Here is a 115343-nt window from a genome sequence, read left to right on the forward strand (position 1 = left end):
ACCCCTGTTGGTGATCCGACAGGGGTTTTTTTTCGTCTTTTTTGCTGAGTTACAGCACGATTTCGCGCTGAACCCGGGCACACCGTGCTGCCGCGGGGTCCCAGGCGGCACAACCAATGGTTTTATACAGCAAGGGGCGTTGGTGTTTGCGGTGGGATGAAGGAGCTAAGGGGCAAACCTTTTATCGGCTACCACAGAAAACGGCGCCGTTTAGGGCGCGGAGGATGTCAATTGGTTGTGGACTTCCAGTCACAGCGTATGACTTCTGAACCGAGATCAGACGCAAATTCGTATAATAAACCAACCTTTTCCTGCACACCGATGGTTTTTCTTTTTGTTTGGCCTAAACAAGGTAAAATAAGGATTAAAGGCGATCTGATTGAATTAGAACTTGGAGGAATACATGTCCCAACCTATGATGCCTGAACCTCAGTCGGGTTTATCACCACGTCAATTAACCCATGTGCTGTACGGACTGTTCGTTCTTGCTTTAATAGCCAGTCCTATCCTTGGGGCAGCTTCGTTTGCTGCCATTGTGGTGGCGTACTACAAGCGCAGTGATGTGGCTGGCACAATTTATGCCAATCATTTTGATTGGATGATTAAAACCTTCTGGTGGGGTGTGCTCTGGGTGGGGCTCAGTGCTTTATTAACCGTCATCTTTATTGGTTGGATTACGGGTATTGCTGCATTTGTATGGTTAATTTATCGTTTTGCTAAAGGTTGGTTAGCGTTGTTTGAAAATCATGCACCTACTTTAGATTAAAAACAGTTATGCATTAAAAAAGGCAGCCTAGGAATGGCTGCCTTTTTTTTGACCTTGGGTTTATTTAAAAACCACAGTGCGTTCGCCATTTAGAAAAATACGGTGTTCTACATGGGCTTTAACGGCGCGAGCTAGCACTAACGATTCCACATCACTACCAACTTGAGTTAATTCATTAGGACTCATGTCATGTGAGACGCGTTCGATGTCCTGCTCGATAATAGGACCTTCATCCAGATCTTCAGTAACATAGTGTGCGGTGGCACCAATAATCTTTACACCACGAGCATGGGCTTGATGATAGGGACGCGCCCCCTTAAAACTAGGTAAAAAGCTGTGATGGATATTAATCGCACGCCCTGAAAGTGCTTTGCACATTTCAGGGGATAAGATTTGCATATAGCGAGCTAATACCACTAGGTCGACTTCAAGCTCGTCTACGAACTGTAAAATTTGTTGTTCTTGTTGGGGTTTGGTGGCTGCTGTAACCGGTAAATGATGAAAAGGGATGTCATAGGTAGCAGCTAGGGCGGCATGGTCAGTATGATTAGACAAGACGCCTACGATCTCAATGGGAAGCTGACCGCTATGAGTGCGGAACAGCAAGTCATTCAAACAATGTCCTTGGCGGCTAACTAAAAGTAATACACGCGCTTTTTCCTTAGTGTCATGGATTTGGGCATCCATTTGGTAGCGGTCTGCAATGTAGCTGAATTCGGCTCGTAATTGCTCTGCACTACTTGGTTTTGGAATGCGGAAATGAATACGCAAGAAAAAACGTTGAGTTTGTTCGTCCCCAAACTGCTCGGCTTCGATAATGTTTCCTTGTTTTTCTAAAAGCCAGCCTGTGACGCTATGTACAATACCTGTGGTATCGGGACAGGAAATAGTTAGAATGTAATCGCTCATTTTGACTCAATACAAAAAGTGCTAAACCTCACAGACTAGGGTGCCGTGAGGTTTAGCCTTTTAAATAAAGTTCAATTTTAGCCTATTGTCAGACAGTGACACCAGCTAAAGCCCCAAATAGCGTAGTAAATGGGTATTCAACCGTAGTTTATGGGGCGAGACGTTGTATTTCCCACTGTCCGTTATGTTGTGTGTAGACAAAGCGATCATGAAGTCGACAGGTGCGACCTTGCCAAAACTCAATTTGAGTTGGCACTAAGTAGTAGCCACCCCAGTTATCAGGGCAGGGGGGATTGTCACCGTACTGCGCGGTCATTTCGTCACGGCGCTGCTCGAGGGCAACACGCGTAATAGGTTGGCTTTGCGGGGAAGCTAAAGCACTAATTTTTGAAGCCAATGGCCGACTTGCAAAATAATCGGCAGAAGCTTGGGCTGAGGCCTTGTGTACTGTGCCTTCTAAGCGGATTTGACGTTGTAAAGTCGGCCAAAAAAACAGTAGGCACGCCTGAGGATTCTGCGCTAAATCGTGGCCTTTTTTTGAGTCGTAATTGGTATAAAACAGTACCCCTTCTGAATCATAACCTTTTAACAACACAATACGTGAACTGGGCTGCCCAGAGGGGGCCACAGTGGACAAGCTCATGGCGGTTGGCTCGGGAGCCTGTAAGCGAATGGCTTCATCAACCCATTGAGTAAATAATGCTTTGGGGTCTGCAGTCAGAAGATGTTCTGGCAGGTCAAATTTATCATATTCGTTGCGGTAGTCAGCAAGGCTCATAACTATAAATACTGTACAAGGTGTTCAAGTTTAGGGTCTGCTATATTTGCCTGTTTTAAAGCCTGAGCAGTTTGTAATACATAATCAATACAGGGCCCGTTTAAGCCGTGGGCACGATGAATGACTTGACGTAATTGCTCTAAAGGCATACTGGGCACATAAGCATCGGTTTGTGGGTTGATAATAAAAGTTAGGGCAGAAACGGTGTGGCCTTCTTCCGTATGGCAATCAACCCATTTGGGATTGTACGCCCCACTGGGCATTTCGCGTTGCCACAATGCCGGGAAAGTAGCTTTTACCTGATCTGCCGCAATCCGATACACAACGCCCTCGCATTCACCACCTTGGTCTAAGGCGAAAACAATACCGGGTATATCGGGCGTACCCCGGTTAATTCTGGACCATAAACATAACGAGCGATGGTAACCTGCTAAACGGGCGGCGCGTTGCTCTATAAAATCAAACTCCGGCCGCCAAATAAGTGAACCATAGGCGAATACCCAGACATCACTATTTTGATCCCAGTGCAACAAACTGGTTTGTAAGGAGTGATGTAGCTCATCAGGAGTCAGTGTGCGGAACAGAGAAGAGATCGGAGCATTAACGTAAGCATTCATGAGCGTTAGGAATTACAAGGTAAAATATAAACATAGCGTATTGCACAGTGATATGAGCTATGTGCTTATTATTCTAAGCAAGAAGCTCAAAGATATCTAATGCAATCGAACTGGATAGGTCGATTTTTAAAAAATATAAGGGTAGGTATGGTGCCACAGCAACTGAATGCAGAACGTCGTTTTGGTGGATTAAACCGATTATACGGAGAAGGCAGTATAGATAGGCTTCAGGCCGCGCACATCATGATCGCTGGCATCGGCGGCGTAGGAAGCTGGTGTGTAGAAGCGTTAGCCCGCAGTGGCGTAGGGCAGTTAACGTTAATTGATTTAGACCACGTCAGTGAGTCCAACATTAATAGGCAATTACCTGCTCTAAGTTCAACGCTGGGCCAAGCAAAAGTGCAAGCCATGCGAACGCGTATTGCTGAGATTAATCCTGACTGTGTTGTCAATGTAGTGGACGACTTTATCGGGCCCGATAATGTCAGTCAACTGCTAGCGGTACGTCCTGATGTGTTGATCGACTGCACGGACCAAGCAGAGGCAAAAATAGCCATGATTCTCGAGGCAAAACGCACAAAAACTAAGGCCTTTATTTGCGGTGCAGCCGGAGGCAAAACGAATGCACTAGCATTAAAACGCGGTGATTTATCACTCAGTACGCACGATGCCTTGCTTGCAAAGATTCGCAATAAACTGCGTAAAGAGTATGGGTTTGCTAAAGTACAACCTAAAAAAAATCAACGCCCCGCACGTACTCCTAAAATGGGAGTCGATGTGTTCTGGGTAGAGCAAAACGCATTATTGCCCAGTGCTTGGCAGGCTGATTCCTTGGCTCAGGCCCCTCAGGGGCTATCTTGTGCTGGGTATGGCTCTATTGTCACTGTGACAGCTCCTATGGGTTTTGCAGCAGCACAGGCGGCATTAGACTATGTGTTAGCTAAACGTTAACGTCCAGCTCATCAATATACGCATCAAGCCAGCCTCGTAATGCGTTTGAAACACGAATACGATCAGCATGAATTAGATCTGTGCGGTACAAGGTCTTTTCTTGAACGAGCCCTTGGGCAACTAACTTGTTACGATACACTCCTGGCAGCAAAGCTTGGGTAAGTGGTGGGGTGAACCACTTGCCTTGTTGAAAAACATAGAGCGTGCTGCGGCCGCCCTCAGTTAGAGCTCCATATTGGTCAGTGTAAATAAGGTCAAAATAAGTGGGGTGCTTTTGTAGCCACTTTTCGCCACTCGCCCATTGGGTGCGAACCGTCGTTTTATGACGCAAATATAAAGGGTCGCAGTGTATAGGTTGAGAAGTTATCGCAATACGTACAGGTTGTGGGGTGGTAGCTAACGCAGAGCATTCCACCGATACCTTACCTGCTTTGCTTATGCTTAGTTTGAGGCGTTGCGGCTGGCTGTAACTTTGATGCAGATAGGGGTTTAAATTGCGCAAAATAGCATCTTGATCAAACACAAACCCCAATTGTTGAGCAGAGCGGGCTAAGCGCTGTAAATGATAAGCTAATAAAAGAACTTGCCCGGCTCGGTCTAAACGCATGGTTTCAAAAAGACCAAGAGGGGCGGAGATGGCAGCATTCAGCATAGAGTTACTCATCGAAACTAATGGGTGTACCTAAGACTCGCGCTTTCCAGAGGCATTCTTGCCATTCTTTTTCAGGGTCTGAGTCGATAACAATAGCACCGCCTACACCAAACTGTGCTGTGTGGTCATCCTGGTATTCAATCGTTCTAATCGCTACATTAAGTTGTAGGTCTCCGTTAGGCGCTAACCAACCTATACTGCCACAGTAAATACCGCGGTCACGTTGTTCTAGCTCGTGGATGCAACGCATGGACGCAATTTTAGGCGTGCCAGTAATTGAGCCGCAGGGAAAGAGCGCCTGTAAAAGTTGCGCTACAGAGTGATTTTCAGTTTGGGCCTGAATGGTTGAGGTCATGGTCCAGACTGAGGGGTAAGCTTCTACGTCTAACAAACGCGTCACTTTTACTGTTCCAGTTTGTGCAATTTTTCCTAGGTCATTGCGCAATAAATCCACAATCATGATGTTTTCTGCAACATCTTTGGCACTGTTGCGTAATTGGTGTGCGGCGTGCTGATCTAACGCAGGATCTACATGACGAGCCATCGTGCCTTTCATGGGCTTAACACGTAAGGTTGAGCCCGTCCTTTCAACAAAGAGCTCAGGCGAAAAAGATAAAATATGGCGTGACTCATCAGCAATATACGCTGCATAAGGAACAGGATGACGAGTAGCTAAGTGTTGATAGAGCGCTAGCGGTGACGCTGTACTTTCAACGGCTAGAGGAAGACTGTAGTTGACTTGATAAAAGTTCCCTTCTTTGATGCCAGCTTGAATCTGATGGAGATGTTCTAGGTAGTCATTTTTACGACCTAACGCATGCGCACGCAGTGCAACGGTCTGTGTGGGCGCTGACCAAGGCTGAGTGGGTGTGGCGCTACTAAATAAATAAATACTTAATAAAGGCTGGCTACTGGGGGCAGCCCAAGGTAAATCCAATATATGCGCGCCTAGCTCATAGTTGGCTACTAGAGCGGCCCACAGACCTTGTTGGTGTGCTTGCTCTAGTTGCTGCCACACCTGAGGCAAGTCAGCAGCGCAATAGGCGTAGAGTTTGTGTACTAGACCGGTCAGTTCTAGTGCATGCTGGGTTAAATGGTTTTCAAAGCGGCAATACATGAATCAAGAGCGAGATAAAAAATCGACTAAGGCTTGGCCTGTATGGGAAGAGGGGGTATTTTGCACTGTATTCACCGTACCCTCAACCACTAGCTGCCCACCATCGATACCACCTTCTGGGCCCATGTCGATGATCCAATCTGCCTCGGCAATTAAATCTAAATTATGTTCAATGACTACAACGCTTTGTTGAGCGTCAGTCAGTCTATGTAAAACACGCAGTAATTTTTCTACATCAGCAATGGCCAGCCCTACAGTAGGTTCATCTAAGACATACAACGTATGGGGCTGCTTATAGGCGCGACCTGTTTTGGTAAGGCCTTCATCAAGCCGAACTTTGCTCAGCTCAGTCACTAATTTAATCCGTTGGGCCTCGCCACCCGAGAGCGTGGGAGAGGGTTGCCCTAGCGTCAGATAGCCTAACCCCACGTCTTGTAAGAGTTGTAGAGGCCGCAAGATGCGTGGGTGTGAGGCAAAATACTCGACTGCCTCATCCACTTCCATACGTAGCACTTCACCGATATTTTTGCCTTGCCATGACACAGATAAGGTGTCGTTATTAAAGCGTAGCCCATGGCAACTTTCACATGGGATTTGAATATCGGGCAAAAAGCTCATTTCAAAAGTGACTAAGCCCTGACCGCCGCACTCAGCACAACGTCCATCTCCGGTATTAAATGAGAAGCGAGTCGGGGTCCAACCGCGCATTTTGGCATCTCGAGTTTGAGCGAAGAGTTTGCGTATGTCATCCCAAAACCCGACATAGGTAGCTGGGCAAGAGCGTGGCGTCTTACCGATAGGGGTTTGGTCAACCTCAAGCACACGATCAACGTGTTCCCAGCCTGTAATGGTTTTGCAGTGCTGCCATACATGGTTGTTGGGGTCAGTTAAATGGTCTTTAAGATTAGCCAGTAAAATATCACGAGCAAGGGTGGATTTTCCTGAGCCTGACACACCCGTCACTGCAGTTAAACGATTTAAAGGTATGCGAGCGCTGACATTTTGTATGTTGTGCAGATGCGCCTGCTCAATGGTCAAAAAGGTCGTATCGGTTTCTATAGGTCTATAGCCCAGCATGGGATGCGCAATAGGCTGACGTAAATAATGCCCTGTTAACGAATTGGGATTGGCCATAATAGCTGCCAGATCGCCTTGAGCAACGACTTCACCACCTCGTATACCGGCACCTGGGCCCATATCAATAATATGTTGTGCTTGACGTATGGTGTCCTCATCGTGCTCCACTACCACTAAGGTATTGCCATTCGCCTCTAGACGCTGTAGCGCCTGTAACAAAATACGGTTGTCACGGGGGTGTAAACCGATAGTGGGTTCGTCAAGAACATAGCAAACCCCTTGTAAATTAGAGCCTAATTGCGCCGCTAGGCGTATACGTTGGGCCTCGCCGCCGGATAAGGTGGGGGCGGCGCGGTCTAAAGCTAAATACCCAAGCCCGACTTCTTCCATAAAACTCAAACGACTTTGAATTTCGCTAAATATGTCACGAGCCACGTGCTGTTCACGTTCAGAAAGGTTGACCTGTGAAAAAAAGTGTTTGGCTTCTAGGATAGGAAGCGCAGAAAGTTGGGCGATGCCTTGGTCTTTCCATCTAAATGCGAGGGCTACTGGATTAAGGCGTTGGCCTGCGCAACTGGGGCAAGTAATGGGTTCTGCTGCGGTGTCGTCGTGATCGTGCAGCCATTTGGATTCCTCACCACTTTGCTCAGCATCAAAATCAGGCACGATTCGACCTGTTCCAAAGCAACTTGGACACCAGCCATGCTTAGAGTTGTAAGAGAATAAGCGCGGATCGGGCTCTGGGTAACTGGTATCGCAGGAGGGGCATGCGCGCAGAGTAGACACCGTTTGGCTATGCATACCAGATACCAGTACCATGCGTTGCTGGCCATGCTCTAGAGCGCTATGGACGGCTTGTCTTAGGTCCTCTTCGGCATTAGCGCTGACAGTGAGTTCTGCAATAGGAAGATCAATCGTATGTTCTTTGTATCGATCTAATCGTGGCCAGTTATCCGTAGCGACGAGCTCCCCATCAACACGTAGATGAGCATAGCCTTTACTGTGGGCCCATTTAGCTAAATCGGTGTAATAGCCTTTACGCGCTACAATTAGTGGGGCATAAAGCGCAATCGTTTGTCCCATATGGTTTCGTAATAGTTGCGCCATAATCTGCTCGGCCGTTTGCGGTTCAACCGGCACATGGCAGCATGGGCACATCTGTGTGCCCAACTTAACATACAGTAGGCGTAAAAAGTGGTGGATTTCCGTCATGGTAGCCACTGTGGATTTGTATCCGCCACGGCTAGTGCGCTGCTCAATGGCTACAGTAGGAGGAATTCCATACACCGCGTCTACATCAGGTTGACCAGCAGGTTGCACAATAGAGCGCGCATAGGCATTCAATGATTCTAAATAACGGCGTTGCCCTTCGTTAAATAAAATATCAAAGGCGAGCGTGGATTTTCCGGATCCTGAAACGCCTGTAATCACAGTGAAGGTGTCGCGTGGAATACTAACTTGGATGTTTTTCAGGTTGTGTTCCCGGGCATTCAGAATGTGAATAGAGGAGTCAATGGGGGCATCAGCCGCATACGAGGCAGAGGCTTCTGCTAAGGCAGGAATTAAATTTTTCCCTATGATTTGCTGCTCGTACTGGATTAAGGCCTGTCCTGTTAATGACTCTGGTGTGGCTTGAATTTGTTGAGGGCTACCGGTCGCAACCAGATGGCCTCCGGCTTCGCCACCTAGCGGGCCTAAGTCGATAATCCAATCTGCAGCGCGGATCACGTCCAGGTTATGCTCAATTACAATTAAAGAGTGTCCCGCTTGCAACAGCTTGCGAAACGCATGCATGAGCTTAGCAATATCATCGAAATGTAAGCCGGTGGTGGGCTCATCAAAAAGGAAAAGCTTGCCCTTTTTTGCTACGCGAGCGCTGGCTAAGCGGCTTTTAGAGGCTTCAGCAAGATAACCCGCTAATTTTAAACGTTGGGCCTCGCCGCCTGACAAGGTGGGCACCGGTTGACCTAGGCTAAGGTAGTCAAGCCCTACGTCAGCAAGTGGTGCCAGAGCCCGTTGCACATCGTTTAAGCCAGTGAAAAAGAGCAACGCTTCGTTAACGGTCATTTCGAGCACTTCATCAATGGAAGCGGTACGGCCTAGGTGTTCGAGACGAACCTCTAAAATCTCGGGACGAAAGCGCTTGCCTTCGCAATCGGGACAACGTAAGTACACATCGGAGAGGAATTGCATTTCAATGTGTTCAAAGCCCGTGCCTCCGCAGGTAGGGCAGCGACCATCCCCACTATTAAAACTAAATGTACCGGGTTTGTAGCCACGCTCTACTGCTAACGGAGCTCGGGCAAAAAGCTTACGAATCGCATCAAAGGCGCCTACATAGCTGGCAGGGTTAGAGCGTGCTGTGCGGCCAATAGGAGACTGATCCACCATGACTACCTCGGCAATGCGCTCAGCGCCTAATAAGGCGTCGAAAGGGCCGGGGGCTTCGGTGGCTTCCCCAAAATGTTTAAGTAAAGCCGGATACAACACGTCTTGAATTAGTGTTGATTTTCCAGAGCCCGAAACCCCGGTGACGCAGACTAAACGCTCTAGAGGAAAGCTGACATCAATGTTTTTTAGATTGTGGGCTTGCACCCCTTGTAGAAGTAAACGCGGTGTATTATCGAGCACAGGTTGAGGGTGGGGCGCTTCGATAGTTTTACGGCTACTGAGGTAGTCTCCTGTTAGTGTTGCGGCTTCTCGAAGTTGACTTGGGGGGCCATCAAACAAAATCGTACCACCACGTTCGCCGGGACCAGGCCCAATATCTAAAATTCGATCTGCTGCAACCATAACTTGTGGATCATGCTCGACCACCACTAATGTATTACCACGATGCCGTAAGCGCTGCATGATGCGCACAATGCGTTGCATATCGTGGGGGTGCAAGCCAATCGACGGTTCATCCAGCACAAAAAGGGTGTTCACCAACGAAGTCCCTAAGGCCGTCGTTAAGTTAATACGTTGTACCTCGCCCCCTGATAAGGTACGGCTCTGGCGATCTAAGGATAAATAACCAAGGCCGACTTCACATAAAAATCGTAAACGCGTTGTAATTTCATCGCGTAAGAGTTGGGTGGCCGCATTCAAATCGCCTTGGAACTGCAACGCCTGAAACCAAGATAACACCGAGCTGATAGGCAGGCGCATCAGGTCATGAATATGAAAGCCGGGTAATGCGTCTAGCTGTGTTGAGCTCCATGCCGTATTGACTGGCATAAAGCGGGTATAGGGGGCGGGGTCTTGAGGCGCTGTTTGCTGACCCAGGCGCCATAATAAAGCATCCGGTTTTAAGCGTGAGCCGGCGCAGCTAGGGCAGGTGTTATAACTGCGGTATTTAGACAGCATAACGCGTACATGCATCTTATAAGCACGGGATTCTTGCCAGTCAAAATAACGCTGTACCCCGTACCATTGCTGTTTCCAAGCCCGTGTGCCGCCTTTAAAGTCCGGCGCACCATAAATCACCCAATCCTTTTCCTCTTGACTAAGTGTGTTCCATGGCGCAGCAAGTCGTATTTGAACTGCTTTTGCATAGCGCTCTAGGTCTTGCTGATGCACTCGGTTGGACTCGGTTTGCCACGGTTTGATGGCGCCCTCTAATAGGCTTTTATTTTCATCAGGAATGACCAAGCCGTAGTCGATGCCCATGACTCGCCCAAAGCCTTTACAGGTCTCGCAGGCACCATAGGGGGAATTAAAAGAAAAGGTACTGGGCTGAGGACTGGCGTAATCTATATCACAATGCGCACAATGCAAGCCTGCACTGAACTCCCATTGTTCTTCCGTGTGATCGGCCCCAATAGCAAACACAGTGAGGTGTCCATTGCCATAATGAAGGGCGGTATCTAAGGCCTCCATAAGTCGCGCAGGCTCAGCACGGCTTAATCTAAACCGGTCTTGAATCACATACAAACGCTGGGTGGCGGCTTTGCCCTTGGTGTGTTGCGGGGGCGTGGGATGGGTGCGCGTATAGCCTTGTTGTTCTAAGAACTGCTGAACTTCTTCGGTAGTAAAGTTAGCGGGCACATCTACCGCAAAACTAATCACTAAACGGGGATCATGGGTGCTACAGCGTTCTGCTAGCAAGGTGGCTATCCGTTGCGCGTCTTCATGATGCACCTCGTGTCCACACTGTCTGCAGTGTAAATGACTTAAACGAGCATAGAGCAATTTGAAATAGTCATTTAGCTCCGTCATGGTGCCCACAGAGCTACGTGAGTTTCGTACTGGATTGACCTGGTCAATAGCAATAGCAGGAAGGATGCCTTCAATTTTATCAACCTGAGGCTTATCCATTCGATCTAAAAACTGACGGGCATAAGGAGAAAAGGTTTCCACATACCGCCGTTGGCCTTCGGCGTACAGCGTATCAAAGGCCAAAGAGGATTTACCTGAGCCAGACACGCCGGTCAAGACCGTAATTTTGCCTGTGTCAAAACTGACATCTAGGTTTTTGAGGTTATGTTGGCGAGCACCAAAGATACGAATTTGAGAAGTCATAGTACGAATCGAAGAAAAACGGGCAAGAAAAGCATTTTCTTTGTATATGAGGGCAGTATGAGCTAAAATCTACTGTATTCACAGCTAAGTCTACTTGTATAATCCTTAGCTTTGTTCATGTACCGGAGATTTTCATGGCTGAAATCAAACGCACACGTCGCAACACGCTAGAGCGTCGTTGCTTGGGTAAAGCATTCAAACGTTTGTATGTTCGCTCCCCAAAAAGCGTTTTCAAAATGCTAGAAAAAGTTAAGCGCGCTTAATTTTCTGTCTGAACATGCCGTAAATACATTAGTTTGTAGTAGATATACTACGTTGATCAAATGTATCTGGGTGTAATTAAGGCAAGAAAAACCACAGATTCCTGATCTGTGGTTTTTTTTCGTCTACTATTTAATTAAGTGCGTGCTTTCACGTTTTACCTATTAAGCATGTTGAGCAAAGGAGATGTGCTGTTATGTCAATACACTCTGTTAGAGGCCAATCTGCTGTCTGGCGGTATCAATTTACCGTCCTCACACCCACCTATAATCGTGCTCATACCTTACATCGTGTGTACGAGTCATTATGCGAGCAAACATATCAAGATTTCGAATGGGTGGTAGTGGATGATGGCTCTACAGATGATACACAAGAGTTAGTCGCAATATGGCAGCAAGAAGCCGTTTTCCCTATTCATTATATTTGGCAAAACAACCAACATAAAAAAGTTGCTTTTAATCGTGGGGTGCAAGCTGCTCAGGGCGAGCTTATTGTGGCGTTAGACAGCGATGATCGCTTGGAATCCAATGCGTTGTATGACATGGCGCGTACTTGGTGTGATATTCCTAAGGCCGAGCGTTCTGATTACGCAGCCGTCATCGGCCTATGTAAAGCACCTAATGGCAGAATTGTGGGCGATATGTTCCCCTACGATCAAATTGATGCTAACCCGCTGGACATGCAGTTTAAGTTTAATATTAAAGGCGAAAAATTTGGATGCCTAAGCACAGAGGTATTGCGCCAGTTTCCTTTCCCTGAAAATATTCCAGGTTTTGTTCCTGAAAGTTTAGTTTGGCGTCGTATTGCGCGTGCGGGTTTCAAAACCCGTTTTGTTAATCAGGTTTATCGTGTGTATTACGATAGTGGCGACTCGTTATCTGTACAAGGTCAAACTAATGCAGGCCATCATGCGTTAGGCTTGTGGTTATTAGCCCATGATACAGTGGTATCCAGTGTGCCTTGGTTTCATTATCGCCCGCGCGAGTTTTTCAAGGCAGCCGCACGTTATACCCGCTTTGGCTTGCATATGCGTAGTCAGGCTATTCACAAGCCACGGGGCTATGACTTAAGGGGGCTGATATCGCGAGTTCTGGTCTATAGCATGTCGCCTGTAGGGGCTTTATTGTACTTAAGAGACCGTTTCAGTTAGTGTCGTTGTTGGGGGGCGGGTTGGATAAAAGCCACGTCTTCTGGTGTGTTTTCATCATCGTCTGCCAATGGGTCGCTAGACAAATCAAAAGGCAAGATTTCTTGAAGCGTTTCGCCCCATGCATTTTCCTCGCCATCGTGATTAATCTTAATGTATTTCACAGGCTCTAAGTCTGTGCGTTGCACGGCCCACATAAAGCGACAGGTGTAAGTTTCATTTTCATTAACATGCACTCCCCCTTGGCTGCCTAAGAGCTGAGCATTGGCGCCACCTATCTGAACCACTGGTATATCGCTATCATCTTCGTTAATATCTAGGGGGATAGCAAAAATAGCCCACTCAAAGCCTGTTTCACTTGCATCAATAAGCTCAACTAAAACCGGTTTACCCAGATACGAGCTTAATGCATCGGCTGTACGAGCTAATAGTTCAATGTCTTCGGTGCTAAATACAAGTGCGGTGGAGTCTGTCATTTGGTTGGCCTATCTGTCTTCAATAATTAAGTCGCTTTTGCGATGCTATGTACTATAGCCTTATTCATCCTACTTAGGTTTCTATGGCCCAATACGTTTACACAATGAATCGGGTTGGCAAAATCGTGCCACCCAAGCGTCAAATTCTACGCGATATTTCTTTATCTTTCTTCCCTGGTGCCAAAATTGGTGTGCTAGGTTTAAACGGCTCAGGTAAGTCAACCTTACTCCGTATTATGGCTGGCGTCGATAAAGAAATTGAAGGTGAAGCCATCCCGATGCCGGGCATTAATATTGGCTATTTGTCTCAAGAACCTGAACTTGATCCGACCCATACGGTGCGTGAAGCCGTAGAGGCAGGGCTAGGGGAAGTCTTTGCTGCGCGTCAGCGTTTGGATGAGGTCTATGCCGAGTACGCTGAACCTGATGCTGATTTTGATGCGCTAGCTGCAGAGCAGGCTGAGCTTGAAGCCATCATCGCCGCCGCCGCGACCAGTGGCAGTGATGACACCAATACACAAATGGAAATTGCAGCGGATGCATTGCGTCTACCGCCATGGGATGCCGTAGTTGGCAACTTATCCGGTGGTGAGAAACGTCGGGTTGCGTTGTGTCAGCTCTTACTTTCTAAGCCAGACATGTTGTTGCTTGATGAGCCAACCAACCACCTGGATGCAGAGAGTGTGCATTGGTTAGAGCAATTTCTTAGCAAGTTTCCCGGTACCGTTGTGGCGGTTACTCACGACCGGTATTTCTTAGATAACGCGGCCGAGTGGATTCTTGAGTTAGACCGTGGCCATGGTATTCCGTGGAAAGGCAATTACAGCTCTTGGTTAGAACAAAAAGAAGGTCGACTCAAACAAGAAGAAGCCAATGAGTCGGCACGTCAACGCACCATTCGTAAAGAGTTAGAGTGGGTGCGTCAGAACCCTAAAGGACGCCAAGCCAAGTCTAAAGCCCGCTTAAATCGCTTTGAGGAGTTAGCTTCGCACGAATACCAACGCCGTAACGAGACTCAAGAAATCTTTATTCCAGTCGCAGAGCGTTTAGGGAACGAAGTGATTGAGTTCAAAAACGTGTCCAAGGGTTATGGTGACCGTTTATTAATAGACGATCTCAGCTTTACTATTCCGCCGGGCGCTATTGTTGGGATTATCGGCCCTAACGGTGCGGGTAAATCCACGCTATTCCGTATGCTAGCGGGCGAAGAACAGCCCGATAGCGGCGAAATTAAATTGGGTCAAACGGTACAGTTAGCGTATGTCGATCAGTCGCGGTCTTCTTTACCCGCCGAAAAAACCGTATTTGAGGCCATCTCAGAAGGAGGTTCCGATATCCTTCAAGTAGGACGTTTTGAGATTCCAGCGCGTGCTTATATTGGGCGCTTTAACTTCCGTGGGGCAGATCAAAACAAACTGGTCGGTAATTTATCGGGTGGTGAGCGCGGACGCTTGCATTTAGCTAAAACCTTAGCTGCCGGGGGCAACGTGTTGCTGCTGGATGAGCCCTCTAATGACTTGGACGTAGAAACACTACGTGCCCTTGAGGACGCTCTCCTTGAGTACGCCGGCTCTGTGCTAGTCATTAGCCATGACCGTTGGTTCTTAGACCGCATTGCTACGCATATCTTAGCTTTTGAAGGTGATTCACACGTAGAGTTCTTTAGCGGTAACTATCAAGAGTACGAGGAAGACAAACGACGCCGTTTAGGTGAAGACGCGTCGCAGCCGAAGCGTATTCGCTATAAAGCACTAAAATAAAATCGTGTGTCATGGTGTCAGCCCTCGTACGAGGGCTGTTACACTTTTTGCGCTTATTCACAGAATAGAGCAGTTTTTGACTTGAGTTTGAGGGGTAGGGGTTTTATTGTAGAGGTAACTAGATTTATTACCCAAGGAGTTAAAAAATGACACGTCAATCCATTATGAAGTTTACTGCCGCTACAGCACTCATTACTTTAATGGCAGGATGTTCGACTTGGGATGGCATGAGCTCACGCCAAAAAGGCGGCGTAGCTGGCGCTGGAGCTGGCGGTGTAGTGGGTGCAGCCGTAACCGGTGGTAGTGTACTTGGCACAGTTGGTGGCGCTGCTATTGGTGGTGTTATCGGCGACCAAGTAGGTAAACGTCGTTAATCCCTTGCCTTGCTTTATAGTATAGCCAGATCAATGTTTGATCTGGCTTTTTTGTTAGTGGTTATGCGCAACCATAAAAGATCGGCTCGTTATTGAGCCGATCTTTTATGGTTTTTCTGCATTGGGCAACTCAATTTTTACCTCTAAGACCTCGAGAGCGTCTTGGCGGTCTACGTTGACTTGAATATCGTTGGGTTGAATTTGCACGTAACGAGAAATGACCTCGATAAGTTCTTTTTGCAAACGAGGTAGATAGTCGGGACTGACGCCGTCTATGCCGCGCTCATTAATTAAAATGAGCTGCAAACGGTCTTTAGCTACACTTGCTGTTTGGTTTTTTTTGTTGCCGAGGAAAAAAGACAGCAAAGACATATTACTTACCCCCGAAGAGGCGCTTTAAAAAGCCTGGTTTTTCGTAATCTACAAAACGTAAGGGGCGTTCCTCGCCTAAATAGCGAGCCACCACGTCTTCGTAGGCTTGTGCTGCAGGGGTGTTGTTGAGATGAATGACGGGTGTGCCTTGGTTTGAGGCGTGTAATACGTCTTCGGACTCGGGGACTACACCGATGAGCTTAATGCGTAGGATGTCTTCGATGTCTTGAAGAGATAGCATCTCGCCATCAGCCACGCGTTTAGCACTATAACGACTAATAAGCAGGTACTCATTAATAGGTGCATCTGCTTTTTCAGCGCGTTGCGACTTAGCAGAAAGAATACCTAGAATGCGATCAGAGTCACGCACAGAGGAGACCTCTGGATTCGTGACAACAATAGCATCGTCTGCAAAATAAGCCGCCATTAAGGCGCCGGTTTCAATGCCTGCTGGAGAGTCGCAAACGATGTATTCAAACTCCATCTCTTTTAAATCGTTTAAGACTTTTTGCACACCTTCTTTGGTGAGCGCATCTTTATCACGCGTTTGCGAGGCAGGCAAAATAAATAAGTTTTCTAATTTTTTGTCACGTATTAAGGCTTGGTTGAGGCTGGCTTCGTCTTGAATAACATTAACAAAGTCGTACACAACGCGGCGCTCGCAGCCCATGATCAAATCAAGATTACGCAGACCTACATCAAAGTCGATGACTACTGTTTTATGGCCGCGTAAGGCTAAGCCAGAAGCAAAACTTGCACTCGTTGTGGTTTTACCCACCCCACCTTTGCCTGAGGTCACCACAATTATTCGAGCCATGATAGTGTAGATCCTGTAGAGTGTAGGGACATGTGCTTATATAGATAAAAAATAAAATAAAGGGCAGAAGAAGAACTTCTACTTTTGATCATTAGGCAATCGTTTATTAGACTCGCACGAAGCGATGTGTGGCGCAAGCAAAATTAACATCTCTTAACCTAATGGCTCAAATCTTAAGGATTCTCCATCTAGTTGTATCATAACGCTTTGTTTGTGGTGTGGGTTAGACTCAGGGTTTTCGATGACACTGTATACCCCTGCAATAGCAATGAGTTCGGGATCGTATTCTGTGGCAGCAATAAAGGCTTCTGTATTGCCCTGAGCGCCTGCAACGGCTTTGCCACGTAAAGGCCCATAGACGTAGACGTTACCCGTGGCTATGACTTCGGCACCTTGACCGACCATGCCAATAACGACCACATCGCCGTCTGGAGCATAAATGCGTTGGCCTGAGCGTAGGGTTTTGCGCAAAATAATGGGGGCCGCAGGCATAGAGACAGGAGGAGTCAGGTCGGCAGTAGGCTCGATAGTTGCACGGGTTGCAGCGAGTTCTACAGCAGCTAAGCCCGCTGAGGCAGCGTCGCGTTCCTGATCAGGGTGTCCACACACGCCGATCGGGTGAAGCTGGTGTTGGCGCAGAGCATGAATTAAGGCAGCCCAATCAATAGGATCAGTAACAGCACTGCAATCAATAACCACAGGCTCATCTTGGAAAAAAGCGCCAGCCTCTTGCATGCGCCAATCTAATGCCTCGAGGAGTTCATGAGTATCTGCACTATGCAGAACGAGACGAACAGTATGTAATGTTGCGCTTTTGATATCTAAAGCCTGTGGGCCTTTACGAGTAGTAGGTGCGTTCACTTAGTAACCGTTTCAAAGAAAGGGGGCAAGGCCCCCTAAGATTGATCATTTAGCTCCAGTTATCTTTTAACGTCGCGGTACGATTTAACACGGGTTTTTCTGGGGTGGAAAGCTCGCGATCTGCTACAAAATAACCGAGGCGTTCGAATTGCCAATGGGCACCTGGGCTGGCGTGTAGACCAGGCTCTAGCCAGGCTTGTACGACTTGCTTAGAGTTAGGGTTGACTAGGGCTAAGAAGTCTTTGTCTCCGACATCTGGGTGGGCATCGGTAAAGAGTCGGTCGTAGAGACGAACTTCGGCTTGGATGCCATGTTTAGCGCTTACCCAAGTGATATTACCACGCACTTTCACTGAGTCTGCGCCTGGAGTGCCGCTTTTTGTGTCGGGCAGATACTCGGCATACACCGTAGTGACTTGACCGTTTTCATCCTTTTCAAAACCCGTGCAAGTTATGATATAGCCATATTTTAAACGCACCGTATTGCCTGGATAGAGACGGAAATAACGCTTTTCTGGTACTTCGCGGAAATCGTCGCGCTCGATCCATAGCTCGCGGCTTAAGTGGAACTGCCGTTGGCCGGCTTCAGGCATATGTGGATGCACCGGGGCATAGCAGAGCTCTTCGTGATCGTCGGGATAGTTGGTGAGGATCAGCTTGATAGGGTCCAGTACTGCCACATGACGTGGTGCTTTGGGGTCTAAATCGTCGCGTAGAGCTTGCTCTAATACGCTGTAATCAATACGCGAGTCGGCCTTGGACACCCCAATACGCTCGCAGAAGAGGCGGATGGCACTAGGCGTATAGCCGCGTCTGCGTAAGCCAACTAAAGTTGGCATGCGGGGGTCGTCCCAGCCTTCTACGTAGTGCCCTTCGACGAGCTGACGCAGTTTACGCTTGCTAGTAACCACATAGCTAAGGTAGAGGCGTGCAAACTCGTATTGATTTGGTAACGGATCTGTAAAAAAGCCTAAATCTCGTAGATGCTCTAGAATCCAGTTGTAAAATGGGCGTTGATCCTCGAACTCGAGCGTACAAATACTATGAGTGATCATCTCCAATGCGTCTTCAACTGGGTGTGCCCAGCTGTACATAGGATAAATGCACCATTGGTTGCCAGTGCGGTGATGTTCTGCATGCCGAATGCGATACATCACTGGGTCTCGCATATTGATGTTTGGCGAACCCATGTCAATTTTTGCGCGCAAGCAAAGACTGCCATCGGGGTGCTTGCCATCACGCATTTCACGCAATAGTGTTAAGGATTCGGCGGCAGGGCGATTGCGCCACGGCGAGTCGTTTCCTTTTTCCGTTAAGGTGCCTCGATTTAGACGAATGTCCTCGGGCGACTGTTCATCCACATAAGCATGCCCTGCTTGGACAAGGGCTTCGGCAAATTCGTACATAAAGCCAAAGTAATCGCTGGCAAAGTACAGGTTTTCCTCTTGGTTGAAGGTCCAGTCGTATCCTAGCCAATGCACCATGTCGATAATGGCATCTACGTACTCTTGTTCTTCTTTTTCGGGGTTCGTATCATCAAAGCGTAGGTGACAGGCACCTTGGTAGTCTTCGGCTAAGCCAAAATTCAAGCAAATGCTTTTGGCATGTCCAATATGTAAATAACCATTCGGCTCGGGGGGAAATCGCGTACGAATACGTGCTGTGTCCACTTGACCGGTGGATTGAATGGCGGCAGGGCCTGGACGACCAGCCCACAAGTTAGACGCATGACGTTGAGTTTTTAAATCTTGGTCAATGATATTTCGTAAGAAATTAGATACTGGAGGGGTGGAAGGTGCAGTACTCATACGCAAAAACAAATAAATAATTGAATAATGGTCTATTTTGCCACGTAATGTGGTTAGACTTGATAGGTATAGCAATAAAAAGAAATTAACTTACTTTACGCACATTATGTCTTACTCCGCACTTTGGTTTTCGCAGCTGCAGTTTTTTGGCAGCGTGAGCTTTATGGCTGTTTGTTTGGCCATGAGCTTGGGCTTGTCGTGGCTGCTGGTTTACATACGAGTTCGAGCACTGGGCGAACAGCATTTGCTGTGGCTTCCTGTATACCGGTTTTGGGTGCGGATCTTTGCGTTGGCTTTCATCTTAAGCTTTGCCTCTAGTATGCCAGTCTTAATTCAACTTGGCAGCTTATGGCCACGCTTATTACCAAAAATACACGCTGTAAGTGGCCCTATTTTAGCAATGACTTTATTTGGTGCGCTGGTTTTTAAAGCCTGTTTTTTGGGCCTAATGCTATATGCTCAGCGTCAATTAAGCGAATGGCTTCATGCTCTGGTGGTGTGTGGGGTGGCGGTAGGCAACACGTTTGTAGCATTGTGCTTGATGGTGTTAGTTTCATGGGTTTATACCCCTGCTGGGGCGCAGTGGATAGACGGAAGCTACCAAGTCCAACATTGGACAGAGGTCATCTTCAACCCAAGCTTTGGGTGGTATAGCGCGCAATTCTTCAGTGCCAGTTTTCTGATGGTGGCAGGGGCAGTCATGGCCATTCTATCTATGCAGTCTTTACGTAGGCCATTAGGCGAAGGCGAGCGTAGGGTATTTAAAATGGCTGTTTTTTTAGGAAGTAGTGCTTGGCTAGTGTTGGCTGGCGTTATTGTGGCAGCAGCGACGGCGCTAGCAGATTTACAACCAATGAAAGCGGCGGCGGCAATGGGGTATTGGGGCGCAGGCTCTGTACCTCGTTGGTTATGGGCAGCGTGGCCTTCGACTATCGACTTAACGAATTACTACGAGCTAGGTTGGAATAGCAATCTGTCATGGTGGTTAGCTCATGATGCAGAAGGGCAGCCTATCGGTTTAGATAAAATGGCAGGCATGACGCCGCCCGTCAGCATTGTCTTTTGGGCTGTACGTTTGGGGTTATTGACGGGTCTTTTAATGTTATTTGTGCTTTTAAAGGCGTGGCGCACTGGTTTAAAGCGTCATTATGACCCAAGTGCTTTAAGTCCTCGAGCACGACATATCTTTGTGATGACCGGTTTTTTAGGGCCTTTGATTTTATTATCAGGTCTGACTTACCATTATTTTGGTGCTTTTCCTTACGTAGTGGGGCAAACCATCACCTTTGCAGAAATTGCTGCCGTTAGGTCACACAATGAAAGTGTAGTGAGCCTAGTGGCTTATGGCGTGGTCCATAGCTTATTAATTATTGGCTTTGTGAGTTTAGTGCGCTATGTAGCGCGGTATGGAGTGATTTCTGTGGCAAGACGTCGGGGGCGAGCATGATTCAGCATTTAGCTACTTCACTTAGCTTGGCTCCCAGCGATCCCGCTTTTTGGTTGCCTCTTGCCTTTTTATCTATCTTATTCGCTACCGTGGTGGCGGGTACGATTTTAGATGGGTTTGATATAGGCGTAGGTTGTTTATCCTTGGTTGCTCCAGCCGCTCTACGACCGCGCATGTTATCGCTACTTAACCCATGGCGCGACGCGAACGAATTCTGGCTCTTTTTGGGGCTAGGGGTATTTGCCCTGGCGTTTCCCTATGCTTGGGCCGAAGTCATGGGGCAATTAAGTTTGCCTTTGTTGCTTTTAGCGCTGGGAACCTTAGCGCGGTCGGTGTGCTTTGAGTTTCGTTTACGTGCTCCTACCGAGCAGCAGGGTTGGTGGCAGCTTGGTTTTGCATTAGGCTCTGTTAGCACCGCCTTTGCTCATGGGGTATTGCTTGCACAGGTCATTATTAATTACGACACCAGTGCAGGGTATGGCTGGTTTTTAGTCTTTATGGGTTTTTGTGCCGTGGCGGCGTATGTGCTGCTTGGTGCCTCTTGGTTACTAATGCGCGAGACGGGCGAGCTACGGTTTAGAGCCGTGGTGTGGGGGCGTCGGGCTGTGCGTTGGTTTGCAGCCGGTGCTGTAGCGGCTTCAGTGGTATTGTCTTTAGCCAACCCTGGGGTTTTGTTAAAATGGAGTGAAGGGGCCCCTCGCAGTGGCGTATTAATTTTATGGTTAGCCATTTTATTGGGCTTTGTCGTGATAGAGATGAATCTCCAGCGTTTACTGAATGTCAGTGCTCGCAGCACCGCCTTGCCGTTTATTATTACCCTTGCCATTTTTATTGCGGTTCTGGTTGGTTTGGGGTTTAGCTTTTTCCCCTTTATCGTCTTGGACCAAATTACCCTTTGGGATGCCGCAGCAGACTTAGGTACTTTGCAAATTATCTGGCTACTTAGTCTTTGTGCTTTGCCCTTTTTAGCGCTGTTCAGTATTTGGGTTTATTGGCGTATTTTTGGTTTGTCTAGACCACCTACTCCTCCTGATTTCAAACAATAATGTATGCCCTATAAAAAATACATACGTTTTACTCGACAACGTATTCGTCACTGGCACTGGTTATCCGATACACCGGCTATGTTGTGTTGGGCGGTTGTGATGGGTGTGTTGGGTGCGTATGCGATTTTGATTTTTTACGAGGGCATCTATTTGGTTCAGCGCCTAGCCACCGGCCACTATGGCAGTATTACCCAGGTTACGCGTTCATTAAGCTGGGAAATGCGGCTTCTTTTTCCTACGTTGGGTGGGCTGTGTGCCGGAGTGTTGTTATGGCTAGCAGGACGCAAAAAAGTGTCCGCTTCAGCCGACTATATGGAAGCCGTTGTCATTGGCGACGGTAGGATGTCAGTGCGCCAAGGCCTATTGCGCATCCTGTCCTCACTCTTTACCGTGGCCTCTGGCGGTGCTATAGGGCGCGAAGGGGCCATGATTCATTTCTCCTCTCTGGCTGCTTCCGTGTTTGGGCGTTTTATTTATGTGCGCCCCGAGCGCTTACGTTTACTTGTCGCTTGTGGTGCTGCTGCAGGGGTGGCTGCTGCATATGGTGCCCCCTTGGCGGGTGCGATCTTTATAGCAGAAATTGTACTGGGCTCCATGAGCATTCAAGTGCTCGGGCCATTGCTGATTGCTTCTGCTACAGCCAATATGACCATGCGTATGGTGGGCCACTACAAAGCGCCCTATGAAATGCTTGATATTGCTGCTGTACAAGGCTGGGAAATTATTAGTTTTGTCATTTTAGGTTTACTAATTGGTCTGGTGGCGCCGGGGTTTTTAAAGCTAATGACTTTTACTAAACAACTATTTGTACGAAGTGGATTGCCTTTAGTGGCACGGTTGACTGTGGGTGGATTCATGTTGGGCCTGCTTCTTATTATGATTCCTGATGTGGCAGGCAACGGGTACAGTGTCGTCAGTTCCTTTTTACATAACTCTTGGACATGGCATGCTATTTTTGCCATCTTGTGCGCCAAAGTGTTAGCTACCACCCTCAGTGTAGGCTCCGGGGCAATAGGTGGGCTATTTACGCCTTCTTTGTTCGTGGGGGCTGCTTTTGGGACTTTATTTGGTATCGCCATTCATGCCGTGTTTCCTAGCCATGCAGTAGCTACCCCTATTTATACGTTAGTAGGGATGGGCGCTTTTCTTGGTGCGGCGACGAGTGCGCCCCTTATGGCTATTGTGATGCTCATCGAGATGACGTTGAGCTATCCGCTGATGGTGCCGTTAATTGTGGCATCTGTGACGGCTTATTTTCTTTCCCGTACTCTTGCAGCGGTCGCCATGTATGACATCACTCTGACACGTGAGCGCGATCAAACGCTGCGTCAAGCGCTACGGACCACTCGTATTAGCGAGCTCGTACGCACCAATGACACAGTATTGAATATGAATGCAACCGTAGGCGATGTACTGCAAATGTTTTTAGACTATCCCGTCCGCTATATTTATGTGGTCGATGATGACAACCAATACTTGGGTGTGATTGCTCAACCTGAGGTATTAAACCTGCTGGTCAATCATAACGATGCGCCAGAGCAGTTAATTGCTGATGTGTTAAAGCTTGATTATATTAAAACATTAACCCCCAATATGAGCCTGGACGAGGCGCAAGAGCACTTTTCTGGTTTTGCCGGAGAACGTTTACCCGTAGTCAGCAGTTTAGAAAATCCGCGCCTACTAGGTGTCGTCTATAAATCAGCATTATTAGAAAAATACTCAGCGCTAAAGCGCTCTTTTGATGCAAGTAGCGAGGTATTAGTCCGGCTTAAATAAAAGGTGGTGTATGCGAGCCGATAACGTGGTTTGGTGGTATTTAGTTTTACTTTTAGTTTGGGTGTCTCCCTTGTCTGCTAGTCAAGACATTGCTATACCCCCCAGTATTTTTAAAAGCGACATGGTACGAGCCATCTCTGCACCAGAGCATTGGTCGCGCCAAGACAGGACATGGCGCTACCAGACCCAAGCTCAAACGCGCTGGTTAGTTGGAAATTCCACTCCTAAACTGTCTTCAGGTATACAGCCTGTCGAGTTAGGGGGCATCGGCTTAACGGATCAATGGCAGCCCGAGCTATTTGGTAATACTTTACAGTGGCGCTATGGGGCAACGGTGGGCTTAGTCGACCACAGTCAAACCCTACACCAGTTTGATTACCGAACTGGCGCGGCCCGAGCGTGGTTTGATGTGACGTTAAGCAATGGGTTTTCTATTGATGGCATTTATCAGCGCGCCCACGATTACGAACAGGTCGGCCTAGGCACACATTATCAATTAGGAAGCTGGGGACAATGGGCGTTAAATATGGCGCATAGTCAGGCTGTCGGCTTACATCGGGGGCAGCGCTATCAAACCTTAATAGAACTGGATCTCTCTGAACAAGCTCAGTTAGCTTTGCGTAGTGAAAAATACATAGGTCAGTTCAGTGCCCTTAACCAGCGGCGCCATCGGCCCACCGCTGCACAACGTAATCATCAAGCCGCCATTCACTGGGATGCAGGCCCATGGGGTACGCTTAAAGCCCATTATGACCACAGCGTGGTTGCAAAAGGCCAACAAAATCATGCGTTCGGTCTAGGGCAGCAGGTTTGGTATAGTCCTAATATGCGTATTGATGTCGATGCCCAGCGCCAAACCCACAGCGGGGACTATAATATGGGTTTGCGCTTTTCTTTCCCCCTTTTTTAATTTATGTCTGATACCGCTTTGCAGGTTCTACAGCAGGTGTTTGGTTACGATGCGTTTCGTGGCGAACAACAAGCCATTATTGATCAAGTCGTAGCGGGTGGCGATGCATTGGTATTGATGCCCACTGGGGGCGGAAAGTCGTTATGCTATCAAATTCCTGCATTAGTTCGAGACGGCACAGGCATTGTGGTGTCGCCTTTAATTGCATTAATGCAAGATCAGGTCGATGCGCTCACAGAACTTGGCGTTAAAGCTGCCTATTTGAACTCTAGCCAAGACTGGCAAGAGGCCCGCGCTGTCGAAAGACGCTTTTTACAAGGCGAATTAGACTTGTTGTATGTGGCGCCCGAGCGTCTTTTAACCGATCGTTGCCTAGATATGCTGGCGCGCGGCAAGCTTGCACTTTTTGCCATTGACGAGGCCCATTGCGTATCCCAGTGGGGCCATGACTTTAGGCCTGAATACTTGGGTTTATCGTTTCTGGCCGAACGGTGGCCTACTGTGCCGCGTTTGGCATTAACGGCCACGGCGACAGCAGAAACCCGCCAAGAAATCGCCCAGCGCCTAAGCCTAACAGAGGCGCCTCATTTTGTGGCCAGTTTTGATCGGCCCAACATCAGTTATTACATCGTTGAAAAAACCGAAGTGCGAAAGCAGTTACTGCATTTCATTCAAAAAAATCATAGCGGCGATTGTGGCATTGTGTATTGCTTATCGCGCAACCGTGTCGAAGAAACCGCTGAGTTTTTGCAAAGCCAAGGCATTCATGCCTTACCGTATCATGCAGGCCTTTCTACTCAGCAACGTGCAGCCAATCAAAATCGTTTTTTGCGCGAAGATGGCGTGGTCATGGTGGCGACCATTGCCTTTGGGATGGGGGTAAATAAGCCAGATGTACGCTTTGTGGCGCATATTGATTTACCCAAGTCCATCGAAGGCTACTACCAAGAAACAGGACGAGCCGGTCGAGATGGCGAGCCAGCTACTGCTTGGCTGGCTTATGGCCTACAAGATGTCGTGCAGTTGCAACGTATGGTGGCTGAGTCGTTAGGCGATGCGACGCATCAACGCAATCAAGCTCGCAAAATTGAAGCCATGTTAGGTTTATGTGAAACGGTTTCATGTAGACGCCAACTTTTGTTGGACTACTTTGGTCAGCAGCTTGAACCCTGTGGTAATTGCGATACCTGCTTAAATCCGCCTGAAACATGGGACGGCACGGTAGTAGCTCAAAAGTTGTTATCGGCTATTTATCGTTTATGGCGCGAGCGAGGCCAAAGCTTTGGGGCTGCTCATGTTATTGATATTTTGCGTGGTAAAGACACAGAGCGAGTTAAGTCCTACGATCACCATAGTCTGTCCGTTTTTGGTATAGGGGCTGATTTAAGCGTCAAAGAATGGCGCAGTATTTTGCGTCAGTTAATTGCGCATAAATTAATTTGGGTGCAACCCGAAAACTTCGGTACTTTAAGCCTAACAGAGCAAAGCCGCGCTGTATTAAAAGGTGAGCAAACCGTCTTATTACGCAAGGCCGAGCCCCAGCAAACGGTTGCATCACAACGCCGCTCTGTAGACGAACAGTTGCCCCCCGAGGCCCAGGCTTGCTTTGAGCGCTTGCGCGAATGGCGTACACAAACCGCTAAACAACATGAAGTGCCACCTTATATTATTTTTAATAATGCGACATTAAAAGAGGTGGCACTGTTAAGGCCTGCCACATTGAATGAGTTGGGCCGTATATCAGGCATCGGGGCACGTAAATTAGAGGCCTATGGCAATGCTTTGTTAGCCTGTTTGGACCAGTACGAACAGGCCTTGGTTTAGTCAAATAAGTCGTGACTTTGTCTTGGGGGTGTTAAGCCCAAATGGCTCCAGGTGGCAGGGGTCGCGACGCGCCCACGAGGGGTGCGATGTAAAAAACCATGCTGAATAAGATAAGGCTCGATGACGTCTTCGATGGTGTCGCGTTCTTCGCTAATGGCGGCAGCCAAGCTATCCACCCCTACGGGGCCGCCGTTAAATTTATGCACAATGGTTTCCAGTAATTTACGGTCCATAAGATCAAGCCCTAATGGGTCGACCTCAAGCATAGAGAGCGCTTGAGCCGCGCACGCTTCGTCAATAAGCCCCCCGTTTTTTACATCAGCATAGTCACGGACGCGACGTAATAGTCGGTTTGCAATGCGTGGCGTGCCACGCGCTCGACGAGCGATTTCTAAGGCCCCTTGCTCGGCGCATTCGACTTTTAATAAGCCAGCACTGCGCTGCACAATGGATTGAAGGTCTGTGATGGTGTAGAACTCGAGTCTGGACACAATACCGAAACGATCACGTAAGGGGTTGCTGAGCATTCCGGCACGTGTGGTGGCACCAACCAGAGTAAAAGGCTGCAAATCAATTTTTACACTGCGTGCTGCAGGCCCCTCGCCAATAAGAATATCAATTTGAAAGTCTTCGAGGGCTGGGTAGAGAATTTCTTCGACAATGGGCGAAAGACGATGGATCTCGTCAATAAACAGAACGTCATTAGGTTCTAGACTGGTCAAAATGGCGGCTAAGTCGCCGGGGCGCTCGAGCACAGGACCAGAGGTTTGACGTAGTTGCACCCCCATTTCTTGTGCCACAATATGGGCGAGCGTGGTTTTGCCCAAGCCAGGGGGGCCGAACAGTAATACATGATCTAATGCCTCGCTGCGGCGCTTGGCGGCCGTGATAAAAATATCAAGCTGCTCGCGCACGCGCTGTTGACCTACATAATCGTGTAGGGCTTTAGGACGTAAGGCACGTTCGATGGATTCTTCGTTGGGTGTTAACGGAGCAGCGGTTACCACTCGTTCGGGCATAGGGGTAGAGCTGAGCGAGTCTGAGTAAATTGCCATAAGTACCTGCTGATTAAATATACAGCCTATATTACACCATCTTAGATGGCTTATTGTAGGGAAAAGGATCTAAAAAATGAAATTACCTAGTTATGATGAGGTCTTGCAAGCGGCCCAACGATTGCGTTTAGTTGCGCATACGACGCCTGTGTTACGTTCCAGTTGGTTAGATCAACAACTGAAGGCGCAGGTGTTTTTTAAATGTGAAAACTTCCAACGAATTGGCGCATTTAAGTTTAGAGGCGGTTATAACGCTTTAGCCGCCCTAACACCAGAGCAGCGGCAACGAGGTGTGGTTGCTTTTTCTTCTGGGAACCATGCTCAAGCCGTGGCTTTGGCTGCGCAGTTGCTAAACGTGCCTGCGGTGATAGTGATGCCAGCTAGTGCGCCCGCAGTAAAAAAAGCCGCGACCTTAGGGTATGGGGCTAAAGTCATCGAATACGATCGCTTAACTGAAGATAGAGAACACATAGCACAGCAATGGGTAGAGCAACACGGCCTGACGCTCATTCCCCCGTTTGCTGATCGAGCCGTTATAGCAGGGCAAGGCACTGCCGCTAAAGAGCTCTTTGATGAGGTTGGTGGTTTGGACGCCCTCTATGTCCCTCTGGGGGGTGGTGGACTGCTTTCAGGTAGCTTATTAAGTGCCCATGCGTTAAGCCCTGACTGCAGGGTATACGGGGTAGAACCTGAACAGGGCAACGATGCACAGCAGTCGCTAGCTCGAGGCGAAATCGTTACGATTACTCCGCCGCAGTCAATTGCGGATGGTGCGTTAACCCAAGCGCTTGCCCCTTTAACCTTCGCCATCCTGCAGCAGTATGCGGCGGGTGTGCTCACGGTGACAGACCCCGAATTAATCCGTATGCTGCGATTTTTTGCTGAGCGCATGAAAATAGTCGTGGAGCCCACAGGATGCCTAGGGGCCGCTGCGATGTGGCAGCAGCGTGCCCAGCTTAAAGGAAAACGGGTAGGGGTGATAATTAGCGGCGGCAACGTCGATGTGACGGACTACGCTCGCTTGTTAACGGCCGGACAAAATTTGCAAAGCTAAGCGAATTCCCTCAGAGACATTCACATCAGAAGGCACTTTTTTAATGGCTTTGTTGGCCTCAGTGTTGTTGTAACCTAAGGCCAGTAACGCATTTAAAATATCGCTACGATCCGTAGTGGGGGCAGTGGTGCTAATGCTTTCGGCATGAAATTTGTCGCGTAACTCTAGAATCATGCGTTCAGCCGTCTTCTTTCCTATACCTGGTGCACGCGTTAACAGGGCAATATCTTGGGATTGAATGGCGGTCGCTAAGTCATCTACCGATAAACCCGACAAAATGCCCAACGCGGTTTTAGGCCCAATCCCACTGACTTTGATAAGGGTTCTAAAAGCACTGCGCTCAGAGGCTTTGCCAAAGCCAAACAACACATGAGCGTCTTCGCGAACACTGAGGTGTGTATGTAAGCTAACCGTAGCGCCTAGCTCGGGTAAATCGTACAAGGTACTCATTGGTACATCGATTTCATACCCAATACCATTGACATCCACGCACAGGGTAGGTGGGTTTTTTTCTATTAAAGTGCCTGTAATGCGACCAATCATAGTTATTTACCTATAAAGCGACCGCTACGAGTACGTAGTTGTGTCGTAGCGAGATTGTTTTGATCTACTAAGCGTTGTTGTAATGGCGCATGATGTGCATGACAAATCGCGCAGGCTAACGCATCTGCCGCATCGGGGGCGGGGGTGCCATTTAAGCGCAGCAGATGTTGCACCATTTGTTGTACTTGTTCTTTTGCCGCATGGCCACGACCCACTACCGTTTTTTTTATCTGTAGCGCTGTGTATTCGTTTACCTCCAGTCCTAAATCGGCTAAAGCGCAGAGCGCAGCACCTCGTGCTTGGCCTAAAAGCAACGTGGAGTGCGGATTGGTATTAACAAAGACTTGCTCTACAGCGCTGTGTGTGGGCTGATGGTGCGTAATAATTTCTCGAAGATGAGTCAAAATGACATGCAAGCGCTGCGCAAGTGATACATCTGTGGGAACCACAATAGTGCCACTTGCCACATAGCTTAGATGCTGCCCCTGGACCTGAATAATGCCAAAGCCTGTTTTACGTAGTCCAGGGTCTACACCTAAAATACGCATCTTAGTGACGGAAGTGACGTGTTCCAGTGAAAACCATCACCACATCACGCTCGTCTGCGGCAGCAATGACTTCGTCGTCGCGAATACTGCCACCTGGTTGAATTACACACGATGCCCCAGCATCGACCACCACATCTAGACCATCACGGAATGGAAAAAATGCATCGGAGGCTACAGCAGAGTTGTGTAAGCTTAAGCCAGCATTGGTCGCTTTGATCGACGCAATACGGGCAGAGTCCACACGACTCATTTGACCTGCACCTACGCCTAAGGTCATGCCACCACCACAGAAGACAATGGCATTGGATTTCACGTATTTAGCCACATTCCAGGCAAACAGGAGATCTTGCATTTGTTGTGCAGTGGGTTGTTTTTTGCTTACTACGGTGAAGCCCTCGATGTGATCTCGGTAGGTATCAGGCGTTTGCACTAATAACCCGCCACCGACACGTTTAATATCAAAGGGGTTATGTGACTCACCGGCTTGGAGTTTAAGCACTCGCACGTTTTTCTTAGCAGCAAACACAGCCAAGGCATCAGCGGTATAGTCGGGAGCTAGCAGCACCTCGACAAACTGCTCGGAAACGGCATGAGCCGTAGCAGCGTCAACGGTTTGGTTAAATGCAATAATGCCACCAAAGGCAGAGGTGGGATCAGTTTTAAACGCATTTTGGTAGGCTTCGGCAGCTGTTGCGCCCAGCGCTACACCACAGGGGTTAGCGTGTTTGACGATCACACAAGCGCCCGTATCAAAACTGCGTACGCATTCCCAGGCGGCGTCCGCATCGGCAATGTTGTTATAAGAGAGCTCTTTGCCTTGGAGCTGTTCGTAGTTAGCCAGTAAGCCTGCACCTACCTGTTGGTCACGGAAAAAAGCCGCACTTTGATGAGGGTTTTCACCGTAACGCATGAGTTGTTGCTGCTGCACTTGTAGTGTTAGCACGCGTGGCCATGGGTTGCGCTCGGGCTGTTGGTCTTGAGCCGGTTCTGCAGCCGTTAAACTGCTGAGGTAAGCAGCAATCGCACCATCATAGGCCGCCGTGTGAGCGTATACCTTAGTAGCTAACTCGAGACGTAAACCGTAAGAAGTATAGCCATTTACATCGATTTCGGTTAATACGCGGTCATAATCGCTTGGGTCAATAATAACTGTGACGCCGCCTGCCGTGGTGCCATGGTTTTTGGCTGCAGCACGCAACATAGCAGGGCCACCAATATCAATATTTTCTACGGCATCGGCAAAGGTGCAGTCAGCCTTAGCAATGGTTTCACGAAATGGGTAAAGATTAACCACGAGCATATCAATACGCTCGATTTGGTGTTGCTCTAGCGTTTCAAGATGCTGAGCATCATCACGACGGGCTAATAAGCCACCGTGAATTTTTGGATGCAGCGTTTTCACACGCCCGTCAAGGATTTCCGGTGAGCCTGTGTGCTCGGCTACCTCGGTGACGACTAAACCTGCAGCCTGTAAGAGTTTGGCTGTGCCACCTGTAGAGAGTAAACGCACGCCGCGTTGAGCCAAAGCCTGTGCAAATTCAACAATTCCTGTTTTATCGGAAACCGATAAGAGGGCGGTTTGGATTTTCATGATAGATGCTTCGTTAGAGAGTTAAGGTTGGATATTATGGGCTTGCAGCTTCTTGCGCAAAGTACTGCGAGTAATACCTAGCATTTCGGCCGCTTTAGATTGGTTGCCATTTGTTTTTTCTAAAGCCATTTGCAAAACAGGACGCTCAACGTAATTAATAACCATCGCGAGCACATCGCGTGGTTGGGAGTCGCCTAGGTCTGCAAAATAGCGTTCTAAGCTGTCGCGTACCGATTGCTCTAAGGGATTGGTGTGGGGCATGTTTTTATTCAATTAAAACGGTCAACGCGAAACGGTGTCAGAATCCATTGAGACAGAGGTTTGCGTAAGGAAATCATGAGGATCGTGCTGATCAAACCAGCGTGCTACGGCATCGAGTTGCTGCTTGGTACATTCAATTTGGTTGATAGTGGCGAGCCACTCGGCGGCATCAGGGGATTCAGATAAGTACCAACCTATATGCTTGCGAGCTGAACGCACACCGATAAACTCACCATAAAAGTCATAGTGGTCTTCGAGATGGTCAAGCAATACCCGTTTCATTTCACCGTAAGTAGGGGGCGCTAATAGTGTGCCATGCTGCAGATAATGATGGATTTCACGGAAAATCCAAGGGCGGCCTTGAGCGGCGCGACCCACCATAATGGCATCGGCTCCAGTATAGTCTAGAACGAACTGGGCTTTCTGTGGTGAATCGATGTCGCCATTAGCAATAACGGGAATAGTGAGTGCCGCTTTGACTTCTCGAATTGTATCGTATTCGGCCTCACCTTGGTAAAAGTCACAACGTGTGCGTCCATGCAAAGTGAAAGCACTAATGCCGATGTCTTCGGCACGTTTTGCTACCCGTACTGCATTTTTAGTGGTGCGATCCCACCCGGTGCGAGTTTTTAAGGTAACAGGAATAGAATGTGGCGCACAGGCCTTGACCACTGCCTCGACGATACGAGCGACTAAGTCTTCGTCTTTGAGTAGTGCAGAGCCGGACAAGACATTGCAAACTTTTTTAACAGGACAGCCCATATTAATATCAATAATATGGGCGCCGCGATCAATATTAAATAAGGCCGCTTCGGCCATCATAGCGGGGTCCGATCCTGTAATCTGAACCGCAATCGGGTCAGGCTCCCCCTTGTGATCTAGACGCCGTGAGGTCTTTACGCTATCCCAAAGTTTAGGGTTACTTGCTGCCATTTCAGTGACTGCATATTCGACACCTAAGGCTTTACACAGCCGCCGATACGGACGATCGGTGACACCCGCCATAGGGGCGACAAAAGCACGGTTGGCAAACTGCCACGAGCCAATTTTCATCATAAAACTAAATGCGTAAACCTTGGAGAAGTTGGCGAGCTAAAGGAAGCCGAGCCCCAGCGATAAGATCCATCGATAATAAACCTAGACCACATGCATGCTGAATGAGCGGATTCGATGTGGCAAAAAGACGGGGTAAGGTATCGGTAATAGATCCGGTCAGCCAGCGGTCGGTCTTCCGTTGTTGGCTGTACTGATGCAGATACGGTTGGATATCGGTGTGGGGCTGAGCCTGCCACGCTTTGAGGCTTAGGGCAAGCTGTCCTACATCGCGTAGACCTAAGTTTAACCCTTGTCCTGCTACCGGGTGTAGGGTTTGTGCTGCGTTGCCAATAGCCACCTGATAAGGCGATGGTAGGCTCGGCCCGGCCGCTAACGTTAATGGAAATGAAAATCGTTCACTGACAAGGTGTAAGCGGCCCAAACGAGCCCCGAATTGGCTTAAGAGCTCGCGCTCAAACTCGGCAGCATCCAGTTCTAAAAGATAATGAGTACGAGCAGGGGAATTACACCAAACTAAAGCATAACAATCGGCTTGATTAGGATGAGGCAATAAAGCTAAGGGGCCATGAGCAGTAAAGCGCTCGTAGGCCCATTCTGACTGGGGGCGTTGGCTTTGAACGGTAGCAAGCAAGGCGTATTGGTTATAGTCACGCTGAATTTGCTGGGGGCGTGCGCCATCAGATTGTATAGCAACACGCGCGGTATAAGAGATAGAGGCATCGGAGACGTGGGCGTGGTGGCCAAGGGACTGCACACTGACGGGATGCTCAACCTCTAGGTAGTGGACAGGGCTGTGTTGTAACTGGCTGCGTAATCTAGACACCAAGTCATCGTAGTTCACGACATGACCTAAGTGTTGCACACCGAGCTCTTCGGGGGTGATAACAGTGCGGCCTAGACGCCCTTTTTGTGATACATGAACGTGACGAATAGCGGCCGCTGGTGCAGGCCACGCCGATAACGGTTCAAGCAACTTTTGACTGCCATGATTTAGCGCCAAAGTACGTGGATCAAGCTTTTGGCCTTGGGCGGGCGCTGCTTGGCCAAATACGGCAATACGGCTAGGGTCGGGGTGCTGGGCTTGCAGCAATAATGCAACAGCACAGCCTACTGGGCCGGCTCCGCAAATTGCTATATCAAAATCAGGGCGAGTCATAACGAGTCAAAGAGCTTAAGGGCACGAGGTGCGTAATGAACGAATACGCCTATTGTAATGGATAGTTGAAAAGCCGCAGGGAAACTTTAGGGCAGATACGAAGCCTAATCGTTATCGCGTAAACTATACTTTCTTTTATTTAGCATGACATACACCCAATGACACTATTGGAATGGCTCACTCCTTGGGAGTTTTCCCCTACGCTACTTGTTCTGTTTATTTTGAGCGGGTTTTTATTTTGGCGCGGTTCGCGCGTTCGTAACGTCCAAGCTAGTCGGCAATGGCTGTTTTGGGTGGGGTGGGTCGCGTTGTACTTAAATCTGCATACGATGGTGGATTATTATTCTGAGCGCATGTTTTTTATTCATCGTATTCAGCACTTATTTTTGCATCATTTACTGCCTTTCATCATTATGCTGTCCTACCCAGGACAGGTCATGCGGGCGGCTTTACCTTTGTCATGGCGCAAACGGGGTCGCGATTTTCTGCAACATCAGGCATGCGGTCAGGCCCTACAGCGGTTTTTTACTCACCCCGTGTTAGTGCCGCTGCTATTTGTGTTTTTTGTGTTGGTTTGGTTATTGCCTACACCTCAGTTTTATTCCATGATTGATTGGCGCTTATATCGGGTCATGAACTGGTCTGTGGTGATTAGTGGTTTTATGTATTGGAATTTAATTCTAGATCGTAGACCGCATCCACCCAGCGCAATGCGACCTTGGGGGCGTGTGGTTTCCCCTTTATTGACTATGGCGCCACAAATTGTTGTGGGTATTTACATCACTTTTTCTACCCAAGACCTGTATCCTATCTTTGATTTGTGTGGGCGCGCGCTGCCAGGGTTTGATGCATTGAAAGATCAGGCTATCGGTGGGTTAATTATGTGGGTAGCAGCAGGCTTAGTCGAGATGTTTGGTTTTGTTTACGCATTAGCTACGGTATTGCGACTTTCCGCTAAGGGACGTTTGCATTCAGAACTGCTCACCCGTTTCCATCTCGCTTCACGCCCCAAGCTCTCTCCATAAAGGAAGCCATAATGAAACAATTGACTCGGGTTGCTCTGGTAATGAGTTTGAGTATTAGTCTTGGCTTGCCGCCAGCATGGTCTCAACCAGCAGGTATTCCTAGCATGGGGTCAGCGTCTGGCGCCGAGTTGTCTCCTAATTTGGAGCGCACTTTAGGTGATGCCATCATGGAGCAAGGGCGGCGAGACCCACACTACGTAGCCGAACCCGTGATCACTCAATACTTAACCCAATTAGGCCAAAAGCTGGCCAAGCATTCCCCCGTGCCACTGCATTATCCTATTCAAGTGTTTGGTATGCGTGACGCAAGTATTAATGCGTTTGCATTGCCAGGTGGCTACGTGGGTATTAATACAGGGCTCATTACAGCGGCAGAGAGTGAGTCCGAGTTGGCTTCGGTGGTGGCTCATGAGATTGCCCACGTCGCCCAACGGCACGTAGCCCGAGGCATGACGCAAAACTCTGGTTCAAATCATTTGGTCTTGGCTTCTTTGGTGGGGGCTTTGCTGGCTGGCTTAGCAGGTAGTGCCGATTTAGCAATGGGGGTAGCAACATTTGGTCAAGCGGCGGCGGTAGATAGGCAACTCGGTTTTTCACGTCAAGCCGAACAAGAAGCGGATCGTGTAGGCTACCAAATGCTTAAAGGCGCTGGATACAACCCCGAGGGCATGGCAGTGATGTTCAAACGGCTCATGCAAAGCGCTCGATTAAATGAATCAGGGCAAAGCTATGCGACCACTCACCCCTTATCAGCACAGCGTTTAGCGGATGTGGAGAATCGGTTGATGTCGTCATCCGCGGCAACGGCTTATTCTGAAAGTGATGATTTTTGGTTTGTACAGGCGGCTGCCTTGGCTCTGCAGGCTACCAGTGGCTCGGCGTTACAAAGCCTACAACAACGTTTTCAGAGCTTAGCAAGCAATCGTTCCGGTGCGGCTCAGGCTGCTGCCCTGTATGGGCTTGCTTATATTGCAAAAAACCGCAAAAACTATACACAAGCTCAGCAATACCTAAACCAAGCGCAACAGCTACATGTAGGATCCCCTTTGTTAGATGTGCTGCAAATAGAGCTGGAAATAGATCAGGCACAGTTTGCTAAAGCGCTTTCCACTGCCCAGTCAGCTTGGCAGCGCTGGCCCCAGAATCAAGCCGTTGCGTTAGGGGTTATCGCTGCCATGCAAAAGCAGGCTCCTGTGAGCACTCAAATTGATTTTTTACAGCAACGTATTCAACAATGGCCAGAGGAAGCGCGGTTTTATCAGCTCTTGGCTCAGGCGCTAGAGAAAAACAATCAACCGATTGCTGCACGCGAGACCATGGCTCAGTACTACGTGTTAGTGGGTGCAGTTTCCAGTGCTGTCAGTCAATTACAACAAGCGCGTACCTTAAGTACCGATTTTTATGAACAATCAACACTAGACACTCGTATACGCGAACTGCGCGAGCAATTAGAGCGAGATCGTTTGCTTTTAGAGCGCTTTAAGGGCTAGGTGCGTGTCTCAAAGAAGCGAGCCAAGCGCAAAGGCAGCCAATGAATATGGCCGGGAAAAGCACCACTGACAAAGCCGACATGGCCACCATTTTGGGGTTGATGCAGTAACACCGCGGCAGAACAATCTTGGGGCTGAGCTAAAGAGCTTTCCGGGATAAACGGGTCGTTTTTAGCGTTTAGCAACAGGGTGGGGGTGCTAATTTGGCTAAGCAATGGTTTGCTTGAGGCTTGGGTCCAGTAGTCCAAAGCATGTTGGTAGCCGTGCATGGGAGCCGTATACACATCATCAAAGTCTCGTAGCGTACGCGCTTGTCCTAGACGCAAGATGTCAATCATGCCAGGAAAGCGTTTGGACTTTTCAAAAATTTTACTGCGCATGGTTTTTAAAAAATGCGGACAGTAGATGCGGCGCCCCGCAAAGCCTTCGGATAAGTGACGCCCACAACTGACTAAGTCAGCGGGGGCGGACACCGCCGCCGCGGCTTCGAGCCAGGCACAAGCGGTGCTTTGTTCACCTAGATATTTTAATAAAGCATTACCGCCAAGTGACACGCCTACCGCATGCCATTGTGCATTGGGTAATTGTTGCCTAACGCTCTCTAAAATAAATTTGACTTCCTCGCTATCGCCCGAATAGTACGAGCGCGCCATGCGATTGGGAAAACCGGAGCACCCTCGGAAATGGGCAACAACGACGACCCAACCCCTGGCTCTAAAGTATTGAGCAATGGCTTGAGCATAATGACTTTTACTGCTGCCCTCGAGCCCATGGAAAATAGTGAGGGCTTGAACTTGGTGGTTTTGTGGTAGTTGAGCCCAGTCCTGGTCTAGCACCCACCGTCTTGCTGCCGTTTGGCTAAGGTGAGAGTCTTTAGGGGCCGTTTTACCATCGGGTAGTCGGTCTGCAAACAAACCGGGGCCTGTCCAGTCGAGATCAAGAAAATCGCCATCGGGAGTATTAATACGTTGCCGTACAAAACTAATACGCTGATGGTGCGCTAAATAGGCGCCATAAATGGTTTGAAGGTGTCCGCCCGGTAGCCAAAAGGGGGAGGGGCAGTCGGAAAGATCGATTTTGGCGGTCACAAGTAGTACAAGCGCAGTAAAGGGTCAGATAGTGAAGTTATTCGGGGTGATTTTCAGGAGCCAGTTGGTAGGTGGCGCTACAATAAGGACAGATAGCACGCCCTTCTTTTTCTATTTCTATATAAACTCGGGGGTGCATATTCCATAAAGGAGCATTGGGTGGGGGGCAATATACCGGTAGGTCTGCTTCGGTCACAAAATGGGTTTCAAACTGTGGTTGAGCATTTGATACTGCACTCATAGTGGCTCCTTTAGGGCAAATAAGCGAATAATGGGTAATTGTAGCAAGCCCAGACAGTCAACGTGCATTTAACACAGGGGATAGAGTGTTTTTATTTAATAAGTTCCGGTCTGGGGCTATATCCGATCGAAAACGCTATTATTTTAGCCTAGGTTTAAAGGATACGGCGGCGCCTTTAATTGCAACAGGCATTTGGGGCTTTGTTACGGGCATTGCCATGATGAAGTCCGCCTTAGGCGAAAGCTTTTCTGCCCTCATGACACTCATGGTGTATGCTGGCTCGGCGCAATTGACTTCCTTGCCTTTAATTAATAGCAACTCGCCAATCTGGTTAATCTTTGTAGCGGGCATGATTGTCAACATACGCTTTATTATCTTTTCTGCGGCTTTACAGCCATTTTTCAGGCATTTGGCTTGGTATAAACGCTTGCTCTTAGGCTATATCACCACTGATATGGGGTTTGTGCTGTTTATGTCACGCTTTGGTCATGACTCAACTCGAGAGCGTATGCGTCATGTGTGGTATTTTTTAGGCCTTGTCATTCCAAATTGGTTAGTGTGGCAAACCACCTCCTTTATGGGCATTTATGCGGGACGTCTGGTGCCTGAGTCATGGGGTATCGAATATGCTGCCGTCTTGGCTTTGTTAGCGGTGGTGGTTCCTCTATTGAAAACACGACCCTTTGTCATGTGCCTAGTGGTTGCAGGCCTAGTGGCCTGGGCGGGGCAGCTGTTACCGTTGCGTATGGGCTTGGGGGCCGCCGTGATTGCTGGTGTGATTGCCGGCGTGGTGACTGAGCAACTGCAAAGCAAAAGAGAGGCCTAAATGGCATTAACACAGTATGATTGGTATATTTTAGGGGTAGTGGGGTGTTTAACTTTAGTTAGTTTTATATCCAGATCTAGCTATTTCCTATTTGGTGACCACCTTCCCCTACCCGAGAGTGTGCGTAGCGCCTTACGTTATGCGCCTGTGGCTGCCTTAACAGCCATTATTGTTCCAGAAATTTTTCCTTGGTCGGCTCACGACGCACCGAGCCTCGATCTCAATAAACTCATTGCTGCTGCAGTGGCTATTTTGGTTTATTTGCGTACGCAAAGCACCGTATTATTAATGATAGCGGGCATCGCCATTTACGCCTTGGGCAAAGTATTTTTCTAAGACCCAGCAGCGCCAGATACATACTAAATGAAAGAAACATCTACAGATTCAGTTACTAGCTTTTCTAGCTTCGGATTACATCCGGATTTATTGTCTTCCATTCTAGCGGCAGGTTATTCCACTCCTACTCCTATTCAGGCTCAAGCATTGCCTGTAGTCATGCAAGGGCGTGATGTAATGGGCGCAGCTCAAACAGGAACAGGAAAAACGGCTGCTTTTTCTTTACCTATTTTGCATCGCTTGATGCCGTTTGCTACCCATAGCGCGTCACCAGCACGTCACCCTGTGCGCGCGTTAATTTTGACACCCACTCGCGAGCTAGCGGATCAGGTCGGGGAAAGTGTCAAGCTGTATTGTAAAAATACACCTTTACGCTCAGCCATCGTGTTTGGTGGGGTAGATATCCACGCCCAGCGCGACGAGTTACGCCGTGGCTGCGAGATTTTAATCGCGACCCCGGGCCGTCTGTTGGATCACATTGAGCAAAAAAACGTCAATTTGTCCCAAGTCGGCATTTTGGTGTTGGATGAAGCCGATCGCATGTTAGATATGGGGTTTTTGCCCGATTTAGATCGAATCGTGCGCCAACTTCCACCTCAGCGCCAAAGCTTATTGTTTTCAGCGACCTTTAGTCCAGAAATTCGCAAGTTAGGCAATAACTTTTTAAATAATCCTGTCAGCATCGAAGTGGCCGCACGCAATGCGACGGCAGATACCGTACAACAAAGTGCGTACAGTGCAGAGGGCGATGAGAAACGCCAAGCCGTGATGCACATTGTGCGCAGCAAGAAACTCAGTCAAGTTATTGTATTTACCAATACAAAAGCAGGGGCAGCGCGGTTGGCGCGCCAGCTTGAGCGCGATGGCATCAAGGCCGAATCCATCCATGGTGATAAAAGTCAACTAGAGCGCATGAAAGTGCTAGAGGCCTTTAAAGCCAATCAAGTCGAAGTGCTAGTCGCTACCGATGTGGCAGCACGTGGTCTAGACGTGGCGGGTGTCCCTTGTGTGATCAACTTTGATTTACCTTTTAGTGCGGAAGACTACGTACACCGAATTGGCCGTACCGGTCGTGCTGGGGCCAAAGGCGAGGCCATCGCGTTAGTTAGCGCAGAAGAAATGCACTTGTGGGCGGACATTCAAAAGTTAACCGGTAAAAAGCTAAGCCTACAGCGGCTTAGTTTGCCAGCTGCACCCGCACGCCAGCGTGAGCCACAGCGACGCTCTTACAAAGCGCAGGATGAGATTTTTTATAAACCGTATCAGCCTGGCACTGACACAGCGCCCCGCACGCAAACGGCGCCGCAACGCTCTAGCGCTGTGGGTGCCAGTCAGGGTAAAAAACGCAGTGTAGGCATTTTACTTGGCGGCGGCTACTACTAAGGCGTTAAAGTCAGCTGCGGTATGCGTAAAAGTAGGCTGCTTACTGATTTGTTGCAGTAAGCGGTCTAGATGTTCAGCAAAAGGCAATAAGGGACCATAAAACAAGGTCCCTTTTTTGTTTTGAATGAGGATAGTTGGGAAATCTTCGATATCCTCATCAATTAAAAGCGTTTCGTGTTCCTCTATGTCTACCCACACAAAAAGATGTTGAGGGTAATTGGCCGCGAGTTGAGCCATTTGGGGCTCAAAACCCGCGCAGGTTTTGCACCATGCCGCGCAATAACAAACGACAACGAATTGGTCTGCTTGCAGCGCCTCTAGACCCTGTAGCAGTTCAGTACGATTTTTTTCTGGATAAAGCACCGTTTCACCTTAAAATCAAAAAGCAGTGTCTTGATTATGCCAAATTAACCTGTTCTTGTATGAATCATTCCGTTATTTCTTCTCCTTTGCCTTCTACTCCTGCGCGCCGTGTGCGGGTTGCTTTTAGCCGAGCCTTAGCGTCGCAGCTGCATCCTAAAATGCTAGCAGCGTTAGTGATGCCCTTTTTAGTGGCGCTATTAGGTGCTGTTTTATTGCTGTGGTTTTTCTGGACGCCACTCAAAGAACAGATTGCGTTGTGGCTGACTCAGTGGGGTGTCTTTACCGAGCAACGTGATCTTTGGTTGGTGGGGGCTGGCTTATTTGCTATCAAGTTTTTTATCGTGCCCTTGTTAACAGCAGGTGCTTTATTGCCTATTGCCGGAATTGCGGGCCTGATTGTGTCCGCCGTATTAGTTATGCCATTGGTGTTAGCTTTTGTACAAAAAAAGCAAGCCGTGCCTGTACACAAGCAAGGGCAGTTTGCTTTTAGCTACAGTGTAGGGAATGCCCTCTGGGTAGGGGCGTTATTTATTGTGGGGTGGTTGCTGACCTTGCCCTTATGGTTAATCGGCCCGTTGGCTTTGATTTTGCCTGTTTTCTGGTGGGCGTTTGCTTTTACGCGTTTATTACGCGTGGATTCTATCGTTGAGCATGCTAGCGCTAAAGAACGTAAAATTCTTTTAGCGCGACACAATAAAGAATATTGGTTTATAGGTATGATGTTGTCATTGTTAAATCTATTGCCACCAGCGTGGTTCGTATTACCCGTTTTCTCTGCTTTGGTGTTTGCACACTTTAACTTGGCTGCCCTGGCCGAGCTGCGTGCCGAGCAACCCCAGTCAACGGATTTAAAGCCCTTATAAGGATGCAGCAATGAGTCAGCCCAACATTCGATTGATTATTATTGGTGATGAAATTCTATCAGGTCGGCGTGAAGACAAACACTTTGCACGACTGGTCGCGCTGCTTAAAGAGCGAGGTCTAGCACTGCACAGCGCCCAAATTATTTCAGACGATCCCGACCACGTAGAAACCGTGCTTAGGCAGAGCTTTGCCACGGATGACATTGTGTTTAGTTGTGGCGGCATCGGTGCGACGCCTGATGATCAAACACGTCAAGCGGCTGCCCGTGCTTTAGGGGTAGAACTACGCTTACACCCCGAGGCGGCCGCTTTAATTGCTGAACGCACTAAAGAACAAGCCGATGCTGGCCAGGGCCAAGCTGACATGACTTTGTCTGAAAACCAGCAGCGTTTACAAATGGGCGTTTTCCCCGTCGGGGCAGACATCGTGCCCAACCCATACAATAAAATACCTGGCTTTTTTATCCATAACCACACCTTTATGCCTGGTTTTCCTGTGATGGCATGGCCCATGATGGAGTGGACCCTTGATAACCGTTATGGGCATTTACATCATTTAACAGTTAAAGCCGAACATTCTTTTTTGGCTTTTGCTTTACCCGAGTCACGGATTACACCTTCCCTACAGCAGCTAGAGCGCCAGTGGCCTGGAGTCAAAGCGTTTAGCTTGCCCAGTGTAGGGGATAATCAGCGTCGACCTCATATTGAACTAGGTGTCAAAGGCGAACCCCAGGCGTGTGCTGAAGCCTTGGCTTTTTTACGTGGTGAAGTACAACGCGTAGGCGGAAAACTCACTGCCATTGACTAAGCGTAGACTTGCCATGTTATGGGAAATTTCATAACATGGAATTGTTGCGATGCGTCAATGTCGCGTGCCTTCTGGCTTTTTTGGTATGAAACAGGTATGTCCACCACAAGTTTTAACTCGGGTTTAATTACTATTCAGGTGTTAGAGCGCGCCATGCTGCTTTTGGACGAGTTGGCGCGTCAATCCGAGCCCATGGCATTAAAAGACTTAGCGAAAGCCACCGGCCTGCATACCTCTACTGCACACCGCATTTTAAATGATTTAGTCGTGGGGCGTTACGTAGAGCGTGTAGATAGCGGCGTATATCGCTTAGGGATGCGGTTGTTAGAGCTAGGCTCTCTAGTGAAAGGGCGTTTAAACGTACGTACTGTGGCCATTGAGGCCATGCGTGAATTACATAAAATCACAGGTCAAACAGTTAACTTGGCTCTGAAACAAGCCGATGAGATTGTGTATGTAGAGCGTGCTTGGAGTGAAACATCCGGCATGCAAGTCGTGCGCGCTATTGGTGGGCATGCCCCATTGCATTTAACGTCAAGTGGCAAATTGTTTTTGTCTGAGCTGGATGCTCGTCAAGTTCGTGCTTATGTGATGCGTACCGGTTTAGCAGGAAACACACGCAACAGCATCACACAAATGGCCGAGTTGGAAAATGAATTAGCCCTCGTACGACGTCATGGCTATGCGCGTGACAACGAAGAGCTTGAGCTAGGGGTGCGCTGCATAGCAGCTGGCATCTACGATGACGCAGGGGCGCTGGTTGCGGGGTTGTCCTTGTCTGCACCAGCAGAGCGTTTACGCGATTCATGGATTCCTACCTTGCAAGACACAGCCCGGGAAATATCTGTGGGTCTAGGTTTTGAACCCTTAATAAAAAATAAAGCGTAATCCGCTAGGCTCTAATATAGATCCAACCTTCTTGCTGTTTTTCAACTAAATACACAATGGCAGCGGGGACCACTTGGTGTGTCCCCGTCTGTTGCTGTGTGTGCTTTAATGTGTTTTCACACACCCGTAACAACGCATCTGTATTGTGCTCCTCAGCTAAAGCGGCAGCTACCGCTCCAGCATTCACAACAATTTCTATTTCTGTCTCGGGCCTACTAAGTAATAAGTTGTAGGCATTGTTGCGTGCACGCTGCAGTGAATTAGCGCATGCAGCATGAATAATGACTCGAGTTGGCATGGTTAGTCCTTTTAAGAGTGAGACAAATTGCGGCTTTAGCACCACGAAAAAATAAGAGTAAAAAGCAGGCGCTTGCTATTCGATTAATACCTAGTACAATGAAATTGTTGCAGTGCAACATGAAGGTATTCCTTAGGATACATGCTGCAAGGATTAAACCTTCATCCCTATTTTCCTTTAACTATCAAAGTACTACGAGGAAGCATCATGAATCCATCTGCACAACAGTTTATCGAATCCCAACAGCGCAACCTAGACAATGCCATTGCTATGCAAAACGCATTTTTTTCAGGTTTTGAAAAGCTTGTTCATTTAAATTTAGGTCTAGTAAAGAGCTCATTAGAGGATCTCTCTGCAAAAACTCAGCAAGTCACTAGCTTACAGGATGTGCAACAAGCTGCTAAGCTAGTAGGTGAGGTTAGCAAGCCATCTACTGAACAAGCCTTGAATTACAGCAAAAATGCCTATAGCATTTTAGCTGAGATGCAAAAACAGATCCTAAGCCTAACAGAAAAGCAAATTGCCTCAAATCAGCAACAAGCCGTAGAGCTAGTCGAGCAATTAGCTAAGAAAGCCCCTACAGGTAGCGAAAGCAGCGTAGCGCTTTTAAAGGCCGGATTGGTTGCAAGCACTAACTTAACTGATACAATTTTAAAAGCAGGCCGTCAGGCAGCCGAATTACACGAGTCGAATATTAATGCCGCCACAGGCGCAGCATTTAAAACGGCAGAGCAGGCCGCCGAAGTCGTGGAAAAGAATTTAGCTCGAGCGCGTAACTAACGAGCTCAGCTCCGAATTACTTTGGTGTACTAGGGGTAGTACCATCAAGGTAATACTTGGCATAAATTTATTTATGTCATTCCTGTGTGGTGTGTTGTTTTTTTATAGCCCTTAGCGTCATGCTAAGGGCTTTTTTGGTTTATCGACCCAAATTACGTAATGCGTCCACGCAATCTCGGATCAATAATGGCCCTTGATAGATGAGTCCTGTGTAAATCTGAACTGCATTGGCCCCAGCTTGAAATTTTTCTACGGCTTGAATTCCTGAGTGAATACCGCCTACACCAATTAATGGATAGTCGGCGCCTAGCTGTGTACGCAAGCGTGCCAATACCTCTAGCGAAAGCGCATGAACGGCCGGCCCAGACAAACCCCCTTGCTCGTTCGCATGAGGCAGCCCTAGCACAGCATCACGCGTTAACGTGGTGTTGGTCGCAATAATACCGTCAATATGTGTTTGTTGAACAGCATGGGCAATGCTATCTACCTGATCGATAGAAAGATCGGGCGCAATTTTAACCACAATAGGCACATGGCGTTGGTATTGCGCTTGAAGTGTTTGCCGACGTGCATTTAACGCACTCAGTAAAGCCACTAGCTCGTTCTCTGCTTGTAAAGCCCGTAAGTTTTGCGTGTTGGGTGACGAAATATTTACCGTCACATAATCCGCATGCGCATACACTCCGTCTAAGCCTTTTAGGTAGTCACTGGTGGCTTCTTCGATAGGTGTGGCAGCATTTTTACCAATATTCAGCCCTAAAATACCACCTTGTCGGTGCCACTGGCTTTGCTTAACGTTTTGAATAAATTGATCAAGGCCGTCGTTATTAAAGCCAAATCGATTAATTAAGCTTTGCTTTGCCGGAATGCGGAACAAACGCGGTTTTGGGTTACCGGCTTGGGCAAGTGGCGTCACCGTGCCTACCTCAACAAAACCAAAGCCCAATGCCCCAAGCGCATCAATATGAGCGCCGTTTTTATCTAGACCTGCTGCTAAACCTACTGGGTTTTTTAGACTTAAGCCCATGAGCTCAGTCGGCAGAGAAAGGTCTTGCTTGAGTAAGTGCCCCGCAAGCTGATGGATTCTATCTAAAGCTTTTAATGTGAATTCATGAGCTTGCTCGGCATCCATTTTAAATAGGAGAGGGCGAACTAAGCCGTAAGTATGAAGAAGTAAGGACATATTAGGGTACCGGCGCGATCCACTGGCCATTGGAAAAAAGTTGATAAGGGGTAAATTGCGTTTTGTAGGCCATTTTACGACTTTGTTCGATCCAGTAGCCTAAATAAAGCCAATCCAGTTGTTTTTGTTGGCAATACTGCGCTTGCCACAGGATGCCATACGTTCCCAAGCCAGAAATAGTAGGGTTAAAAAAGGTATAGACTGCTGACAAACCAGACGGTACCTCGTCCACTAAAGCCACCATGACAAGCTCGGCGTCGTCTTTAAACTCAAGCAAATACGAATTCACATGGCTAGTAAGTAAAAAATCAATGTATTGCGAGCTATCGTCATTATCCATTTCAGAACCGCTATGTCGTGCCGCTTGGTACTGACGATACAGAGCATAATGATCGTCTTGCCAAGCCAAAGCTCTGCGATAAACCTGTAGATGACTAAACCGTTTTAACGTGCGGCGCTGGCTACGACTAGGGCTAAAGCGGCGTGTATCCAAGCGAATTGGCATACAGGCCTGACACTGGTCACATTGTGGCTTGTAAGTGAAGGTTCCACTTCGTCTAAAGCCGTTTTCTAATAGTGCTGGATAGCTTTGACTGGTGACTAAATAAGACGGCGCCGCCACTAAAGAACGCGCGCGCTTTTCAGGCAAGTAACTACAGGCATAGCTGCTAGTTAAATAAAACTGAATGGATTTAGATGATGAATGAATACCCCTCATAGGATTTTCCTTATTGAGCTGGGTAAAGCAGTCCTTGTGCACAAAGCTGGCCTTGCCCCCAGGGCAATGTGTCAGCGCTTGTTAACGTTGCTAGCAATTGACTGAACTCGGTACGAGGTATGGGGGTCGCCCCTAGACTTAGTAAATGGGCAGTTTCTTGTTGGCAATCGATGTATTGGATAGCATGGATGGTAAGCAAATAACGCGTCAAATAATACAAGGCAATTTTACTTGCGTCATTGATTAAGCTAAACATAGACTCACCAAAAAAGAACTGTCCTAATCGTACGCCATACAGGCCTCCTACCAATTCAGCGCCTTGCCAGACTTCAATGCTATGAGCGTGATGAATCAAGTGGAGGTTGTAATACGCATGAATAATGTCAGAAGAGATCCAAGTGCCTTCTTTATGGCGCCGTGTCTGCGCGCACTGCTGGATCACCTGCAAAAACGCCATGTTCGTTGTCACGCGTAATGTAGGGTTAGGGCCCAACTCGTCACGGCCAAGCTGTCTACAACGTTTAGCTAATGACTTGGACAGTTTGAACTGATCACAACGCAATACGGTTCTGGGGTTAGGAGACCACCATAAAATGGGCTCTCCCTCGTTAAACCAAGGGAATAAGCCGTGGCGGTACGCATTTAAAAGGCGCGGTATGGATAAATCGGCGCCTGCTGCGACTAAGCCATTGCTTAAGGCCATTTCCACTGAAGGAAATGGGCTGTGGGCATCAATCCAGGGAATAGAGATCAATGGCATACAAGCAAAGCTAGAGGTTTTCGTTCAAACTATAATAATGAATATCGAATTGGCCGCGTTGGTGATCAGCCAAAAAGTGTTCGATAGTGCTGCTTACGGTTCTAAATGACAGGTTATCCCACGGAATGGCATCAAAATCAAAATAAGCCGCCTCAAGCGACTCTGGCCCGGGGTTTAGGGCAGGATCAGTCACTTTAGCTAAATAATAAATATGCACTTGGCCGGCGTTGGGCACATCAATCAAGGTAAAAAGCTGACCGAGTTCTACCCCCGCAATGCCAGCCTCTTCATCGGCTTCGCGCAAAGCGCCCTCACTGGTGCTTTCTTTGAGTTCCATAAACCCAGCAGGCAAGGTCCAGGTGTTGGCACGCGGTTCAATGGCACGCTTACATAATAGAATTTTATTTTCCCAAATGGGAACAATGCCAACCACATTGCGTGGGTTTTGATAATGAACGGCACCACATTGTAAACATACGTCGCGAACACGATTATCATCAGGAGGGATAATACGCGCCAAGGGGTTAGCGCATTGTGTGCAATAAGTAATGGTGCGAGGACAAGGAAAGTAAAATTCAGATGGCTTAGTCATAAAGTGCGGCTGCTCGTTAAGAAACTCGTTTGATTGTAGATCAGTTATCTATAGATATACAAAGCTTTGTCTAGGGCCACCTTACCTATGCACCGTAAAGTAAATAGGCAATGAAAAAGGCCTACGTATAAATACGTAGGCCTTTAGAATCTTTGGAGGCGCAAACCGGAATCGAACCGATCTACACGGATTTGCAATCCGGTGCATAACCACTCTGCCATTGCGCCGCAAAAAATGATTATATCAATAATAAACGCGTTAAGCAAGAAAAGCCAAAGACTGCTACAGTAACAGATAGATCAAACGTTAGAGGAGGCGGTGTGTCGAAGTTAGAACGAGATTTTTACGCCAACCCAAATTGCGCTGAAGTCGCTCACGGTTTAATCGGAAAAACCTTGGTGGTGCATAAACCAGGGCAGCCTAAGCGAGTGGGTCGTATAGTAGAAACCGAAGCCTACTTAGGCCCCCATGATTTAGCGGCCCATTCGTCTAAAGGTGTTACCGCTCGCACACAGGTGATGTTTGGTGAACCTGGTTACGTGTATGTGTATTTAATTTACGGCATGCACCACTGCATGAATCTAGTCAGTGGGCCAGTAGGCAGTGGGTCTGGGGTATTGCTCCGCGGGTTAGAGCCAATAGAGGGGATTACATTACCTACCAATGGCCCGGGTCGTTTGTGTAAGGCACTGGGTATAACGCGTGCTGACTACGGCACGGATGCATGTGGAAAGCATATTTATGTATTAGATACGCCTCTTGCATCGGGCGAACAGGTTGAAAAAAGCCCACGTATTGGCGTGGACTATGCGGGTGACTGGGCTCATGAGCTCTTACGGTTTTCCATGAAAGACAGCCCATATGTTTCCAAGCCACCAAAATTAAAGCCACCTAAGTAGGTGGCTAACTGTTTAGACGCGTCCGCTAAGCGTATTGCGAATCTTTTTGTCAGTATTGTATTGGCTTAGGGCGTAGGTAGCCCAAATAGCGGCTGGAATCCAACCGATTAACGTGATTTGCAAAATCAAGCACACAATACCGGCAATAGGACGACCAATAGTGAAAAACACCATAAAAGGCAAGAAAATAGCAAGCAGCAAGCGCATGGGTGAATCCTTTGTATCAAGCTAAATAATAGTGTGCATTATAAGAATGATTCTTTGGATCAAATGTAAAAGAATGTGTAGAGCAACGCCGCTAGCAAAAAGGCGTTGCTCTAAGGGGTTAATAACCTAATGTAGACCCGTCTGGATTGCGGGGGTCGGAATACCCCCATAGCTTATCCCCCTCGCGCTGTACGGTTTGAGTGCGCCCCATTGACGCTTTAACACTGACTTTGTGGCCACGCTCTTCGAGTAAACGGGTGGTATCCAGATTTAAACCTTGTTCTACTCGCAGTTCATCGGGCGTCCATTGGTGGTGTACACGCAAAGCAGCGGCCGATTCGGCTGGGTTCATGTCGTAATCCACGAGGTTCATGACGGTTTGTAAAACAGTGGTGATGATGCGGGCGCCGCCTGGACTGCCCGTAACCAACACGGGTTGCCCATCTTTAAGCAGTAGAGTCGGCGTCATGGACGACAGAGGGCGCTTACCAGCAGCCACTGCATTGGCTTCACCACCCACTAAACCGTATGCATTTGCTACGCCCGGCTTAGCAGAAAAGTCATCCATTTCATTATTGAGTAATATACCTGTGCCTGCTGCAACGATGCCAGTACCAAAATTGGTGTTAAGGGTATAGGTAACAGCTACCGCATTGCCTTGCTTGTCCATAATGGAGTAGTGAGTGGTTTGGTCGCTCTCATAAGGGTGCGGTTTGCCCGGTTTAATAGCCTGAGCAGGAGTGGCCGTATGGGTAATGCGCTGAGCTAACTCTTCGGCGTAGCGTTTAGAGACCAGGCCAGCTAAAGGAACCTCGACAAAATCGGGGTCGCCTAGGTATTCAGCACGGTCTGCGTAAGCTAACTTCATGCTTTCGGCCATATGGTGAATGGATTGAGCACTATTGTGACCCCACTCTTTTAAGGGCCAACGCTCGAGTATGTTAAGTATCTGGATCAGGTGTGCGCCACCAGAAGAGGGCGGCGGCATGGTGACAATCTCGTAGCCGCGGTAAGTGCCGCGTACGGGCTGACGCTCTATGGATTGATAACTGGCAAGGTCATTGAGAGTAATCGCCCCAGGGTAAGGCTGCATTTCTTGAGCAATACGTCGCGCGATGTCCCCTTTGTAAAAGGCATAGCTACCTTGTTTGGCTATTTGACGTAGGGATCGGGCTAGGTCTTTTTGAACGAGTGTGTCACCCGCCTTGAGGGGGGCGCCGTTACGCCAAAAAATGGCGGTCGTAGTAGGCCACTGCCCCATATTATCAGCAGAGGCTGCCAGTACCTTGGCTAATGTTTCACTGACAGTAAAACCATTTTCGGCTAACTTAATAGCAGGTTGCATTACGCGATGTAATGGCATTGAGCCCCATTTCTTTAAGGCATGCTCTAAGCCAGAAACTGTACCAGGTACCCCGACGGCATAATGTGTGAATAACGATTTACCATCAATCACGTTGCCCTCAGCGTCTAAGTACAAGTCACGGTGCGCCCCTGCTGGGGCGCTTTCCCTGAAGTCTAGCGCTACACTTTGGCTACTTGCCGCGTCGTGGTACATCATAAAGCCACCACCGCCGATATTACCGGCATTAGGCAGCACGACTGCTAGAGCAAACCCAACAGCTACCGCTGCATCAACCGCATTGCCTCCTTGTTGCAGAATGCTGAGGCCAATTTCGGAAGCAAGGTGATGTTCGGATGATACCATGCCATTTTTGGCCACTACGGGGTGAAACACAGACAAGGTGTGATCGTAGGCGGCCGCCACGGCTTGAGTAGCGGCCGTTTGCGTTGGCAGTTGCGCGGTTGGCTGATGAGCGCAGGCGCCAAGTAAAGCAACAAGCGCTGCCCCTAGGGTCAGGCGTAATGATAGTGAGGAATTTTTATTGGACATTAATTTGTTCTCGCAAAAGGAATTTTTGTACTTTACCGGTAGAAGTGCGGATTAACGGCCCAAAAACATACTTTTTAGGCAATTTATAGCGTGCTAGATGTTGCTCGCAGTGTTGATGGAGCTCGGCCTCGGTAGGAGGGATGATATCCGGTCGGAACTCAACAAATGCAGCAGGGACTTCGCCCCATTTTTCATCTTGCATGGCAATGACTGCCACCGCTGCCACAGCAGGGTGCAATAACAACGCTTCTTCAATTTCTAGCGATGCAATATTTTCTCCTCCTGAAATAATGACGTCTTTAGCGCGATCGCGTATGCGAATATAGCCATCTGGCTCGACGACCGCGAGATCGCCTGTATGGAACCATCCGCCAGCAAAGGCTTCAGCAGTCGCGTGCGGATTTTTTAAATAGCCTTTCATTACTAAATTGCCCCGCACCATGATTTCACCTAGCGTTTTACCATCGTGGGGCACCACGATTAAGGTGTTGGGGTCAAGCACCTGTGCATCCTCTAAGAGTGCATAACGCACTCCTTGACGGCTTTTTTTAGCGACGCGCTCGTCTACAGAGAGGTGTGCCCAATCAGGCTGCGTCACACAACCTAATGAGGGGCCATAGGTTTCTGTTAAGCCGTATACATGGATCACATTAAAGCCTATTTCCTCCATGCGTTTAAAAACCGAAGCCGGCGGCGGAGCCCCAGCAACGAGGCCGTGCACTGTATGTTCGATGCCAGCACGGAGTTCGGGGGGCGCATCGGCGATCATGGCATGCACAATGGGTGCCCCACAAAAGTAGGCGACGTGATGGATGCGAATTTGCTCTAAGATGACCGTTACATCAATACGTCGTAGGCAGACATTTGTGCCCCCCACCAACGCCAGCACCCAAGGAAAGCACCACCCGTTACAGTGAAATAAAGGGAGAGTCCAAAGATACACAGCATTTTGGGGCATTTGTGCGGCCAACACATTGCTGACAGCGGCAAGATAGGCGCCGCGATGATGGGTAACTACACCTTTAGGGTTACCTGTGGTGCCAGAGGTGTACCCTAACGCAATCGCGTCCCATTCGTCTTGGGGCAGTTGCCAGGTAAAGTCTTTGTCGCCTTTTGAAATAAACGCTTCGTATTCATATTTACCAATGCGTCGCGCAGAGCCAAAGTGGATATCATCCACATCAATGATGATAGGCTTCGGTTCGGTCATGAGCAGGAGGGTTTGCTTAATAACTGCCGTGAACTCGGGGTCGACAAACAGCACTTTGCATTGGCAATGGTCAAGCATAAAAGCCAAAACCTCGGCATTTAGACGAATATTAAGTGTATTTAGCACCGCACCGGTCATGGGAACCCCAAAATGCAGCTCATACATAGCCGGTACGTTGGGTAGCATCGCGCTGACAGTGTCGCCGGGTTGGATGCCCAGTGACCGCAGGGCGCTAGCAAGTTGCTTACTACGTTGATACGTCTGAGACCAGGTATAACGCTTTTGCTGGTAGATAACCGAGGTCACGGTAGGAAAAGTATGGGCTGCACGTTCAATAAAACTGAGGGGCGATAAAGGAGTGTAATTGGCCGCATTTTTTTCTAAACCCTCGTCGTATGGATTGGGGCTGTGCATTTACGTCTCCTTGAGGTGAACAGAGCTTTGCCAATGCGCAGGACGCTTTTCAATAAAAGCGCTAAGACCTTCGAGCGCGTCCTCTTCCATCATATTGTGTGCCATTACCTGAACGGCATGGGCATACGCTTGCGCTTGTGGCATCTCAAGCTGTTCGTAAAATAGGCGCTTGCCATAGCGGATAGCAGTGGCGTTTTTGGCTAAAAGTAGATCAACTTTGTCTTGTACTGCTTGGTCCAACTGGTGGGCAGGGACTGCGTGATTGATGAGACCCCATTGTTCTGCGGTCTGGGCATCAATAAAACGCCCCGTTACGAGTAAATCAAAAGCGCGCTTGGGACTGAGGTTGCGCGATAGTGCAACGGCTGGGCTAGAACAAAACAGACCCACATTAATACCAGAGACCGCAAACTGAGCCTGCGTAGAGGCAATGACTAAATCACAGCTAGCTATTAATTGGCAGCCGGCAGCCGTGGCTAAGCCGTGAACTTTTGCAATGACAGGAATAGGTAAGCGTTGCAACCCTTGCATAACCTGTGTGCATTGCGTGAAGAGCTGTTGGTAATACGTGAGACTAGGTTTAGCCCGCATTTGTTTTAAATCGTGGCCAGCACAAAATGCATTGCCTTTGGCCTGAAGAATAACAACACGAGCTTGAGGGTTGCGTTCGATGGCTTCGATATGCTGCGCTAAGGCCTGTAAAAGCTCGTGTGATAGCGCATTGAATTGATGGGGACGATTTAACTCAAGGGTGACGATGCCACTGTGTTCAGTGTGTAAAACTAGGGGCGATTCTTGGTCAAGCATTGTCTACTCCAACCATGAAAGGATTCGTTTTTGTATGAGTACTGTGATAACTTTACACAAAGCCCCCCAAGAGTGCGATACCTCCTAGGGTTAATATCGGTTTGGCAGGTCAACGGAGAAACAGATGTTTAATGCTTTAGTCATAGATAAGAAAAATGATGCACAGCAGGCTCAATTACAAAAACTCGATCTTGATCAGTTACCCCAAGAAGACGTACTGGTGCGAGTCGCTTACAGCACCCTTAATTACAAAGACGCCCTCGCTATTACGGGGGCGTCGCCCATTGCGCGTCAGTTTCCCATGGTTCCTGGTATTGATTTCTCAGGCGTAGTCGAGCGTTCTACTCATCCCGACTACCAAAAAGGCGATCAGGTTCTCGTCAATGGTTGGGGGTTAGGGGAAACCCATTGGGGCGGTTTGGCAGAATACGCGGCGGTACCAGCCAAGTACTTAATTCGTGTTCCTGAACCATTTCAGTTGCGCGATACGATGCTCATAGGCACTGCCGGTTATACGGCCATGTTATGTGTGCTTGCTCTGGAACAACAGGGGATAACACCCGACAAAGGGCCTGTTTTAGTCACAGGGGCAGCGGGCGGGGTAGGGAGTGTGGCCATAGCCGTATTGGCAAAACTAGGCTACGAGGTAGCTGCTCTAACTGGACGTGAACATGAGGCCGATTATTTAAAGCATCTTGGCGCCAAGCACATTTTGCCTCGTAGCGAGTACAGCAAACCGCCTCGTCCCCTAGGCAAAGAGCAGTGGGCTGCCGCCATTGACGTGGCGGGGGGAAATACCTTAGCCAATGTGTGTGCCTCCATGAAATACTACGGGGTAGTTGCGGCATGTGGTTTGGCAGAAAGTATGAGTTTTCCCAGTAGCGTCGCGCCGTTTATTTTGCGCGGTATTAAATTAATTGGGGTAGAAAGTGTCTATGCACCTGTTGAGCTGCGTTTACGCGCTTGGCGGCGTTTAGCCACAGACTTGGATCCTGCCCTATTGGCGACGATGCTAGCTAAAGAAATTCCCTTAGAACAAACTCTAGAAACAGCGCAACAACTTTTAGATGGAAAAATACGTGGCCGTGTGGTGGTAAAACTCAATTAACGATAAAAACCGGAGACAAACATGACACAAGAACAACCTATTACTCGCTTTAGCCTACCCGACTTAAATCAGTTACCTCACGATATTGCAGACCGAATTCAACAGGTGCACGATAAAGCTGGCTTTATTCCCAATGTATTTGTGGTGTTGGCGCGTAGACCTGATGAGTTCAGGGCCTTTTTTGCGTATCATGACGCCTTAATGGAAAAACGGGGTAATTTAACCTTGGCTGAGCGCGAAATGATCGTGGTGGCGACCAGTAATGTTAACCAATGCCATTACTGCGTGATTGCACACGGGGCCATACTCCGGGTCCGTGCTAAAGACCCTTATATTGCGGATCAAGTCGCTATTAATTTTCGTAAAGCCCCTATTTCAGCGCGTCATCAAGCCATGTTGGATTTTGCTGTCAAGGTAACACAAAGCTCATACGCAATTAATGAGAACGATTACGCAACGCTTGCCGAACATGGGTTTGATGAAGAGGACGCATGGGACATTATGGCCATTGCCGCGTTTTTTGGTATGTCGAACCGTTTAGCCAATGCGGCACACATGCAGCCTAATCCTGAATTTTATGCATTAGGTCGTTAGCAGCGTGCCCGAGTACAGGCTGCGCCTAGCACATAGGCAGCCCTATAGGCAGCAGTTCAAATGCCGCAAAGCGCCAAGCATAAAAGGCATAGAGCGTTAGGGCCACTAGGCCAATTCCGACCACAGCTAGACCGATTCTTTTCATCATGAATAGGCTCCTTGGGCACGAGAAATGGCCTGTTCACGAATAGGCCAATTTAATGCGGCAGCAACAAGGCTCAGCACAATAGATAGATACCAGACACTATCATAACTGCCTGTTTTGTCGAACAGATAGCCCCCTAGCCAACCTCCCAAAAATGACCCTATTTGGTGAAAGAGAAACACAATTCCCCCAAGCATCGACAAGTTTCTGACTCCAAAAATAGTAGCAATCGTGCCATTCGTTAAGGGAACTGTCGATAACCACAGCAGGCCCATGCTCATTCCAAATGCATACGCACTCCAGATACTGATGGGGAAGGAAATAAACAGCACAATCACGACTGCGCGTGCTAAATACAAGGCACTAAGTAAACGGGGTTTAGAATACCGTTCGCCTAACCAGCCGCCAATATACGTACCTGCTACATTAAATAACCCGACTAGGGCCAATACCGTAGCCCCCGCCATGACGGGTAGTTGATGATCCACTAAATAGGCAGGAAGGTGCACCCCAATAAAAACCACTTGAAAGCCACACACGAAGAAGCCAAAAGCAAGCAGTCTAAACCCAGAGTGATGCCATGCTTCGTTTAAGGCAGCGCCTAGGCTTTGATTGATTTCGGTTTGAGGGGCTGGGGTGGCGTCTTTAATCATGGTGGCTAAGGGCAAGACCAATGCCGAGATGAGACCCAAGACAATCAGCGCCGCTGACCACCCGAGCCACTCGATCAGGTGGATGGAACCAGGAAGCATAATAAACTGCCCAAAGGAACCAGCAGCGGCAGCAATGCCCATTGCCATGCTACGTTTTTCGGGCGGAGCGGCTCGACCAACCACACCAAGTAAAACCGAAAATGACGTGCCGGATAAACCAATCCCAATAAGAAGCCCCGTGCTAAGCGACAGAGAGAGTGCACTGTGTGCGTAGCCCATCAAAATTAAGCCTGTCGTATAAAATACGCCCCCTAGTGCAATAGTGCGACGTGGACCATAGCGGTCAGCCAGCGCCCCAGCAAAAGGCTGCGCCACGCCCCAGGCTAAGTTTTGCAACGCCATAGCAAAAGCAAAGACTTCGCGGTTCCAGCCAAACTCAGTGCTCATCGGGCTTAAAAATAAGCCAAAACTATGCCGAATTCCTAGTGATAAGAAGAGAATGAGCGAAGCACCCAGCATGAGCCATAAGTTTGTGCGCTGTGTGGCAGCCATGATTTGTCCTTTTGTGTGTCGTTATTATTTGACGATTATGAAGGGTTGGCTTCAAAAAAGACACAATAACCATACAGGCTATGAGCAACTACGGTACTGCGTGCCAAAGCGTTCGGCACGTGCTTGCACTTTGGTAGCCGTTTGCTTAAGCCACGCCTTGCGATCATAGGTGCGATTTCTGTAACCGGTCCAGCCTTCGTGGTAGTTCAAGTAAAGGCCGTAGGCATCCCACTTTGAGGTACCGTTGATTTGTTGAGATTTATGGCTATACCACCCCATAAAATCAATGGCATCGGCAAAGTTATCACGTCGAGCAAGCACACTGCCCGCTTCCCGTTTATAGTCCGCCCACGTTTCGTCTTTGGCTTGGGCGTAGCCATAAGCGCTACTAACCCGACCCCATGGAATAAAGCCAAGCACATAGCGTCGTGGTGGAATGGCGTTGTGCCTAAAGCTGGATTCCTGATACATCATGGCCATCGTAATTTGCGGCGGCACACCCCATTTTTTTTGTGTTTTCTGGGCGGCATGGCGCCAACTGGGTTTTTCTTGAAAAATACCGCATAGGTTTTCAGGTGTAGTTGGCGGTTGGGTAGCGCAGCCAGAAAGAATAAGTAACGCGGCTAGCCCTAAACCTACTCGAGTCCACACAGAAAAATCGGTTCTGTTGCTAATAAAGCGTAAACAAGCAGTCATGATGCAAGCTCAACAGTTAATGAAAATAAAAGAACTTTATGCTTGATGTAGCCAGTTTTGATACGCAGAGCGCGTACGTTCTGAAACCGACGCTAGGGTTTTATCAAAAGTGACTTTATGTTGGAGCTGTAGACGAGCGTTGGCAACATTGCGCGATTTACAAAACCAATGGCAGCTGTTTTGAAATAAATACAATTCGGCCGATAAATGGAAAGCGCGATCTTTGGGGCTCCAGTCCATTTCATTATCAACCACATGCTGAATGCCTGCGGCATGAATACGAAGTAATTCACGAAAGTCCCGCGTTAAGCTAGGAACAATATGTTCTATGTAAGGCAAGCAAAAGGGTAAGACGCCAATTCGTGTTTGCAAAGGGGCTGCCGACTCCATTTTTGTGGCTAAGCTCTGTGTTTGGCTTGCTACCGCCTGTTCAGATGGCGCCAGTGCTTCAAAAATTTGGTGTTGGCGCGATTCTGTTTCTGAACTAATAGCGCGCAAATAGCCTTGTGTTAGCGTCTCAATATGTTTTTCTAATTGAAGTGAGGCTAAGTAATGACTTAATAAATGAATGTGGGCTTTCTGATAGCGTAAGCACAGCACACGCCACACAACAAATAACGTCAGTAGTACAAAGAGTAAATCCATGGGGATGGCTCCATTTACTGGAAATCGGTCACTAGGACAAGGTTAGGCATTGTACCTGTAGCTAGCAGGATTAGGGAGGGGCAGAGGGTTTGCGTAGCAAAGCAATAGACGTAAAAAAGCCCAAACATAGTTTGGGCTTTTTAAGAATTTGGAGCGGGAAACGAGACTCGAACTCGCGACTTCAACCTTGGCAAGGTTGCGCTCTACCAACTGAGCTATTCCCGCGTTGTTATTTTTATTGCTGGGTTTGTTTCCCAGTGTTTGAAATTATAACTTAGTGTTTTTGTTTTTGCAAGTTTTTCTTGCTGCTAAGTTTTTATCAAACTGTGGTTGCTAAAAAGATAACTATACTGCGATTTTATCTTTTTGTCAATAGTTTTGCTGGCACAGGGTTTAGCTTTTAATTAAATGCTGTGTTCTGCAAAAAGATAAATATAGCGTGTTTCTTTCAATGTTGTCAACTTTTTTTGAAAAAAAAGTAAAAATCCTGCATGATGAAGGTTTCTATGACCCTTAAGAGAGCTTCACTGTGCTTGTGCAATCTAATTATCAATTGGATTCAGATAATACCCTTGCTTTAGCATCAACGGCACAATCCCTGGTGTGCATTGATCATATAGATACGATTCCCTCATTACAAAACCTGGTCGCGCAGTTTGAATCGTATCGCGTTTTAGGCGGGGGCAGTAATGTCGTTTTAGCATCCGTATTACCTGGCTTACTGATTAAAATGCAAAATTGTGGCATACGCTTAGTTAGCCAAACTGACACCGACTGTATTATAGAAGCTCAAGCCGGTGAAAATTGGCATGACTTTGTCGAGCATTGTGTACAGAACAACTGGTTGGGGCTAGAAAATCTCGCTTTAATACCCGGCACGGTGGGCGCAGCGCCTGTGCAAAATATTGGTGCCTATGGCGTAGAGCTACAGCAATTTGTGCATCAGGTTCAGGTGTGGGATTTTCACCAAGCCAGTTGGCGTTATTTTAGTGCTCAGCAGTGCGAGTTTGCGTATCGTGACAGTCTATTTAAACGTGCTCCAAGCGGTCGCTATGTAATTGCCGCGGTACAGTTTAAGCTTTGCACGCGCGCGACATGGCAGCCTATCTTACGCTATCCCGATCTCTTCAATCATCCCGGGCTACAAAAAGAAGTCAATGCTCGGGCTATTTTTGATGCCGTTATCGCTGTGCGTCAGCACAAGTTGCCTGATCCACGCCAATTAGCGAATGCCGGCAGTTTTTTTAAAAATCCTGTTGTTTCTAAAGCCGTGTATGAGCAAATTTACGCGCAGTATCCAGCAGTAGTGGCTTACGAGCAGGGCAATCAAATGAAATTAGCCGCAGGGTGGCTGATTGAGCAAGCAGGATGGAAGGGTAAACGTCTTGGGCCAGTAGGTATGCACCGTCGTCAAGCGCTGGTGTTAGTAAATTATGGTGGTGCGAGTGCGACTGATGTGCATGCGCTCGTGCAGCAGGTGCAAGCCGATGTGTATGCCATGTTTGGGGTGCAGTTGGAACAAGAACCCATTGAAATGAGCTAAAAAAAAGCTTGGTGTTGACCAAGCTTTTTTTAGATTAGGCATCTAACACGTCTTGCATTGAATATAAGCCCGTGTCTTTCTGGGCTAAAAAGCGTACAGCTCGTAGACTACCTTGAGCATAGGTGCTGCGATTGCTGGAGCGATGGGTGATTTCAATACGCTCGCCTTCACCGCAGAAAAACACCGTATGGTCACCGATAATATCGCCGCCACGCACCACTGAAAACCCAATTCGCCCGTCTTCGCGTGCCCCGGTTTCGCCGTGACGGGTCCAATCAGCCACCTCGTTAAGCTCGACATCCCATGCTTTAGCGACGGCTTCGCCCATGGCAAGAGCCGTTCCTGAAGGGGCATCGACTTTGTGACGATGGTGAGCCTCGAACACTTCGGCATCAAAACCTTGGTTCATGAGCTTGGCAGCCATTTCAATTAAGCGCAGCGCCACATTAACGCCTACGCTCATATTTGGAGCAAAGACAATGGCTGTCTGTTCTGCTGCTGCAGCAATTTGCTGTTTTTCTGCTTCGCTAAATCCAGTGGTACCAATGACGAGTTTGCATTGATGCGTGATGCAAGCTTGTAAATGGTTTAAGGTGCCAGCTGGACGAGTAAAATCAATTAAACAATCGGCTTGGCGTAGTTGATCAAGGTCATCAGTAATGACAACCCCTGTGGTTTGGCCTAAAAAAGCCCCGGCATCAAGCCCAATGGAATCAGCACCTGTATGATCTAGGGCGACGGCAAGTTGTAAATCTGAGCTTTTGAGCACAGCTTCGATCAACATGCGACCCATACGACCGTTAGCGCCTGCAATAGCGATACGCATAACGTTTCCTTTAAGAAAAATTCAAGAAAAGCGGAGTAAATGGATAGCTAGTTTACCGTAAAGGCTCTTCTTGAATGCCGGCCTCGGCAGGGGGCAATACAGGGTTAGTCACTGGGTTGGCCGAGCTGTCATCGTTAGGGGCAGTCTGAACGGCGTTAGCACCCGAGTCGGCTTGTTCGTATGGCTGACGATTCGGTTGCGGGTCGCCCTCCCAACGCACCAGCTCATCACCCTCAAACCAAACAGTAAAGGTACGTAGTTCAGGATTCCCTGTACCTGGTTTATGATAATAAGGATAGTCCCAGCGATTGCTGTGGAAAATATCTTGCAAAGTAGGGGTGCCTAGCAAAAAGTGCACTTGCTCTCGGCTCATGCCGACAGAAAGACGATTTACCTGAGCCTCTGTAAGCCAGTTGCCTTGTTGTACAGGGGCTTTATAAGGAAACCCCCATTTGGTGCCACTGCATGCACTAAGGGTTAGCGCGGACAGCCCAGCTATTAGGCCTACGCGCAAAAAAGTAGAGTATTTTTTTGCAATCATTGCTTTACCGTGCCCCTGTTAGGATAAAATCGTTATCATATAAGGGTTTATTGAAATGTGCATCGTGCTCATTGTAAATTTCACCTCGAAATCCGGCTGCACTATGCAGTGCGGGCAACGAGCCTTACCCCAATCAGATATATAATCTCGCTTATGAAAGACCAAAATGAACTGAAAAATATGGGGCTTAAGGCGACATTTCCGCGCCTAAAGATTCTAGATGTATTCCGTCGACATGACGGCACCGAAGAGCTGCGTCACCTCAGCGCCGAAGACGTCTACCGCATTTTAATTGCCGAAGATGTCGATATTGGCTTAGCCACAGTGTACCGCGTCCTGACTCAATTTGAGCAGGCGGGTATTTTAATGCGCAGTCAGTTTGACGGTGGCAAAGCGGTATTCGAGCTTAATGACGGCGATCACCACGACCATTTTATCTGCACAAATTGCGCCAAAGTCGTTGAGTTCTCCGATCCTGAAATCGAAAAACGTCAATATGTGATCGCTGATAATCTCGGTTTCGAATTAGAAAGCCATACGCTAGTGTTATATGGCCTTTGCGATGAATGCATCACAACATCTAAAAGTGGACGTGGTAAACGTTAAGTCTTAATCTCAAAAAAAGGGGCGCTATGCCCCTTTTTTGTTTAAGCTTCAATGAGTCAGCCCAAGCATTTCTTTAGCATGTTGACGAGTCGTCGAGGTGATTTCAATTCCTCCTAGCATTCGAGAAATTTCTTCTACGCGCTCAGATTCGTTAAGTTGTTGTATTTTAGAAACGGTAGCGTTGTTTTGCGTTTGCTTGCTGACGAGATAATGCGTGTCACCATACGCTGCAACTTGGGGCAAGTGTGTCACGCACAGCACCTGATGGCGTTGGCCTAGTTCATGCAGTAGACGGCCAACTACCTCGGCGACAGCACCCCCAATACCACTGTCTACCTCGTCGAAAATCAGGGTGGGCACGCGAGCCGCTTGGCTTGCTATCACCGATAAGGCTAATGAAATACGCGATAGTTCGCCCCCCGATGCCACTTTAGTTAAAGGGGCAGGCTTTACGCCCGGATGGCCAGCCACTAAAAACTCGACCTTTTCATTGCCATGGGCGCTAGCATCCGTAGGAGTGAGCTGAACCACAAATTGTCCGCCTAGCATAGAAAGCTGTTGCATGGCGGCACTGACATGATGATTTAAATTTTGGCTGGTGACAGCCCGAGCCTTGCTGAGTTGTTCAGCTAAGTCTGTGTAGTGATTTTGCGCTTTATTGACTTGGGTTTGCAGGCTCTCGATGTCAACGGATTGGTGGAGTTGTTGTTGACGTGTCATCAGCTGCTCGAGCAGGTCAGGCAAAGCCTCTGGTTCGCATTTATGTTTGCGCGCTAATGAAAAAGCGGCAGACATTTGTTGATCAATGTGCTCAAGCCGTTCGGGGTCTAGCTCTACATCGCTAACGTAGCTATTCAGATCGGAAATGGTTTCAGCGCAAGCGATTTGTGCGGACTCAAGGATTTGATAGATGTTTTGTAAGTTAGGGTCGTGGCTAAGGACACTCTGCAACTGATGCAAGGCACTGTTAAGCTGAGGCAGAGCCCCACTGTCGGCTTCGAGCAAATGCAAGGCGTGACCGGCGTTATCTAATAAAGATTGCGCATGAGCCAGACGCTGGTGTTCTTGGCTTAAGCGTTCCCAGTCTCCCTCGCCCAGACCTAGATCCGTCAATTGTTGGATTTGCCATTCTACGAGCTCAAGCTCTTGTTGATGTAACTGGCTGCTTGTGAGGGCATGATTGTATGTGGAAAGCGCTTGTTGCCACTGTTGCCAAGCTTTGGCTACCTGTTGGCTAAGCGCTAGATGTTGACCTTGGGTATCAAGAATGGTGTATTGGCTTTGGGGGTTTAATAAGCTTTGATGTGCGTGTTGCCCATGGATATCAATGAGCTGGGCTCCTAGCTCGCGTAACTGTGCCACCGTACAGGGGGTGCCGTTAATATACGTCCTGCTGCGGCCCTGTTGGTCGATCAGGCGGCGCAGAATGAGCTCGTCATTGTGTTCAAAGTCATTGGTATTAAGCCAAGCCGTTGTGCTGGGTGTGGTCGTGAATGTAGCTATAATTTCAGTGCGCTCGGCACCCGCTCGGATCACGCTGCTATCCCCTCGACCTCCTAGAACCAGAGACAGCGCATCAATTAAAATGGATTTGCCTGCGCCTGTTTCACCAGAAAAGACGGTAAAACCTGCACCAAAATCAATGTGATTTTGATCCACAATTACAAAGTCACGAAGGTGTAGGGAACATAACATAGTCAGTTACTCGTTCTCGTCAGCAGGGAAACGATTCCAGCCTAATTTTTGCCTTAAGGTAGAAAAAAAGCTATAGCCTTCGGGATGGATAAAGCGCACCGTGTTTTGGGCGCGACGAATATCAATTCGGTCACCGGGTTGGCAGTCGGACAAGGTTTGCATATCGAAGTGTACACTGGCCCCTGATTGCACGCGCCCTAGGGTGGTAATAGTAAGACTGAGCGTGCTGGTGCCGGGCACTACTACGGGGCGATTCGACAAGGTTTGTGGGGCCACAGGCACCAAAAGTAACGCATCTAAGGTTGGGTATAAAATAGGGCCATTAGCAGCTAGCGCATATGCAGTCGAACCAGTTGGGGTAGAAATTACCACACCATCGGCTCGTTGACGATGCATAAAACTGCCATCTAGTTCTACACTAAGCTCGATCATGCCGCCGCGTCCAGCACGATTAATAACAATATCGTTGAGTGCTATGCCCGAATAAAGTATTTGATCACCGCGTACAATACGACCTTCAAGTAGGCTACGCTCTTCGAGCGTGTAGTTTCCTTGAATCACGCTTGTCACCGCTTCATGGGCGTTCGTTAAGGGGATATCAGTAATAAAACCCAAACGCCCGTGGTTGATGCCAATTAAAGGCACACGAAAATTAGCCAACTTGCGTGCTGCCCCAATCATTGTGCCGTCGCCGCCCATAATAACGGCTAAATCGGCAGAGGTTCCGATTTCATCGTAACTGCGTGTGGCCATATCGTTAATACCGGCATAGCGCGCGGTATCGGCTTCGATGATGACCTGACAGCCTGCTCGTTGTAAGGTTTGAGCTAAAGCACGCACAGGTGCATCTAAACCACTGTCTTGATAGCGACCAATAATTGCTACCGATTTAAAGTGCATGGGGGGTGACCTTGTGATGTGTTAGATAATAATTAGTTAGAATTATAAAGGCGCAATGGTTTTTTTGTTGCCTTAGAAAGCGTTTCTGAACGCCAACCCTATATATTTAATACTATGGATGATAGAGCGAGTGCATTACTGAACGTCCTGATCGAACGTTATATTGTGGACGGTCAGCCGGTAGGGTCTAAGACTCTATCGCAGGTGGTAGACTTATCGCCGGCCACAATTCGCAATGTAATGGCGGATCTCGAGGACTTGGGCTTAATTCAAAGCCCGCATACTTCGGCAGGGCGAATTCCTACCCCCCAAGGCTATCGTATTTTTGTCGACCAGCTCTTAGCGGTGCCGCGTCATGAGCTTTGCATAGCCACGACGTTAAGTCAGCAGTTGCCTGTGCATGAGCCAGCGAAAGCTGTCAGCTCAGCAGCCGATTTACTGTCTAACCTATCGCAATTTGTTGGTGTGGTATTAGCACCAAAGCGGGCTCAAACGTTTAAGCAAATTGATTTTATTCGTTTATCGAACAAACGCGTTTTGCTTATTATTGTCACACCTAGCGGCGATGTGCAAAATCGAATTTTATTTGTGTCGCGTGACTACAAAGAGCACGAGCTAATCGAGGCCAGTAATTTTTTTAACCAGCATTTTTCGGGTTTATCTTTTGCCCAAGTACGCGAGGCCTTATCCCTAGAGTTGTCCTCATTGCGGCGTGATATCTCTCGACTGATGCAAGCCGCGGTCGAGGCGGGCGAGTCCGAGGAAGACAGTGCCGAAGCCCTTGTGTTGTCAGGTGAAAGCAAATTTCTGAATGTCAGTGAAATGGTAGCCAATATGGACCGTCTACGGCATTTATTCGATTTATTTGAAAAGAAAACCGACTGGTTGCATTTGCTTGATAGTTCGCGCCAAGGGCAAGGGGTCCAAATTTATATTGGTGGTGACTCGCAAATGGTACCCCTTGAGGATGTCTCTGTTGTCACGGCCCCTTATGGCGCAGATGGTCAGGTGCTAGGCACCTTAGGGGTAATTGGGCCATCTCGCATGGCGTACGATAAAGTCATTCCTATTGTCGACATTACGGCGCGAATGCTGTCCAATGCCCTTAGCCATAACCCCTAAAAGTGCAACATGATAAGCGCCGTGGTGCGCGATAGCGTGTTGTGCAGTCCAAGGCAGCTAGACCTACACCCCTCGGTTTAGCCCAATTAACACAGTGTGACCTAGAGTCAATGCAAACGATAAAACGTGTGCTTTAACTCTATCGGCTTTTATTCAGGAAAGACTAATGCTTAGAAAAAACCCTCGGGGTGATTACCCAGTCGTGCATGAAACGGCTTTTGTGGATCCGACTGCCATATTATGTGGTCGGGTAGAGGTAGGTCCTCATGTGTTTATTGGCCCATACGCAGTGATTCGTGCTGATGAAGTCGATGAAAATGGGCATTTAGAACCGATTACGATTGGCGCTAATTCCAATATTCAAGACGGGGTGGTCATCCATTCTAAAGATGGGGCTGCGGTCACTATTGGCGCAAGCAGTTCTATTGCGCATCGATCTATAGTGCACGGTCCGTGTACGGTAGGTAGCCATGTGTTTATTGGCTTTAACTCGGTCTTATTTAACTGTACGGTAGGGGATTCGGCCGTTATTCGCCACAACTGTGTGGTAGATGGGCATGATATTCCTGAACGGTTCTATTTGCCTTCCGCAACGGTTGTAACAGGGGCGACAGACCTAACGGCCTTAGATACGGTGCCGCAGTCAGCCAAAGAGTTTTCAGAGTCGGTCATGCACACCAACGTCACCTTTGCCCAAGCCTACCGCCGTATTCAAAATCAATTTTAATGGGCCGCATGAAAAAGTGGAATTAAACACTTGAAGTGGGGGCGTTGGCCCCCATGTTATTTTTTATTGCAATTCATTTATTTTATCGTGGAGAAAGTTATGTCCGCACCGAAGCAGCCACAGGATCCTACCCAAGACATATCCCCAGAGGCCGAACAGTCCGAAACGCAGAGTCAGGCGGAGGAGTTGTTCACCGATGCTAACGACGAGACCCTCCAGTTTCCCCAAGAAACCAACCTAGAGGCTGAGCTTTCCGAGACTCAGGCCAAAGTGGCTGAGTATTACGATCAATTGCTACGTGCTAAGGCCGAGATGGAAAATATTCGCCGTCGTGCAACCGAAGACGTAGCCAAAGCGCGCAAATTCGCAGTAGAAAGTTTTGCAGAAAGCTTGATCCCCGTACGTGATAGCTTAGAGGCAGCACTAGCCCAAGAGACTCAAACGATTGAGGTGCTATCCGAGGGCGTAGAAACCACATTGCGTCAGTTAAATAGCGCATTTGAACGCCATAAATTGATCGAAATTGCGCCGCAAATTGGCGACAAATTTGATCCTCATACCCATCAGGCTATCTCTGCAATTCCGTCAGAGCACCCCAAAGATACCGTGGCCCAAGTCTTGCAAAAAGGCTATGCCTTATCAGACCGTGTTTTACGTCCCGCTTTGGTTATGGTGTCAGCTGGATAGTTTTTGTTTTTGAAGACTTGAAATAATAAAACCCTACCCCATATAGGTATTAACTAATTAAATTTCTGCGGTTTGCCTTAAACCGCATTCAGGCTAGGAATAAAAAATGAGCAAAATTATTGGTATCGACTTAGGAACCACGAACAGCTGTGTATCTGTTCAAGAAGGTGACCAAATTCGTATTATTGAAAATGCTGAGGGTGGCCGTACTACTCCGTCTATCGTCGCCTATATGGATGATGGCGAGGTATTAGCTGGGGCACCAGCCAAGCGCCAAGCAGTGACTAACCCCACAAATACTATTTTTGCGGTTAAGCGCTTAATTGGTCGTCGCTTTGATGAAAAAGCTGTTCAAGACGACATCAGCAAAATGCCTTACAAAATTATCAAAGCAGACAACGGCGATGCATGGGTAGAAGCCCAAGGTAAAGCCTTAGCTCCCCAACAAGTTTCTGCCGATATTCTTCGTAAGATGAAGAAAACCGCAGAAGATTACCTCGGTGAAGAGGTGACTGAAGCCGTTATTACCGTTCCTGCTTACTTTAACGATAGCCAGCGTCAAGCCACTAAAGATGCCGGTCGTATCGCGGGCCTTGATGTAAAACGCATCATTAACGAGCCGACGGCTGCGGCATTGGCTTTTGGTCTAGATAAAGCCGCCAAGGGCGATAGCAAAATTGCTGTGTATGACTTGGGTGGTGGTACGTTTGACGTGTCCATCATTGAAATCGCTGATATCGATGGTGAAAAGCAGTTCGAAGTGCTTTCTACTAACGGTGACACCTTCTTAGGTGGTGAAGACTTTGACCAGCGCATCATTGATTACATTATTGATGAGTTCAAGAAAGAAAGTGGTGCGGATTTATCCAAAGACGTGTTGGCTTTACAGCGCCTAAAAGAAGCCGCTGAGAAGGCAAAAATTGAACTCTCTTCTACCACACAGACAGAGATCAACTTGCCCTATATTACGGCAGATGCATCAGGTCCTAAGCACCTGAATTTGAAAATCACGCGTGCTAAATTAGAAGCTTTAGTTGATGACCTAATCGAGCGTTCACTTGAGCCTTGCCGTACCGCCATTAAAGATGCCGGTGTAAAAGTCTCAGACATCCACGATGTAATCTTGGTGGGTGGTATGACCCGTATGCCCAAGGTTCAGGAAAAAGTAAAAGAGTTTTTTGGTCGTGAGCCCCGTCGTGATGTGAACCCAGACGAAGCCGTTGCCACAGGCGCTGCAATTCAAGGTTCTGTGTTGTCAGGTGACCGTTCTGACGTCTTACTATTAGACGTAACACCGTTATCTTTGGGTATTGAAACCCTAGGCGGTGTGATGACTAAAATGATTCAGAAAAACACCACTATTCCAACTCGTCACTCACAGGTGTTTTCTACAGCAGATGACAACCAGCCTGCCGTAACCATTAAGGTGTTCCAAGGCGAGCGTGAAATAGCTGCAGGAAACAAAGCGCTTGGCGAGTTCAACCTCGAAGGTATCCCGCCATCACGTCGTGGTGAGCCTCAGATTGAAGTGACGTTTGATATTGATGCAAACGGTATCTTGAATGTATCGGCAAAAGACAAAGGTACAGGTAAAGAAAACAAAATCACGATTAAAGCCAGCTCTGGTTTGTCTGAGGAAGAAGTACAACGCATGGTGGCTGATGCCGAAGCCCACGCTGAAGACGACCGCCGCATTGCCGAGCTAGCAACAGCTCGAAATCAGGCTGAAGCCTTAGTTCACTCAACACGTAAGTCCCTTGAAGAGCATGGCGACAAAGTGGATGCAGAAACCAAAGCAGCCATTGAAGCCGCTGTGACTGAACTGGAAACAGCAAGCAAAGGCGATGATAAAGCCGAGATCGATGCTAAGACCGAAGCATTAGCAACCGCTGCGCAAAAATTAGGCGAGGCTATCTACGCCGACATGCAAGCGCAACAAGGTGGTCAAGCTGAGGCTCAACCTTCTGCAGACGATAATGTGGTTGATGCCGACTTCAAAGAAGTTAAGCGTGACTAATTCGCTGCAGTAGCGATGTGGGATGGGCCCGGTTTCTGATCTTTATCAGAGATCGGGCTATCTTGTTACTGTACTAGTAAATTACGCTGGAAGTCATTATGGCAAAACGCGATTTTTATGAAGTTTTAGGCTTAGCAAAAAATGCCTCCAAAGAGGACATTCGTAAAGCCTATCGCAAATTAGCGATGAAATACCATCCGGATCGTAATCCGGATAGCAAAGAAGCCGAAGATAAGTTTAAAGAAGTCAAAGAGGCCTACGAAATTCTCTACGATGATGAGAAACGTAGCGCCTACGACCGTTTCGGTCATGCCGGCGTGGATCCCAATGGGATGGGCGGTATGGGTGGCATGGGCGGTATGGGTGGCGCTGACTTTGCTGACGCTTTTGGTGATATTTTTGGTGATTTATTTGGTGGGGGCCGTCGCGGTGGTGGCGGTGGTGGTCCACGTGTGCAACGTGGCGCCGATTTACGTTACTCGCTAGAAATCAGTCTCGAGCAGGCTGCGACTGGCTTTGATACCGAAATTCGGGTTCCCAGTTGGGAAAACTGTGATGTGTGTGATGGATCTGGTGCTAAACCGGGCACTTCACCCCGTACCTGTACCACATGTAATGGTGCAGGGGCTGTGCGCATGCAGCAAGGTTTTTTCAGTGTGCAACAGACCTGTCCTACTTGTCATGGTACAGGTCAAGAAATTACCGACCCGTGTAATGCGTGTGACGGCGTAGGTCGAGTGCGCAAGACTAAAACCTTGCAGGTAAATATTCCGGCTGGTATTGATGATGGTATGCGGATTCGTTCAGCGGGTAACGGCGAGCCTGGTGCCAACGGCGGCCCTCCCGGTGACCTCTATGTGGAAATCCATCTTAAAGCGCATGGCATTTTTGAGCGCGAAGGTGACGACCTGCATTGCAGTCTACCGCTTCCTTTCACAACGGCCGCGTTAGGTGGTGAGGTCGAGGTACCGACTCTAACGGGGCGCGGTGCCATTACCATTCCCGAGGGTACTCAAGCGGGTAAGGTATTCCGTTTGCGTGGCAAGGGGATCAAAGGCTTGCGCTCAAGTTACCCTGGCGATTTGTATTGCCATGTTCAGGTAGAAACGCCTGTGCGATTGACTGATGAGCAAAAACAATTACTGCGTCAGTTCGAGGAGTCGTTAACATCAGGGGGGGAAAAGCACTCCCCAAAGACGCAATCCTGGACAGATAAGGTAAAAGGTTTTTTTTCTTAGGCCCTAACAAGCGCCCTCGGTGGCGTGACCCCAAGGACTAAGTCAATGCCTAAAGCCCCCACTCGTTTTTTTACGGGTGGGGGCTTTATACTTAATAAAGATTGGTTCTATATGCTTTCTACCAATCAATATAAAGAACTGTTTCTATATTCTATAAAATGAAGATACAACCAAATCCATATACCGCCACGCTATGTAGCAAAGCAGGTGGCGGTTTTTTATTCGAAGCTCACCTATGTCAATTCAAAAAGCTGGTTTAGAACAATTAGAGGCACGGCTCCAAGAAGACCTCTCTCGCTTGGAGTTACCTGCTAAAACCTGGGTGCATGCCCATACCGTAGATGGCGAAAAAGTCGAAGAGGTCGTGATTATTGGGGGTGGCATGGCGGGCCTAACCGCTGCTGCTGCACTACGCTTTTTGGGTATAGAGCCTTTAGTCTTAGACGCGGCGCCGGTTGGTTACGAAGGGCCATGGGCGACTACAGCCCGTATGGAAACCTTGCGATCCCCAAAACAACTCACAGGGCCAGCCTTAGGCATTCCCTCGTTAACCTTCAGAGCTTGGTACGAAGCCCAGTTTGGGGCGCAGCAATGGGCTGAGCTAGATAAAATCCCGCGTTTGCAGTGGATGGACTATTTGCGTTGGTACAGAGCCGTTTTACAGCTGCCTGTAAAAAATGAGCATAAAGTTACAGCCGTCGAGTTGCACCCAGAGCCCTACATTACGTTGACCGTACAAGCCAAAGGCCAAACTCAACAACTTCTAGCCCGACGTATTATTTTGGCTACAGGGCGCGATGGGCTAGGTGGGCCAACCGTGCCAGCGTTCTTGGATACGATTCCCCGTCAGTTCTGGGCGCATTCGTCAGACCCCTACGATTATGAACAGCTACGAGGAAAAAAAGTGGCGGTAATTGGCGCTGGCGCTTCCGCGATGGATAGTGCTGCCACCGCGTTAGAAAGTGGTGCCGAACGGGTTGATTTGTTAATTCGCCGTGCCACCATTCCTACTGTGAATAAGGGGAAAGGCGCAGGAAACCCCGGTATCGTCAACGGGTTTTATGGTTTGGCGGATGAATGGAAATGGCGTATTCGCCACTATATTAACGTGCAGCAAGTGCCTCCGCCTCGTAATAGCACCCTGCGTGTTTCATCGCATGACAACGCCTACTTTAACGTGGACTGTCAAATAAAGCAGGTTCAGGTGAAAAATCAGCAGCTGCATATTGCTACCACTCAAGGCGAGTTTGTGGTTGATTTTCTCATCGCGGCTACAGGCTTCAAAATCGACTGGCAGTTACGCCCCGAATACGCCAGCTTTGCGCCTTTCGTGCGCACGTGGGCAGATCGCTATACGCCCCCTGCCGGACAGGAAGACGCAGAACTCAGCGCCTGTCCCGATTTAGATGCGCAGTTTGCCTTCCAAGCTAAAGACGGGGTCGATGCCAAAAGCCTTAGCCACATTTATTGCTTTAATTACCCTGCTGTGGCAACGCATGGCACGGTTTCTGGTGATATTCCTGCTATTTCAGATGGCGCTCAAGCCATCGCGCGTAATATCGCAGGCTCGCTGTACCAAGAAGACATCGAACAGTATTACCAACGCTTAGTGGCTTTTTCCGAACCCGAGCTAGAAGGGGACGAATGGCAACCTGCTTCCCCTAACGCAACGGAGTCTGCATGATAGTTTGGGTGTTGAAACGGTTTGCACAAGCCATAGTCGTTATTCTGCTGATGACCTTGATTGTGTTTATTGGGTTGCACTTAATTGGCAACCCGGCAGATATTTTAATTGGCCCCGAAACCGATCAGCGAGATAGGGCCGCTATTATGCAGCAGTTGGGGTTAGATTTACCGCTTTGGCAACAATACGGTCGTTTTCTAATCAGTGCGTTGCAGGGTGACTTAGGCTATAGCTTTATTTATAACCAGCCCGCATTAGAGCTCGTGTTACAGCGCTTGCCTGCGACCATGGAATTGGCTTTTGCTGCGTTAATTATTGCCTTGGTCGTTGGGGTGCCATTAGGGCTTATTTCTGGCTTATATCCTAAAAGCACTTGGTCACATGTGATTATGACTGGCAGTATTCTTGGCTTTTCCTTGCCTACCTTTTGGGTAGGCTTAATGCTGATTATGGCCTTTAGCGTGTCTTTAGGTTGGCTACCTGCTAGTGGTCGCGGCACAACGGTCACCCTTTGGGGTTTGCAATGGTCTTTTCTGACCGCCGATGGCCTCTATCACATGATACTGCCAGCGTTTAATTTGGCGCTTTTCAAGATGTCATTGGTAATACGTTTAACCCATGCTGGGGTGCGCGAGGTTTTACCTTTGGACTACATCAAGTTTGCTAAAGCGAAAGGGCTAGCTCCCAGTCGAATTATTGGCGTGCATGTATTACGCAATTTAATGATTCCACTCGTGACGGTGATCGGGCTTGAGCTGGGCGTAACCATAGCCGGTGCGGTGGTCACAGAAAGTATTTTTTCTTGGCCCGGTGCAGGTAAATTAATCTTAGACAGTATCAACAACTTAGACCGTCCCGTTATTTTGGCCTACCTGATCTTAATCGTCTGTGTGTTTGTGACAATTAACTTTCTGGTAGATGTGGCGTATCGGCTAATTGATCCACGCGTACGCAAGGAGCCAAGCGCATGACTAAGACCGTCTCTACTTCCTCCCATTCCACGCAGCCAGTTCTTAAAAGCTCTTTATTTAAAGAAAACTGGCGTCATTTTTTACAATCAAAGCGTGCCGTATTTGGCTTGGTTTGTGGAACCTTGTTGGTATTTGCTGCGATTTTTGCCCCGTGGATTACCCCACAAAATCCATACGACCTCATGCAGCTCGATATCTTGGACTCACGTTTAGCGCCCGGGTCTGAAAATGGCATGGGCACCTTTACTTATTGGTTAGGCACCGATGGCCAGGGTCGTGACTTGTACTCTGCCATTGTGTATGGGTTGCGGATTAGTTTATTTGTGGGGTTAGGGTCTGCTTTAATTGCTAGCGTACTAGGCACTACCTTGGGCATTGTGTCGGCTTATTTCGGAGGGCGAGTCGATGCGGTATTAATGCGTACCGTAGACCTCATGCTGTCTTTTCCCTCTATCTTAGTGGCCATGATGATTTTGGCGTACCTAGGTAAAGGGGTGGGAAATGTCATTCTGACGCTGGTAATTCTTGAATGGGCCTACTATGCGCGTACGGCACGTGGTCAAGCCTTAGCTGAACGAGAAAAAGAATACGTGGCCGCCGCTCACAATCTTGTGATACCGAAATGGCGCATTATGCTGCGTCACATTTTAGTCAATTGTTTGCCTGCCCTCATCGTGATTGCGGCGTTACAAGTGGCGCGAGCCATTACACTTGAGGCCACCATGAGCTTTTTGGGTCTAGGGGTGCCGGTGACCGAGCCTTCTTTAGGTTTACTTATTTCAAATGGCTACCAATACATGTTGTCTGGCCAGTATTGGATTAGTTTCTTCCCAGGTATTGCTCTACTGCTGACTATTGTTTCGTTAAACCTCATTGCGGATCGCTTGCGTGATATCTATAACCCGAGGGCGCTCTAATGCATACCGATTATTTGCTTGATGTTCACGATTTAAAAACCGCATTCATTACCGACGAAGGCCAGGCTCTGGCCGTAAATGGCGTCAGTTTAAAGGTAAAGCCTGGTGAGATTGTAGGGCTGGTAGGTGAGTCCGGCTCGGGTAAGTCCGTCACGGGTTTTTCCATTATGCGTCTAGTTGATGAGCCCGGCCGTATAGTGGGTGGGCAAATTAACTATAAAGGGCAGAACTTACTCGATTTAACTGAAAAGCAGATGCGTCAATTGCGTGGTAATCGTATTGCCATGATCTTTCAAGATCCCATGATGACCTTGAATCCTGTATTACGCATAGACACGCAAATGATTGAAACGCTGCGCGCCCATGAAAAAATCAGTCGCACCGACGCACGTTTGCGTGCAGCGCAAGCCTTAGCATTAATGGGGGTGCCTAGCCCTGAAGAGCGTTTAACCTCCTATCCTCATCAACTATCGGGGGGGATGAGGCAGCGTGTGGCGATCGCTATTGCTTTGTTGCTGAAACCCGATTTAATTATTGCCGATGAGCCAACCACGGCATTAGATGTCACCATTCAAGCGCAAATTTTGGCGGAAATTCAAAAACTGGCTCAGGATTCAGGAACGGCTTTAATTTGGATTACCCATGATTTGTCTGTAGTCGCTGGCTTAGCCGATCGTTTAGCGGTGATGTACGCGGGCAAAATTGTAGAAACAGGTACGATTGATCAGGTATTAACCCGGCCTCAGCATCCCTATACCGAGGGGTTGATTAACAGTTTGCCTAGCAACAATCCGCGTGGGCAGCGTTTGCGCCAAATTAAAGGTATGACACCTAGCTTACTTGACTTACCTCGCGGTTGCGCCTTTGCCGCTCGCTGTGAGCGCGCTCAACCTAAGTGCGCCCAAACACCAGAGCTAGTCGAGCTAGTGCCCGAGCATGCCGTACGTTGTTTTTTCCCAAGCGCAAGCTTGCAGCCATCGGTGGAGGATGTGTTATGACAGAGCCCGTGGTACGTGTCGAACAGCTCTCAAAACAGTTTGGCTTAAAGAAAAACAGCTGGGCTAGGCAAACCCTACAACAGCTTGGCTTACAGGCCAAGCCCGTAGTGACCTCAGCAGTGAATCACGTGGATTTAGCGATTTGGCCCGGCGAGGTCGTGGGTTTGGTGGGTGAATCAGGCTGTGGAAAATCGACGCTAGGACGAATGGTGGCGGGAATTCTACCACCCACATCGGGCAAGATATGGATAGACGGGGTAGATAATGCACAAATGAGCTCAACTCAATGGCAGCAGAGTCAGTTGCGTATTCAAATGATTTTTCAGGATCCCTACGCAAGCCTAAACCCCCGTTTGCGTATTAGCCAAAGTGTTGGTGAGGCTCCAGTAATTCACGGTCTGACTACCTCTAAACAGGTAGACGAATATGTGAGTGCTCAGTTAGAGCGGGCTGGGTTAAGCGCCGCATTACGTCAGCGATTTCCCCATCAGTTTAGTGGTGGCCAACGCCAACGTATTGGTATAGCACGCGCTTTAGCCGTGCAACCCGAGGTGCTGGTGTGTGACGAGGCGGTAGCAGCGCTAGATGTTTCTATCCAAGCCCAAATTGTTAATCTATTCATGGATTTGCGTGATGAGCTGGGGTTGACCTACTTATTTATCAGTCATGACTTGGGGGTGGTCGAGCACATTTCTGATCGGGTAGCTATTATGTATTTAGGGCGTATTGTGGAAACAGCCCCAACGGCTGACATTTATGCCCGTCCCAATCACCCTTATACCCAAGCCTTGCTTGCTGAGATTCCACGCATTAGTGATAGAAAGAAAAAATTTGTCGCCATTAAAGGGGAAATACCTAGCCCATTAAATCCACCCAGTGGCTGTCATTTTCACCCACGCTGTCCTTATGCGATGCCTCGGTGCCGAGAGCAAGCGCCTGTTTTAAAAGAGGTAAGCCCTCAGCACCTGAGTGCTTGTCATTTAAATGATATGCCAGCCTAGTTTAGGTTTTTGATTGTGTTGTGAATGATCGATTAATTTAAGGGAATCACCATGAAAAAACTGCTTGTTGCCTCGTTAGTGGCAGGTCTGCTTTCCAGTGCAGCCTTTGCTCAAGAAAATAATTTGAAGATTGCTTTTGCAGATAATCTTTCGTCTTTAGATCCTCAGCTTAATAACTATGCGGGCGATCGTTCCGCAGGTTTGTTTTTCTTTGATATGTTGGTGGGCAACTACCACAACCAACTTTTACCTTCATTGGCAACGGAATGGAAAAACATCGACCCCACCACCTGGCAGTTTAGTTTGCGCGAAGGCGTGAAATGGAGCGATGGCGAGCCCTTTGTGGCCGAGGACGTGGTGTATTCCATTGAGCGCATTCGTAACGTACCCGGCTCGGTAGCGCCATTTACTGGCTATGTACGCACTATTGATAGTGTCACCATTCTTGATCCCAATACACTCGAAATCAAAACCAATGTCCCTAACCCTGACTTGCCTTTGAACTTGGCCTCTGTGCCCATTGTAAGCAAGCACGCCACAGAAAACGCCAGCAGCGAGGACTTCAACTCAGGTAAAGCTTTAGTCGGAACCGGGCCGTACACATTGGTCAGTTATACGCCAGGTGAGCGCATTGTGGCGCAGAAAAACCCCAACTATTGGGGCGAAGCACCCATTTGGGATAAAGTCGATTACACCTATACGGCCAATGCCGCCTCACGTACTGCTGCCTTATTAGCAGGCGACGTGGATGTGATTGATAAAGTGTCTGTATCGGATCTACCTAAGCTAGAAAAAGACAGCAAAGTCGATGTGTTTGCGTATAACGGCCTGCGCGTCTTTTTGTTGCAACCTAGTTTTAATCCCAAGTCTAACGATTTCATTAAAGACAACGCGGGCAAGCCGCTAGAGAAAAACCCATTGCTTGATGTGCGTGTGCGCGAGGCGCTGTCTTTGGCTATTAATCGTGACGCCATTGCCGATCGTATTTTGCAAGGTGGGGTAACGGTAGCCAACCAGTGGATGCCAGAGGGCTCTATTGGGTATAACCCGGAAATTCCTGCGATTGATTTTGATCCCGAGCGAGCAAAAGCACTCTTAGCCGAGGCAGGATACCCAGAAGGTTTCCAAATTAGTGTGCATGTGCCTTCGGATCGTTATCCGCTGGCCCCAGAAACGGTTCAAGCCGTCGCCCAGTTTTGGACACGCATTGGCGTAAAAACTAATGTGGAAGTGGTGCCTTGGGCGGTGTATTCTAGCTCGGCTCGCAAAAACGACTACGCCATGTCTGTGATTGCATGGGGCAATGGCACAGGTGAGGCTTCATATGCGATGGTGAACATCTTGGCTACACCCAATGCTGAAGCAGGTCTAGGGGCATCAAACTGGGGTCATTACAGCAGTGAAAAACTGGATGGCAGTCTAAAAGACGTAACAGCCGAGTTTGATCCCGCTAAACGCGAAGCGATTATGCAGCAGGCTGCAAAAACTGTAGCAGAAGAGGTAGGGGTTATTCCTTTATTTCATTACAAAAATATTTGGGCAGCGAAAAAAGGGCTAGTGGTGAAACCATTAAGCTCTGATCGTACGGTACCTGTTATGGTTTCTAAACAGTAAAGGCATCACAATGACTCACCCTCAACTGACGATCGAACCTATTGATGACCTAATTGATGTACCTAGGCAAATACGTGTAAGCGGCTTGGCTTCAGGACAGCAGGTGCAGTTGCGTACCCGCACGTACCGTGGGCAGCAGCAGCTATGGCAAAGTCAGGCGATATTTCAAGCCGATGCTAACGGTACGATCGATTTAAGCACTCAAGCCCCTCTGTCTGGCAGTTACGAGGGCGTAGATCCTATGGGGCTTATTTGGTCACAACGACCCGAGCAAGAGGGTGAGCGTGAGGTTTTTGGGGCTCAGGTCACTGACCCCATCTGCACCGAAGTCGAGGTCGTCGGTGACACCGTGCAGCTAGCTGGACAGTTGGTTCAGCGCCTAGCTGCTCCAGGGGTACAACGCGTAGAAATACGTGAAAACGGCTTAGTAGGTACCGTGTTTATCCCAGCTACAGCTGGGCCGCATCCGGCGGTAATGATACTAAACGGCTCGGGTGGCGGTATCAATGAGCCGCGAGCTGCCTTGTACGCATCGCACGGCTATCTTGCCTTTGCGTTAGCGTATTTTAAAGCGCCTGGTTTGTCTGATTACATTTCTAATACGCCCTTAGAGTATTTCAAAAAGGGCTTAGATTGGTTACGCCAGACCTATGCGCCGTTAAACGATTTTGTGGCGATTAATGGCCAATCTCGAGGCGGCGAATTAGTGCTGCTATTAGCCAGTACTTACCCCAAGGACGTGTCGGCGGTAGTGGCTTACGTACCGGGGGCAGTGGTGCACAGTGGGCAAAATGCAGCGGATCCTGCTATTGGTCGTGAAGGCCCTGCTTGGTTATTAAATGGTGAGCCGCTCACACATGTATGGGCCAATAATAAAACAGCAACGTGGGCCCCTTATGACGAGGGGCCAGCTCCCCACCGCCATGAAAAAGCCATCTTAACGGCATTGCAAGACCCCGAGGCGGTGGAGCGAGCCCGTATCCCTGTAGAACGCATCCAGGCTCCTATTATTTTATTATCGGGCACGGACGACGGCGCATGGCCATCAAGTCTCTACAGTCAAATGGTGGTAGAGCGTTTAACGCAATACGGCTACACACATGAGGTCCAGTGGGTCGACACACCCGATGCAGGGCACAGTATTGTATTTCCTTATATTCCTACTACGCAGTTAATTTACACCCACCCTGTGTCGAAACGGGTCAGTACCAGTGGCGGTCGTCCTGATGCAAACGCATTGTCTGATGCGACGAGCTGGTCAGCCATCAAAGCATTTTTATCTAGAGCACAACGAGGCAAAAAACAATGAACTCTTCCGGTAGTACCGATCTTATTGACCACGTGTTGGGTCTAACACCCCCAAGCAGTACGCATGCAGCCCGCGTATTCAGAGACAAAGTTCGTCATGGCACCCAAGCTAGCTACGAAGCGTTATTTAGCCCTGAACTGCATTTGGATTTGGGTGTGCGTTGGTTAGTGGCCGTGTATGCGACCCAGTTAACTCAGGCCCAAGAGCTTCATCAGCATTATGTGACGCAAGCACAGCAGGCCAATGTACCCAGTCAGTGGTTAGAAGCCGTGGCGGCAGATCAGCCTAACGCCATTTCTGACCCCATCGTACAAGCTATTTTAATTTTTACACGCACATTAACACTTAAACCCATTGAAGGGGATAAAGCCGCTATTCAGCAGCTAGAGCAAGCCGGTGTGCCCACGCCCGACTGCATTACCCTAAGTCAATTAATTGCTTTTTTATCTTACCAAGTCCGCTTGGTAACGGGGTTAAAAGCCATGCAACGCTTGGAGAGCCGCGATGTCTGATGTCATTAAAGTCAATGGGTTTACCAATGAAAGCCTAGAGTGGAAGGCTTGGTTAGATGTAGTTAAGGTAGAACAGGCCACGCCTGAACAGATAGCCGTGCTAGAGGCCAGCCATCCACAGGCTAAAACCTCGGATTATTATCTTTTATTAGTCCACCAGCCAGAAATTTTAAATCATCGCTCTCATACCTATAACGCCATTATGTATGCGCCACGTGGCTTAAATCGTGCTGACCGCGAGCTAGGCGCTCTCACTGTGTCGCAAATTAATGGTTGCGTGTATTGTGCATCGGTCCATGCGCAGCGTTTCGAGCAGCTATCTAAGCGTGCGGACATGGTCGAGGCCGTGTTTGCCGACCCCGCTACTGCTGCTCAAACCTCACGCGATAAAGCCATCATAGAATTAGCCACGTCTTTAACCAAACAGCCAGATCATTTGGATGATGCGTATATTCAAGCGCTTAAAGACGAGGGTATGGACGACGTCGAAATTCTCGACTTAATCCATTCCGTAGCCATTTTTGGTTGGGCCAACCGTCTTATGTTAAATCTAGGCGAACCCGTCTATACCAACTAGCGGATGCATAGTTAAAAAAAACTGCCGTGTATGCGGCAGTTTTAAATACAACTGTGTGGGTTGTCTTTTTATTTACTCATCATGAGTTCGGGCAACCATAATGCTAATTGTGGAAATAAAAATACTAGCAATAAGGCCAATAACATTAAAAGTACATACGGAGCAGAACCTTTAACGATTTGTATAAAATCTGCATTGGTAATGGCTTTAATAGTAAATAGATTCATGCCAACAGGGGGGGTAATCATGGCAATCTCTAGATTAATAACTAATAAAATCCCGTACCAAATAGGATTTATGCCCAAGTGAGCCATAGCGGGTAATATTACAGGCATAGTAATTAAGATAATGGCAATGGACTCTAAGAACATGCCCAACACCATAATTAATGCCATCATAATAAGAATAAAACCGACAGGCCCTACATCAAGTGCTACTAAAGAATTCACAATTTCTTGTGGGATTCGCATTTTAGTCAGCACGTGACCAAAGACCGTGGCACCAGCTAAAATCATAAATAACATAGCCGATAATGAACACGCTTCTTTGGCTGATTCCCAAATATCTTTCCACCCAATACTACGGTAAATAAATACCGTTACAAACAGAGCTAACCATACCCCAGCTGCAGCGGCTTCTGTAGCAGTAAAAATACCTAAGTACATTCCACCTAGAACAAAAACAGGCAAGGATAAAGCCCAAATGGATTTCCTAAACGCAGACCACAATTCTGTTCCAGTGGCGCGTTGATCGCGACGAATATTTAAAGCCGGGTTAGCACAGCGAAACATGGCCCATAATGCAAAAATAAATGCCATTAATAAGCCAGGAATTACCCCTGCAATAAACAAAGCGCCGATAGAGGCATCGGTAGTAACACCATATAAAATTAAAGGGCTAGACGGAGGAATAAGAATACCTAAGGTCCCGCCCGCCGCAACAACTCCATACGCCATTTTGGGCTCGTAGCCATAGCGAATCATTTGAGGAATGGCAACCGAGCCAATAGTCAGCGCGGTCGCAATACTTGAGCCAGAAATAGCCGCAAAAATTGTACACGCTAAAATCGTAGCAACGGCTAATCCACCCGGTAGATGACGCGTAAAGGTATAGGCGGTGTCGTATAAATCATCAACCACCCGACCTTTAATCATAATATGAGCCATAAAAGCAAACAGCGGAATGGCTACAAGCAAATACCGATTTAGTTCACCAAAAATAATATCTGAAACAGAACCAAAGTCGCCTTGCACCATTAACAGTAGTGCGCCGCCATACAAGGTTAAGCCTGCAAAGATAGGAACCCCTGTAAATAGGAGTGCCAGCAAGGTAATAAGAATAATAAGAACTAGCATGCTTTATACCTTGGCCGTGCCTTTGATGATGTGACGTGTGCTTCGCCACAACTGCTCAATGGTAACGAGCAAAAGTAACACCCCACCAATAGGCAATAAAAGCTGAAGCTGCCAAACCGGAAGCTCTAGGTGACCTTCTGTCAGGCTACCAATCATTTTGGCGAACATAGCAGTATGCCAACCATTAAAAATGAGTATGCCTGTCATCGACAAAACAGAAAGACTGGCCCAGAGTTGAGCCCAAGGCAGCCATTTTGCTGATAGGTGCGAAATAAGAATATCTACACCAATATGGCCATTGCGGCGTAAGACTTCTGGCGCACCTAGCATCACAATACTTGTTAAAGAAAGGGCAATGACCTCATCAGCCCAAATAATGGGCTTAGAAAACACATAGCGCATGGGAATAGCTAAACCCACTAATACCAAATCAACCAAAAGCAGTACGCAAGCAATAGCCATCGCAAACTGACAAATGCGCATGATGAACCGCCCGTAGTAGTACAGAAGCGGTCCATCTTGCTGGATAGTGGGCGTATCAAGCGTGTGTTGCATAACAATTACAGGGCTTCAACCATATCAATAAGAGCCTGACCATCTTTGCCTGTGCCTTTTAAAAACTCGGCAATAATAGCCGGTTGCATAATGGCTTTAATCGGCTCGATTTGTTCAGGTGTTAACGCAACGACTTCCATGCCGTTTTCAGCGAGGTGTTGCATGTCTTTTTCATTGACGCCTTCGTAACGAATAATGGAGTTATCGACGGCTTTATCGACGGCACCTTGAATGGCTTGTTGAATATCTTGCGGTAGCCCATCCCACCATTTAGGGTTAACAACTAAATTATCGAACACAACCACAATGGCAGAGGCGGCGCCGTATTTCTGTACTTCGTAATATTTACGTGAGTAAGCAGCTTGAATGGCGGTAATACCGGCATCGACAATACCGGTTTGTAAGGCTTGATAGGCTTCAGAACCAGGCATCGTAACGGGGACCGCGCCCAATGCAATCAAACCCTGGTCAAATTGTTTGTTTAGACCACGGATTTTAACGTCTTTATAGCTTTCAGGGGTATCCAGTAAATGATTAGAAGAGGTCACGATTAAATCGTTAGTGTCCACTAACCAGCCAATGTTTTTGACGCCTTTTTGTTCCATTTTTTTGTCAAGAATTTTTGCTGCTTCGGAACCAATAAAAGCTTCTTGTTTAGCAGGGGAAGACATCAAATAGGGGATCATGGACAGCGACATTTCTGGAATGGTACTGCCCCACTGCATGGAAAGAATAATCGCTGACTCAATTTGCCCACCCGCTACGGCACTGTGGTGTTGGTTGGGCTTAAAGAGCTGAGCGGCCCCATAGACCTGAACCTCTACTTTGCCGTCTGTAGCGGCGTCTACGTCTTTAGCAAACTGCTCCATGGCTTGAGCGGTAGGGTGTGTAGGTGGAAATTGATGGCTGAGGCGCATGGTGTAATCGGCAGCCCAAGCCATAGAAGAGGTCATGCCTAAAGCCAAGGCGGCGGCAGTGAGTTTCAAGCTTTTTAACATGATCGGTCTCCGAGAGAGTAGGTTGTAGTTAGTTTTACATTAAAGGCGTGGCAGCCCAGCTTGGGCTAATGCGCCTTGGAGCGGTTCGTGCGGCATACTTGCAGCAACAAGATGACGTGTCCTGAGAAGGCCCTCTAGGTCAATGCCAGTGTGGAGCTCCATGCTGTCACAAAGATACACCAGATCTTCGAAAACAACATTGCCAGTGGCACCAGGGGCAAATGGACACCCGCCTAAGCCTGCGAGCGAACCATCCAAAATCCGCACTCCTTCTTCGAGTGCTACGGTAGCATTCGCAAGGGCTAAGCCACGCGTATCGTGCAAGTGTAGGCCAATGGCTTGGTTTGGAAAGGCATTCAGAGCCGCACGCATTAAAGCGCGTACCTGTTGTGGGTTGGCATAACCTACTGTATCAGCTAATGCCACCATATCGGCGCCTGCCTCAAAGCATTGCCCAATTAGGTCTAAAACTTCATCAGGATTTACCCGGCCTGCTAAAGAGCAACCAAAGGCCATCGAGATACCTGTGCTAATAATGGCGGGGTGCGCTTGTGCATCGCGTAGCGCCACCGCACGTTGCAGCAGCTCAATGGCTTGGGCTCGAGTTTTGCCACTATTGGCTAGACTATGTTGCTCGGTGGCCGAGACCACATACATGATTTCATCTACGGCTGTGGTCAATGCATCCACAACACCACGCTCGTTTAGCACCAATGCCGACACAACGCTGTGATCCAACGTTTTAGCGAATGCAATCAGCTCTCGTACATCTGCAAATTGCGGAAAACGATGAGCGGGTAAAAAAGAACCGACCTCAAAATAGCGCACACCGGCTTGGTGTTCCTGCTGGATCCATGCTTTTTTATCGACAGTGGTTGGGAATTGCTTGACTAGCTGCAGGCCATCACGCAAACCGACTTCGCGCAAACACAACTGTTGGGCCGGATAGATCGTACCCAGACTCATTAAGGAGCCTCCTTGAGGCCACTGGCCGCTTGAATTTCCTTGGTGCTTAATCCTAGAGCCTCTAACACTGCAAATGTATCTTGGCCTTTGGCCGGCACATTGCCGCCACCTGTGACGAGGCTGCCGTCAACTTCGAAAGGCAAAGAGGGCGCTTTAAATGACGAGCCGTCTTCACAAAATGATTCCGCCATCGCCCCCTCGCGCATGGCATGCGGGTCGTTATACATGTCAGAAGGTTTAGCAATAGGCGAGAAAGGGATGCCGTGTGCTTCAAACTGAGCAGAAAGTTCCTCTACCGTACGCTGAGCCACTTGAGCGGCAATTAGCGGCAACGTCCATGAGCGTGCATCAATTTGATCGGGACGAGTCTGTAAACGCGCATCGCTGAGCAACGCCTCTAGATGGAGAATTTCACACACGGTTTTCCACTGTCCTTCGGTCACAGCAGAAATAAAAATTTGTTGCCCGTTTTTATCTTCAAAAATATCGTAAATAGGCCAAGAAAACTCACGCTCAGGCATAGGAGGTGGATTGCGTCCCTCGAGGGCAAATTGCACCATGTGCTGCGCGACTAAAAGTAAACAGTTTTCAAATAAGCCAACTCGAATGGCACTGCCTTCGCCCGTTTCTTGACGTTTTAATAAAGCGGCCAAGACAGAGAATGCCGCAAATAGCCCACCCATAATATCGTTAACCGAGGCACCAGCACGCAGCGGACGCCCAGTTGGCCCGGTCATATAAGCGAGACCTGTCATCATTTGGACGACTTCATCTAAAGCCGTACGGTCTTGATAGGGGCCAGACAAAAAGCCTTTACAAGAAGAAATAATAAGTTTGGGGTGTTTGATGCGCATTTGCTCTAAATCTGCCCCCATCTTTGTCAGCGAGTGATCTTTAAAATTCTCTACAAATACATCGGCGGTGCTTAGGAGTTTATCTAGCGTTTGACGGCCTGCCTCGGTGGTTAAATCCAACTGAATGGATTTCTTGCCCCGATTAAATAGCGGGAACATAGGCCGCCCCATCCCAGTAAGATAACGGGTTTTATCGCCACTAGGTGGTTCAATTTTAATCACCTCAGCCCCAAGAAAATTTAAAAACATGCCACACGATGGGCCCATAATCATATGGCTCATTTCAATGACACGAATTCCTTGTAAAGGCAAAAACTCTTGACTCATCAGACATCCTCCAAACGCAAATGAGGTTATCATTGATTTTTCTTTACGAAAATTATAAATATTCAATGGGGTCTTTCGAAAAAATAGAACGATGAACTTAAAACAACTGCAATCGTTCGTGGCAATCTACGAGGCCGGAGGCATTTCTCGAGCCGCTGAACAAGAGCGCTCAGCCCCCTCTGTATTAAGTCATCACTTGGCTAACCTAGAAGCCCGTGTTCAATGTGCTCTCTTTATACGTAGCCGTCACGGTTTAAAGCCTACTCCGCAAGGTGATCGGCTGTACGAGCATGCTAAACACGTGTTTGCGATTTTATCTACCGCCAAGACAGAGCTATTGCAATGGCAACAAAGTTATGAAGGCACAGTCGCTATTGGCATGGCCTACACCTCAGTCGAGATGATCGGTAAAGACCTGATGGAAATGGTAATTAAAGAATACCCGGGTATTGATTTAACCATTTCAGAAACGGTGTCAGGCAGTACGCTACAACAGCTATTTGATGCAAAGATTGATCTCGCTTTAGCTTATAACCCGACCCAAGACGCTGTCATACGTTCAATGCCACTCATTGAAGAGCGGATGGTATTTGTGGGTAAAGCCGAAATCGTAGGTGATCCCACCTTGCCGTTGCCTGTAGAGGAGCTACTGCGGTTACCATTTATTCTTTTGCGTAAAGGGGTAACGGGGCGTTCTATTATGGACAATCCCAGTCTGCAAAAATCCCTCGAGCAGCACGCCACCATTGCAACGGATAACGTTAGCGCTGTGCATATTTTCTTACGTGAAGGGTTTGGTGGGGCGATTGCCACTTTGCCCTATGCGTTAAAACGCGTCCATGATTCTGGGTTGGTCTATAGGGAAATTATCGAGCCCGAGGTACGGCGTACGCTTTATTTATGCGAACACGTCGATATGGCATCGAACCAAGCCATCGACTTAATTAAAGAGCGCGTGCTCTTTTTGGTGCGTCAAGCCGTATTAAACGGTAAATGGGAATGCGAACGCCTCCTCTTTTGAAAAAGCCCCTAAGAGTGCTTAGGGGCTAAATCACTTATTGCTGCTTGGATTTATCAGCGGCTAGGGCTGAGCTAAATTGATCGGGCTTAAGGTATTTTTTTACTACCGCATTGACTTGCTTGGCAGTTAATTGGCTTAACGCCTCGTCCACTTGGCTAGACCATAAAAAGTCACGGTCTAAATCAATATACTTCAGCCAGGTCGTTGTTAAAACGCTGTCATTGCTACGCGCCAGTGTGCGATAACGCAATAGCGCATTGATGCCTTCTTGAACTTCTTCGTCGCTAAAGCCTTCGGTTAATACCGCATTGAGCTCTTCAGCAATGACTGCCTGAAGTTTTTGCGAGTTTTCTGGGGCATGAATGGCATAAATAGTCCAGTTAGCGCTAGGCTCATAAGAGGAAACATTGAGGCGACTGCGTACATCGTAGGATAACCCTTCGGTGACGCGAACGCGGTTCCAAAGCCGTGATGTCTCCGATTGACCTAATAGGTAGTTGGCTAGGTATAACGGCACAAAGTCGTCGCTCGTATCTTGTAAATTCACCGGCAGATTTTCTATATAAAACGCATTGGCTTTATCGGGGGTGTCGATGGTGAGATGCGCCGACTCAATGGCTTGATAAGGGTCGGCGGCGCGCTCGAAGGCAGGCGCTTTACGCCACCCCGTAAAACCTTCTACGAGCGCTTTTTTCACAGCTTCAGGGTCAAAACTACCCGTTGCACTAAAGCGGATATCGCCAGCGCCGTAGAAACGCTCATGGAAAGCCAGTAGATCAGCCTGCGTGAGCGAATTGATACTTTCCTCAGACTCATCAAATGAAGGGGTGTAACGTATGTCTCCCTTAGGCCAGGTGTTTAAATGGCGACCCAGCTCCTGAGTGGCCACCGCAGAAGGTTCTGTGCGTGCATTACTAATGCGCGTCAAACGTTGCGCTTTATATTTATCTAATTCAGCCGCGGGGAAGTTGGCCTCGCGTAACACGTCAATCACTACAGCCAAGGCCTCCGCGAGATGATCTTTAGTGGTTTCCATACTGATTTCGACGCCATTCGCGCCGCCACTGAAATCCACTGAAGCTTGTAGCTCGGTTAAGCGATCTTCAATTTGCTGACGGCTAAGCGTAGTGGTGCCATGTGGCAGCAAACTAGCCGTCGCGCTGCCAATGAAGGAGCTCCCTTTTAGGCTTTCAGGATCACCAAAACGTAGAGATAAGATGGCGTTAACTCGATCACCGCGGGTAGGTTTAGGCAGTAGCGCGACTTTAATGACGCCTAAATCATCGCTTAGGCTTAATTGATCTCGTTGCGTTGAGTTGTTAATGTGCTCTGGGGTTGGCTCAAAGTCCTCGGCGGCGCTGGTACTGTCTTTGCCTTGGTAGTCTTGCAGTAGTAACTGAGTATCAGGCGTCGTGGCACGTGGCGCTCGCTCGGGGGCATCCGTAGGCACATACAGTCCATTGGTTCGGTTATCAGGAACTAGCCATGTTTTCAACTCGGCTTTCACGTCTTCAAGTTTGGCCTGCTCAACTTGATCACGTTGCCAGAAAAACAAGCGCCAATCGCCCGAGGCCGCACTTTCAGATAAGGCCGCAGCTAAATTTGCTGGGTCTGCATAGGTTTGAGCCCACATATTGAGCCACTGATTGCGTACGCGTTCTAAGTCCTCAGAGGAAATAGCGTCATTTTGCTTTTCCAAGGTGTCATTTAACACGTTTAATGCTTGCTGCTGATCCATACCCTCTTGTAGTTCAGCCATAAACAGCGCATAGCCGGGTTGTTTTAACCCAGCAGCATAACCAAATGCACTCGTACTTAAGTTTTTCTCTACTAGGTTTTTATAAAGTAAGCCAGAAGGCGTACTGCTTAGAATCGAAACGCCTAAGCTTAGGGGCGTAAACTGAGGGTCTGCTTCCGCTGGGATATGATATTGAGCCCCAATCAAGGGAGAGCCGCCATGACGTCGTACTGTAACGGAACGAGAGCCGTCTTGAACGGGTTCCTCGGTGTATTCAGGGGGTAAGTCACGGGTTGGTTTTTGAATGCTATTAAATTGCTTAGCAATGTGTTCTAAGGTCGCGTCTTCGTCAAAACGACCACTCACAATTAATACGGCGTTATCAGGTTGATAGTACAGCTTGTAAAAGGCACGCAGCTGTTCAATATCAACAAGCTCTACATCAGACCGTGCGCCAATCGTGCTTTTGCCATAGCTATGCCATTGAAAAGCCGCTGCCTGCATTTTTTGCATTAACACCCGAAACGGACTGTTTTCACCCCGCTCCATCTCGTTGCGTACTACTGTCATTTCGGCATCTAAATCCGCCTTCGAAATAGTAGCATTCACCATGACATCAGCTTGCCAATCTAAATACCAATTTAAAATGTCAGGGTTGGCAGCAAAAGTGGCGTAGTAGTTTGTTCTGTCTAAAGAGGTCGTGCCATTGGCTGCTAAACCACGCTTAGAGAATTCTCCAAGTGCATTAGGCATGGTGGGTGTGCCACGAAAGAGCATGTGTTCAAGCAGATGCGCCATGCCTGTTTGGCCGTAGTTTTCATGACGAGAGCCAACCAGATACGTCATGTTGACGGTAGTATTAGAGCGTGAAGAATCGGGTGCAAACAGCACCTTTAACCCATTTTCAAGCACATACTCTGTTACACCTTCGACGCTAGTGACCTCTTTAACGCCGGATGGCAAAGCATAAAGTAAGCTTGGGGTTAAAGCGCTTAGCAAAATAAAGTATTTGGACGATTTCTTTAAACGGTGTAGGGCAGAGAACATAAGCATTCTTGTAAGCCTCAATTATTTTGTTAGGAATTGCATGGCTGATTCCAATCCACGTATGCTAATGGGGTACATACGATCATGGGTTAATTGCCGAATCATAAAAATAGATTGGTGGTAAACCCAATGTTGGGGCTGAGTAGGATTTAACCAAACGAGCTTAGGCCAACGCGTTATAAAACGCTGCAGCCACACTGCGCCCGTTTCGGGGTTGTTGTGCTCTACAGACCCCCCTTTATGGTTGATCTCTATGGGGCTCATGGTAGCATCTCCTACAAAGATCACACGCCAATCTTCGTTATATTTGGTTAACACCTCGTTGGTGGGAATGCGCTCGTCAAAACGTCTTTGGTTATGGCGCCAAAGCCATTCGTAAGGGCAGTTATGAAAGTAATACACCTCCAGATGTTTATATTCACTGCGAGCAGCATAGAATAGCTCTTCGACCTGACGTATATGGCTATCCATGCTGCCCCCTACATCAAGGAACATCAAGACCTTAACCGCATTGCGACGCGGTGCGCGTAGTTGCAGGTCTAATAAACCGGCATGTTGTGCCGTGCTGTGTATCGTAGCGGGTAGATCAAGTTCGGTAGGGGCGCCTTGACGCGCAAAGCGCCGTAAGCGTCGCAACGCCACTTGACTATTACGAGTGCCCAGCTCGAGCTGATCGTCATAATCTTGGTAGTGACGTTCTTCCCACACTTTGACAGCAGTACGATTCCCAGCCGAGGGGCCACCCAGACGAATGCCTTGAGGATGATAGCCGCCGTGGCCAAAGGGCGAGCTTCCCCCCGTGCCTACCCATTTGTTGCCGCCAGCATGACGTTCAGTTTGTTCGGCTAAGGTTTTCTTAAAAAGTTCAAGAAGTTCATCTAATTCATGTTTTTTTAAGTTGGCTTTTTCGGTATCACTGAGTTGTTTTTGAAGTGTTTTAATCAGCCAATCGGCAGGCACTACCGCGCCAGCTTCTAGGGCTTGGGCTAACTCTTGATGAAATTGGCTAAAAGCCAGATCATAACGATCAAACAAACTTTCATCTTTAATAAGAATGAGTCGGCCTAAATAGTAAAACTCATCAATAGAGAGCGCTGTTGCAGAGCTGCATAAGGCCTGTGTTAACAACATGAACTCTTGAATAGACACCGGCAGTTGCTGATGTCGTAAGAAATAAAAGAACCGAATCAACATAACAATTGACTAACGTCCATAGCGCGAAAGACGATCTAACAACGTGAGGTCCTGTTCGTTTTTAATCAACGCCCCAAGAAAAGGCGTTTGGGTGAGGTTTTGATCCCTTAATGAATCCGTGCTTGCACTATGGCTTAAAAGAAGGCCAAGCCAATCTAAAAACTCTGACGTAGACGGTTTTTTCTTTAGGCCAGAGGCATTACGTAATGCATAAAAACGACTTAATGCAGCATCAAGTAGTTGTTGTTCTAATTGGGGGAAATGGACCTGAACAATATCACTCAGTGTTTGGGGGACAGGAAAGCGAATGTAATGAAAAAAACAGCGCCGTAAAAAAGCGTCTGGAAGTTCCTTTTCATTATTTGAAGTAATGATAATCAATGGACGATGTTTGGCCCGAATGGTTTGCTGGGTTTCGTACACATGAAATTCCATTTTGTCGATTTCGCGTAGTAAATCGTTTGGAAATTCGATATCTGCTTTATCAATTTCATCAATTAACAGTACAGCAGGGGTGTCGGATTCGAAGGCATCCCAGACCGCCCCTTTAACAATGTAGTTAGCAATATGGTGAACACGTGCATCGCCTAATTGGGAGTCACGTAAGCGTGATACCGCATCGTATTCATACAGCCCCTGTTGGGCTTTGGTGGATGATTTAATATGCCATTGCATAAGGGGGCGACCTAAAGCGGCAGCTACCTCTTCGGCCAGCAACGTTTTCCCCGTACCGGGTTCGCCTTTAAGCAAAAGAGGACGCTCTAAGGTCAATGCAGCATTAACAGCTAAGCGTAAGTCTTCTGTCGCAATATAGCGCTCAGTTCCTGAAAAATGCGTAGGGTGGGTCATGATCAGTCAGTAGATTAAATATTGGCGTAACGATGAATCAGCTCAATATACCGTTCGTTATCTAAGGGCTTATTGAGTCGTTGTGCTTCCCAGATGATTTCTCCGAGCGCATCCATAATGCGATGCGTGGCCTCATGGGGATCCAAAGTGGCCACTAGGCGGTCATAGGCCTGCTTGATGCCAGGCGGCTGGTCAATAGAGAGCTGCTCTTGGATAGCCAAGTGCATAGAAAGATGCAAAAAAGGATTAGTTTGGCCTTTTTCTACGCTGAATTCATGGTGCGTGGCCTCTGGGGAGGCTAGCAAATCATGGTATTCAGGGTGCTGTTGAACTAAATTAACTGCCATGTTCTCTAATGGGCTTAAGAGTTGCTTTTGGCGGTATTTACTCCAAGCTTCAATGAAAAACTGGCGTACTTGGTCTCGGGAAGGGTTAAACATACGATGTCCACAAGCAAAAAGAGTTCATAGTGTAATGCTAGAGCCTTAAACAGATTTTGTCTTGTTTGGCTTAACGTTGGATAGGGTTTTTAGTTAAAGCCATTGATTTTGGCTAGCTAATGAAAAAAAGCCGCGCTATTTTTCGTCATTTGAGGCGTTTTAGGCTAAACTCTTATATAAGACTAACGACTCAGATAAAGCAGCCTTGCTTTATCTTCCCTGTTCAAACTACTGGAGCATCCATGTCTTATCAGCATATTAAAGTCCCTGCTCAGGGCGAAAAAATTACGGTCAATGCCGATTTCTCATTGAATGTACCCAACCAGCCTGTCATTCCTTACATCGAAGGCGATGGGATTGGTGTAGATATTTCTCCCGTTATGATCAACGTCGTGGATGCGGCAGTTGAGAAAGCCTACGGCGGCGAGAAAAAAATTCACTGGATGGAAGTTTTTGCAGGTGAAAAATCCACTCAGGTATATGGTCCCGACGTCTGGTTGCCCGAAGAAACCCTAGACGCCGTTAAAGACTATGTGGTGTCAATTAAAGGTCCTTTGACCACACCTGTAGGTGGTGGTATTCGTTCATTGAACGTTGCCTTGCGTCAGCAGCTAGATTTATACGTGTGTTTGCGTCCTGTACGTTACTTCTCTGGTGTGCCTTCCCCTGTGAAAGAGCCCGAGAAAACAGACATGGCTATTTTCCGTGAAAACTCAGAAGACATTTACGCGGGTATCGAATTCGAAGCCGAGTCTGCTAATGCCAAAAAACTGATCGAGTTTTTACAAAATGAGCTAGGTGTTACTCAAATTCGCTTCCCTAATACGTCCGGTATTGGTGTAAAACCCGTATCCAAAGAGGGTACCCAGCGCTTGGTGCGTAAAGCGATCCAGTACGCTATTGATAACGACAAGCCTTCTGTGACTATCGTACACAAAGGCAACATCATGAAATTTACCGAAGGTGGTTTCCGTGATTGGAGCTACGAGCTTGCCATGAATGAATTTGGTGGCGAACTCATCGACGGCGGCCCATGGTGCAAAATCAAAAACCCTAAAAACGGCAAAGACATCATCATCAAGGACTCCATTGCAGATGCGTTCTTGCAGCAAATCTTATTGCGTCCTGCCGAGTACAGCGTGATTGCTACACTGAACCTTAACGGCGACTACGTCTCCGATGCGCTAGCGGCTCAGGTAGGTGGTATTGGTATTGCTCCTGGTGCGAATATCTCTGATTCCGTTGCTGTATTCGAGGCCACCCACGGTACGGCTCCTAAATATGCAGGTAAAGACTACGTGAACCCCGGTTCTTTAATCCTTTCTGCTGAAATGATGCTACGCCACATGGGCTGGACCGAAGCTGCTGACCTCATCATCAGTAGCATGGAAAAAGCTATTCAATCCAAGAAAGTCACTTATGACTTTGCTCGTCTCATGGAAGGAGCCACTCAGGTTTCTTGCTCAGACTTCGGTAAAGTCATGATCGAAAACATGTAATTATTTACTAAGCCAATCTAAAACCCGCTTGATGCGTCAAGCGGGTTTTTTGTTGCTGTAAAAGGCGCAAACTTGCATTCATGACGTGATGATGCGAAATAGACGACACAGGCCCGTTAGTTGGACTAAGGCTTTGGCTTTGAGAATGCGCATGAAACCATTCTGGATTGGATTCTTTATAAAGACCAATAAATGGCTTGGTTAAACATTGACTGACATGTGAAGGGCCGCAGTCATTGGCTATGGTTAATAAACTGTTTTCAACAAGCGTAATAAGCGCTGATAAACTTAAATTTTCTTGGATACTAAAGTTGAGCGCGGCAGAAGGCTGCTGTAATAAAAAAGCTTTTTCTTTTGCCTCATTTTGCCCTAGCACAAAATGAAAATGCAAACTCGGGTATGTTTTTTGTAGCTGTTGAGCGCACGTAAAAAATTGATGAATCCCCCATTTTTTATGCTCACCACCCCCCGCGCCCGGCATTAAACACACGCTGTTTTCAGGGCTAGTGGGCTCAGCAAGATCCAGCAATGCCTCGCGTAAGTAATAATGGGGTTCCAAGGGTGCTTGACTGTACGCCAATAAGGGGGCTAAGTGCGCAATGGCGCGGTATTGGGTTAGATGGCAAGGCACATGCACATCGAATAAGCTATTCAAAAAACCAGATCGTAAGTCCAAGCCAATGGTCGTAGGGATACCATTGAACCATTTAAATAGCGGTGCGCTGTCCATACTAGGACGCATACAGTAGAGTAAAGAGGTGTTTTTGGGAATACGCTGCCAGGTTTTCACAAAGCTTTGGGTCTCGTAATGAAGGTCAACCCATGGAATCTGAGCGTAAAAAGTACGTAAGTTATTATCTGAGAAAAGCGTTAGATGTGCCGAGTTTAAGTATTTTTTAACAAAATAAATGGCGGGTAAATTAACAATATTTGCCCCAAAAAAACGGCGGGCGCGCAATAAAACGACTGACGTATTCTTAACTAAAAGGGGGCCAGCGCTCATGTGTTTGCTCGTGGTTTAAAAGCAAAAATTGTAAAGGGGTTTAAGCGGTAGTGCAATTATTAATGCTGTGGTCTTAGCGTTTTTACCTACCCAAAAAAACCGGCTCGTCCTAATAAGGAGAGAGCCGGAAAACAAACGACAGGTACTACAGGTACTTCAAAAAACTACAACGAATAGGCAGCTTGAGTAAGACGCATATCACCGGTTTCTTCAAACCGTTGGTGCCAGCGTAATGCTTCTTCTAGTAAATGAGGGGTATGGCCCCCACGTTGGCAAGCGCGTTCAAAATAATCCAATAAAGCGGCTTGGTAATCGGGGTGTACACATTGCTCAATAATGCATCGGGCGCGTTCCCGGGGCGCTAAGCCACGTAAGTCAGCTAAGCCTTGCTCTGTGACGACGATATCTACATCGTGCTCACAATGATCCACATGAGACACCATAGGGACAACTCGACTAATCGCTCCCCCTTTGGCTAATGATTTGGTCACGAAAATAGAAAGATGGGCGTTTCGTGCAAAGTCGCCTGAGCCGCCAATGCCATTCATCATCTTCGTACCACTGACATGAGTGGAGTTTACGTTGCCATACAAATCAAATTCCAAAGCGGTGTTGATAGCAATAATGCCAAGCCGCCGTACCAGCTCGGGGTGATTACTGATCTCTTGGGGCCGTAAAACAATGCGGTCGCGATAACGCTCTAGGTTCGCGAAAAAATGCTCCATCATGGGGGCGGTTAATGTAATAGAAGACGCTGACGCAAAGCGTAACTGTCCTGACTCTAATAAGTGAAAAGCACTGTCTTGTAATACCTCTGAATACATTTCCAGTTCGTTAAAGTCAGATTCTACTAACCCTTGTGTCACGGCGTTCGCAATACTGCCTATACCCACTTGCAGGGGAAGTAATGAGGCACTGAGCCGTCCATTAGCCACCTCTTGCTCTAAAAAGCGCACGATGTGACCTGCAATACGCTGGGTTTCCGTATCAGGAGGGGTTGCAGTGGAAGGGCTATCTAATTGATGGGTTAATACAATAGCAACGATGCGGTCTGGGTCAATGGTAATCGCTGTCTGTCCTAGGCGTTGGTCAACGGTAGTTAACGCAATGGGCTCACGATGAGGGCGTTGGGCCGGCACGTAAATGTCATGGTAGGTTTCCAACGCTGCAGGCAGAGCGGTATTCAGCTCAACAATGATTTGCTTAGCGTGTTGTGCAAAACTAGCCGAGTTCCCTACCGAGGTACTAGGCACAATATGACCCTCTTCAGTGATCGCAACAGCTTCAATCACAGCGACGTCAATGGGGGTGCCTGGCTCAGAGCGCAGTTGCTCTGCCATCTCGGATAAATGCATATCATAGAATTGAACTTTACCTGCATTAATATGCTGGCGCATCACCCCATCCACTTGGAACGGAGAGCGACGTGCTACCGCATGCGTTTGGCTCATCAGCCCGTCACTGTCATTACCCAATGAAGCCCCGGTTAACACAGTAAGATGCAGTGGGCCTTGTGTTGTGGCTTTAGCCGCTAAGGCAACGGGAATAGCTTTACTATCCCCAGCCCGCGTAAAACCACTTAAACCAATTGTCATGCCAGCACGAATAAAACCCACCGCCTCTTCAGCTGACATGAGTTTGCTGTGTAACTCCTTACGACGTATACGTTCCTGCCACATAGTTGCTCCTAATCTGTTGTTTTTGTATGCAGAACTGAGCATATCATTGCAATTATGAATAAAATCTATCAGATAAATTCATATTAGGAATGGGCATGTTAAATGTAATGGCCTTACGGTATTTTGTTGAAACGGTGCGCTTAGGTAGTTTCACCGCTGCGGCTCAATCCCTAGGGGTCGGGCAGTCCACGGTTAGCAAAATGGTACGTACCCTAGAGGATCAAGTAGGCGAACTACTGATTGTGCGTAACAGCAAACCCTTATTACTTAGCGATGTAGGTCAGGTGTTGTTCGAAAAAGGTGGGCAGTTGTTGCAGGACCTCGGCCACCTGCAGCAAGAGGTGCACCATATTCAAGCCTTAACCAAAGGGCATTTAAGAATCGGTCTGCCGCCCATGATTAATTTGCTTTTTACGTCTGCCCTAAAAGAATTTAGAGAACGTTACCCCACTATTCATTTGCAAATTATCGAGCAGCCAGGTCCAGCCATCGAGCAATTAGTGGCGTCTGGGCAGTTAGATTTGGGGTTTAGTATTGCACCGATTGATCCCGATTTGCCTTTACAAACGAATCGAGTGATTAGTTATCCCATTTATGCATTAGGGCGTGCAGAACAATTACCCCGCAGCCAAGCCCCCATCCGCTTGCAGCAGTTAGTCAACAAGCCTTTGCTCTTTTTAAATGATGAGTTTGGCTTAACACGACTTTTGCGACGCCATCTACTTCAAGAGCCAGTGCAGCCGCGTATTTATGCCCAAAGCAGTCAGGGTGATTGGTTAATTTCGATGGCACAAGCTGGCCTAGGCGTGGCCGTTTTACCGCAACCCTTTTGTCAGCGCCTGCCAGACGAGTTAAGTTACCGCGTTATTGAACAAACGACGCCGTTACAGTGGGAGGTTGTCGTGCTTTGGAACGGGCGTTATTTATCCCAGGCAGCTAAAGCCTGGTTAGAGTGTTGCGCTTTAGTACAGCCCGAACAAGATTGGCACGAATTGCTGCAACAAATTAGTCAAATTGGCCTTTAAGTGGCTAAAGCCACTGCATAAAGTACCCCAAACACGTAGGTCCGTGGTAAACCTATAAAAGGTAGCCGCACTGTGCATGAGCTACTGATACTGACCAACAAAAAATAATTGAAGGAGAATCTGATGACGATCAAACGTCACGAAGGCTTGGCCGTATTTAGCTCAGTGGTAGAGCATGCTGGCCTAGTGTATGTATCAGGCTTGGTACCCAAAGATCGCACGCTAGATGTTGGCGGGCAGGCCAAAGATATTTTTAATCAAATTGATGCAAACTTGGCTAAAGCAGGCATTGATAAAACGCGTTTACTTAAAGCAGAGATCTGGTTAAAACAAATAGAGCGTGATTTTGCTGCAATGAACGCAGCATGGCTTGATTGGGTAGACCCTGATCACTTGCCCGTACGTGTGACTAGCGAAGCAAACTTGGCTAGCCCTGACATTTTGATTGAAATCATGGTCACAGCGGCCAAGTAGTACCCCTTTTAGGGGTGAATTAGCCAGCATTATTTGCTGGCTTTTTTATATTTTGCATGGCTGTAGTGATGGCCTCAAAAATGGGGCTTTGTTCAAATGAAGTGGATCCAGCCATATTTATATAAGCTAGCGGCAAATAGTTTCCAAGAGGCTTCACAGCAATACTAGAAAAAATAGAATGATTTTGTAAATGAAGCGCGCAGGTGGCAGTCAAAATAGTAAAAGCTAAATTATGGCTAATTAAGCTAAAAGCCGTGTAAAGATCATCTACGACATGGAAATGCTGAATCTTAAATAAGTCAGTAATGCGTTTAGTGATTTGACTGTGGTGCGATAAAGTGGGGTTATCAAACAAAATAAAAGGCAGGTTATTGATCACGTTAGATAGGTGCTCAATCGGGCTGTGTAATAAAGCATGGGATTGGTGACAAAGCAAAATCATCTCATCTTCATACAAAGGTAAAGCACGTATTGCCTTGTCTTCACTTGGGTCTACAGAGTAAAAAAAGGCCAAGTCTAAACATGAATGACTTACTAATGTTTTTAACACCAGAGAAGGCTGGGTGACGATTTTCAACCCATGTTCTGTGGTGTCGGTAGTTAGCACCTTATAAAGTCTAGGCAAAACATAAGGCAGCAACCAACCATCAATGCCAATGCGCAAACGCTGCGAGTCATTAATGACTTCCGTGAAGGTCTGCATGGCATTGCCGTTATCTTGATTAAGAACAGTGGTGGCATCTTCCATTGATTGCAATAACTGAACAGCATAAGGCAAGAAATACCCGCCTTTGGTAGTAAGTTGTACCCCTTCCCAATTTCGTTCAAACAACGTAAAGCCCAGTGTTTGTTCAAGCTTTTTTATCTTAGTGCTTAGCGCTGGCTGTGTAATATGCAGTGATTCAGCCGCTTTGGAAATACTTTTTAAAGCCACAATTTCCAAGAAAAAACGTAATTCTCTCAGACCGATAATCATAATTAATTTTTCTATAAGTTATTGAAAGATATAGGTAAAAACACGGGGATATAAAAAAATACTATGCCTTTAATTGCTCAGCCCTATGCTAGGATTTTCTGTGAAAATTCATTCAAAACAATATAGGAGAGAGCAATGAATCCAACCTCTAGCCCTTGGCACCTACATCCTGAAAAAACGGCGTTATTAGTCATTGATATGCAAAATGATTTTGTCCGAGAAGGAGCCCCCATGGAGGTTCCCATGGCGAGAACCTATCTACCCAATATGCAGTCAATTGTGGAACAATGCCGCACTATAGGTATTCCCATTATTTACAGCCAACATGTGCTGCATGAAGCGTGGGATATTTCTCCTTTAGAAACCGCTTATAACCCGAACTTAAAGCAAGGAGGCTTACGTTTAGGTACTTCCGGTGCAGATATAGTAGATGAGTTAAAACCGTTGGCTCATGATTATATTATCCTCAAACATCGTTACGATGCTTTTCATAATACGCAGCTTGATAATGTGCTCGCTACGGTACGAGGCCTAAGGCAAGTCGACACGGTCGTTATTATCGGCACCGTTACTAATATTTGTTGTGAGTCGACCGCGCGCAGCGCATTCATGCGTGATTACAAAGTAGTCATGGTCAGCGATGCAAATGGCGGTTTAGATCAGCCATCGCAAGATGCAACCTTAACGATTATCGAGCGGGTTTTTGGACGTGTGCTGAGCACCGAACAATTACTCCAAGAGCTAACTCAATAAGCTTGGTCGGAGGAGACATCATGTTTCAAAAGCACGCACCGTGGGATAGTCAGTACGAGTGGAAAGCAGTTTTTCTTTTGGCCTTAGGTTTTGGCCTGGTGGGCTTAGATAGATGGATGATTGGCCCCCTTTATCCACTTATGATGAAAGACCTAAACTTAGACTATCAAGACTTAGGCAATATTATGGGAATTTTGGGCTTGGCGTGGGGGGCGTCCTCATTATTTGCTGGACGTTTAGCTGATCGAATTGGACGGCGAAAAGTCTTAATACCTGCCACCATACTGTTTTCTCTAATGACAGGCCTAACAGGAGTGGCCACTGGCTTAACGAGCCTATTAATTATTCGTTTTATGATGGGGTTATCAGAAGGGGCATTCGGGCCAACTAGTGTGGCCTTGACTGCTGAGGCTTCAAAGCCCAGTCGCCGTGGCTTAAATATGGGGATTCAACAAAGCACTTTTGCTTTATTAGGTATAGGTTTAGGGCCCATTATTGTGACGCAGATGGTGCAGTATTTACCTTCCTGGCATTGGGTATTTGTGATCATGACTTTACCCGGATTAGTATTAGCGTACTTTATGCATAAGACCATTCGCGAGCCAAAGCACCTTCAGAAAATATCATCTACTCCTGTGGCGCCAGAGCAAAACTCCCCTGTATATACCTACAAAGATCTATTTCAATACCGAAATATATTAGTCGGTATTGTTTGCATGTGCTGCGTCATGACTTGTGTGTTTATCCTAAGTGCGATGAGCCCAGTGTACTTTACCAACTATTTGCAGCTTAGTGTTTCTCAGATGGGTTTTGTGACTTCAGGGATTGGTTTTGGTGCATTTGCTGGACAAGTCATTATTCCTGCATTATCGGATCGTTTTGGTCGTAAAAGTGTTACGGTCATTGCTTTACTGATAGCCGCACTGCTGCTGTATCAATTTATACATACACCTGCTCAGCCATTAACTTTATTTTTGTTATTGTTTTTCATTGCATTCGGGGCAAACAGCTGCTTATGTATGATTGGTGGCACCATAGCAGTTGAGTCGGTACCTTTGGCCTTAGGTTCTACGGCCGTTGGGTTAATTATAGGAATAGGGGAAATTTTTGGCGGTGGTGTTGCTCCTATGTTGGCGGGGTGGATCGCACAAAGTTATGGCATCCAATACACCATGTATTTGGCATTGGCTGGATTAATAGGGTGCTGTTTCTTTGCATTGTTTTTTAAAGAAACCGCGCCTATTAAAGTTGGCAAACCAGTTGCTGTAGCCTAATCCCACAGACCAAAAAAAGCCCCAATGCCTAAAAGCTTGGGGCTTTGTTGTGGAAAGGTAGTTTTATTCTTCGTCTGCACCACGATAGCGCTTGTAGGGCAAGACGTTCCAAGTGCGTTCTGCTAACCCCTCTAAACATAAAGAGGACGGTACTTCAGCTAAGAGTTTTTTGGCAACGTGTAATTCACGCTCTGTCTCGGCTTTATCTTGATACATAAACTCATCAGACGCCGTTTCAGGGGCTTGTTTGAGTTTTTCCTCTAGATCGTCAATGAGGCGTGCTTGTTGAGCTTGGAGATTGGCTCGCGCGTCTTCGAGCCAGGTGGGCTGAAGATTACGGTTGTGATCTAGGAGATTGGTGTACTCGTGATAAACGCCGTCGTAAATAGTCGTAGCGTGATTGCGGGCATCTGCCGTAGCGGCCTCGAGGTCTCTGACATTGAGGGTTGCCGGATCTAAAGGGTGCTTGCGTAAAGCACCACCTAAACGGTTGTACTTGGTATAGAAGGGGTACATACTTTGGATCACCTTGGCGATAGGTAACGTACCCATTGCATTTTCATCGACCCCTTTGGGTTGTACACCTTGGATGGCAGCTAGGGCTGACTCTGGGCGAACCACCTCTTTGGGGGGCAAAATGCCATGACGCAGCATTTCACGAATGCCAGTACCGGAAATGTTTAAGCGGAAACGCTCATCGTGCGAACAAGTTTGGGTAGAGGCATGAGCCGCGCAACGTGTGCAGTAGAACACCTCGTGAAAGAGGCGAATATCGATACCTAGCTCTTCAGGAGTGAACTGATCAAAAATACTGTGGCTCGCGTATTTATCATAGAAATCCCCGATACCTGCATGGTCACGACCAATCAGAGCGTGAGTGCAGCCGTAGTTTTTCATGATTAACGCATGTAATACCGTTTCGCGTGGCCCTGCAAAAATATACGTAACACGTAGAGGTGAAAGAATAGAGCGGTCTTTGGGGTAATACGTGTCTAAGACATTACGATACGCTAACATCCGGTACTCATGACGCACGTATTCGCGTTTAGCCATTTCTACTAGGGGCTGTAAAAACAGACCATCAACCTCCTCGAGGGCATTGCGGTGAATGTATTCATGCCCACGATGCAAAGGGTTTGCACCCGTAATAAACCCAGCAACCGAACCAAACTTACGTTCTTCGTAGAAAAGGCGCCACGTGTCTTTAGGCTCTTGGCGTAATTTTTCAAACGGGCCCCAGTCAACGCGGTTTAATAAATGCAATGTTCCGCCTAACGAAGTATCGCCCATGCGACGATAAATGGAGTCTACGCCTGGATGATTTCGGTCAGACGTACCAAACAAATTTTTAGCGCGATGGGCTTTATCGTAGGCAAAAATGTCTTCGATATCTAAAATAGCGACCGGTTCGTTTTCTGAATCAGTAAGAGTGACTTGATCACCGACTTTTAGCTTGCTGATAATTTCGGCGTTGCGGTCGCCAATAGGAGCAAAACTAAGGGGGACTGGCCAAATCGTCCCATTGCTGAGGCGCCCATCTTTCAATACAGAAAGATAGTCGGCCTCTTTCATGAAACCTCTGTTTGGCGACAACACACCGGTGGTTATCATTTCAATGGTGATGATGGCCTCTAGGTCGACACGGATGCAAGGCAGGGTGCGTGCTCGTTCGATTTCGGCAGCACGTAAATGCTCGGGCACGACCTGATTGACTAGGGTTCCACCATGGGGTTTTTGGGGGTACTGATCAAAATTTAATTGGGTTGACTCCATATATCCTCCGAAAATTTGGTCTTGAGCGTGAAGCCTATAGGCGTTTCTAGTTATGGTGACCTGTAATTATTAGTCTTAATATACCTATAAAATACACCCAAAGTCAGCGGGCAATACCAAAGTAGGAGATATTAAAATGTTACCCGTGTGGGTGGTATTAGCGTCTTTATTATATGCGGCCATTTTATTTGCCATTGCTTATGTTGGGGACCGCAACCCTCTTTACACCCAACGGCCTTGGTTACGTCCCACCGTCTACAGTTTAGCCCTTGCCGTGTATTGTTCCTCATGGACATTTTATGGCGCGGTGGGCTCGGCGGTACGCTATGGCATTGGCTATTTACCTATTTATCTAGGGCCTATGTTGATGTTGCTCTTTGGTTGGCGCATTATCGAGCGTTTGGCCTTAGTAGCGCAGTCACAAAATACCGTGTCTATCGCCGACTTTATGGCCAGTCGGTATGGCCGATCTCAACGCCTTGCTGGCATGGTGGCCTTAGTCGCTGTGATCGCGGCTATCCCTTATTTAGCTCTGCAGTACAAAGCCGTTACGCTCAGCTTAGGCATCTTAACTGGGCGCGATATACAAAATACGATTTTGGGCGACCCGGCTTTATATGTGGCTATCTTAATGGCCCTGTTTTCTATTTTATTTGGTACTCGTCAGGTCGATGCCACCGAGCATAGACCAGGGTTAATGCTGGCTGTCGCTTTTGAGTCATTAGTGAAATTGATTGCGTTAACTGCTGTAGGTGTTTTTGCTTTGATATGGTCTAAGCGTAATCAGTTAGACGTTTATGGTGCTATGCAGCAGCTTATCGAGCAGGCACCGCCAGTCGGTTTTGTAGGCCAAACACTATTAGCATTTGCGGCCATTATTTGTTTGCCGCGTCAGTTTCATGTGGCCATTGTCGAGTGTGGCAAAGTGGCCGACATACGTCGAGCTCGCTGGATGTTCGGCTCCTATTTGGTCATTGTGAGCTTAATGGTGTTGCCTATTGCCGCGGTAGGTGTGCAGTTATTCGGTGGCAGCGGTGCGGTGGCGCCGGATACGTTTGTGTTGGCTTTGCCTCTGTCGCAAAATCAGCTCACTCTGGCATTGGCGGTTTATATTGGTGGTTTTTCTGCGGCCACAGGTATGGTAATTGTGACTAGTGTGGCCTTGTCGACTTTAGTCAGTAACGACTTAGTTATGCCCATTTTATTGCGTCGTGGTTGGGCGCAGCAGGCCCAAGGCGATATGTCACGCACCGTGTTATGGATTCGTCGTATGGCGATTCTGTTTATTTCGGCCTGGGCCTATGGGTATTACTTAAGTAGCGGCAGCGATACAGCACTCTCTGCCTATGGCTTAATGGCGTTTGCGGCGGTTGCCCAGTTCGCCCCAGGGTTGATTGGAGGCTTGTATTGGCAAGGGGCGAGCCGTCGCGGTGTTGAGTCTGGTTTAGTTCTTGGTTTTGGGGTGTGGATTTATACCTTATTGCTGCCAACCCTTACCGAGTCAGGGTGGTTTAATTCCGCTTGGCTTTATAACGGGCCTTGGGACATACGTTGGCTTAGTCCTTATCAGCTTTTTGGCTTGACGGGCTTAGATCCTTTGTCGCATGGCACATTTTGGTCGCTGTTATTTAATATTAGTGCCTTTTTGTTTGTGTCTTTCCGCAAGCGGCCCGGCTTGCGAGACCGCTTACGTGCTGAACCTTTTTTAGATCCTTACGCTGAACGACGTGCTTTGCCTTCTAAACAGTCCTATGGGGATTTATATGTGCTCGACCTGCTTGCTTTAGCCGGTCGTATTGTCGGAGAGAAAAAAGCCACGTGGGCATTTGAAAAACAAGCTGCGTTGCTAAATCAACATTTAGATGTGGACTTGCGCGCTAATAGTGGCTGGATCCAATTCACTGAGTTACTTTTAGCGGCAGCCGTAGGTGCAGCTTCGGCGCGCTTGGTGCTTACCAGTGCATTACGTGGTTCGGGCATGGAAGTCACTACCATCGTGGCGATCTTGGATGAAGCAGGGCAAGAGCTACGTTTTAACCGTGACATCTTGTTAGCAACCCTAGAAAATCTGGATCAAGGCGTCAGTGTAGTCGATGCCGAGATGTGCCTAGTCGCTTGGAATCAACGTTATCAACAGCTCTTGGATTACCCGCCCGGCATGCTGTATGTAGGACGCCCAGTGGCTGATTTGATTCGTTTTAACGCCCAGCGTGGCAAAATCCAACATCGACATCCACGCGATATCGAAGAAGCCGTCAGACGCCGTATTGCTTTTATGCGTGCTGGCACCTCGCATGTGTTTCAACGTACGCTAAACAATAAGCAAGTCATTGAACTACGTGGGCGTCCTTTGCCTGGCGGGGGATATGTGACCAGCTATTCAGATGTGACCGAATACAAACGTGTCGAGCGCGAATTACTGGAAATTAATGAAAACCTCGAGCAACGGGTGGCCGAACGTACCCAAGAAGCCGAACGTGCCCAGCAATCGCGTACGCATTTTTTGACCGCCGTTAGCCACGATGTGCTGCAGCCAATTAATGCGGCACGACTGTTTGCGTCAGCCTTGCATGACAGTACCGACACAAATGAAATGCGACGCTTATCTGAACGCGTCGATGCGTCGTTACGTGCAGCCGAAGAGCTCTTAGACGGGCTTTTGGATATCTCCCAGTTAGATGCAGGGGCATTACAGCCTGAAATTACTGTTTTTAAAGCGGAAGAGGTAGTCAATGACTTGCTTCAACAGTATGCCCCGTTGGCTAAGCGACGCCATTTAGCTTTACGCACCTACATAAGGCCCTTGTATGTACGTAGCGATCAGCGTTTACTACGCCGAGTTTTGCAAAACTTTATTGCTAACGCATTACGTTATACACGCGAAGGCCGCATTATTGTTGCAGGGCGGGTTCGCGGTGATGCGATGGAGTTCCAGGTCTGGGATAGCGGACAAGGCATTCCTCCACATCACCTACAAAATATTTATAACGAGTTTCATCGATATGACCAGAGTTACGATTGGGGCGAGCGCGGAATGGGGCTGGGCTTATCGATTTGTCAGCGCATTTCTAGCTTATTGAATCATCCCTTGCAAGCGATATCAGAAGTTAATAAAGGAAGCATGTTTAGCATTCGTGTTCCTTTGGCTCCGCCACCCTTACCAGATCCCACTACGAGCGCAGCTGTCCCCGCCCCATCCAACGCCTTAGCGCTAGATGGCTTGCGCGTGCTCTGTCTCGATAATGATGTGGAAATCCTGATGGGTATGGAGGCGTTGCTATCGCAATGGGGCATCGACGTGATTACAGCAACCACTATTGACGATGCGTTATCAAAGATGAAACAAGCGCCCCATGTGCTGTTAGTGGATTATCACTTGCATGACCGGCTTAATGGAATTGAAAGCTTAGATGCACTGCGCGAGCATGCAAAACACCTTCAAGGGGCATTATTGACGGCTGATGGCAGTGACGAGCTTAAGCAGTTAGCACGCGAAAAAGGGTATTTGGTGTTAACCAAGCCCGTTAAGCCGGCTTCGTTACGCGCTTTTTTAGCAGCTCAGCGTCGAGACTAGTAATTGATTCTGATAGCAAACCAAGCGCATACCGAGTGCTTAAAAAGGAATTTCCTCTTGGGTTTTATCGTGTAAGAGCAACTGGTTCGCAATGAGTACCGCTTGGGTGCGATTCGTCGCACCTAGTTTGCGTAATATAGCCGTCATGTGAGTCTTGATAGTGGCCTCTGAAACATTAAGCTCGTGAGCTATTTGTTTATTTAATTGGCCTGTACTGACCATTTGAAGCACACGGAATTGTTGTGGCGTTAACTCGCGTAGTAAATTAGCCGCGGCTTTTTCTTCGGGGCTAATCGGTGGGGCGGTTAAAGCGATAGTTTCGGGTAGCCAGGTGTTTCCCATAAGGACATGTTGCAGCGCTGCACTAAGGGTTTTGGATTCGACAGATTTAGGTATGAACCCCATCGCACCATGATCGAGCGCGCGACGAATTAACACAGGGTCTTCGTGCGCAGAGATAATCACAATAGGAAGTTGAGGATGCTGGGCTCGTAAGTGGACTAATGCGCTGTAGCCAGCGGCACCCGGCATATTAAGATCAAGCAAGAGCAAGTCAGCGTTAGGACGATCTTCAACTAAAGAGTACAAAGAACTAATACTCTCTGCCTCGTAGATAGCAGTAGTAGGATAAAGTTTCGCCACTAAGCCATGCAGTGCTTCTCTGAAGAGAGGGTGATCATCGGCAATGAGTAATTCGTTCATAGTAATTAGACTAAATCCACAAAGGGAGCCTTAGCTCCCTTTGTGTGATGTAGTGAGTACGAGAAATTAATGTGCGCTAGCTTGTGTAGCACCAATTCCTGTTTGACTACGTACAGTAAGAGCATCGAAGGCTGCTTTTTCACGCACTGAATCTGGCGACGTATCTAGTTTAGAAAATAACCAAATCGCGGCAAAAGCAAGCGGAATTGAAAGAATACCAGGGTTTGGGAAAGGGGTGATGGGCTCGGCAAAACCAAAGACATCAACCCAAACAGTAGAACTTAACATAACCCAAACAGTAGCTGTCGTTAACCCAAGGAAACCACCAATTGTCGCGCCACGAGTGGTACATCCGCGCCAAGAGATAGATAACACCAATACAGGGAAGTTAGAGCTAGCTGCAATGGCAAAGGCTAAACCCACCATAAAGGCAACGTTTTGGTTTTCAAACACAATACCTAATACGATAGAAAGAATACCTAACGCAACGGTTGAAATACGTGAAATACGCATCTGATTGTGTTCGGTAGCTTTGCCTTTAGCAATAACGTTGGCGTACAGGTCATGCGAAATAGCAGCTGCACCAGCTAGCGCCAACCCTGCTACAACTGCAACAATAGTAGCAAAAGTTACTGCAGCTAGGAAGCCAAGTAAAAGATCACCACCAACAGCATTTGCTAAATGTACAGCCACCATATTCGTACCGCCGATTAAGCTCTTAAGCATATCAAAGTTGCCGTCGGCATCGGTAATGTAGTATTCAGGGTGCTGGACTAATAGAGCAATAGCGCCAAAACCGATAATAAAGGTTAGTAAATAGAAATACCCAATAAAACTACTGGCCCAAATAACAGATTTACGTGCCTCTTTGGCGTCAGCTACGGTAAAGAAACGCATTAAAATATGAGGTAAACCCGCTGTACCAAAGGCAAGCGCAATACCTAGGGACAAGGCATTTAATGGATTGCCACTAACAGAAGAACCAGGAGCGAGAATGCTACGGCCATCGGGGTGTACAGCTACAGCTTCGGTAAGCAAGTTGTCTACATTAAAGCGGAACGCTGCTAAGACGAGGAAAGTCATTAGACTAGCCCCTAGAAGCATAAGCACTGCTTTAATGATTTGGACCCAAGTAGTAGCCGTCATACCACCAAAAGCAACGTAGATCATCATGAGTGAACCAACGATAATCACGGCAAACTTGTATTCAATACCGAAGAGCAACACAATTAGTTTGCCCGCCCCTACCATTTGGGCAATCAGATACAAGGCAATAATTAAAAGAGAAGCGCTGGCAGCTAAGACCCGCATAGGTGTCTGGCGTAACCGGAAAGAGGTGACATCAGCAAAGTTATAGCGGCCTAAGTTACGTAGACGCTCGGCAATTAAAAACATTACCGTGGGCCAGCCAAACATAAAACCAATGGCGTAAATCATGCCGTCAAAACCACTGACATACACCATTCCAGCAATACCTAAGAAAGAGGCTGCGGATAAGTAGTCACCAGCAATAGCCAAACCGTTTTGAAAGCCAGTGATGCCCCCGCCAGCAGTATAGAAATCAGAGGTAGTTTGGGTACGACGTGCTGCCCACCATGTAATTACCATGGTTCCTGCAATAAAGATCAGGAACATAATAATGGCAGACATGTTATAGGGCTTATCGGCGGCATGAGCTATTGAAGAGCTCGCCGCAAATAAAGCAAAGGCAGAAATCCATGGTTTCATTATTTTACCTCCGCTAGTACTGCAGCTAATAAAGGATCAAAAACCTTATTAGAGATATAAACATAAAGCGCGACGAGAATACTTGCACTAATTAAAACTAAAGTGGCAACGAACACGCCAATACTCATTGTGAGATTGCCCATTGGGCGACCAAACAGTTCAGGATCAAAAGCAAGGGTTAAAATAAAGCCAGCGTAGATAATGAGAGTGACCACAAAAAATGCCATACTGATGCGTGTACGTCGTGCCAGTAGCTCTTGGTATTTTGGGTTGTGGATCACCTCGGCGACGATATCGCGGGATGAACTCATGTATGTCTCCTTTTATGATGTTATTTTCATCGATAAGGTTTTTTACTGCTAAGGGCAATAAGATGGCGTATGAGTACGCTCTAGCATCCCAATATACGGTGGGGCGGCAAATTGCAATAGACGACTTTGGTTGTAGATTGCGATAGAAAAACACAAGGGTAATCACTAGGAAATGTCACTTAACGTGTGATATCAGTTGAAAAAAGACACTTCTTTAACTAAGGATGATGTTCCGGAGCCTACTTTTATGCTAAATAAGATATTTACCGATACAAATCGACTAACCCGTATAACCCGCACCTTATAAAAAGGTTGACGAGAACTAGGACATGACCGAGGACAGGAATGAGCTATCAGTTTATGGATGCATATTGTTTCGGCGAGCTATTGCGTGAGCGCCGCCGCCAACTAGGGCTGAGCCAAGCCGAAGTCGCATCTCAGGTTGGGGCCAGCAGACAGTGGGTGATCGATATAGAAAAAGGCAAAGAACGTGCAGAGCTAGGTATGGCTTTTAAATTAGCTCAGGTTTTAGGCGTTCAGTTTAAAGCGCAAGTCAAGACAGCACGACCAGTAAAAGCTCAATCCACTTTTCAGCACCAAGATGCAGAGCAGGCCATGCAAGACCTGGCTGCAGCCATGGACTTTTTAGACGAATAATAAAGGCGCACCCTAGTGCATACCCTAAGTGTCATCACCAATAAACTAAGGCACAATAAGAACATGTTGGTGAGGAGACCATAGGCCCATACATAGGGCTAGCCATAAAAATGGCATCAGCAGTAACCAAAATTATAATAAACTCTCAAAACCAGTCTGGAAACCAGACTGGTTTTGTCTTTTATGGACATAGGCTAACTGCTGCTTTTAGAAAAAACGTTTAAAATCAATACCCCAGCGACGATAAAGCCCACTCCAATCATTCCAGCTGTATCCAAACGCTGTTTAAACAAAATCAGACCAATAAGTGAAATAGCTACAATACCAACGCCAGACCAAACCGCGTAGGCCACACCGACGGGAATATGCTTTAAAGATAAAGATAAAAAGTAAAAGGCAATGGCATACCCACTTATTGTGACAATCGAAGGCCCTAGTACGCTAAAGCCATCGGCTTTTTTTAGAGCGGTGGTTGCAATAATTTCAGCAAAAATAGCAATTGATAGATAAATCCAACTCATAGAGAGCCTTAGGAATAGTGCGTGTTACGTAGCAGTACCTTAACGGCACCGTTGCCTCCCTCGGCGGGGTTACAGTCTGTAAAGGCTAGAACAAAATCTAATTGGCTTAGCCAACGGCGCACGGCTAAAGGCAAAACCGGGCCTTTGTCTTTGGACCCATAACCGACCCCATGCACGATACGCACACACCGATACTGTTCAATTAAACTGTGCTTTAAAAAATAATTGAGCCGTAAACGAGCCTGCTCTAGGTTTGAACCATGCAAATCAATGTGATTGGCAATCGCCCAACGTCCTTTTTTTAAGTCGCGTAATACGTCGGTTCCGCAGTAAGAGCTAAGGTAGTCACTCATTGGGCGATCGTAAAAGTCGATTGCAAACTCATCTGATAACCCATAAATATCTAATAACTCATCGGCACCACTGGCATGACGTTGACGTTGTAGGTGCTGCTCTGCTGGTATTGGGGCTTTGGGAGAACGTAGCGGCAACTGTTGACCCGTGTTTTTAGTTTTTAATGGGGTAGTGCCACGTACTGCCTGATGGAAAAGAGCTTTATCATCAGGCCCTAGCGCCGCATTCAGTTTGCTTTTTGGGCTTAGGCCAAAGCGTAGAGACGGCTTTTGGGTAGGCGGTGCCGCAGCCGGCATGGAAGACGGCTGGGGCGGCGGTGCTTGTAGCGCTTTTTTTAAGGCTTTAAGTTCAGCCAGCGCCTTATGGGGTTTAGAGGTTTTCACTCTCAAGCCAACGTTGTGCATCCAAAGCGGCCATACAACCTGTGCCTGCGCTAGTAATAGCTTGGCGGTAGATGGTATCTTGTACGTCGCCAGCGGCAAATACGCCAGGCACGGAGGTCATAGTGGCCATGCCTTCTAAGCCACTACGTGTAATAATATACCCATCTTTCATGGTGAGCTGACCTTGGAAGAGCTCGGTATTAGGGTGGTGTCCAATCGCAATAAATACACCCATTACATCCAGCTCTTCGGTGGTGTTATCTTGGTTATTACGTAAACGTACGCCTGTTACGCCCGAGGCATCACCTAATACTTCGTCAAGCTCACAAAAGAGTTTGAGCTTGATATTGCCATTTTCTACACGCTCCATAAGTTTGTCCGTTAAGATAGCCTCTGAACGGAAGGTGTCCCGACGGTGAACTAATGTTACGGTTTTGCAAATATTTGATAGGTACAATGCCTCTTCAACGGCTGTGTTACCACCACCGACTACAATAACGTCTTGGTTTTTGTAGAAAAAACCATCGCAGGTCGCACAACCGGAAACACCACGGCCCATGAATTCCTGTTCGGAGTCCAAGCCCAAATACATGGCGGAAGCTCCTGTGCATATAATCAGTGCATCACAGGTATAGGTATTACCGCCGTCACCCTTTAAAGTATATGGACGTTGTTTTAAATCTACCGATACAATCTGATCAAAGATGAGTTCTGTTTCAAAGCGTTCGGCATGGGCTTGGAAGCGTGCCATTAAGTCTGGACCTGTTACCCCATTGGCGTCAGCAGGCCAGTTTTCTACATCTGTGGTGGTCATTAGCTGCCCGCCGGGCTCCATGCCTGTGATCAGCATGGGCTTTAAATTAGCACGAGCGGCATAGATGGCTGCTGTATATCCAGCGGGGCCGGAGCCTAAAATTAAAACTTTAGCGTGTTTAACAGTCGACATTATCTATTTCCCAATAATCAATGATCAGCCAATTATAATGAGTCATGGCTAGAATACCTGCAACTACAAATCGATCAGCAAAAAACGTCCGTAACGGGCCTTCTAAATGGCAACAGCGACTTAGCTCTCTCGCGTTGGAAGCCCGTTGGGTTGTATTCCTGTTGTTAGCGACCTGGCTAGCTTTGGTCCTGTTTACATGGAATAGTTCCGACCCAGCTTGGTCACACTCGTTGGACGCGGGATCTATTCATAACCAAGGGGGTAAGCTAGGCGCCTATGTATCCGATATTTTGTACTATCTATTCGGTTATAGCGCTTGGTTATGGATTGTTTTGTTAGTGCAATATTTAGTGGTCGGTTTTTACCGAATTACTAATATTGTAATGCCAACTACCCGCATTCAAGAACCCCTAGCTCGTGTACCCTGGGAAGTAGCCATCGGCTTTGTGCTGTTCTTGTTGGGTTCAATGGGTTTCGAGGCGTTACAGTTGCGTTTTGGTTTTGACTTGCCTGCTGGTGCAGGGGGGCAGATCGGGCAGCTCTTTGCCTCACTGTTGGTCACCTACTTAGGTATGGCTGGCGCCATAGTAATGTTATTGGTGGCCGTGTGCGTAGGTGCGAGTTGGCTGTTGGGTTTTTCATGGTTAAATGTTGCTGAACTAGTAGGCCGCAGCTTAGAGGCCATCTATTTACGGCTTAGCGCATTTAAAGCACGCTGGGATGACAGACGTGTGGGGCAACGTAAAGCGGCGGAGCGCACCGAGGCGATTACCACTAAACAAGAGCACCCCGACCCTAAACCCGAGCCAACACTTGCTGTGGCACCGCCTCCAGAACGTAAAGAGCCCAGTTTAGGCAGCTTGGCGCATACACAAGCCTCTGGTCTAGAACAAGAGCACAGTCACACTGCACCTAGACCTTATAAACACCCCATTTTTGATGACCCTACCGACACCGACATCGAGCCTATCAATAAAGAAATTGAGCCTATTAATACGTATAACGAGCCCGAGTCTCCCAAGGCAGCCATCCAAACGCAAACCCAAGCCGTCGTGGTCAAAGCCGCTCGTCCGGTAGCTGATGTTAATTTGCCTCCGCTTGACCTCTTAGATATGGCCGAGGCGTTGGGCGAGCCTATTTCTGCAGAAACCCTCGAGTTCACCTCGCGCTTGATCGAAAAAAAGTTGGGCGATTTTGGTGTGAATGTGACAGTAATGGAGGCACAATCGGGGCCTGTGATCACACGTTACGAAATTGAGCCTGCTACGGGTGTGAAAGGCAATCAAATTGTCAATTTATCCAAAGACTTAGCTCGTTCTTTAAGTCTGGTAGATATTCGTGTAGTGGAAACAATCCCAGGAAAGAACTTAATGGGTTTGGAGCTGCCTAATCCAAAACGCCAAATGGTGCGTCTAGAGGAAATTGTGGGCTCTAAAAGCTTTGTGGAGAGTAAATCTTTACTCACGGTAGCATTAGGCAAAGATATTGCTGGACATGCCGTCGTCGCTGATTTGGCTCGTATGCCGCACTTGTTAGTGGCTGGAACCACCGGCTCAGGCAAGTCGGTAGGGATCAACGCCATGATTTTATCTATTCTTTACAAAGCCACACCAGAAGAAGCACGTCTCATTCTCATTGACCCTAAAATGTTGGAGATGAGTGTATATGAAAATATTCCGCATTTACTTGCTCCTGTGGTGACAGATATGCGCGAAGCGGCTAACGCGCTGACATGGTGCGTAAATGAAATGGAGCGCCGTTACAAGCTAATGAGTAAAATGGGAGTGCGTAATTTGGCTGGTTTTAATAGCAAAATTAAAGAAGCCAAAGAACGAGGTGAAAACATTCCTAATCCGTTCTCGTTGACTCCCGATGCGCCCGAGCCTTTAGACGCGCTGCCCTTTATTGTGGTGGTCATTGATGAACTAGCCGACTTAATGATGGTCGCTGGCAAGAAAATTGAAGAGCTTATTGCTCGCTTAGCGCAAAAGGCGCGTGCTGCTGGAATTCATTTAGTGCTTGCAACACAGCGCCCTAGCGTGGATGTGATCACAGGCTTGATTAAAGCCAATATTCCAACCCGTATTTCGTTTCAGGTGTCGTCACGGGTCGACTCCCGCACCATCTTGGATCAAATGGGCGCCGAAAGTTTGCTAGGGCAAGGGGATATGTTGTATTTGCCACCAGGCACCTCTGTGCCTATCCGTGTCCATGGCGCTTTTGTGGATGATGATGAAGTCCACCGTGTCGTGGACTACCTTAAAGACCAAGGCGAGCCAGATTATATCGATGGTATTTTAGATGGGGGCGGTGGGGAAACCGGAGACGGTGTGAATGCAGTCACAGGGTTTGTGGATGCCGAGTCTGACCCCCTCTACGATCAGGCCGTGGCCGTAGTCATGGAAACACAACGCGCCTCTATTTCGGGGGTGCAACGTCAACTTCGAGTGGGTTATAACCGAGCAGCCCGATTAATCGAGGAAATGGAAAAAGCCGGTATTGTTTCAGCAATGGGCCCCAACGGAAATCGCGAGATTTTGGTTCCTGTTAATAAAGACTAAAGGAATGCTATGAAATGGTTGTCAAAAATTAGCGTACTGGCGCTGGGTCTTACCGCCAGCGCGATGGCTTATGCACAGTCTGCAACGCAGCAATTGCAGCAATTTGTGCAGCAAGTGCACAGTGCATCGGGTCAATTTAGTCAAAGCACCATTGATGCTCAAGGGGCTTCACGCCCGGCCCAAACCGGAGAGTTTGCCTTTAAACGTCCAGGAAAATTTAAATGGTCGGTGTTAAAGCCTTACGAGCAGCTTGTGATCTCTGATGGTAAACAGCTGTATCAATACGATCCTGATCTCAATCAGCTCACCCAACGTGGCGTTGACCAAGCGATTGGTACGTCGCCGGCTGCTATTTTATTTGGCTCAGGTCAACTTGAAGACAGTTTTGTATTGGAGGACAGGCCTGACGAAGAAGCGGTACAGTGGTTACGAGCTACCCCTAAATCAAACGATGCAGGTTTTACCTACGTGGATATTGCGTTTAAAAACCAGCTTCCTATCCGTTTAGTGTTGTTAGACAGTTTTGACCAACGCACAATCATTGATTTAACCCAAGTCAATACACAGGCTGGCCTTGCCGACTCGACGTTTCAATTTAAAGCCCCATCAGGCGTTGATGTGGTGACCCTGCCTTAACCTTTTACATGTAATGGCTGACGACTTATTCACCTCTCAAACAGCACCGTATGCGCCCTTGGCAGAGCGATTACGCCCTCGTCATCTTGACGAGGTAGTGGGTCAGACCGACTTAGTCGGTGAGGGCAAGCCGTTGCGTGTTGCGTTTGCTTCAGGCCGACCTCACTCCATGATTTTCTGGGGGCCACCCGGTGTAGGTAAAACAACATTAGCGCGCATGATGGCGCAGGGTTTTGATGCCCAGTTTATTGCTATTTCCGCTGTGCTTGGGGGGGTCAAAGACATTCGTGATGCCGTTGTAAAGGCTCAAGTTGCCCAAGGGCAGGGCAGGCGCACTATTTTGTTTGTTGATGAAGTGCATCGCTTTAATAAAGCCCAACAAGATGCCTTTTTGCCCTATGTGGAAAGCGGATTGTTCACGTTTATTGGGGCCACCACAGAAAACCCTTCATTTGAAGTGAACTCAGCCTTGCTCTCTAGGGCGCGCGTCTATGTATTGCAACCATTAACCATAGAGCAGCTCGAAACATTGGTTAAAAAAGCCATTGCGCGTTACATAGAAGACGCACACATTACGTTGCATTTTACTGATGAGGCGCAGTATCAGTTAGCCGCATGGGCAGACGGTGACGCGCGTCGCGTTATTAATGCGGTCGAGGTCGTGGCTGAGTCAGCCCATGCTGCAGGTGTTGAGCTGGTCGATCAAGCCTATCTAGAACAGTCACTTTCCCATAACTTGCGACGTTTTGATAAAGGCGGTGATGCGTTTTATGACCAAATCAGTGCCCTTCATAAGTCGGTGCGAGGTTCAGATCCTGATGCCGCACTCTATTGGTTTAGCCGCATGCTCGACGGAGGCGCAGATGCCTCGTATTTGTCTCGTCGTATAGTACGCATTGCATGGGAAGACATTGGGCTAGCCGACCCTAGGGCGATGCAAATTGCCAACGAGGCGGCAGCGACCTTCGAACGTCTCGGCTCTCCAGAAGGCGAGCTTGCGCTAGCACAGGCGTTACTCTATTTAGCCATAGCGCCAAAAAGCAATGCTGGGTACATGGCGTATAACCAAGCGCGCCGTTTTGCTGCAGAACACGGTAGTGCTGCTGTGCCAGTACATTTACGCAATGCCCCAACTCAACTCATGAAGCAATTAGGGCATGGTAAAGCCTATCGCTATGCGCACGATGAACCCCATGCGTATGCGGCGGGGGAAAATTATTTTCCCGAAGGGCTAAACCCGCGCTTTTATACACCGACGGATCGCGGTTTAGAGCAAAAAATAGCAGAAAAACTTCGCTTTTTGACTGAGTTAGATCGTCAATCCCATCGCACAAAATCCTAAGGTTGGCTTAAATCTTAGTCTGAACTTCGTTACAATCTTTTTATTCTTATATTCCTTGAGCTTTTACTATGTTAGACATCAATTCGTTGCGTAGAAATTTAGATGGTGTGGTTGCTGCCTTAGCAACTCGTGGTGTGCAGTTTGATACCGAACGCTTTAATACGCTAGAGAGTCAGCGTAAAGCCATTCAGGTGGAAACAGAAACATTGCAAGCCCGACGCAATGCTCTATCAAAGCTCATTGGACAACGACGTGCCAAAGGCGAGGACGCGTCTCAAGAAATGCAAGAGTCCAAAGCAATTCCGCAAAAACTCCACGAACTCGAGGCTCAGTTAGGTCAGATTCAAACTGAAATTCACGATTGGCTTAGTGGTTTACCGAATACGCCGCATGCATCCGTGCCGGTGGGCGAGTCCGAAGAACAGAACGTAGAGGTGCGACGTTGGGTACCCGGCAATAATGCGATGGATGCCATACCGCAGCCATTTGATTTTGAGGTAAAAGACCACGTAGCTATTGGCGAAGGGATTGGGCTTGATTTCGACGCAGCGCGCAAGCTTTCAGGGGCACGTTTCATGGTGTTGCGTGGGCAAATTGCTAAGTTACACCGCGCTCTAGCACAATATATGCTTGATGTGCAGACCGAAGAACACGGTTATACCGAGTGCTACACGCCTTATATTGTCAATAGTTCTACCTTATACGGCACTGGTCAGCTCCCAAAATTTAAAGACGATATGTTTTCGGTCACTAAAGGCGGCCAAGATCATAACGACGAACACGACGGTCCTACCGAAGATTTATATTTAATTTCCACCTCGGAGATTACGCTAACAGGTACCGTACGTGATGAAATTCTACCTGCGGATGAGCTTCCCATTCGTTTAACAGCACATACCCCTTGCTTTCGCTCTGAAGCCGGCAGTGGTGGTCGCGATACACGAGGTATTATCCGCCAGCACCAATTTGATAAAGTTGAAATGGTGCAAATTGTACACCCCGATCAGTCTTACGAGGCGCTCGAGCAAATGGTTGGGCACGCAGAAACAATTTTACAGCGTTTAGGCCTGCCTTATCGGGTGGTGTCGTTGTGCACAGGGGACATGGGCTTTTCAGCAGCGAAAACCTATGATCTCGAGGTCTGGTTACCTGCCCAGAATACCTGGCGTGAAATTTCTTCAATTTCTAATTGCGAGGCTTTCCAAGCCCGACGCTTACAAGCCCGTTTTCGTCAAGAAAAACGGCCTGAATATGTGCATACGTTAAATGGTTCTGGCCTAGCTGTAGGCCGTGCTTTAGTGGCTGTACTAGAAAACTATCAACAAGCCGATGGCAGTGTTGTGGTACCCGAAGTATTGCGGCCCT

General features: G+C 47.9%; 109 protein-coding genes and 2 tRNA genes (1 of these 111 running past the window's edge). 52 read left to right on the forward strand and 59 right to left on the reverse strand.

What is annotated here, in order from left to right; translation table 11 throughout:
• Positions 1-403: 403 nt before the first annotated feature.
• Complete coding sequence (locus GGR41_RS12280) at positions 404-766, forward strand: DUF4870 family protein (RefSeq protein WP_077733795.1); 363 nt, start codon at positions 404-406, stop codon at positions 764-766.
• Positions 767-826: 60 nt separating this feature from the next.
• Here GGR41_RS12280 and purU read toward each other — a convergent pair whose 3' ends face one another.
• The 3 genes from purU to GGR41_RS12295 all read right to left on the reverse strand — a co-directional run bounded on the left by purU (position 827) and on the right by GGR41_RS12295 (position 3070).
• A complete protein-coding gene (purU, locus tag GGR41_RS12285) occupies positions 827-1675 on the reverse strand; it encodes a formyltetrahydrofolate deformylase (protein WP_167662153.1) in 849 nt (282 codons plus the stop codon).
• 148 nt (positions 1676-1823) lie between these two features.
• The gene (gene pdxH / locus GGR41_RS12290; RefSeq protein WP_167662154.1) at positions 1824-2453 is read right to left on the reverse strand and encodes a pyridoxamine 5'-phosphate oxidase; all 630 of its coding nucleotides are present in this window, start codon (positions 2451-2453) and stop codon (positions 1824-1826) included.
• A gap of 2 nt (positions 2454-2455) precedes the next feature.
• Positions 2456-3070 (reverse strand): gamma-glutamylcyclotransferase, encoded by a 615-nt coding sequence (locus tag GGR41_RS12295; RefSeq protein WP_167662155.1) that lies wholly within the window; start codon positions 3068-3070, stop codon positions 2456-2458.
• A 147-nt stretch (positions 3071-3217) separates the two neighbouring features.
• Between GGR41_RS12295 and GGR41_RS12300 the strand changes: the two genes are divergently transcribed.
• Positions 3218-4021, forward strand: coding sequence for a tRNA threonylcarbamoyladenosine dehydratase (locus GGR41_RS12300; protein ID WP_167662156.1), 804 nt, complete (start codon positions 3218-3220; stop codon positions 4019-4021).
• On the opposite strand, the gene GGR41_RS12305 is transcribed toward GGR41_RS12300, so the two are convergent.
• Genes GGR41_RS12305 through uvrA form a run of 3 tightly spaced genes read right to left on the reverse strand, consistent with a single transcriptional unit; the run spans position 4011 to position 11370 of the window.
• Positions 4011-4685, reverse strand: a complete 675-nt coding sequence (locus GGR41_RS12305) for an aminotransferase class IV (protein ID WP_167662157.1) — start codon at positions 4683-4685, stop codon at positions 4011-4013. The genes GGR41_RS12300 and GGR41_RS12305 overlap by 11 nt on opposite strands.
• Positions 4678-5790 (reverse strand): aminodeoxychorismate synthase component I, encoded by a 1113-nt coding sequence (pabB, locus tag GGR41_RS12310; RefSeq protein WP_167662158.1) that lies wholly within the window; start codon positions 5788-5790, stop codon positions 4678-4680. Before pabB ends, GGR41_RS12305 begins: the two co-directional genes overlap by 8 nt.
• 3 nt (positions 5791-5793) lie before the next feature.
• A complete protein-coding gene (gene uvrA / locus GGR41_RS12315; protein ID WP_167662159.1) occupies positions 5794-11370 on the reverse strand; it encodes an excinuclease ABC subunit UvrA in 5577 nt (1858 codons plus the stop codon).
• A gap of 134 nt (positions 11371-11504) precedes the next feature.
• Here uvrA and GGR41_RS13220 point away from each other — a divergent pair, with 134 nt between their 5' ends.
• Both GGR41_RS13220 and GGR41_RS12320 read left to right on the forward strand, forming a co-directional pair.
• Complete coding sequence (locus tag GGR41_RS13220; RefSeq protein ID WP_257793892.1) at positions 11505-11633, forward strand: hypothetical protein; 129 nt, start codon at positions 11505-11507, stop codon at positions 11631-11633.
• 194 nt (positions 11634-11827) lie between these two features.
• Positions 11828-12781, forward strand: coding sequence for a glycosyltransferase family 2 protein (locus GGR41_RS12320; RefSeq protein WP_167662160.1), 954 nt, complete (start codon positions 11828-11830; stop codon positions 12779-12781).
• Here the strand turns inward: GGR41_RS12320 and GGR41_RS12325 are convergent.
• Entirely contained in the window at positions 12778-13254 is a 477-nt protein-coding gene (locus tag GGR41_RS12325) for a hypothetical protein (RefSeq protein ID WP_167662161.1), read from the reverse strand. The two genes, GGR41_RS12320 and GGR41_RS12325, sit on opposite strands and share 4 nt — an antisense overlap.
• Before the next feature lie 83 nt (positions 13255-13337).
• Between GGR41_RS12325 and ettA the strand changes: the two genes are divergently transcribed.
• Together ettA and GGR41_RS12335 are read left to right on the forward strand one after the other, a co-directional pair.
• Positions 13338-15014, forward strand: a complete 1677-nt coding sequence (gene ettA, locus GGR41_RS12330; protein ID WP_167662162.1) for an energy-dependent translational throttle protein EttA — start codon at positions 13338-13340, stop codon at positions 15012-15014.
• Between the two features lie 146 nt (positions 15015-15160).
• Complete coding sequence (locus GGR41_RS12335; RefSeq protein ID WP_167662163.1) at positions 15161-15388, forward strand: glycine zipper 2TM domain-containing protein; 228 nt, start codon at positions 15161-15163, stop codon at positions 15386-15388.
• Between the two features lie 105 nt (positions 15389-15493).
• Here GGR41_RS12335 and minE read toward each other — a convergent pair whose 3' ends face one another.
• The 4 genes from minE to GGR41_RS12355 form a co-directional block, all read right to left on the reverse strand.
• Positions 15494-15760 carry a cell division topological specificity factor MinE gene (minE, locus tag GGR41_RS12340; RefSeq protein WP_167662164.1) on the reverse strand — a complete coding sequence of 89 codons (267 nt, stop codon included), beginning with the start codon at positions 15758-15760 and terminating at the stop codon, positions 15494-15496.
• Position 15761: 1 nt separating this feature from the next.
• Positions 15762-16577 carry a septum site-determining protein MinD gene (minD, locus tag GGR41_RS12345; protein ID WP_167662165.1) on the reverse strand — a complete coding sequence of 272 codons (816 nt, stop codon included), beginning with the start codon at positions 16575-16577 and terminating at the stop codon, positions 15762-15764.
• Positions 16578-16730: 153 nt separating this feature from the next.
• Positions 16731-17438, reverse strand: a complete 708-nt coding sequence (gene minC / locus GGR41_RS12350) for a septum site-determining protein MinC (RefSeq protein WP_167662166.1) — start codon at positions 17436-17438, stop codon at positions 16731-16733.
• 49 nt (positions 17439-17487) lie between these two features.
• Positions 17488-19245 carry a glutamine--tRNA ligase/YqeY domain fusion protein gene (locus GGR41_RS12355; RefSeq protein WP_167662167.1) on the reverse strand — a complete coding sequence of 586 codons (1758 nt, stop codon included), beginning with the start codon at positions 19243-19245 and terminating at the stop codon, positions 17488-17490.
• A 106-nt stretch (positions 19246-19351) separates the two neighbouring features.
• On the opposite strand from GGR41_RS12355, the gene GGR41_RS12360 reads away from it, so the two are divergent.
• From GGR41_RS12360 to recQ, 5 genes are read left to right on the forward strand one after another with little or no spacing between them, the layout of a single operon-like run.
• A complete protein-coding gene (locus GGR41_RS12360) occupies positions 19352-20692 on the forward strand; it encodes a cytochrome ubiquinol oxidase subunit I (protein WP_167662168.1) in 1341 nt (446 codons plus the stop codon).
• Positions 20689-21738 (forward strand): cytochrome d ubiquinol oxidase subunit II, encoded by a 1050-nt coding sequence (locus GGR41_RS12365; RefSeq protein ID WP_167662169.1) that lies wholly within the window; start codon positions 20689-20691, stop codon positions 21736-21738. Before GGR41_RS12360 ends, GGR41_RS12365 begins: the two co-directional genes overlap by 4 nt.
• Positions 21739-21741: 3 nt before the next feature.
• Positions 21742-23514 carry a ClcB-like voltage-gated chloride channel protein gene (locus GGR41_RS12370; RefSeq protein WP_167662170.1) on the forward strand — a complete coding sequence of 591 codons (1773 nt, stop codon included), beginning with the start codon at positions 21742-21744 and terminating at the stop codon, positions 23512-23514.
• Positions 23515-23524: 10 nt separating this feature from the next.
• Positions 23525-24424, forward strand: coding sequence for a fimbria/pilus outer membrane usher protein (locus GGR41_RS12375; protein WP_167662171.1), 900 nt, complete (start codon positions 23525-23527; stop codon positions 24422-24424).
• Positions 24425-24427: 3 nt separating this feature from the next.
• A complete protein-coding gene (gene recQ / locus GGR41_RS12380; RefSeq protein WP_167662172.1) occupies positions 24428-26248 on the forward strand; it encodes a DNA helicase RecQ in 1821 nt (606 codons plus the stop codon).
• On the opposite strand, the gene ruvB is transcribed toward recQ, so the two are convergent.
• Positions 26245-27303, reverse strand: a complete 1059-nt coding sequence (ruvB, locus tag GGR41_RS12385) for a Holliday junction branch migration DNA helicase RuvB (protein ID WP_167662173.1) — start codon at positions 27301-27303, stop codon at positions 26245-26247. The two genes, recQ and ruvB, sit on opposite strands and share 4 nt — an antisense overlap.
• 76 nt (positions 27304-27379) lie before the next feature.
• Here ruvB and GGR41_RS12390 point away from each other — a divergent pair, with 76 nt between their 5' ends.
• A complete protein-coding gene (locus GGR41_RS12390; RefSeq protein WP_167662174.1) occupies positions 27380-28357 on the forward strand; it encodes a threo-3-hydroxy-L-aspartate ammonia-lyase in 978 nt (325 codons plus the stop codon).
• Here the strand turns inward: GGR41_RS12390 and ruvA are convergent.
• The 6 genes from ruvA to GGR41_RS12420 are packed head-to-tail and all read right to left on the reverse strand — an operon-like array spanning position 28328 to position 33512.
• Positions 28328-28900, reverse strand: coding sequence for a Holliday junction branch migration protein RuvA (gene ruvA, locus GGR41_RS12395; RefSeq protein WP_077733781.1), 573 nt, complete (start codon positions 28898-28900; stop codon positions 28328-28330). The two genes, GGR41_RS12390 and ruvA, sit on opposite strands and share 30 nt — an antisense overlap.
• Positions 28901-28902: 2 nt before the next feature.
• On the reverse strand, positions 28903-29448 hold the full coding sequence (gene ruvC, locus GGR41_RS12400; protein WP_167662175.1) for a crossover junction endodeoxyribonuclease RuvC: 546 nt from the start codon (positions 29446-29448) through the stop codon (positions 28903-28905).
• A gap of 1 nt (position 29449) precedes the next feature.
• A complete protein-coding gene (purH, locus tag GGR41_RS12405; RefSeq protein ID WP_167662176.1) occupies positions 29450-31039 on the reverse strand; it encodes a bifunctional phosphoribosylaminoimidazolecarboxamide formyltransferase/IMP cyclohydrolase in 1590 nt (529 codons plus the stop codon).
• A gap of 21 nt (positions 31040-31060) precedes the next feature.
• Entirely contained in the window at positions 31061-31300 is a 240-nt protein-coding gene (locus tag GGR41_RS12410; protein ID WP_077733779.1) for a helix-turn-helix domain-containing protein, read from the reverse strand.
• A gap of 21 nt (positions 31301-31321) precedes the next feature.
• Positions 31322-32353 (reverse strand): tRNA dihydrouridine synthase DusB, encoded by a 1032-nt coding sequence (gene dusB, locus GGR41_RS12415; RefSeq protein ID WP_167662249.1) that lies wholly within the window; start codon positions 32351-32353, stop codon positions 31322-31324.
• Positions 32354-32360: 7 nt separating this feature from the next.
• Positions 32361-33512, reverse strand: coding sequence for a Rossmann-fold NAD(P)-binding domain-containing protein (locus GGR41_RS12420; protein ID WP_167662177.1), 1152 nt, complete (start codon positions 33510-33512; stop codon positions 32361-32363).
• A gap of 149 nt (positions 33513-33661) precedes the next feature.
• Between GGR41_RS12420 and GGR41_RS12425 the strand changes: the two genes are divergently transcribed.
• Together GGR41_RS12425 and GGR41_RS12430 are read left to right on the forward strand one after the other, a co-directional pair.
• Positions 33662-34537 carry a cytochrome c oxidase assembly protein gene (locus GGR41_RS12425; RefSeq protein ID WP_373868054.1) on the forward strand — a complete coding sequence of 292 codons (876 nt, stop codon included), beginning with the start codon at positions 33662-33664 and terminating at the stop codon, positions 34535-34537.
• 11 nt (positions 34538-34548) lie between these two features.
• Complete coding sequence (locus GGR41_RS12430) at positions 34549-36027, forward strand: M48 family metalloprotease (protein ID WP_229711241.1); 1479 nt, start codon at positions 34549-34551, stop codon at positions 36025-36027.
• Here the strand turns inward: GGR41_RS12430 and GGR41_RS12435 are convergent.
• Together GGR41_RS12435 and GGR41_RS12440 are read right to left on the reverse strand one after the other, a co-directional pair.
• Entirely contained in the window at positions 36024-37115 is a 1092-nt protein-coding gene (locus GGR41_RS12435; protein ID WP_167662179.1) for a YheT family hydrolase, read from the reverse strand. The two genes, GGR41_RS12430 and GGR41_RS12435, sit on opposite strands and share 4 nt — an antisense overlap.
• Positions 37116-37152: 37 nt before the next feature.
• Positions 37153-37356 carry a zinc-finger domain-containing protein gene (locus GGR41_RS12440; RefSeq protein WP_167662180.1) on the reverse strand — a complete coding sequence of 68 codons (204 nt, stop codon included), beginning with the start codon at positions 37354-37356 and terminating at the stop codon, positions 37153-37155.
• A gap of 118 nt (positions 37357-37474) precedes the next feature.
• On the opposite strand from GGR41_RS12440, the gene GGR41_RS12445 reads away from it, so the two are divergent.
• From GGR41_RS12445 to GGR41_RS12455, 3 genes are read left to right on the forward strand one after another with little or no spacing between them, the layout of a single operon-like run.
• Positions 37475-38182, forward strand: a complete 708-nt coding sequence (locus tag GGR41_RS12445; protein ID WP_229711246.1) for an AzlC family ABC transporter permease — start codon at positions 37475-37477, stop codon at positions 38180-38182.
• A complete protein-coding gene (locus GGR41_RS12450) occupies positions 38183-38518 on the forward strand; it encodes an AzlD domain-containing protein (protein ID WP_077733776.1) in 336 nt (111 codons plus the stop codon).
• Between the two features lie 27 nt (positions 38519-38545).
• Positions 38546-39901 carry a DEAD/DEAH box helicase gene (locus tag GGR41_RS12455; RefSeq protein WP_167662181.1) on the forward strand — a complete coding sequence of 452 codons (1356 nt, stop codon included), beginning with the start codon at positions 38546-38548 and terminating at the stop codon, positions 39899-39901.
• Here the strand turns inward: GGR41_RS12455 and GGR41_RS12460 are convergent.
• Positions 39878-40264, reverse strand: a complete 387-nt coding sequence (locus GGR41_RS12460) for a thioredoxin family protein (RefSeq protein WP_167662182.1) — start codon at positions 40262-40264, stop codon at positions 39878-39880. The genes GGR41_RS12455 and GGR41_RS12460 overlap by 24 nt on opposite strands.
• A 59-nt stretch (positions 40265-40323) precedes the next feature.
• Here GGR41_RS12460 and GGR41_RS12465 point away from each other — a divergent pair, with 59 nt between their 5' ends.
• The 3 genes from GGR41_RS12465 (at position 40324) to GGR41_RS12475 (ending at position 42823) form a co-directional block, all read left to right on the forward strand.
• Positions 40324-41127 carry an EI24 domain-containing protein gene (locus GGR41_RS12465; protein ID WP_167662183.1) on the forward strand — a complete coding sequence of 268 codons (804 nt, stop codon included), beginning with the start codon at positions 40324-40326 and terminating at the stop codon, positions 41125-41127.
• A 10-nt stretch (positions 41128-41137) separates the two neighbouring features.
• A complete protein-coding gene (locus GGR41_RS12470) occupies positions 41138-41935 on the forward strand; it encodes a competence/damage-inducible protein A (protein ID WP_167662184.1) in 798 nt (265 codons plus the stop codon).
• Between the two features lie 96 nt (positions 41936-42031).
• Complete coding sequence (locus GGR41_RS12475) at positions 42032-42823, forward strand: IclR family transcriptional regulator (protein WP_149026106.1); 792 nt, start codon at positions 42032-42034, stop codon at positions 42821-42823.
• Between the two features lie 4 nt (positions 42824-42827).
• On the opposite strand, the gene GGR41_RS12480 is transcribed toward GGR41_RS12475, so the two are convergent.
• Positions 42828-43121, reverse strand: a complete 294-nt coding sequence (locus GGR41_RS12480) for a DsrE family protein (RefSeq protein ID WP_077733771.1) — start codon at positions 43119-43121, stop codon at positions 42828-42830.
• Between the two features lie 207 nt (positions 43122-43328).
• Between GGR41_RS12480 and GGR41_RS12485 the strand changes: the two genes are divergently transcribed.
• Complete coding sequence (locus GGR41_RS12485; protein WP_159436832.1) at positions 43329-43901, forward strand: phasin family protein; 573 nt, start codon at positions 43329-43331, stop codon at positions 43899-43901.
• A gap of 139 nt (positions 43902-44040) precedes the next feature.
• On the opposite strand, the gene GGR41_RS12490 is transcribed toward GGR41_RS12485, so the two are convergent.
• The 5 genes from GGR41_RS12490 to GGR41_RS12510 form a co-directional block, all read right to left on the reverse strand.
• Entirely contained in the window at positions 44041-45084 is a 1044-nt protein-coding gene (locus GGR41_RS12490) for a quinone-dependent dihydroorotate dehydrogenase (RefSeq protein ID WP_167662185.1), read from the reverse strand.
• Between the two features lies 1 nt (position 45085).
• Positions 45086-45802 (reverse strand): arginyltransferase, encoded by a 717-nt coding sequence (locus GGR41_RS12495; RefSeq protein ID WP_167662186.1) that lies wholly within the window; start codon positions 45800-45802, stop codon positions 45086-45088.
• A gap of 10 nt (positions 45803-45812) precedes the next feature.
• Positions 45813-46553 (reverse strand): leucyl/phenylalanyl-tRNA--protein transferase, encoded by a 741-nt coding sequence (gene aat, locus GGR41_RS12500; protein ID WP_167662252.1) that lies wholly within the window; start codon positions 46551-46553, stop codon positions 45813-45815.
• Positions 46554-46572: 19 nt separating this feature from the next.
• Positions 46573-47154 (reverse strand): NUDIX hydrolase, encoded by a 582-nt coding sequence (locus GGR41_RS12505; RefSeq protein WP_167662187.1) that lies wholly within the window; start codon positions 47152-47154, stop codon positions 46573-46575.
• Positions 47155-47307: 153 nt separating this feature from the next.
• A tRNA-Cys gene (locus GGR41_RS12510) sits at positions 47308-47381 on the reverse strand.
• A gap of 93 nt (positions 47382-47474) precedes the next feature.
• Between GGR41_RS12510 and GGR41_RS12515 the strand changes: the two genes are divergently transcribed.
• Positions 47475-48053 carry a DNA-3-methyladenine glycosylase gene (locus GGR41_RS12515; protein WP_167662188.1) on the forward strand — a complete coding sequence of 193 codons (579 nt, stop codon included), beginning with the start codon at positions 47475-47477 and terminating at the stop codon, positions 48051-48053.
• A gap of 12 nt (positions 48054-48065) precedes the next feature.
• On the opposite strand, the gene GGR41_RS12520 is transcribed toward GGR41_RS12515, so the two are convergent.
• The 4 genes from GGR41_RS12520 to GGR41_RS12535 all read right to left on the reverse strand — a co-directional run bounded on the left by GGR41_RS12520 (position 48066) and on the right by GGR41_RS12535 (position 52585).
• Positions 48066-48260, reverse strand: a complete 195-nt coding sequence (locus GGR41_RS12520; RefSeq protein WP_167662189.1) for a YqaE/Pmp3 family membrane protein — start codon at positions 48258-48260, stop codon at positions 48066-48068.
• 118 nt (positions 48261-48378) lie between these two features.
• Complete coding sequence (gene ggt, locus GGR41_RS12525) at positions 48379-50154, reverse strand: gamma-glutamyltransferase (protein ID WP_167662190.1); 1776 nt, start codon at positions 50152-50154, stop codon at positions 48379-48381.
• Positions 50144-51778: an acyl-CoA synthetase gene (locus tag GGR41_RS12530; protein ID WP_167662191.1), complete on the reverse strand. Its 1635-nt coding sequence runs from the start codon at positions 51776-51778 to the stop codon at positions 50144-50146. Before GGR41_RS12530 ends, ggt begins: the two co-directional genes overlap by 11 nt.
• Positions 51779-52585 (reverse strand): enoyl-CoA hydratase, encoded by an 807-nt coding sequence (locus GGR41_RS12535; protein ID WP_167662192.1) that lies wholly within the window; start codon positions 52583-52585, stop codon positions 51779-51781.
• A 124-nt stretch (positions 52586-52709) separates the two neighbouring features.
• On the opposite strand from GGR41_RS12535, the gene acuI reads away from it, so the two are divergent.
• Complete coding sequence (gene acuI, locus GGR41_RS12540) at positions 52710-53693, forward strand: acrylyl-CoA reductase (NADPH) (RefSeq protein WP_167662193.1); 984 nt, start codon at positions 52710-52712, stop codon at positions 53691-53693.
• A 21-nt stretch (positions 53694-53714) separates the two neighbouring features.
• Entirely contained in the window at positions 53715-54287 is a 573-nt protein-coding gene (locus GGR41_RS12545; RefSeq protein ID WP_077733765.1) for a peroxidase-related enzyme, read from the forward strand.
• A 25-nt stretch (positions 54288-54312) separates the two neighbouring features.
• Here GGR41_RS12545 and GGR41_RS13225 read toward each other — a convergent pair whose 3' ends face one another.
• The 5 genes from GGR41_RS13225 to GGR41_RS12565 form a co-directional block, all read right to left on the reverse strand.
• A complete protein-coding gene (locus GGR41_RS13225; protein ID WP_268235114.1) occupies positions 54313-54435 on the reverse strand; it encodes a hypothetical protein in 123 nt (40 codons plus the stop codon).
• On the reverse strand, positions 54432-55637 hold the full coding sequence (locus tag GGR41_RS12550) for an MFS transporter (protein ID WP_167662194.1): 1206 nt from the start codon (positions 55635-55637) through the stop codon (positions 54432-54434). Before GGR41_RS12550 ends, GGR41_RS13225 begins: the two co-directional genes overlap by 4 nt.
• A 78-nt stretch (positions 55638-55715) precedes the next feature.
• Positions 55716-56333, reverse strand: a complete 618-nt coding sequence (locus GGR41_RS12555) for a transglycosylase SLT domain-containing protein (protein ID WP_167662195.1) — start codon at positions 56331-56333, stop codon at positions 55716-55718.
• Positions 56334-56369: 36 nt separating this feature from the next.
• Positions 56370-56978 (reverse strand): hypothetical protein, encoded by a 609-nt coding sequence (locus GGR41_RS12560; protein WP_167662196.1) that lies wholly within the window; start codon positions 56976-56978, stop codon positions 56370-56372.
• A gap of 149 nt (positions 56979-57127) precedes the next feature.
• Positions 57128-57203: transfer RNA gene (locus GGR41_RS12565), tRNA-Gly, on the reverse strand.
• A 304-nt stretch (positions 57204-57507) separates the two neighbouring features.
• On the opposite strand from GGR41_RS12565, the gene murB reads away from it, so the two are divergent.
• Positions 57508-58521: a UDP-N-acetylmuramate dehydrogenase gene (murB, locus tag GGR41_RS12570; protein ID WP_188372629.1), complete on the forward strand. Its 1014-nt coding sequence runs from the start codon at positions 57508-57510 to the stop codon at positions 58519-58521.
• Between the two features lie 34 nt (positions 58522-58555).
• On the opposite strand, the gene dapB is transcribed toward murB, so the two are convergent.
• Both dapB and GGR41_RS12580 read right to left on the reverse strand, forming a co-directional pair.
• The gene (gene dapB, locus GGR41_RS12575) at positions 58556-59347 is read right to left on the reverse strand and encodes a 4-hydroxy-tetrahydrodipicolinate reductase (RefSeq protein ID WP_167662197.1); all 792 of its coding nucleotides are present in this window, start codon (positions 59345-59347) and stop codon (positions 58556-58558) included.
• 52 nt (positions 59348-59399) lie between these two features.
• Positions 59400-59888 carry an outer membrane protein assembly factor BamE gene (locus tag GGR41_RS12580; protein ID WP_167662198.1) on the reverse strand — a complete coding sequence of 163 codons (489 nt, stop codon included), beginning with the start codon at positions 59886-59888 and terminating at the stop codon, positions 59400-59402.
• 153 nt (positions 59889-60041) lie between these two features.
• On the opposite strand from GGR41_RS12580, the gene fur reads away from it, so the two are divergent.
• On the forward strand, positions 60042-60494 hold the full coding sequence (gene fur / locus GGR41_RS12585) for a ferric iron uptake transcriptional regulator (RefSeq protein ID WP_167662199.1): 453 nt from the start codon (positions 60042-60044) through the stop codon (positions 60492-60494).
• 48 nt (positions 60495-60542) lie between these two features.
• Here the strand turns inward: fur and recN are convergent, their stop codons facing one another.
• Both recN and GGR41_RS12595 read right to left on the reverse strand, forming a co-directional pair.
• A complete protein-coding gene (gene recN / locus GGR41_RS12590) occupies positions 60543-62189 on the reverse strand; it encodes a DNA repair protein RecN (protein WP_167662200.1) in 1647 nt (548 codons plus the stop codon).
• A gap of 6 nt (positions 62190-62195) precedes the next feature.
• Positions 62196-63089, reverse strand: a complete 894-nt coding sequence (locus GGR41_RS12595; RefSeq protein ID WP_167662201.1) for an NAD kinase — start codon at positions 63087-63089, stop codon at positions 62196-62198.
• Between the two features lie 114 nt (positions 63090-63203).
• Here GGR41_RS12595 and hrcA point away from each other — a divergent pair, with 114 nt between their 5' ends.
• The 14 genes from hrcA to GGR41_RS12665 all read left to right on the forward strand — a co-directional run bounded on the left by hrcA (position 63204) and on the right by GGR41_RS12665 (position 78463).
• Positions 63204-64211 carry a heat-inducible transcriptional repressor HrcA gene (gene hrcA, locus GGR41_RS12600; RefSeq protein ID WP_167662202.1) on the forward strand — a complete coding sequence of 336 codons (1008 nt, stop codon included), beginning with the start codon at positions 63204-63206 and terminating at the stop codon, positions 64209-64211.
• 166 nt (positions 64212-64377) lie between these two features.
• Entirely contained in the window at positions 64378-64938 is a 561-nt protein-coding gene (locus tag GGR41_RS12605) for an LbetaH domain-containing protein (RefSeq protein ID WP_077733758.1), read from the forward strand.
• A gap of 99 nt (positions 64939-65037) precedes the next feature.
• The gene (grpE, locus tag GGR41_RS12610) at positions 65038-65625 is read left to right on the forward strand and encodes a nucleotide exchange factor GrpE (protein ID WP_167662203.1); all 588 of its coding nucleotides are present in this window, start codon (positions 65038-65040) and stop codon (positions 65623-65625) included.
• A 106-nt stretch (positions 65626-65731) separates the two neighbouring features.
• Positions 65732-67642, forward strand: a complete 1911-nt coding sequence (gene dnaK, locus GGR41_RS12615) for a molecular chaperone DnaK (protein WP_167662204.1) — start codon at positions 65732-65734, stop codon at positions 67640-67642.
• Between the two features lie 98 nt (positions 67643-67740).
• Positions 67741-68880, forward strand: a complete 1140-nt coding sequence (dnaJ, locus tag GGR41_RS12620) for a molecular chaperone DnaJ (protein WP_167662205.1) — start codon at positions 67741-67743, stop codon at positions 68878-68880.
• A 235-nt stretch (positions 68881-69115) separates the two neighbouring features.
• On the forward strand, positions 69116-70564 hold the full coding sequence (locus GGR41_RS12625; protein WP_167662206.1) for an NAD(P)-binding domain-containing protein: 1449 nt from the start codon (positions 69116-69118) through the stop codon (positions 70562-70564).
• Positions 70561-71535, forward strand: coding sequence for an ABC transporter permease (locus tag GGR41_RS12630; RefSeq protein ID WP_077733754.1), 975 nt, complete (start codon positions 70561-70563; stop codon positions 71533-71535). The genes GGR41_RS12625 and GGR41_RS12630 overlap by 4 nt, the downstream gene beginning before the upstream one ends.
• Positions 71532-72452: an ABC transporter permease gene (locus GGR41_RS12635; RefSeq protein ID WP_167662207.1), complete on the forward strand. Its 921-nt coding sequence runs from the start codon at positions 71532-71534 to the stop codon at positions 72450-72452. Before GGR41_RS12630 ends, GGR41_RS12635 begins: the two co-directional genes overlap by 4 nt.
• Positions 72452-73450 carry an ABC transporter ATP-binding protein gene (locus tag GGR41_RS12640; protein WP_167662208.1) on the forward strand — a complete coding sequence of 333 codons (999 nt, stop codon included), beginning with the start codon at positions 72452-72454 and terminating at the stop codon, positions 73448-73450. The genes GGR41_RS12635 and GGR41_RS12640 overlap by 1 nt, the downstream gene beginning before the upstream one ends.
• Positions 73447-74451 carry an ABC transporter ATP-binding protein gene (locus GGR41_RS12645; RefSeq protein ID WP_167662209.1) on the forward strand — a complete coding sequence of 335 codons (1005 nt, stop codon included), beginning with the start codon at positions 73447-73449 and terminating at the stop codon, positions 74449-74451. The genes GGR41_RS12640 and GGR41_RS12645 overlap by 4 nt, the downstream gene beginning before the upstream one ends.
• Positions 74452-74502: 51 nt before the next feature.
• Positions 74503-76065 carry an ABC transporter substrate-binding protein gene (locus GGR41_RS12650; RefSeq protein ID WP_077733751.1) on the forward strand — a complete coding sequence of 521 codons (1563 nt, stop codon included), beginning with the start codon at positions 74503-74505 and terminating at the stop codon, positions 76063-76065.
• Positions 76066-76075: 10 nt separating this feature from the next.
• The gene (locus GGR41_RS12655; RefSeq protein ID WP_167662210.1) at positions 76076-77374 is read left to right on the forward strand and encodes an acyl-CoA thioesterase/BAAT N-terminal domain-containing protein; all 1299 of its coding nucleotides are present in this window, start codon (positions 76076-76078) and stop codon (positions 77372-77374) included.
• Entirely contained in the window at positions 77371-77886 is a 516-nt protein-coding gene (locus tag GGR41_RS12660) for a CMD domain-containing protein (protein ID WP_167662211.1), read from the forward strand. Before GGR41_RS12655 ends, GGR41_RS12660 begins: the two co-directional genes overlap by 4 nt.
• A complete protein-coding gene (locus tag GGR41_RS12665) occupies positions 77879-78463 on the forward strand; it encodes a peroxidase-related enzyme (protein WP_077733748.1) in 585 nt (194 codons plus the stop codon). The genes GGR41_RS12660 and GGR41_RS12665 overlap by 8 nt, the downstream gene beginning before the upstream one ends.
• A gap of 68 nt (positions 78464-78531) precedes the next feature.
• Here GGR41_RS12665 and GGR41_RS12670 read toward each other — a convergent pair whose 3' ends face one another.
• The 5 genes from GGR41_RS12670 to GGR41_RS12690 are packed head-to-tail and all read right to left on the reverse strand — an operon-like array spanning position 78532 to position 83518.
• Positions 78532-79818 (reverse strand): TRAP transporter large permease, encoded by a 1287-nt coding sequence (locus GGR41_RS12670; protein ID WP_167662212.1) that lies wholly within the window; start codon positions 79816-79818, stop codon positions 78532-78534.
• A gap of 3 nt (positions 79819-79821) precedes the next feature.
• Positions 79822-80373, reverse strand: a complete 552-nt coding sequence (locus tag GGR41_RS12675) for a TRAP transporter small permease (RefSeq protein WP_077733747.1) — start codon at positions 80371-80373, stop codon at positions 79822-79824.
• Positions 80374-80378: 5 nt separating this feature from the next.
• Positions 80379-81371 (reverse strand): TRAP transporter substrate-binding protein DctP, encoded by a 993-nt coding sequence (dctP, locus tag GGR41_RS12680; protein WP_167662213.1) that lies wholly within the window; start codon positions 81369-81371, stop codon positions 80379-80381.
• 39 nt (positions 81372-81410) lie between these two features.
• Positions 81411-82337, reverse strand: a complete 927-nt coding sequence (locus tag GGR41_RS12685; RefSeq protein ID WP_167662214.1) for a hydroxymethylglutaryl-CoA lyase — start codon at positions 82335-82337, stop codon at positions 81411-81413.
• On the reverse strand, positions 82337-83518 hold the full coding sequence (locus tag GGR41_RS12690) for a CaiB/BaiF CoA transferase family protein (protein ID WP_167662215.1): 1182 nt from the start codon (positions 83516-83518) through the stop codon (positions 82337-82339). The genes GGR41_RS12685 and GGR41_RS12690 overlap by 1 nt, the downstream gene beginning before the upstream one ends.
• A 91-nt stretch (positions 83519-83609) precedes the next feature.
• Here GGR41_RS12690 and GGR41_RS12695 point away from each other — a divergent pair, with 91 nt between their 5' ends.
• Entirely contained in the window at positions 83610-84539 is a 930-nt protein-coding gene (locus GGR41_RS12695; RefSeq protein WP_167662216.1) for a LysR family transcriptional regulator, read from the forward strand.
• A gap of 34 nt (positions 84540-84573) precedes the next feature.
• Here the strand turns inward: GGR41_RS12695 and GGR41_RS12700 are convergent, their stop codons facing one another.
• The 4 genes from GGR41_RS12700 to GGR41_RS12715 are packed head-to-tail and all read right to left on the reverse strand — an operon-like array spanning position 84574 to position 89807.
• On the reverse strand, positions 84574-87324 hold the full coding sequence (locus GGR41_RS12700) for a M16 family metallopeptidase (protein ID WP_167662217.1): 2751 nt from the start codon (positions 87322-87324) through the stop codon (positions 84574-84576).
• A 21-nt stretch (positions 87325-87345) separates the two neighbouring features.
• Positions 87346-88518 (reverse strand): vWA domain-containing protein, encoded by a 1173-nt coding sequence (locus GGR41_RS12705; protein WP_167662218.1) that lies wholly within the window; start codon positions 88516-88518, stop codon positions 87346-87348.
• Between the two features lie 9 nt (positions 88519-88527).
• Entirely contained in the window at positions 88528-89367 is an 840-nt protein-coding gene (locus tag GGR41_RS12710; protein WP_167662219.1) for an AAA family ATPase, read from the reverse strand.
• A gap of 14 nt (positions 89368-89381) precedes the next feature.
• Positions 89382-89807 (reverse strand): DUF1841 family protein, encoded by a 426-nt coding sequence (locus tag GGR41_RS12715; protein ID WP_167662220.1) that lies wholly within the window; start codon positions 89805-89807, stop codon positions 89382-89384.
• A 242-nt stretch (positions 89808-90049) separates the two neighbouring features.
• Here GGR41_RS12715 and icd point away from each other — a divergent pair, with 242 nt between their 5' ends.
• Entirely contained in the window at positions 90050-91306 is a 1257-nt protein-coding gene (gene icd / locus GGR41_RS12720) for an NADP-dependent isocitrate dehydrogenase (protein WP_077733739.1), read from the forward strand.
• A 7-nt stretch (positions 91307-91313) separates the two neighbouring features.
• On the opposite strand, the gene GGR41_RS12725 is transcribed toward icd, so the two are convergent.
• Together GGR41_RS12725 and GGR41_RS12730 are read right to left on the reverse strand one after the other, a co-directional pair.
• Entirely contained in the window at positions 91314-92309 is a 996-nt protein-coding gene (locus GGR41_RS12725) for a glycosyltransferase family 9 protein (protein WP_167662221.1), read from the reverse strand.
• Positions 92310-92473: 164 nt separating this feature from the next.
• Positions 92474-93988: an acetyl-CoA hydrolase/transferase family protein gene (locus GGR41_RS12730; RefSeq protein WP_167662222.1), complete on the reverse strand. Its 1515-nt coding sequence runs from the start codon at positions 93986-93988 to the stop codon at positions 92474-92476.
• 95 nt (positions 93989-94083) lie between these two features.
• On the opposite strand from GGR41_RS12730, the gene GGR41_RS12735 reads away from it, so the two are divergent.
• Positions 94084-95013 carry a LysR family transcriptional regulator gene (locus GGR41_RS12735; protein ID WP_229711243.1) on the forward strand — a complete coding sequence of 310 codons (930 nt, stop codon included), beginning with the start codon at positions 94084-94086 and terminating at the stop codon, positions 95011-95013.
• Between the two features lie 123 nt (positions 95014-95136).
• Positions 95137-95487 carry a RidA family protein gene (locus GGR41_RS12740; protein ID WP_167662224.1) on the forward strand — a complete coding sequence of 117 codons (351 nt, stop codon included), beginning with the start codon at positions 95137-95139 and terminating at the stop codon, positions 95485-95487.
• Positions 95488-95506: 19 nt separating this feature from the next.
• On the opposite strand, the gene GGR41_RS12745 is transcribed toward GGR41_RS12740, so the two are convergent.
• Entirely contained in the window at positions 95507-96463 is a 957-nt protein-coding gene (locus GGR41_RS12745; RefSeq protein WP_167662225.1) for a LysR family transcriptional regulator, read from the reverse strand.
• Between the two features lie 135 nt (positions 96464-96598).
• Here GGR41_RS12745 and GGR41_RS12750 point away from each other — a divergent pair, with 135 nt between their 5' ends.
• Together GGR41_RS12750 and GGR41_RS12755 are read left to right on the forward strand one after the other, a co-directional pair.
• Positions 96599-97216, forward strand: coding sequence for an isochorismatase family protein (locus tag GGR41_RS12750; protein ID WP_167662226.1), 618 nt, complete (start codon positions 96599-96601; stop codon positions 97214-97216).
• Between the two features lie 20 nt (positions 97217-97236).
• Complete coding sequence (locus GGR41_RS12755) at positions 97237-98490, forward strand: MFS transporter (RefSeq protein WP_167662227.1); 1254 nt, start codon at positions 97237-97239, stop codon at positions 98488-98490.
• A 63-nt stretch (positions 98491-98553) separates the two neighbouring features.
• Here the strand turns inward: GGR41_RS12755 and GGR41_RS12760 are convergent, their stop codons facing one another.
• Positions 98554-100263 (reverse strand): sulfate adenylyltransferase, encoded by a 1710-nt coding sequence (locus GGR41_RS12760; protein ID WP_167662228.1) that lies wholly within the window; start codon positions 100261-100263, stop codon positions 98554-98556.
• 136 nt (positions 100264-100399) lie between these two features.
• On the opposite strand from GGR41_RS12760, the gene GGR41_RS12765 reads away from it, so the two are divergent.
• Positions 100400-103837: a hybrid sensor histidine kinase/response regulator gene (locus GGR41_RS12765; RefSeq protein WP_167662229.1), complete on the forward strand. Its 3438-nt coding sequence runs from the start codon at positions 100400-100402 to the stop codon at positions 103835-103837.
• 39 nt (positions 103838-103876) lie between these two features.
• Here GGR41_RS12765 and GGR41_RS12770 read toward each other — a convergent pair whose 3' ends face one another.
• The 3 genes from GGR41_RS12770 to GGR41_RS12780 all read right to left on the reverse strand — a co-directional run bounded on the left by GGR41_RS12770 (position 103877) and on the right by GGR41_RS12780 (position 106578).
• Positions 103877-104539, reverse strand: a complete 663-nt coding sequence (locus tag GGR41_RS12770) for a response regulator transcription factor (RefSeq protein ID WP_167662230.1) — start codon at positions 104537-104539, stop codon at positions 103877-103879.
• Positions 104540-104605: 66 nt separating this feature from the next.
• Positions 104606-106267 (reverse strand): cation/acetate symporter ActP, encoded by a 1662-nt coding sequence (gene actP / locus GGR41_RS12775; RefSeq protein ID WP_167662231.1) that lies wholly within the window; start codon positions 106265-106267, stop codon positions 104606-104608.
• Positions 106267-106578, reverse strand: a complete 312-nt coding sequence (locus GGR41_RS12780) for a DUF485 domain-containing protein (protein ID WP_167662232.1) — start codon at positions 106576-106578, stop codon at positions 106267-106269. Before GGR41_RS12780 ends, actP begins: the two co-directional genes overlap by 1 nt.
• A gap of 345 nt (positions 106579-106923) precedes the next feature.
• Here GGR41_RS12780 and GGR41_RS12785 point away from each other — a divergent pair, with 345 nt between their 5' ends.
• On the forward strand, positions 106924-107235 hold the full coding sequence (locus tag GGR41_RS12785; protein WP_167662233.1) for a helix-turn-helix transcriptional regulator: 312 nt from the start codon (positions 106924-106926) through the stop codon (positions 107233-107235).
• A 194-nt stretch (positions 107236-107429) separates the two neighbouring features.
• On the opposite strand, the gene GGR41_RS12790 is transcribed toward GGR41_RS12785, so the two are convergent.
• Genes GGR41_RS12790 through trxB form a run of 3 tightly spaced genes read right to left on the reverse strand, consistent with a single transcriptional unit; the run spans position 107430 to position 109439 of the window.
• Positions 107430-107756, reverse strand: a complete 327-nt coding sequence (locus GGR41_RS12790; protein WP_167662234.1) for a DMT family transporter — start codon at positions 107754-107756, stop codon at positions 107430-107432.
• A gap of 8 nt (positions 107757-107764) precedes the next feature.
• The gene (locus GGR41_RS12795; RefSeq protein ID WP_167662235.1) at positions 107765-108493 is read right to left on the reverse strand and encodes a Smr/MutS family protein; all 729 of its coding nucleotides are present in this window, start codon (positions 108491-108493) and stop codon (positions 107765-107767) included.
• On the reverse strand, positions 108480-109439 hold the full coding sequence (gene trxB / locus GGR41_RS12800; protein WP_077733727.1) for a thioredoxin-disulfide reductase: 960 nt from the start codon (positions 109437-109439) through the stop codon (positions 108480-108482). The genes GGR41_RS12795 and trxB overlap by 14 nt, the downstream gene beginning before the upstream one ends.
• Before the next feature lie 44 nt (positions 109440-109483).
• Between trxB and GGR41_RS12805 the strand changes: the two genes are divergently transcribed.
• The 4 genes from GGR41_RS12805 to serS all read left to right on the forward strand — a co-directional run.
• Positions 109484-112000, forward strand: a complete 2517-nt coding sequence (locus GGR41_RS12805; RefSeq protein ID WP_167662236.1) for a DNA translocase FtsK — start codon at positions 109484-109486, stop codon at positions 111998-112000.
• Positions 112001-112009: 9 nt separating this feature from the next.
• Positions 112010-112636 (forward strand): outer membrane lipoprotein periplasmic chaperone LolA, encoded by a 627-nt coding sequence (gene lolA, locus GGR41_RS12810; protein ID WP_167662237.1) that lies wholly within the window; start codon positions 112010-112012, stop codon positions 112634-112636.
• A gap of 13 nt (positions 112637-112649) precedes the next feature.
• Positions 112650-113978 carry a replication-associated recombination protein A gene (locus GGR41_RS12815; protein ID WP_167662238.1) on the forward strand — a complete coding sequence of 443 codons (1329 nt, stop codon included), beginning with the start codon at positions 112650-112652 and terminating at the stop codon, positions 113976-113978.
• A 68-nt stretch (positions 113979-114046) separates the two neighbouring features.
• Positions 114047-115343, forward strand: partial view of a serine--tRNA ligase gene (serS, locus tag GGR41_RS12820; RefSeq protein WP_167662239.1) — the 5' portion only. It continues 38 nt past the right edge of the window; only the first 1297 of its 1335 coding nucleotides appear in the window; it begins with the start codon at positions 114047-114049; its stop codon lies off the right edge, out of view.

The organism is Paenalcaligenes hominis (assembly GCF_011927625.1).
GTDB lineage: Bacteria > Pseudomonadota > Gammaproteobacteria > Burkholderiales > Burkholderiaceae_B > Paenalcaligenes > Paenalcaligenes hominis.

Excerpts from the sequence above, each read along its gene's own strand:
- GGR41_RS12280 (WP_077733795.1), top strand. The coding sequence starts at position 404 with ATGTCCCAACCTATGATGCCTGAACCTCAGTCGGGTTTATCACCACGT.
- purU (WP_167662153.1), bottom strand. The coding sequence starts at position 1,675 with ATGAGCGATTACATTCTAACTATTTCCTGTCCCGATACCACAGGTATT.
- pdxH (WP_167662154.1), bottom strand. The coding sequence starts at position 2,453 with ATGAGCCTTGCTGACTACCGCAACGAATATGATAAATTTGACCTGCCA.
- GGR41_RS12295 (WP_167662155.1), bottom strand. The coding sequence starts at position 3,070 with ATGAATGCTTACGTTAATGCTCCGATCTCTTCTCTGTTCCGCACACTG.
- GGR41_RS12300 (WP_167662156.1), top strand. The coding sequence starts at position 3,218 with ATGGTGCCACAGCAACTGAATGCAGAACGTCGTTTTGGTGGATTAAAC.
- GGR41_RS12305 (WP_167662157.1), bottom strand. The coding sequence starts at position 4,685 with ATGAGTAACTCTATGCTGAATGCTGCCATCTCCGCCCCTCTTGGTCTT.
- pabB (WP_167662158.1), bottom strand. The coding sequence starts at position 5,790 with ATGTATTGCCGCTTTGAAAACCATTTAACCCAGCATGCACTAGAACTG.
- uvrA (WP_167662159.1), bottom strand. The coding sequence starts at position 11,370 with ATGACTTCTCAAATTCGTATCTTTGGTGCTCGCCAACATAACCTCAAA.
- GGR41_RS13220 (WP_257793892.1), top strand. The coding sequence starts at position 11,505 with ATGGCTGAAATCAAACGCACACGTCGCAACACGCTAGAGCGTCGTTGC.
- GGR41_RS12320 (WP_167662160.1), top strand. The coding sequence starts at position 11,828 with ATGTCAATACACTCTGTTAGAGGCCAATCTGCTGTCTGGCGGTATCAA.
- GGR41_RS12325 (WP_167662161.1), bottom strand. The coding sequence starts at position 13,254 with ATGACAGACTCCACCGCACTTGTATTTAGCACCGAAGACATTGAACTA.
- ettA (WP_167662162.1), top strand. The coding sequence starts at position 13,338 with ATGGCCCAATACGTTTACACAATGAATCGGGTTGGCAAAATCGTGCCA.
- GGR41_RS12335 (WP_167662163.1), top strand. The coding sequence starts at position 15,161 with ATGACACGTCAATCCATTATGAAGTTTACTGCCGCTACAGCACTCATT.
- minE (WP_167662164.1), bottom strand. The coding sequence starts at position 15,760 with ATGTCTTTGCTGTCTTTTTTCCTCGGCAACAAAAAAAACCAAACAGCA.
- minD (WP_167662165.1), bottom strand. The coding sequence starts at position 16,577 with ATGGCTCGAATAATTGTGGTGACCTCAGGCAAAGGTGGGGTGGGTAAA.
- GGR41_RS12355 (WP_167662167.1), bottom strand. The coding sequence starts at position 19,245 with ATGAGTACTGCACCTTCCACCCCTCCAGTATCTAATTTCTTACGAAAT.
- GGR41_RS12360 (WP_167662168.1), top strand. The coding sequence starts at position 19,352 with ATGTCTTACTCCGCACTTTGGTTTTCGCAGCTGCAGTTTTTTGGCAGC.
- GGR41_RS12365 (WP_167662169.1), top strand. The coding sequence starts at position 20,689 with ATGATTCAGCATTTAGCTACTTCACTTAGCTTGGCTCCCAGCGATCCC.
- GGR41_RS12370 (WP_167662170.1), top strand. The coding sequence starts at position 21,742 with ATGCCCTATAAAAAATACATACGTTTTACTCGACAACGTATTCGTCAC.
- GGR41_RS12375 (WP_167662171.1), top strand. The coding sequence starts at position 23,525 with ATGCGAGCCGATAACGTGGTTTGGTGGTATTTAGTTTTACTTTTAGTT.
- recQ (WP_167662172.1), top strand. The coding sequence starts at position 24,428 with ATGTCTGATACCGCTTTGCAGGTTCTACAGCAGGTGTTTGGTTACGAT.
- ruvB (WP_167662173.1), bottom strand. The coding sequence starts at position 27,303 with ATGGCAATTTACTCAGACTCGCTCAGCTCTACCCCTATGCCCGAACGA.
- GGR41_RS12390 (WP_167662174.1), top strand. The coding sequence starts at position 27,380 with ATGAAATTACCTAGTTATGATGAGGTCTTGCAAGCGGCCCAACGATTG.
- ruvA (WP_077733781.1), bottom strand. The coding sequence starts at position 28,900 with ATGATTGGTCGCATTACAGGCACTTTAATAGAAAAAAACCCACCTACC.
- ruvC (WP_167662175.1), bottom strand. The coding sequence starts at position 29,448 with ATGCGTATTTTAGGTGTAGACCCTGGACTACGTAAAACAGGCTTTGGC.
- purH (WP_167662176.1), bottom strand. The coding sequence starts at position 31,039 with ATGAAAATCCAAACCGCCCTCTTATCGGTTTCCGATAAAACAGGAATT.
- GGR41_RS12410 (WP_077733779.1), bottom strand. The coding sequence starts at position 31,300 with ATGCCCCACACCAATCCCTTAGAGCAATCGGTACGCGACAGCTTAGAA.
- dusB (WP_167662249.1), bottom strand. The coding sequence starts at position 32,353 with ATGAAAATTGGCTCGTGGCAGTTTGCCAACCGTGCTTTTGTCGCCCCT.
- GGR41_RS12420 (WP_167662177.1), bottom strand. The coding sequence starts at position 33,512 with ATGACTCGCCCTGATTTTGATATAGCAATTTGCGGAGCCGGCCCAGTA.
- GGR41_RS12430 (WP_229711241.1), top strand. The coding sequence starts at position 34,549 with ATGAAACAATTGACTCGGGTTGCTCTGGTAATGAGTTTGAGTATTAGT.
- GGR41_RS12440 (WP_167662180.1), bottom strand. The coding sequence starts at position 37,356 with ATGAGTGCAGTATCAAATGCTCAACCACAGTTTGAAACCCATTTTGTG.
- GGR41_RS12450 (WP_077733776.1), top strand. The coding sequence starts at position 38,183 with ATGGCATTAACACAGTATGATTGGTATATTTTAGGGGTAGTGGGGTGT.
- GGR41_RS12455 (WP_167662181.1), top strand. The coding sequence starts at position 38,546 with ATGAAAGAAACATCTACAGATTCAGTTACTAGCTTTTCTAGCTTCGGA.
- GGR41_RS12465 (WP_167662183.1), top strand. The coding sequence starts at position 40,324 with ATGAATCATTCCGTTATTTCTTCTCCTTTGCCTTCTACTCCTGCGCGC.
- GGR41_RS12470 (WP_167662184.1), top strand. The coding sequence starts at position 41,138 with ATGAGTCAGCCCAACATTCGATTGATTATTATTGGTGATGAAATTCTA.
- GGR41_RS12475 (WP_149026106.1), top strand. The coding sequence starts at position 42,032 with ATGTCCACCACAAGTTTTAACTCGGGTTTAATTACTATTCAGGTGTTA.
- GGR41_RS12480 (WP_077733771.1), bottom strand. The coding sequence starts at position 43,121 with ATGCCAACTCGAGTCATTATTCATGCTGCATGCGCTAATTCACTGCAG.
- GGR41_RS12485 (WP_159436832.1), top strand. The coding sequence starts at position 43,329 with ATGAATCCATCTGCACAACAGTTTATCGAATCCCAACAGCGCAACCTA.
- GGR41_RS12490 (WP_167662185.1), bottom strand. The coding sequence starts at position 45,084 with ATGTCCTTACTTCTTCATACTTACGGCTTAGTTCGCCCTCTCCTATTT.
- GGR41_RS12495 (WP_167662186.1), bottom strand. The coding sequence starts at position 45,802 with ATGAGGGGTATTCATTCATCATCTAAATCCATTCAGTTTTATTTAACT.
- GGR41_RS12505 (WP_167662187.1), bottom strand. The coding sequence starts at position 47,154 with ATGACTAAGCCATCTGAATTTTACTTTCCTTGTCCTCGCACCATTACT.
- GGR41_RS12520 (WP_167662189.1), bottom strand. The coding sequence starts at position 48,260 with ATGCGCTTGCTGCTTGCTATTTTCTTGCCTTTTATGGTGTTTTTCACT.
- ggt (WP_167662190.1), bottom strand. The coding sequence starts at position 50,154 with ATGTCCAATAAAAATTCCTCACTATCATTACGCCTGACCCTAGGGGCA.
- GGR41_RS12530 (WP_167662191.1), bottom strand. The coding sequence starts at position 51,778 with ATGCACAGCCCCAATCCATACGACGAGGGTTTAGAAAAAAATGCGGCC.
- GGR41_RS12535 (WP_167662192.1), bottom strand. The coding sequence starts at position 52,585 with ATGCTTGACCAAGAATCGCCCCTAGTTTTACACACTGAACACAGTGGC.
- acuI (WP_167662193.1), top strand. The coding sequence starts at position 52,710 with ATGTTTAATGCTTTAGTCATAGATAAGAAAAATGATGCACAGCAGGCT.
- GGR41_RS12545 (WP_077733765.1), top strand. The coding sequence starts at position 53,715 with ATGACACAAGAACAACCTATTACTCGCTTTAGCCTACCCGACTTAAAT.
- GGR41_RS13225 (WP_268235114.1), bottom strand. The coding sequence starts at position 54,435 with ATGATGAAAAGAATCGGTCTAGCTGTGGTCGGAATTGGCCTAGTGGCC.
- GGR41_RS12550 (WP_167662194.1), bottom strand. The coding sequence starts at position 55,637 with ATGGCTGCCACACAGCGCACAAACTTATGGCTCATGCTGGGTGCTTCG.
- GGR41_RS12555 (WP_167662195.1), bottom strand. The coding sequence starts at position 56,333 with ATGACTGCTTGTTTACGCTTTATTAGCAACAGAACCGATTTTTCTGTG.
- GGR41_RS12560 (WP_167662196.1), bottom strand. The coding sequence starts at position 56,978 with ATGGATTTACTCTTTGTACTACTGACGTTATTTGTTGTGTGGCGTGTG.
- dapB (WP_167662197.1), bottom strand. The coding sequence starts at position 59,347 with ATGCGTATCGCTATTGCAGGCGCTAACGGTCGTATGGGTCGCATGTTG.
- GGR41_RS12580 (WP_167662198.1), bottom strand. The coding sequence starts at position 59,888 with ATGATTGCAAAAAAATACTCTACTTTTTTGCGCGTAGGCCTAATAGCT.
- fur (WP_167662199.1), top strand. The coding sequence starts at position 60,042 with ATGAAAGACCAAAATGAACTGAAAAATATGGGGCTTAAGGCGACATTT.
- recN (WP_167662200.1), bottom strand. The coding sequence starts at position 62,189 with ATGTTATGTTCCCTACACCTTCGTGACTTTGTAATTGTGGATCAAAAT.
- GGR41_RS12595 (WP_167662201.1), bottom strand. The coding sequence starts at position 63,089 with ATGCACTTTAAATCGGTAGCAATTATTGGTCGCTATCAAGACAGTGGT.
- hrcA (WP_167662202.1), top strand. The coding sequence starts at position 63,204 with ATGGATGATAGAGCGAGTGCATTACTGAACGTCCTGATCGAACGTTAT.
- GGR41_RS12605 (WP_077733758.1), top strand. The coding sequence starts at position 64,378 with ATGCTTAGAAAAAACCCTCGGGGTGATTACCCAGTCGTGCATGAAACG.
- grpE (WP_167662203.1), top strand. The coding sequence starts at position 65,038 with ATGTCCGCACCGAAGCAGCCACAGGATCCTACCCAAGACATATCCCCA.
- dnaK (WP_167662204.1), top strand. The coding sequence starts at position 65,732 with ATGAGCAAAATTATTGGTATCGACTTAGGAACCACGAACAGCTGTGTA.
- dnaJ (WP_167662205.1), top strand. The coding sequence starts at position 67,741 with ATGGCAAAACGCGATTTTTATGAAGTTTTAGGCTTAGCAAAAAATGCC.
- GGR41_RS12625 (WP_167662206.1), top strand. The coding sequence starts at position 69,116 with ATGTCAATTCAAAAAGCTGGTTTAGAACAATTAGAGGCACGGCTCCAA.
- GGR41_RS12630 (WP_077733754.1), top strand. The coding sequence starts at position 70,561 with ATGATAGTTTGGGTGTTGAAACGGTTTGCACAAGCCATAGTCGTTATT.
- GGR41_RS12635 (WP_167662207.1), top strand. The coding sequence starts at position 71,532 with ATGACTAAGACCGTCTCTACTTCCTCCCATTCCACGCAGCCAGTTCTT.
- GGR41_RS12640 (WP_167662208.1), top strand. The coding sequence starts at position 72,452 with ATGCATACCGATTATTTGCTTGATGTTCACGATTTAAAAACCGCATTC.
- GGR41_RS12645 (WP_167662209.1), top strand. The coding sequence starts at position 73,447 with ATGACAGAGCCCGTGGTACGTGTCGAACAGCTCTCAAAACAGTTTGGC.
- GGR41_RS12650 (WP_077733751.1), top strand. The coding sequence starts at position 74,503 with ATGAAAAAACTGCTTGTTGCCTCGTTAGTGGCAGGTCTGCTTTCCAGT.
- GGR41_RS12655 (WP_167662210.1), top strand. The coding sequence starts at position 76,076 with ATGACTCACCCTCAACTGACGATCGAACCTATTGATGACCTAATTGAT.
- GGR41_RS12660 (WP_167662211.1), top strand. The coding sequence starts at position 77,371 with ATGAACTCTTCCGGTAGTACCGATCTTATTGACCACGTGTTGGGTCTA.
- GGR41_RS12665 (WP_077733748.1), top strand. The coding sequence starts at position 77,879 with ATGTCTGATGTCATTAAAGTCAATGGGTTTACCAATGAAAGCCTAGAG.
- GGR41_RS12670 (WP_167662212.1), bottom strand. The coding sequence starts at position 79,818 with ATGCTAGTTCTTATTATTCTTATTACCTTGCTGGCACTCCTATTTACA.
- GGR41_RS12675 (WP_077733747.1), bottom strand. The coding sequence starts at position 80,373 with ATGCAACACACGCTTGATACGCCCACTATCCAGCAAGATGGACCGCTT.
- dctP (WP_167662213.1), bottom strand. The coding sequence starts at position 81,371 with ATGTTAAAAAGCTTGAAACTCACTGCCGCCGCCTTGGCTTTAGGCATG.
- GGR41_RS12685 (WP_167662214.1), bottom strand. The coding sequence starts at position 82,337 with ATGAGTCTGGGTACGATCTATCCGGCCCAACAGTTGTGTTTGCGCGAA.
- GGR41_RS12690 (WP_167662215.1), bottom strand. The coding sequence starts at position 83,518 with ATGAGTCAAGAGTTTTTGCCTTTACAAGGAATTCGTGTCATTGAAATG.
- GGR41_RS12695 (WP_167662216.1), top strand. The coding sequence starts at position 83,610 with ATGAACTTAAAACAACTGCAATCGTTCGTGGCAATCTACGAGGCCGGA.
- GGR41_RS12700 (WP_167662217.1), bottom strand. The coding sequence starts at position 87,324 with ATGTTCTCTGCCCTACACCGTTTAAAGAAATCGTCCAAATACTTTATT.
- GGR41_RS12705 (WP_167662218.1), bottom strand. The coding sequence starts at position 88,518 with ATGTTGATTCGGTTCTTTTATTTCTTACGACATCAGCAACTGCCGGTG.
- GGR41_RS12710 (WP_167662219.1), bottom strand. The coding sequence starts at position 89,367 with ATGACCCACCCTACGCATTTTTCAGGAACTGAGCGCTATATTGCGACA.
- GGR41_RS12715 (WP_167662220.1), bottom strand. The coding sequence starts at position 89,807 with ATGTTTAACCCTTCCCGAGACCAAGTACGCCAGTTTTTCATTGAAGCT.
- icd (WP_077733739.1), top strand. The coding sequence starts at position 90,050 with ATGTCTTATCAGCATATTAAAGTCCCTGCTCAGGGCGAAAAAATTACG.
- GGR41_RS12725 (WP_167662221.1), bottom strand. The coding sequence starts at position 92,309 with ATGAGCGCTGGCCCCCTTTTAGTTAAGAATACGTCAGTCGTTTTATTG.
- GGR41_RS12730 (WP_167662222.1), bottom strand. The coding sequence starts at position 93,988 with ATGTGGCAGGAACGTATACGTCGTAAGGAGTTACACAGCAAACTCATG.
- GGR41_RS12735 (WP_229711243.1), top strand. The coding sequence starts at position 94,084 with ATGTTAAATGTAATGGCCTTACGGTATTTTGTTGAAACGGTGCGCTTA.
- GGR41_RS12740 (WP_167662224.1), top strand. The coding sequence starts at position 95,137 with ATGACGATCAAACGTCACGAAGGCTTGGCCGTATTTAGCTCAGTGGTA.
- GGR41_RS12745 (WP_167662225.1), bottom strand. The coding sequence starts at position 96,463 with ATGATTATCGGTCTGAGAGAATTACGTTTTTTCTTGGAAATTGTGGCT.
- GGR41_RS12750 (WP_167662226.1), top strand. The coding sequence starts at position 96,599 with ATGAATCCAACCTCTAGCCCTTGGCACCTACATCCTGAAAAAACGGCG.
- GGR41_RS12755 (WP_167662227.1), top strand. The coding sequence starts at position 97,237 with ATGTTTCAAAAGCACGCACCGTGGGATAGTCAGTACGAGTGGAAAGCA.
- GGR41_RS12760 (WP_167662228.1), bottom strand. The coding sequence starts at position 100,263 with ATGGAGTCAACCCAATTAAATTTTGATCAGTACCCCCAAAAACCCCAT.
- GGR41_RS12765 (WP_167662229.1), top strand. The coding sequence starts at position 100,400 with ATGTTACCCGTGTGGGTGGTATTAGCGTCTTTATTATATGCGGCCATT.
- GGR41_RS12770 (WP_167662230.1), bottom strand. The coding sequence starts at position 104,539 with ATGAACGAATTACTCATTGCCGATGATCACCCTCTCTTCAGAGAAGCA.
- actP (WP_167662231.1), bottom strand. The coding sequence starts at position 106,267 with ATGAAACCATGGATTTCTGCCTTTGCTTTATTTGCGGCGAGCTCTTCA.
- GGR41_RS12780 (WP_167662232.1), bottom strand. The coding sequence starts at position 106,578 with ATGAGTTCATCCCGCGATATCGTCGCCGAGGTGATCCACAACCCAAAA.
- GGR41_RS12785 (WP_167662233.1), top strand. The coding sequence starts at position 106,924 with ATGAGCTATCAGTTTATGGATGCATATTGTTTCGGCGAGCTATTGCGT.
- GGR41_RS12790 (WP_167662234.1), bottom strand. The coding sequence starts at position 107,756 with ATGAGTTGGATTTATCTATCAATTGCTATTTTTGCTGAAATTATTGCA.
- trxB (WP_077733727.1), bottom strand. The coding sequence starts at position 109,439 with ATGTCGACTGTTAAACACGCTAAAGTTTTAATTTTAGGCTCCGGCCCC.
- GGR41_RS12805 (WP_167662236.1), top strand. The coding sequence starts at position 109,484 with ATGGCTAGAATACCTGCAACTACAAATCGATCAGCAAAAAACGTCCGT.
- lolA (WP_167662237.1), top strand. The coding sequence starts at position 112,010 with ATGAAATGGTTGTCAAAAATTAGCGTACTGGCGCTGGGTCTTACCGCC.
- GGR41_RS12815 (WP_167662238.1), top strand. The coding sequence starts at position 112,650 with ATGGCTGACGACTTATTCACCTCTCAAACAGCACCGTATGCGCCCTTG.